This is a genomic window from Brevundimonas sp. LjRoot202 (genome assembly GCF_964253355.1).
GTDB lineage: Bacteria > Pseudomonadota > Alphaproteobacteria > Caulobacterales > Caulobacteraceae > Brevundimonas.
On sequence record NZ_CAXUQW020000007.1, the window covers coordinates 1 to 107,408 of the forward strand.

Consider the following 107,408-nt stretch of genomic DNA (forward strand, 5'->3'; position numbering starts at 1 on the left):
GCGCGCCGTCGCGGGTCGGCCCCCCTCTCGCGGCGGCGGGGCGGCCGGGGCTGGTCGAGGGGGTGCGGGCGGTGATGGACCGGAGCGGCCGGATGCAGTCGCGTCGCGCCAACCTCGCCCCGTCGCCCATCGCCTGGCTGTCCGGGCGGCGAGACGCGGCGGGGCGGCCGTGGATCGAGCGGGCCGAACGCGCCGCGGCCGAGCGGCTGGCGGCCGACGCCGAAATCGCCCTGGCCGGACCCTCGCTGACCATGCGCTGGGACGCCCTGCCCCGCGCCGGCGGCGGCTCGGCGGTCCGGGCGGAACCGGGCGACCGGGCCCTGGCGGCGGCGCGGCGGGTCGAGGCGGCGCTGGCGGCCTGCGGTGGGGCCCGGCGGATGGTCGAGGCGGTCTGCATCCAGGCCAGCGCCCTGCAGGCCGCCGAGCAGGGGCTGGGTCTGCGCCGGCGGGCGGGCAAGGCGGTGCTGAAGGCGGGCCTGCGCGCGCTGGCGGCGCACTATCGCATCGGTTGAGCGACGGAGCTGGGGCCGGCGGCACGTTACAGGCTCGTAACTTTGCCGGGGCCGGCTTCGGCCCTAGGGTTTGTCTCAGGCCGCGTCTCCGCAGGGAGCGCGGCCCTGTCATGGGCAGAGCCGCGGATCGGCCGCCCCCGGGGGTCTAGTGTTGGTTGTGAAGTCTGTCGCGCTTGCGGCCCTCGCCGCTGTTTCCGCGATCTTGTCGGCGGCGACGCCGGCCGGGGCCCAGGACATCTTCCCGGGCCTGGCGATGGCGCGGGTCTGCCTGCCTTACGCCAGTCGGGCCAAGTCGTTCGAGAGCGCGATCCGCGCCGCCCGCGACATGGAGTTCCGCCGCCCGGTCGGAGACAACGCGCCGCTGGACGACTGGGCCTCGGAGGTCGAAATGGTCTCGAAGGACGGCCGCTGGCGCCTGCGGATCGAGGAGGGCACGGTCACCGAAGGTGACGCCGACGTCTATTCGGTCACCTGCGGCGTCTGGTCGAACCAGGCCAGCGCACGCCAGCTGGCGCAGGTCGCCGGACTGATCGTACGCGGCAACCCCCTGTGGTCCCAGCCGCCCGGCGATCCCTGGCGCTGGGATCGCCACACGGTCCATCCGGACGAGGTCGCCCTCCGGATCGACGTGAGCGAACGGTCGGGCCACCCGCCGGTGCTCGCGGCGCGCGGCTCCTACTACTGACGGTCAGGCGGCCAGGGCGGCCTCGCGGATGCGGCCGACCATGGCGTTGAGCCCGTTGGCCCGCTGACGCGTAAGCGCCGAGGGCAGGCCCAGGCGGTCGAGGGCGGCGCGGGCGTCGAAAGCGAGGATCTCGGCCGGCGTCCGGTCCGAGTAGAGCCGGAGCAGCAGGGCGATATTGCCCTTGGACAGGGCGCTGTCGCTGTCGGCGAGGAACTGCAGCCGTCCATCCTCGCGCCGCACCGCCAGCCAGACCTGGGCGGCGCAGCCCGGCACCTTGTTGGCCTCGATGCGATCCGCGTCCGGCAGGGGCGCCAGATCCTTGCCCAGTTCGATGACGTATTCGATCCGCCCCTCCCAGTCGCCGAGGAGGTCAAACTCCTCGACCAATTCGGCGAGGGTGGCCTCAATCGAGGCGGCGGTGGGAAGGTCATGAGGCATCGAGGGGCAGATAAGCCGCCGGGGGGCTGACCACAACACCGCCCCGGCGTCCCGGAAACCGCGGTTTCGGCCGTGGGATGCTCCCCTCTGGCGGGTGCGCGCTTTGGACGACTCGCCCGAGGGGCTAGACTTTCCGGCCACTCGCCCGTCCTCAACCCGGTCCGATTCCCCGTCTTGACCCCGTCCGCCGACATCGCCGCCCCGGAGACGCCGACCGGCCGCGCGCCCCAGGGTGATCGTCCGGCGCTGGCCGCCTGGCACGCCGGCTGGGCCGTGGCCGCGGCGCTGCTGGCCCTCGGCGGTCGCTGGCTGGGCGGAATCGAGGGGCCGGTCTTCTACGGCGTGCTGGCCATGATCGTGCCGGGCGTGACCGGCCTGAGCCTGCTGCAGCGCGACGGCCCGCGCGAACGGATGACGCTGGTCGGGCTGTGGGGGCTGGCCACCATGGTGGCGGCGGGCCTGACCGGGGGGCTGACCGGCCCGTTGGCCGGCTTCGTCTTCCTGCCGCTGACGGCGGGCCTGGCGATGGGCGGCGTGCGTCCGGTGCAGGCGGGCGCGCTCGGAGTCGGCGCGGCGGCGCTGACCGGCCTGTTCTCGGCCTGGCTCGCGGGCCCGCCGCCGAGCGTGCTCGCCCTGGCCGAGATCTCGGCGGTGCTGACGGCGGGGGCGGCGGCGCTGGCCGTCCGCCTGTCGTGGCGCGACCGCGAGAGACGACTGGTCACGGCCGAAAGCGAGGCCGCCAAGGTCGGATGGCTGCTGGCGGCGCAGCCGGGACTCACGCTGGTGCTGGAACGGTCGGGCCGGGTGGTGGCCGCCTACGGCGCGCCGCCGCCCGCCCTGCCCGTCGATCCGCTGTTCGAGCACGGCCTGGTCGCGGCGGTGCATGCGCCGGACCGGCCCCGCCTGTTGGCCGCCATCGAGCGGGCCCTGCAGGGACTCGACGCATCCGCCACCTTCGCGCCGAGAGTGGCGCTGGACCGGCGGGTGCAGCTGGTCCTGCGGCGGCTGGACGGCCCGGACCGGCTCTCGCCGCGCCTGATCGCCCAGGCGTTCGACGGCACCAGCCAGTACGCCCACGAGCTGGGGCTGGAGACGGCGCGGGTGGAGGCCGAGGCGCGCGAGGCCGGCAAGAGCCGCTTCCTGGCCAATATGAGCCATGAGCTGAGGACGCCGCTGAACGCCGTGCTCGGCTTCTCGGACATCATGCGCCAGCGGCTGTTCGGGCCGATGCCGGACCGCTACGCCGCCTATGTCGACAACATCCACGAGGCGGGCGGCCACCTTCTCGAGCTGATCAACGACGTGCTCGACGTGTCGAAGATCGAGGCGGAGCGCTATGTCCTGACCGTGGAGCGGTTCGACGCCCGCGAACTGGTTTCGGCCGCCATCGCCCTGGTGCGGGTCACCGCCGAGGAGAAGGGCGTGTTCCTGACCGGCGTGCTGCCCGACGAGCCCGTCGAGGTCTCGGCGGACAAGCGGGCGGTCAAGCAGATCGCCCTGAACCTGCTGTCCAACGGCGTGAAATTCACCCCGGCCGGCGGAACGGTCACCGTCACCGTGGAGGCCATCGGCCCCTATCTGGAGATCGTGGTGGCCGACACCGGGGTCGGTATCGCGCCCGAGGACGCCCAGCGGCTGGGCCGCCCGTTCGAACAGGCGGGTGCGATCGAGCAGCGGCAGCAAGGCACGGGCCTCGGGCTGTCGCTGGTGCGCGCCTTCGCCGAACTGCACGGCGGCCGGATGAGCATCGAAAGCACCTTGGGCGAGGGCACGGCGGTGACCGTGCGCCTGCCGGTGGCGCAGGCGGCGCGAACGGCGCCGGAGGGCGGAGCCGAGATCATTCCCATGCCCGTGGCGGGCGGGGCGTAGCCCTAGCCGTCGATGTCCAGACCCAGCGCAAGCCGGCCGGTGTAGCGGAGCTGGGGCTTCTGCTGCAGCGGATGGAAGCGGGTGCCCTGCACGTCGCGGAAGGCGCGTTCGAGGCCGAGGTCGCGGTGGAAGGCGGCGCCGCCGGCGACCTCGAGGGCCAGTTCGACCGTGCGGATGGCCGCCTCGGCCACGAGGGTTCGGCCGATCATGGCCTGGCTGGTGGTCTCGGGTCCGGGCGCGGCGGTTTCGGCCAGGCGGACCATCCGCTCGTGCGCGCCCTCGGCGGCGGCGAAGGCGTTCTGCATCTCGCCGGCCAGCTGGACCAGGCATTCGTCGGCGGGGCGGCGGCGGGCGACCTCGAGCGCCCTGGTCCGCGCGCCTTCGGCCACCCCGACATAGGCCGAATAGATCAGCGGGAAGGCCAACAGGCTGATGGCGTGGAACAGCGGGTGCCACTTGCCCTTCGGCCGGCGTCCGGAAATGGCGGCGTCCGGCACGAAGACCTCGTTGAGCTCGACATCGTGCGAGCCGGTGCCGCGCATGCCCATGACCCGCCAGGTCTCGCGGATCGCCACGCCCTCGGCCGCGAAGGGGACCGCGAAGTGGAGCACGGTCGGGCCGGCCTCGGGATCGTCGTACACCGCACTGGTCATGAGCAGGTCGCCGGCGAGGCAGCCGCTGGAGAATATCTTGCGGGCCGTGATGCGGAAGCCGCCCTCGACCTTGACCGCGGTGCCGGCGCTGTTGAGCCAGTCTGTGCCGCCGCTGGAGACGAGCACCAGCTCCTCGGCCGCGACCCGCTTCAGCAGGCCATCGGTGGGGGCGTTCTGGTGTTTCCAGCGCCACGCCGCGACGGCGACCAGGTGGGAGTGCATCGAGTATGTCAGGGCCGTCGAGCCGCAGGCGGAGCCGAGGCGTCGAATGACCGCAGCCAGTTCGGCGTAGTCCGCGCCGCCGCCGCCAAGTTCGGCGGGCACGTGGGCGGAGAAGAAGCCCTCGGCCTTCAGCCGCGTGTAGTTTTCAGCGACGAAGCTGTCGTCGGCGTCATGACGCGCCGCATTGTCAGCCAGCAGTCCGGCGATGGCGTCGGCGCGGGCCAGCCAGTCGATCGGGGCCGGCTCCAGGGCGGTTACAGGGGAAATGGACATCGGAAAACACCCTCGTCTGGTCCGTGTGAGGACAATGGTGTGACGGTGTCGGCCCGTCGCTTCCAGTTCAGGAACTGAATCCGCGCGCTACATAAACTGAACTGTCCGGGTCTCCTGAACAGGCGTATTCTGCGCCTCTTCCAGGGAGGAAGCGATGGCGCAGGGAAGTTATCGGCAGTTCTGTCCGGCCGCCATGGCGGCCGAAGTGTTGTGCACGCGGTGGACCATCGTGCTGTTGCGCGAACTGGTCGCCGGCTCGACGCGGTTCAACGACCTGAGGCGCGGCGTGCCGAGAATGTCGCCGGCCCTGCTGTCGCAACGACTCCGGGACTTGCAGGCGGCGGGGGTGGTGGCGCGGGTGACCACAGCCTCGGGGCCGCCCGAATACCGGCTGACCGAGGCGGGCCGCGAACTGGCCCCGATCGTCGAGGCGTTCGGAATCTGGGGACAGCGTTGCGTCCAGCCGGAGCTGTCGCTGGGGCACCTCGATGCGCCGCTGCTGATGTGGGACATGCACCGCAGCCTGGACACCACGCCGATGCCGCGACGGCGTAGCGTGATCCAGTTCCTCTATTCCGACCTGCCGGCCAACCAGCGGAATTTCTGGCTGATCGTCGATCCCGAAACCGGCGCGGACCTGTGTTCGACCGATCCGGGCTTTGACGTCGACCTGTATGTCAGTGTCGATCTGCGAACCATGACGGCGATCTGGATGGGCCATGACACCGTGCGACGCGCGCTGGACGACGAGCGGATGATCCTGACCGGGGACGAGTTGCTGGCGGCGAACATGCAGGCGTGGCTGGGCCTGAGCCCGTTCGCGCCGTACGCGGCCAACGCCGTCAGCGGCGTCGGCGTCGCTGCATGACAAAGCCGATGACCTTGGCGGCGGCCTCGAAATGCTCGCGCGGGATGGTCTCGTCGACGTCGACGGCGGCGTAGAGGGCGCGGGCCAGGGGCACGTTCTCGACGATCGGCACCGAGTGCTCGCGGGCCACCTCGCGGATGCGCAGGGCCAGGGCGTCGACGCCCTTGGCGACGCAGACCGGGGCGGCGTCGCCCGTGTCGTAGCGCAGGGCCACCGAATAGTGGGTGGGGTTGGTGACGATGACCGTGGCCTTGGGCACGTTCTGCATCATCCGCTGGCGGCTGCGCTGGGCCCGGATCTGCTTCAGCTTCGCCTTCACATGCGGGTCGCCTTCGGACTGTTTGTAGTCCTCCTTCAGCTCCTCCTTGGACATCTTCATCCGCTCGGCGAAGCGGAAGTGTTGCCACAGGTAGTCGGCGCCGGCGGTGAAGCCGAGGAAGACCAGGGCCGAGACCATCAGGGCGATGGCGAGGTCCCGGGCGAAGGGCAGGATCATGGCCGGCGGCATGGCGGCGAGCATTTCGAGCTCGCGGACATGAGGCCTGAGCACCAGCCAGCAGATCACGCCGACCGCGATCAGCTTGAGCAGGGTCTTGATGAACTGGACCAGGCCGTCGGGGCCGAAGATGCGCTTGAAGCCCTTCAGCGGGCTGACCTTGGACCAGTCGGGCTTGATCTTCTCGCCGGTGAAGATCAGCCCGGACTGGGCCAGGTTGCCGCCCGCGCCGCCGAGGATGGTGGCCAGCATGACGGCGCCGAGGAAGGGGGCGATGGCCCACAGGGCGTGGGCGCCGATCTCCACCCCGGCGCCGGCGTCGAGGCCGCCCATCATGGCGTGGGGCGAGGCGATGAAGGGCACCAGCTGCTCGGCGATCGAGGTGGCGAACCAGCCGCCGGACATCAGGATCACCGCGGCGGCCCCCATCAGCGACAGGGCCGCAGCGACGTCGGGCGATTTGGCGACGTCGCCCTTCTTGCGGGCGTCCGCGAGTTTTCGCGGGGTGGCCTCTTCTGTCTTCGACTCGGGATCGGGCGCGTCAGCCACCGGCGCTCCCCGCGAAGATCCGCGCCACGTCGCGGTAGCGGTCGATGAAGACCGTTCCCATCACGCCGAGGCTGAGGGCGAAGACCGAGAGGCCCAGGATGATGCTGAGCGGGGCGGCGGCGAAATAGACCTGGAAGGCGGGCATGACCCGGCCGACCAGGCCGGACGCCAGGTTGAAGATGATGGCGAAGACCAGCACCGGCGCCGACAACTGGATGCCCAGCATGAAGGCGTCGCCCACGGTCCGGACGGCCATGCTGGCGAAGTCGCCGGTGACCAGCGGCCGGGCCGGGGCGATCAGCTCATACGATCCGACCAGTCCGGCGATGAACAGGTGATGGGTGTTGGTGGCGAAGATCAGGGTGATGCCGAGGATCATCAGGAAGGCCGAGATGGTGCTGCCGGGCGCGGCCTGGGTCGGGTTGGCTGTCTGGGCGAAGGCCAGGGTGGTCTGCAGCGCCACCACCTCGCCGGCGGTGGCCAGGGCGGTCAGGAACATCCGCAGCAGGGCCCCGATGGCGATGCCGACAAGGACCTCGCGGATGATCCAACCGGCCATGCCGCCCAGCGTCGCCGGCAGCCCCGGCAGGCTGCCCGACACCACCGGCCAGAGGGCCAGCGACATGACGAGGGCCAGCGACAGGCGAATGCGCGGCGGCACATAGCTCTCGCCCACGCCGGGCAGCATCAGCAGGACCGCGCCGAGGCGCGCGAAGATCATGGCCCCCTGCCAGACCTGGTCGGCTGTGGCGTAGGGTTCCAACCGTCAGGTCACATGCCGGCGATGCGCACGGCGATGGTCCGCATGAAGCCGCCCAGCAGGGTGCCCATCAGCGGCAGGAACAGCAGCAGGGAGATGAAGATGGCGATGATCTTGGGCGCGTAGATCAGGGTCTGTTCCTGGATCTGGGTCAGGGCCTGGAACAGGCCGATGACCACGCCGACCACCAGGCCGACGATCAGGACGGGCGCGCACAGCTGGATGGTCAGCCACAGGGCGTCGCGGCCCACGTCCAGAACTTCCGCACCGTTCATTCCACGCCCCGGGTTACGCCTTCGCCCCGAGGGGCCGTACTGGGCAGAAAATGCCGGGACTGTGGTTAACGCGGCGTTAGCGGAACGGCGCTGGATCAAATCCCCCCACCCGGCGTAAAGCGGGGGCATGACCGATGAAACCGTCACCCAGTCCGAAGCCGAAGCCGCCGTGCGCACCCTGATCCGCTGGGCCGGGGACGACCCCGATCGCGAGGGCGTGCTGGATACGCCGGCCCGGGTGGCGCGCAGCTATCGCGAGCTGTTCGCGGGCTATGACACCGACCCGCGCGAATACCTGGAGCGGACCTTCGAGGAAGTCGGCGGATACGACGAACTGGTGGTGCTGAAGGATATCCGCTTCGTCAGCTTCTGCGAGCATCACATGCTGCCGGTGGTGGGCCGGGCGCACGTCGGCTACCTGCCGACGGACCGGGTGGTCGGCATCTCCAAGCTGGCGCGGGTGGTGCACGGCTTCGCCCGGCGCCTGCAGATCCAGGAAAAGATGACCTCCGAGATCGCCACCGCCATCCAGGAGGTGCTGCGTCCGCAAGGCGTGGGCGTGGTGGTCGAGGCCGAGCACAGCTGCATGACGCTGCGCGGCGTCAATACCGCCGGGTCAAGCCTGACCACCAGCCATCTGAGCGGCGTGATCCGCGACGACGCGCGGACGCGTGAGGAATTCCTGCGGCTGGTCAGGGGCTAGGTCCGGACCGGATCGCCGCGGCCCGGTCCTTGCGGAATTCGCCTCGAAGGAGGCCATTCCGATGGCGTGGACGGCGATTTCGACCCGGAATGAGACACTTCCCATCGTTCGGGGAGGCTGGCTCGACGCGCTGCGTTTCATCGTGGCCGGGCTGATCATCCTGCATCACTTCCAAGGCGCGGGGCCGATCGCCCTCGCCGAGGGCCTGCATCCGGTGTTCGAGCGGGGCGGCTTCCTGCTGACCAACTTCTTCCTGATCGACAGCGGCTATGTGCTGATGCGGGTCTACGGCGCCTCGGTGGCGGCGGGCCGGATGTCGGCGACGGACTTCTTCCTCAAGCGATACCTGCGCGTGCTGCCGGCGCACCTGATGATGGGAGTCGGGCTGGTGGCGCTGATCGTCGTCGGCGGGGCCCTGGGCTTTTCACCGCGGGCCCCTGAGTGGTTCCGCTGGGACCAGCTGTGGGCGCAGCTGAGCCTGACGCAGGCGTTCGGCGTGCCCGGCGGCTACGGCTGGAACGCGCCGAGCTGGTCGATCTCGGCCCTGATCGGCTGCTATCTCGTCTTCCCGTGGCTGTTGAAGGGCGTCATGCGGCTGGGGCCGTGGAGCGTGCTGGCGCTGGGCGTCGGCGGCTACCTGGCGGCCAACCAGCTGTCCTGGAGCCTGTCCGGCTACCCGATCTACCAGATGCCGATGGGCTACGGCTTCATCCGCGCCCTGCCCCTGTTCGGCCTCGGCGTGGCGCTGGCCTGGTTCGCGCAGAAGGTCTGGATCAGTCCGAAGCTGGCCGGCTGGGCCGGAGTCAGCGCGGCGTTGGTGCTCGCCTTCGCGCAGTATTTCGACAAGCACGCCCTGGTTTCTCTGGCCTGCATCTCGGTGATCATCCTGGCGGCCGGCGCGACGCCGACGCCGCGGCCCTCGAAATGGGTCGAGAAGGCCGCGCAGGTGTCGTTCTCGATGTTCATCACCAACGAGGTGGTGCGGATCGCCTGGTTCGGGGTGGCCAATGTGGCCATCGCCCGCCTCGCCCTGCCGGTCGGGGCGCAGTGGGCGCTGTGGGTTGGCGGCGTGATCGCGGCCTTCGCTTTCGCCTGGGCCTTCCACTTCGTGATCGACAACCCGATCCAGACCCGCATCCGCAGCTGGCTGAAGGGCCGCTCGCGGCGGCCGACCGGGGTGACCCAGCCGGTGGTGTCGCTGGAGGGCTGAGGCGCCCTACATCCCCTCGATGAGGTGCAGGATGTTGCCGTCCGGGTCCTTGAACCAGGCCAGTTTCATTGATCCCGCCTCATGGATCCCGTCGCGCCATTCCATGCCCGGGAAGTCGTAGCGTTCGAAGGCTACGCCCTTCGCCCGCAGATCGTTCACCGTCTCGACCAGGTCGCCCTTCATGTCCCAGGTGACGGCGTTGGCCTTGTTGGTGCCGGCGTAGTCGGACTTATAGACCGTGAGATGGGTGTCGCCGGTGCGGAAGCCGAGCACGCCGTCCTCCTCGCCGCCCGGATCGCGGGTCAGGCCGAGGGTGTCCTCGTAGAAGGCGCGGGCGCGGTCGAGGTCGCTGACGGCGACGATGGCGGACGAGTTGCGGTCCTTGAGCATGGCGGCCCTCCGGGGCTGTGGGAGGTATAGCGTCCGCGCCGCGGAGGTGTTCCCGGTCAGCCCGCGCAGGCGGACGCCTCGCCCGCCTCGATACGCCCGCCCTTCATGACCAGTCGCGGCGCGCGCAGGGGCGACAGGCCCTGGGTCGGATCGCCTTCGACGGCGACCAGATCGGCCCAGGCGCGCGGCTTCAGGACGCCAAGGGCGTCGTCGCCGAGCAACCGGCCGGCCTCCCAGGTCGCGGACTGCAGCGCCTGCGCGGGCGTCAGGCCGGCCTCGACATAGCCGTCCATGGTGCCACGGGAGCCCGCGCCCCGGCCCGGCGCATAGGGGAAATAGAGGTCAGAGCCGAGGGCGATGCGGACGCCGAGACGGTGCGCCCGCATCAACCGGTCGCGGCCGTCCTGAAGGTGACGCTCGACCTCCTCGCGCGGCGGCTGCCGCGGCCAGCTGGAGGTGAACTCCAGCGCCATCTCCAGCGACGGATCGGTCGGCACCAGCCAGACACCCCGCTCCGCCATCAGGCGGAGGGTCGCGTCGGAGATCTGATAGGCGTGCTCGATCGAGGTGACGCCCGCCTCGACGGCCTCGCGGACGGCCTCGTCCGAGGTGGCGTGGGCGGCGACCGGGATGTGGTGACGTTTGGCCTCGGAGACGATCGCCGCCATCTCGGCCACGGACAGGCGGGTGCGCTGGGGCGTGGCCTCGGGGAATATCTTGATGACGTCGGCCCCGCGGGCGACGGCGTCGCGCACGGCGGCGCGGGCGTCGTCGGGGCTGGTGACGATGCGGTATTCGCCGTCGACGAGATGGTGCGGGTCCGTCGGCATCGGCTCCAGCTGACCGCCGGCCGGGGCGAGGCCCGGACCCGAGCCATAGATGCGCGGCCCCGGCACGAGGCCATCGTTGATGCCGCGCTCGAGCATCAGGTCGAGATGACGGCCGGAGTTGCCGAGATCACGGACCGAGGTGAAGCCGGCCTGCAGATAGTCGCGGGCGCGGCCGGCGCCGGCGAGCGCGCGGTGGACGTCGCCCTGCACCCCCTGGTCGCGGGCGGTGGTGGCGGACAGGCCCTCGCCGTACCGCTGCTCCAGCAGCAGGTGGGTATGCGCGTCGATCAGGCCGGGCAGGACCGAGCAGCGGGACAGGTCGAGCACGGTTGCGCCGTCGGGGATCGCCAGCCCCTGCCCGACCTCGGCGACGCGATCTCCCCGGATCAGAATGTCGCGCGGGCCGACCATGCGACCGGCCTCGGAGTCGAACAGGTTTCCGGCCCTGACCACGGTGACCGGCTGGGGGCCGCGCTGGGCGGCGGCGGTGGTCGGCAGGCAGGCGGCGGCGAGCAGGGCGGCGGCGGCGAGGGTCAGGCGGGACATGAGGGCTCCGGTCGGTTGTCCTCTCAGGAGGCCCGCTCCCGGCCCCACGGATGCGGCGGCGAGGATGAAATCGCCGTAACCCGCTCGGCCGTCAGATCGGCATCCGCATGATCTCCTGATAGGCGGAGATGACCTGGTCGCGGACGGCCATGACGGTTTCGAGCGAGGCCTCGGCCGAGGAGACGGCGGTGACCACGTCGATCAGGCTGCCCTGCCCCTGGACCATGGCGGTCATCTGGGTCTCGGCGGCCTTCGAGGTCTGGGTCATGTCGCCCATGACGTTGCTGAGCAGATCGGCGAAGCCGGACTGGGCCGGAGGGGCCGCGGGGGCGGTGGGCATGGCCCCGCCCTGAACCGACGCATAGGCCTTGGCCGCCATCAAGGGGTTCATCGTTCAGCCTCTATCGCTTCAGGAGGTCGAGGGTGCGGTTGTCCATGGACCGCGCCGTCTCAATGACGTTCAGGTTGGCTTCGTAGGCGCGCTGGGCCTCGCGCATGTCCATGGCCTCGACCAGGGTGTCGACGTTGGGGCGCAGGACGTAGCCCTCGGCGTTGGCGGCCGGATGGGACGGATCGTATTCGGAGCGGAAGTCGCCCATGTCCGGCCGGACCTCGGCCAGGGTGACGCCGGTGGCGCCGTCGATCTCGCGGGCCTGGAAGACCGGAATCTGGCGGCGGTAAGGCTCGCCGCCCGCCACCTGCGCCGTGGATTGGGCGTTGGCGATGTTCTCGGCGATCACCCGCATGCGCGACTGCTGGGCCTTGAGCGCACTGGCGGCGACGGCCATGGCGCTGTTTCGGGGCGGGACGGGATCGGTCATCGGCTATGGTTCCTCAGCGGCCCGGCGGCTTGGCGGCCAGACGCAGCATCTGCATGGACTTCTGGTAGAGGCCGATGGCGGCGTCGTAGGCCATGCGGCTCTCGGCCATCTTGAGCATCTGTTCCTCGACCACGACCGAATTGCCGTCGAGGGTGGTCTCGGAGTCCGGCGAGGATTTCGCCTCGAAGCGCGCCACGGGTCCGGCGGGGGCGATGTGCATCGCGCTGGTGCGGGTCATCGACAGCGGACCGCCGCGCAGGGCCGCGGCGAAGTCCGTCGGCTGGTTCAGATCGCGGCCGACGTAGCCCGGGGTGTCTGCGTTGGCGACGTTCTCGGCGATGACGCGCTGGCGCTCGTCCAACCAGGAGAGACGGCCCTTGATCTGGCTGAGCAGGGGCAGGTCGGCGATGGACACGGGCGTCTGCTCCCTTCCGCGAAGTCAGTGGGCGCGGCTCCCCCACGCTCGGATGGGCAGAAACTGCCGCCTGCATGGTTAATGGCAGGTTATCTCAACGCGTCGTTAACCATGATCGCCGAAGGCTCGGGCGCCGGACATGCTTCGCCGGCGGGGCTGTCGCATGAATTTTCTCGATCTGCTGAGGGCGCTGTTCGCCCTGGCCTTCACTCTCGGCATCATCGGCCTGGCCGCCTGGGCGGCGCGCCGCTACGCGCCGCAACTGATGGCCAAGCTGAGCGCCGAACGCGGCGAACGGCGGATGACCGTCGTCGAGACCCTGGTGCTGGACCCCGCGCGGCGGCTGGTGCTGGTCAGGATCGACGATGAGGAGCGGCTGCTGATCCTCGGCGAGGGCCGGGAGCTGATCGAGCCGCGCGGCCCGGGGGCGGGCACGGGAGCGGATACGTGACCCTCAGGGATGTCTTCGTCCTGCCCTCGCGCGCTGAACTGAAGCGGGCGGCGCTGCTGTCGCTGATGACCACGGCCCTGTGCCTCGTGTGGCCGCTGGCGGCGCTGGCGCAGGATGTGGCGGCGGCGGGCGGCCCCGGGGCTGCGATCAATATCGATCTGGGCACCGGCTCGGGCCTGACCGAGCGGGTGGTGCAGCTGGTCGGGCTGATGACCGTGCTGTCGCTGGCCCCGTCGATCGTGATCATGACCACCAGCTTCGTGCGCATCGTCGTGGTGCTGTCGCTGCTGCGCACCGCCCTGGGCATGCAGCAGGCGCCGCCCAACGCCGTTCTGGTGTCGCTGGCCCTGTTTCTGAGCGCCATCGTCATGGCTCCGACATGGCAGGACGCCTATGATTCGGGCATCCGACCGCTGCTGGACCAGCAGATGGAGCTGCCCCAGGCCTTCGACGCAGCCTCGGAACCTGTGAAGACTTTCATGCTCGGCCAGGTCGACCGGGACGACCTGGCGCTGTTCACCCGGCTGTCCAATGTGGAGGCCGCCACACCCGTCGCCGACCTCCCTCTCCGGGTGGTCACGCCGGCCTTCATGATCAGCGAGTTGAAGCGGGCCTTCGAAATCGGATTTCTCCTTTTCGTTCCGTTCCTTGTGATCGATCTAGTGGTCGCCAGCGTGCTCATGTCCATGGGTATGATGATGCTGCCTCCGGTGGTGATTTCACTGCCGTTCAAGCTGATCTTTTTCGTGCTCGTGGACGGCTGGAGACTGGTCGCCGGGAGCCTCGTGGAGAGCTTCCAGCGAGCGTCCGGTAGCGGATAAATCCCCACCCCGTGGGGGTTTGAACGGCAAAGTCGCTTGCCAAGGGAAGAAAAAGCGGCGTCAATCCGTTCGTCATCGCCCTTGAATCGGGGGGCGAGCTTCAATCGGGAAACGACCCAAAATGACCACTCAAGCCGAACTCATCGCCGCCGCCGCCAAGGACGCGGGCGTCTCGCAAGCCGACGCCGGCAAGGTGCTGACCGCGATCGTCGAGAACATCCAGAAGTCGCTGACCGCCGGCGGCGATGTTCGCATCTCGAACCTCGGCGTGTTCGACACCGCCGCCCGCGCCGCCCGCGAAGGCCGCAACCCGGCCACCGGCGCGACGATCAAGATCGCCGCCTCCAAGGCCGTGCGCTTCCGCGTGTCGAAGCCGCTCAAGGACGCGGTCAACAAGTAAGACCTTACGGGGTCAGGCGGCGGGTCCCGCAGGGGCCGCCGCTGCAGCTTGAGGACGGGCGGGGGCCGCGGGTCGGTCTCCGCCCGTTTTCCGTCTGAGCTCGGCCTTCATGGTTGAAACCCAGCCGGCGAAGGTGTCGGCCGAGGCGGTCAGGGCGGCGAAGTCGCCGGCGGAGGGGCCCTCCCCCGCGCCCGTATCCAGGGCGATCGACAGGGCCGGCCGCGCCCGCGCCCCGGCGACGAATGGCCGGTAGTTGCGCGACAGGCGCGTCAGGGCGGCCGCGTCCCGGCCCAGCGAATAACCCACGCCGGCCCGGATCAACCGGGCCTCCTCGTCCGCTGTCAGGGCGGTCGGGTCCTTGAAGCGGTCGCCGAGGCGCGCCTCGTAGAGGGCGGCGGCGGCGGTCCATTTCTCCTGCTTCCACAGCACCTCGGCCCGGACGTCGCGGGCCTCGGTGCTGGAATCGGAGCCGAGCACCTCCAGCGCGTGGTCGTAGCGGCCGAGGCCGGCCAGAGCCCGGGCCTCCAGCGCGCGGCGCTCGGCGTTCAGGGCGCTGGGCAGCAGGGTGGTGCGCGAGGTCCAGATGGCCTGCAGCGCGGCCTCGGGCTGGCGGTCCATCAGATAGACGGTGGCCAGATCGGTGGCGACCTGGGCCTTGGCCACGCCGTCCAGCCGGTTGTCGATCTGATATTTGAGCAGCTCGGCGGCCTGGTCGAGCAGGTCGACGTCGACCAGGCGACGGGCCAGGCGGCGGACCATCTCATCGCCGTCGGCCCCGATCGGGGTCAGTTCGCGGAAGTCGTAGAACAGGCCCAGCGCCTGCACCGGCTGCAGCCCGTCGGCCCCGCCCTCGAGGAACAGCATGCGGAAGGCGGCGCCGAGGTCGGCCTGGATGTCCGAGGCGCCGTCGAGACGGTGCAGCCCTGGACCGGCCCCCTTCAAGGCGGTCAGGGCCTCGCGATACAGGCCCTGCGACAAGTAGAGCTGGCCCAGCTGGCGGATCACGGCCAGTTCGGTGGCGTCGCCGCGCCAGCGCCAGCGCAGGCCCTCGAGCGCGATGGCCGCGGCGTCGGCCTTCATCGCCCCCTTGGCCAGCGACAGGCGGACCACGCCGAGCTTGGCGGGCACGGCGACCGCCTCGAGCGGCGCGCGGCTGATCGCGGTGTAGACCGCCAGGGCGCGGTCCGACTGCCCGTCCATTTCGAACAGCCGCGCCTGGACAAGGCGGGCCGCCAACTGGTCGGCGGCGGGCGCGTTCTGGCTGAAACTGAAGGTCAACAGGGCGCGGGCGGCGTCGAGGTCCCCGGTCTCCAGCGCCGACAGGGCGTGGGCGGCGCCGAAGCGGGCTCGCCAGAGGGCCGGGAAGGCGTCGACCGCCTTGGCTCCGGCGGCGAAGGCCTGGCGGGCGGCGACGTGGTCGCCCCGGGCCGAAGCCATGTACCCGCGCCAGACCGCCGAGGCGGGATCGCCGGCCACGGCGGCCGAGGCGAAATCGCCCTGGGCCTCCTCGAAACGGCCGATGGAGGCGCGGGCGGCGCCGCGCAGGCCGCGCAGCTCGGGCTCGCCGCCCATGTTCGGGGCCTGGGCGACGATGGCGTTGAGCACGCCGACGGCCTCGTAGCCGAGGCCGGAGCCGACCAGGAAGCGGGCCAGGGCGAGGCGGGCCTCGACCGGGGCGCGGGGGTCCTCGCCCGCGGCCATGGCCTCGACGGCGGCGGCGTTCTGGAGTTGACGGTGGCGGGCCGGGAAGCCGGCGTGGCCGACCTCGGCCCATTCGCCGAGGATCAGGCCGGGGTAGCGGGCGCGGACCGGGGCGCCGCCGGCGGCGGGCGCGGCGGTCAGTCCGGCGGACGGCGGCGACAGGGTCAGGCCGCCGGGCCGGCTGAGCGTGACCAGGTCTCCGTCGGCGTGGATGGCGAGATCTGTGGCGGCGGTCGCGACCGCCAGGCCGTGGGCTGTGGGCAGCAGGGCCAGGTCCACCGTCTTGCGCCGATCAGCGAACCCCTTGCCGGGGGCCAGGGCGGTGACGGCGGCGAAGCGGTCGCCGGCCAGCGGATCGGTCAGCCAGACGGCCTTGGTGGCGCCGGCCATGTGCGCGACGAGGGCGGGCTTGCCGGCGTCGTCCCGATCGACGCGGACGCCCTCGACCGCCACCGGTTCGCCGCCGATGGTCACCGTCCAGGTCGAGCCGTCGGCTCTCGCAGACACCGGCCCGCCGTTCGGGGCCGAAACGCGGACGGCGACGTGGCCGGCCCCGGCGGTCCAGTGGACATCCGAGGCGGGACCGAGCGCCGCCGCGCCGGACATGTCGAGTCGCGCCGGCGTGTCGAACACGATCCACACCGCCTCCCCCCGCCGGAAGACGGCGGCGCCGACGGCGCGCGGCCAGCGGAAGGCCAGGCTGACCTTGCCGGCCGAGGCCTGGGCCGTCACCGGCACGGTCAGGGCGGCCGAACCGGCCGGGGCGTCGGGGGCCTCGGCGTACAGATTGAGATAAACCGCCCCGTCGGCGCTGCCCGAGCGCATCCCCGCCCCGGCCGCGAGGGTCAGGACCAGTTCGGTGGCGCCCTGAACGGCGCGGGTCTCGACCTTCGCGACGCCTTTCGGCGGATCGACCCTGAGGCGCGAGACGTCCGGCGCGGCGGTGGAGCCGATGCGGACGATGACCCGGTCGCCCTCGCGCCGCACACGGGCGCGGGATCCGACCGCGCCGGCGAACTCGATGCGGGTGAACTCGGCGTTGGCGCCGATGCGGATGGTGACGGGATCCAGCGCGGCGTCCGCCTCCTGGGCCAGGGGCGCGAGGGGCGCGAACATGACCGCGCCGGCCGCGGCGGCGGCGACGGTGGTTCGCAGGATGCGTTTTGACGAGGCGCCGGACATGCGCGCGCACCCTTGCGCGAGCGGCCTTTCAACGCGGTTAACGGTTGGTGACCGCGCGCTCCATCATGCGCAGGGCGACGCGCAGGCACTCCAGCCGGACCGGGCCGCGGCCGATATCGCCGAAATGATGCTCCTCATGCTCGGTCGGCGCGCCGAGCGCGGCCACGGCGAAATGGACCAGCCCCGGCTCGTCGTCCGGGCCGGCCGGGCCCGCGAAACCCGTCACCGAGACGGCCAAGGCGGCGCCCGAGGCCCGCAGCGCGCCCTCGGCCATGGCCCGGGCCACCGGCTCGGACACCGCGCCGTTCTGCTCGATCAGCCGCAGCGGCACGGCGATCTCCTCGGCCTTGGCGTCGTCTGTGTAGACCACATAGCCGCGCTCGAAGACGTGCGACCGGCCCTCGACGTCGGTCAGCACCGAGGCGATCAGACCACCGGTGCAACTCTCCGCCGTGGCCAGGGTGACGTCGCGGTCGCTGGCGATCTTCAGCACCCGGTCGATCGACGCTTCGACGTCGTCCGGCAGGGCGGGGCTCAGGGTTTCCGTCATGATCCCGCAACGGCCACGCTCGCCACCGCGTTCCCCGCGACAATGCGGCCGCTTGCCCCGCCCTTCCCCGAAGCCGACATCTGGAGCCTCTCCCGTCAGGACACCGCCGTGACCACGCCCGAGCATCCGCACCTCACGACCCTCTCGACCGGCCTCCGCTGCCGCTGCCCGCGCTGCGGCGAGGGGCCGTTGCTGAAGGGGTATCTGACCATCCGCGAGTCCTGCCCGGCCTGCGGCCTCGACTACGGCTTCGCCGAGCCGGCCGACGGCCCGGCCTTCTTCGGCATGAGCTTCGTCGGGGTGGTTGGCATGGCCCTGTTCATGTGGTTCGAGTTCGGGGTCCATCCGCCGATCTGGGTCCACATGGTGGTGACCATGCCCCTGCTGGTCGTCGCCTGCCTCGGCGTGCTGCGGCCCCTGAAGGGCTGGCTGGTGTCCGAACAGTACGTCCACAAGGCCGCGCCGCCGGAGTTCGAGAGCATCGGCAAGCACGGCGAGGGCTCTCGCTGGCGCTGAGCCGGGGCCCCGAAACGCCCGTCCGCGAGCGGGGGCGGAACATTGCGCCGCCGCAACGGTTCACACGTGGGCGCTAATCGGGCGCGACGGGAGACCAAACCATGAAGAAGACCATAGCAGCGGTGATCGCGGGCCTGGCCCTCGTGGGCAGCCAGGCCCTCGCACAGACGGCGGCGGCGCCCAGGGTGGCCGACCGGCTGGGCGCCGCGTCGGGTGAGGCGAGCGAATTCTCGGGCGGGGTACCAGCGGGGCTGATCTTCGTGGCGGCGGCCGCTCTCGGGTTCTGGTTCGTCACTGAAGTCAACGACGAGGGCGAGAGCGACTGATCGCCTTCGCAACGTCCTCGTCGCTCCGGCGGCGGGGGCGTTTTCGCCTCTTCTTCCATAGTTAACCGCCGTGCCGGAACCCAAACCGCGCCGCCGCGTTGTGTCGCGTCGGGCGCAAGCTTCAGGGGACCGAAATGCGCGAACTGGTCTATCGACTGCTGAGGCATCCGGGACATGCCCATCGCTTCGTGGAAAGCCGCAGCCACCCCGGGATGATGACGTGCAAGAGCTGCCATTTCCGAAAGTGGCCGGGCTATTGACCGAGGCGGGGCGCGCGGCGACGCCGCCCCTGCAGCAGGCATGTGGATGGCGACCCCGGCAGGACTCCAACCTGCGACCTCGGCTTTAGGAAAGCCTTGCTCTATGCAGCTGAGCTACGGGGCCATCGTGGGCTGACCTAGCGGGTCGCAGCGCGCGGGGGAAGCGGGTGGGCGGAGGGAAATTCCCCGCCCTGGCCCCAACGGTCGCGCCGGCGTCGTCGGAGATGGCTCCACAGTTGTGGTTAATCCATCTTAAGATACAATATCTTGTGGAGAACAAACCCCGAATCGGGCCGTGTCGGTGATTCGGTCCTGATTCGTTTCGCCCCTGTTCCCCCATCTGCAGCTTTGCCGTTTACAGGTCGGGAATCGTCGTCGCCCCGCTTGAGGAACCGGGCCGGAACAGCCACCTTTTCAGTCTCATGAGCGACCGCGCCACCGGCCTGGCCCCCTCGCGCGTCGTCGCGGTGCTGGGGCCCACAAACACCGGCAAGACCCATCTGGCGGTCGAGCGGATGCTGGGCCACGCCTCGGGCATGATCGGCCTGCCGCTGCGGCTGCTGGCGCGCGAGATCTACGACCGGATCGTCAAGCGGCGCGGGGCGGCGGCGGTGGCCCTGGTCACCGGCGAGGAGAAGATCGTCCCGCCACGGGCCCACTATTTCGTCTGCACCGTCGAGGCCATGCCGCTGGAGCGTCAGGTCGAATTCCTGGCCGTCGACGAGATCCAGCTGGTCGCCGATCCCGAGCGCGGCCACGTCTTCACCCAGCGGCTGCTGCACGCCCGCGGCCGGTTCGAGACCATGTTCCTCGGCGCCGGGACGATGGCGCCGCTGATGCGGTCGCTGGTCCCGGATGTCGAGATCGTCCAGCGCGAGCGGCTCTCGACGTTGAGCTACGCCGGGTCGAAGAAGCTGACCCGCCTGCCCCGGCGCAGCGCCATCGTCGCCTTCTCGACCGAGCAGGTCTACGCCATCGCTGAGTTGATCCGGCGCCAGCGCGGCGGGGCGGCGGTGGTCATGGGCTCGCTGAGTCCGCGCACCCGCAACGCCCAGGTCGAACTGTTCCAGTCGGGCGAGGTGGACTTCCTGGTCGCCACCGACGCCATCGGCATGGGGCTGAACATGGAGGTCGACCACGTCGCCTTCGCCGGCCTGAGGAAGTTCGACGGGCGGCGGACGCGCTGGCTGCACGCCCACGAGATCGGCCAGATCGCCGGCCGGGCCGGGCGGCATCTGCGGGACGGCACCTTCGGCGTCACCGGCGAGGCCATCGAGCTGGACCCCGACCTCGTCGAGCAGGTGGTCGAGCACCGTTTCGATCCGGTCGAGGCGGCCGAGTGGCGCAACGCCCGGCTGGACTTCGACACCCTGCCCGACCTGCTGCGCTCGTTGACCGTCGCGCCGGGGGTGCGCGGGCTGAGCCTGACCCAGCCGGCGCTGGACGAGACCCTGCTGCGCCGGCTGATCAAGGACGAGGAGGTGGCGCGGATCGGGCGATCGCGCGGCGCGATCATGCGGCTGTGGGAAGCCTGCCAGCTGCCGGACTTCCAGAAGACCACGCTGGACGAACACGCGCGGCTGGCGAAGGACATTTTCGAGGCCCTGACCGGCCGGCGCGGGCGGCTGACGGACGATTGGATCGCGCCGCGCTTCGCCGATCTCGACCGGGACGACGGCCAGATCGACCAGCTGTCGGCGCGGCTGAGCGGGGTGCGGACGCTGAGCTATATCGCCAACCGGCCCGACTGGCTGGATCAGGCGCAAGGCTGGCGCGACCGCACCAAGGCGCTGGAGGAGCGGCTGTCGGACGTGCTGCACGAGCGGCTGACGGCGCGGTTCGTGGACCGGCGCACCACCGCCCTGATGCGGGCCCTGAACGTACGGGAGGACGCGGTCGCCGACGTCGACGCGGACGGGTCGGTGGTGGTCGAGGGCCATGCAGTCGGCCGGCTGACCGGCGTGGACTTCCAGATCGACAAGGGGGCAAGCGCGCTGGAGGACAAGGCGCTGCGCCACGCGGCCCGGCAGGCGGTGACGCCCGAGATCGCCCGGCGCCTGGGCCGGCTGGCGGGGGATGCCGATGAGGCCTTCGCGGTAACGCCGGACGGGGCGGTGCTGTGGCGCGGGGCGCAGGCGGGTCAGGTGGCGGGCGGCGACTGGTTCGCGCCGCGGGTGCGGCTGCTCGGAGAGCTGGGTCCGATCGCGGCGCGCGAGCGGGCGCAGCGGCGGCTGGAGGCGTGGCTGGCTAGCGAGGCCGGGCGGGCGCTGCGGGCGCTGCGGCGGCTGAAAACGGCGGTCGAGAGCGGCGCGCTGAAGGGCCTGCCGCGCGGCATCGCCTTCCGCCTGGTCGAGGCCGGTGGGGTGATCGACCGGCGCGACGTCGAGCGCGACCTCACGGCGCTGAGCCAGGTCGAGCGGCGCACACTGAAGAGCTTCGGCGTGCGGCTGGGGGCGCATTCGGTGTGGCTGCCGGCGCTGCTGAAGGGGCGCAGTCCGGGCGTGGCCCAGGCGTTCGTGGCGGGCGAGCCGTTCCGCCCCGGCCCGGCAGTCCTCACCGCCCTGCCTGAAATCCAGCCCTCGGCGCGGCTGCTGTCCGCCTTCGGGCTGCGTGCGGTCGGACGGGTCGCGGCCGGGGTGGAGATGCTGGAATCGCTGGCCGAACGGCGGGCGCGGAACAAGGGCGTGCTGAGCGAGACGGACCTGGCCGAACTGGGCCTCACGCTGGAGGAGGCCAAGGCGCTGGCGGGGGCGCTGAAATCGACCCGGGCGCAGCAGCCGGACCGGCCGGCGCGCGGCGCGCGCCCGGTGAAGGACTCGCCGTTCGCGGCGCTTTCGGTGCTGACCGCGCCCGCCGCGCCGGCCCGCCGGAAGCGGCCCCGCAAGCGGACCGCCAAGTGAGCGAAACCAGTTGCCGCATCGATGTCTGGCTGTGGCGGGCGCGGTTCGCGAAGAGCCGCTCGCTGGCCGCCGCCATGGTCGAACGCGGCGCGGTGCGGCTGACCCACAACGGCGCGCAGACCCGGCTCGACAAGCCCAGCCGCAGCGTTCACGTCGGCGACGGCCTGGTGTTCGCCCTCGGCGGCCGCCTGATCGACCTGACGGTGGAGGGGCTGGGCGAACGGCGCGGGCCGCCCGAGGAGGCCCGCGCCCTGTATTCGGCCGTGGAGCGTGAACCGCCTATTGGCGGATGAATTCGCCCTCGATGTGCAAGGTCACCTCGTCGCCCAGCACCGGCAGGGCGTAGTCGACGCCGAAATCCGAGCGCTTGATGGTCGCCTCGCCGTCGAAGCCGGCCCGGTAGGCGCCGCCCATGGACGGACCGGCCTGGTTGAACTCGACGTCCATGGTCACCGGGCGGGTCACGCCGCGCAGGGTCAGGTCGCCGACCACGACGGCTTCCGACGGGTCGTCCGCGTCGACGGTGACCGAGCGCGACACGAAGGTGGCGACCGGATGGTTGGCGGTGTCGAAGAAGTCGGCCGTCTGCAGGTGTGCGTCGAGGCCGTCAGAATTGGTGTCGACCTCGGTCAGCGGGATGGTCGCCGTCAGCGTCGAGGCCGAGGGGTTGGCGGGGTCCAGGGTCAGGTCCGCCCGCGCGTTCACGAACTGGCCGACATAGGTCGAGAAGCCCAGGTGATCGACCGACCAGGTGACCTTTCCGTGGTCGGGGTCGAGCTTGTAGGTCCCGGCCTGGACCTCGGCGGGGGCCTGGGTCAGGGCGGCCTGGGCGACGACCGCGCCGCCGGCCAGAAGGCTGAGGGAGGCGGCGGCGGCGATGACGGTGCGGGAGACGAGACGCATTCGGTGAAATCCTGTGATGGTGAGGCGATCTGCAATCGCATCTGATACAGATAGAGCGCCCGGCGCTCGCGGCAAGCCCCCGCCGATGCGTCACGACCGCTCACCGAGTTGACAGCGTCCGCCGCCGGGGTCATCTGCGCAGCCCGTCCCCACCAACCGCGCGATCGCCTTCCGCCCAATGACCTACATCGTCACCGACGCCTGCGTGAAATGTAAGTTCATGGACTGCGTCGAGGTCTGCCCCGTCGACTGCTTCTATGAGGGCGAGAACTTCCTCGTCATCGCGCCGGACGAGTGCATCGACTGCGGCGTCTGCGAGCCGGAATGTCCGGTCGACGCCATCAAGCCCGACACCGAGGACGAGCCGGACGGCAAATGGCTGATGGTCAACGCCGAATACGCCAAGGTCTGGCCGAACATCACCGTCAAGGGCACGCCCCCCGCCGACGCCGAACAGTTCGAGCGCGAGACGGAGAAGTTCGAGAAATACTTCTCGCCCGAGCCCGGCAAGGGTTCCTGAGGGCGCATTCTCCCGGTCGGCTGCGCGCTGTCACGAAACGGAGAGGATTTACAGGGTTCGTTACACTGACGCTGTGGACATTTTGAAATTCCGCAGATTTGTGATAGGTTCCTGTCATTGGGTCGGGCGGTCTGCGATTTCTTCGCGCCGCCCGAGTTTGCGACAGAATCCCGCCCACGCAGGCGGGATCGGCCAGAGGTTTGGTGATCCGTTTCCGTTTTGACGACTGACATTTCGCACCGACGGCCTTCCGCCGCCGGACGAGGTGCTGTCGTTTCCGCGCTTTCGTTTCGCCCGCCCTTCGCGCCGGGAAAGGAATGACATGACGAACAAGACTGGTCTGGAATTCAAGGTTGGCGACGCGGTCGTCTATCCGGCGCACGGCGTCGGCAAGGTTGCGGCCGTCGAGACCCAGGAAGTCGCGGGCATGTCTCTGGAGGTCTATGTCGTGACCTTCGATCACGAGAAGATGACCCTGCGGGTTCCGACCAAGAAGGCCAAGACCGCCGGCCTGCGTTCGCTGGCCGCCGACGACGTCGTCTCCAAGGCGCTGACCACGCTGAAGGGCCGCGCCCGCATCAAGCGCACCATGTGGTCGCGCCGCGCGCAGGAATACGAAGCCAAGATCAACTCGGGCGACCTGATCTCGATCGCCGAGGTGGTCCGCGACCTGCACCGCGCCGACAGCCAGCCGGAACAGTCCTATTCGGAGCGCCAGCTCTATGAATCGGCGCTGGACCGCATGGCCCGCGAAGTCGCCGCGGCCAACCGCATCGACAAGGACGCCGCCGTCGAACTGCTCGGCAAGTCGCTGAGCGCCAAGAAGGCCGTCATCGCCGCCGCCGAAGCGGCCGAGGAAGCCGAAGCCGCCTGATCAGGCGACGATCGCTGAATGACGAAAGGCCCGGGAGCGATCCCGGGCCTTTTGTTTTGCCGTATGGGCGGCGCTGAAAAGGTCAGAAATATTCGGCGTTGGCCGGGCACTGGGCCGCCAGACGGCGGGCGGTGATGCTGGCCGGCAGGTAGGGCGTGCCGCGCGCCAGCTGGGCGCCGCCGCGGAAGGTGAAGCTCTCCGGCTGGTAGGTGCCGTTCAGGCGGACGTTGACGCGCCGGCCCTTGCGGTCGGTGCAGGTCCCCTCGAAGCGGGCGTTGCCGCCGCCGACCTGGCGCACCGGATAGACGCACTGCCAGCGGCGCGTCGACAGGCCGCCGAAGAAGCGATTGATCTCGCTGGGGCGGACGCATTTGGTCTCGGTGTCGCGGACCCCCACGGCGCTGGTGGTGTACTCCCAGTAGCCGGGCAGCACGGTATCGGCGCTGGATTGCGGCGCCATGGACGCCTGCGGGGTGGCGGGCGCGGCGAGCAACAGGGCGCCGGCGATCACGGGCGCGGCCGTGGCGGCGACACGAACGAGGGAAGACTTCATGGCGGTCCCGGGGTTGAACATCGATCTCATGACTAATGGGGATATATGGCGGGATTTGAACGGCGGCTGAACGGCCCGTTGCGCCCGCCGAGTCTTGACGGGACGCCGTTTCCTCCTCTATACGCCCCCCTCTCGCGCGGGATGACCTCCCGCGCGCACCTGTTTCATGCGTCCGCTTCGTATCGTGGACCGCTCCGAAGGATAGTCAGATGTCGCGTCGCTGCGAACTCACCGGTATCGGCCCGATGGTCGGCCACAGCGTGAGCCACTCGAACGTCAAGACCAAGCGCCGCTTCCTGCCGTCGCTGAAGACGGTCAAGGTCGCTTCGGAGGCCCTGGGCCAGTCGTTCAGCCTGCGGATCTCGAACGCCGCCCTGCGCACCCTCGACTACAAGGGCGGCCTGGACCCGTTCATCGTCAAGGCCCGCGACGAGCAGCTGTCGGTGGCGGCCCAGCGCATCAAGCGCCAGGTCAAGGCCAAGCTGGCCGAGCAAGCCGCCGCCTGACCGGCGACGCCATCACGATCTGAAGGGGCCGGTGGAAACACCGGCCTTTTTCTTTGCGCGTCGGAGGCGCCGCACGCCCAAGCTTCCAGTTGCACAAGCGGCGACGGGCTTTAGGTTGATCCGGTCCATTGCCGGGAGTCGTCCGTGTCCCTGATCGCCTGTCGCGCCGCCCTGATGGGCGCTTCCCTCGTCGCGCTCGCCGCCTGCGCCACCACGGCCGCCTCCGTGGAGCCGGCCGCGGCCCAGACGGAGCCCGCCCAGGCGCCGGCGCGCGAATCCACAGCCTTCACCCTCGGCACCGACCAGCCGCGGGCGCCCGAGCAGCTGGCGGTCACCTTCGACAAGGCCGACCTGTCGATCCGGGTCCTGCCGGACGAGAAGGCCATCGACGCCGTCGCCGTGCTGGACTTCACCGCCACCGCGCCGGTCGACCGGCTGGTGGTCGAGCTGGACACCCTGCTGACGGTCTCCGAGGTCGCGGTGGACGGTGTGCCGGTCCCCGCCGACCGCTGGTCCAACCCGGAGGGCCGGATGACCGTTCAGCTGGCCGAGCCCCTCGCGGTGGGCGAGACGGCGCAGCTGCGCATCGCCTACGCCGGACAGCCCCGCGTCGCGCCCAACGCGCCGTGGGACGGCGGCTTCGTCTGGTCGACGGCCCCCTCGGGCGAGCCGTGGATCGCCACCGCGGTCCAGCCCGAGGGCTGCGACATCTTCTGGCCGTGCATCGACCATCCGCTGGCCGAGCCGGGCCGGGTCGACCTGCACATCACCGTGCCGTCCAATCTATCGGCCCCCTCGAACGGCGAATTCCTCGGCGCGGTCGATCATGGCGACGGCTGGACGACCTGGAACTGGTCGGCGGCCCATCCCAACACCTACGCCATCGCCCTCAACATCGGCCCGTACGTGGAGATCGCCGACACCTACGAGAGCCGCTTCGGCAACCGCTATCCGATCCAGTACTGGCATCTGAAGTCGGACGATCCGGCCAAGGCGCGGGCGCTGTTCGACGAGATCGCGCCCATGCTCGACTTCTACGAGGCGACCGTCGGCCCCTACCCGTTCGGCGACGAGAAGATGGGCGTCGTCGAGACCCCGCACCTCGGCATGGAGCACCAGACGATCAACGCCTACGGCAACGGGTACAAGCTGGACGGCCGCGGCTTCGACTGGCTCCTGCACCACGAACTGTCGCACGAGTGGTTCGGCAACCAGCTGACCAACCGCAACGCCGACGACATGTGGCTGCACGAGGGGCTCGGCAGCTATATGCAGCCGCTCTACGACCGCTGGCTGAACGGCGAGCGCTTCATGGAGGCGTCGCTGCTGGACCAGCGGCGCGGGCTGATCAACAAATTCCCGGTGGTTTCGGGCGAGGAGAAGTCCGAGGACGAGGTCTACCAGGGCGACACCGGGCCCGGTCTCGACATCTACAACAAGGGCTCGCAGATCGCGCACAGCCTGCGCATGCTGATCGGCGACGAGGCCTTCTTCCGCTCGGTGACGCGGCTGGTCTACGGCACGGCGACGCCGCGCCCCGGCGCGTTCCGGCCGCGCTACGGCACCACCGACGAATTCCTGGCCATCGTCAACGAGGAGAGCGGGCGCGACCTGACCTGGTTCTTCCAGGGCTATCTGTACCAGGCCGCCCTGCCCGACCTGCGCCAGACGCGGACGAACGGCGAGCTGGCGCTGGAATGGGTGACCGGGGACGCCGGCGTCTTCCCGATGCCGGTCGAGGTGGAAGTCGACGGCGAGCGGCATGTCGTGCCGATGACCGGCGGGCGCGGCCGGATCACGGCCCCGGCGAGCGCGCACGTGCTGATCGACCCGGACAACAAGGTGCTGCGCCGACTGGAGTTCATCGAGGCGTGGAAGGCGGCCGGCGGCGCCGACTAGACCGCCTCGGCCGTCACCGATTGGCGCACCAGCCGGCAGGCGCCCTGGGTGGTCAGGAAGGCGATGTCGGCGGCGTCGCGGCCGCAGGCAATCCGCACCAGCCCTTCGACCGGCGCAAGCCCGGTCGGATCGACTAGCCACCAGCCGTCGGACAGCCAGACCTCGAAGATGGCGTGGAAGTCCGGCGGCGTCAGCTGATGCGCGTAGGCGCTGACCGCCCGGGCCGGGATTCCCGAGGCGCGGCACAGGGTGATGCCCATATGGGTGAAGTCGCGGCACACGCCGGCGCGGTCGATGAAGGTGCGCGCCGCGGTGGTCTCGCTGTCTGACGCGCCCGGTTCGTAGTCGATTTCGGCCTTGATCCAGTCGAGGATCTTCAGCACCCGGTCGCCGCCGACGGCGCCGCCGAAGGTCCGCTCTACAAAGCGGCCGAACTGGTCCGAAGGGCAGTAGCGGCTGGGCCAGAGATAGGTCAGCACCTCGGCCGGCAGGTCGCCCCAGTCATGCTGGACCGTGACCGGAGGCAGGCCCTTCAATGTGCCGTTGTCGACCAGCGCCTCGTAGGTCAGGGCCACGTCGCCGGACAGATGGGCGCGCAGCGTCCGCGCCCCGAACTCCTCGTCCCGGTCCTCGACGAAGTCGACGAGCGGGGAAGTGGTCAGGCGTTCATCGAGGATGGTCTGGCCGGGCCAGTGCGCGACCTGAATCTTGTAGATCGCGTCGGTCGGCGGATCGAAGCGATAGACGAGGTCGGCGCGGACACGAACTTTCATGGGGCCGGACTGCGCCGGCCCCATGGTTTCGTCAATCGGTCAGCGGGAGGGGAAATCAATCGCTCTCGGAATCGTCGTCCGAAACGACCACGACCGCGGCGGCGATCACGCCGGCGATCGCCAGGAGACCGATCACGGGAATGCCGAGGAACTCGCTGGAACTCCCGGCCTCCGCCCCTACGCGATCTCCAACGCGGGCGGTCGCGCTTTGGCTGGTGGCGGCGGCCTGACCCGCGATCAGCAGTGATCCGGCGGCGAGGGCGGCAAGCGTCTTCTTCATGTTATCTCTCTCGATTGGCCCCGATCGCAAACCGGATTGAGCGTGTTCGGTTCCCCTTCCCGCCCATCTTCCGGCTGAACAACGGTCGCCGAACCGGGGCGTCTGCCGCCGTCGAGCTCGGCGGATCAGGGTTCGAGCTCGATGTCCCAGTAGAGGTAGTCCAGCCAGCTCTGGTGCAGGTAGTGCGGCGGGAAGCGGCGGCCGAACTCCTGCAGTTGCCAGGCGCTGGGCCGGTGCGGCGCGCGGCGCATCGGCATGCCGGCCTGCTGGGGCGTGCGCCCGCCCTTCCTCAGATTGCAGGGGCTGCAGGCGGCGACGATGTTCTCCCAGGTCGTACGTCCGCCCCGGCTGCGCGGGATGACATGGTCGAAGGTCAGTTCGGTCGTCGCGTTGCAGTACTGGCAGGCGAAGCCGTCGCGCAGGAAGACGTTGAAGCGGGTGAAGGCGGGCTGTCGGTCCTGATCGACGTAGTTCTTCAGCGCGATCACGCTGGGCAGGACGATCTCCATCGAGGGGCTGCGGACGACCTTGTCGTAGGTCGAGACGACGTCGACGCGGTCCTGGTACACCGCCTTGACCACTTCCTCCCACGGCCAGATCGACAGCGGATAATAGGACAGCGGCCGGAAGTCAGCGTTGAGCACCAGCGCGGGCCAGCCGGACGGGGGACGGCTCAGGACCTGCATCAGGCCCTCGCCGTGTGGACGAGGCTTATTGACGCGACCGGACTGAAGACACGTCTCCTTCCCTGGCTATGCCCCGAATCTACGCCTGATTCGACAGCTTGGCGATGACGCGGCGATGAGGGTTTTACAACGCTCAGCCGCGCGCCGTGCTCCCGGGGAAGGACGGCAGGCTCCAGCCCCAGGTCAGGGCGCCGGCGCGCAGGGCGAAACCGCATGGGGCGGCGATCAGGGCGGCGCCCAGATTGGACAGGCCGAGGGCTTTCAACGCGACATAGGCCGTGGCCGCCACCAGGGCCGCCGTGACGGTGATCTCGCGCCGCAACAGGATGGACGGCTGGCCGGCCAGCAGATCGCGCACGACGCCGCCGAAGCAGGCCGTCAGGGCGCCCATGATGATGCAGAGCAGCGGCGCGCCGCCCACCGCCTCGGTCTTGGCCGCGCCAAGAACCCCGTAGGCGGCCAGGCCGACCGCATCGAGCCACAGCAAGGCCCGGAAACGCCACGCCCGCTGGCCCAGGAACCAGACGACCAACGCCGCCGCCAGGCAGATGGCAATGTAGCGCCAGTCCTGCACCCAGAAGACCGGCGCGTCGATGAGAAGGTCGCGCAGGGTGCCGCCGCCGACGCCGGTGATCGCCGCGAAGAAGGCCAGGGTGACCAGATCATGCTTCTCTCGCGCGGCGGCCAGGGCGCCGGTCGCGCCGAACACGGCGACGCCGGCGTAGTCGAGCACGTAGAGGGTCGGCAGGATCGGCTCGCTGAGAGCCTCGAGCGTCGGAGCGTCGATCACGGATACGGTTCCTCCAGCGCGATCTCGCCGCGCTTGACCGCTCCATACCACCCCCAGAGCAGATGCGCCGCAACGCTGCGGTGAGGACGCCAGGCTTCGGCCCGTGCATAGGCCTCCTTCTCGCGCGGACGCAGCGCGGCGCCGTCGGCCCAGCGCATCGCCTCTTGCAGCGCGATGTCCCCGGCGGGGAAGACGTCCCGACGCCCTTCGCAGAACATCAGGAAGGTCTCGGCCGTCCACTTGCCGACGCCCTTGATCGCCACGAGCCGGTTGATCGCCTCCTCGTCCGAAAGCCGCTCGAGGTGATCGAAATCGGTCCGGCCCTCGACATGGGCCAGAGCGATCTCGTGCCCATAGGTCGCCTTCTGGATCGACAGACCAAAGCTGCGCAGCGTTTCGATGTCCGTGGCCAACACGCGGTCGGGCGTCACCTCACCGCCCAGGCCCGCCTCGACCCGCGCCCAGATCGCGGCGGCCGAGGCGAGAGAAACCTGCTGATCGACGATCATGTGAAACAGGCCCTCGAACCCGCCCACCCGTCGTCGCCATTCGAAGGCGGGGGTCTGGGCATGGGCGCGCGCCAGCAACGGGTCGATTTCGACAATGATCCGCCGCGCCGCGTCGATGTCGTCCAGCCAGTAGGGTCTCTGCATGCGGCGACCCTAGCGGCGGCTTCGCACGTCACAAGCATCGGATGTGATCGCGTCCGGTTCCCGCTATCCTGCACGGATGTTCGTCACCCGCTTCGCCCCCTCGCCCACCGGCCGGCTGCACAAGGGCCACGCCTTCTCCGCCCTGGCGGCGTGGGGTGCGGCCAGGGCCGCCGGCGGGCGGTTCCTGGTGCGCATCGAGGACATCGATCCGACCCGCTGCCGCCCCGAATTCGAAGCGGGCATTCTCGAGGACCTCGCCTGGCTGGGGCTGGACTGGGAGCAACCGGTGCGGCGGCAATCGGACCATCTGACCGACTACGCCGGCGTGGTGGACGTGCTGGACCGGCGCGGCCTGCTGTACCGCTGCTTTCGCACCCGCAAGGATATCCTCGACGCCATCGGCGATGCGCCGCACGGCCCCGCCGAAGCGGTCCGTCCGGGGCCGCATCCGGCCGACGAGGAGGCGACCCTGCTGGCCAACGGGCGGCCGTTCGCCTGGCGGCTGTCGCTCGACCGGGCGCGCGAGGCGCTTGGCGCACGCGCTTGGGAGGCGCTGGCCTTCGTCGAGGAGGGCGAAGCCCCCGCCGGCGAACGCGGGTTGATCCGGGCCAGGCCTGAAACCGCGGGCGATGTCGTGGTGGCGCGCAAGGACGCCGGAGCCGCCTACCACGTCGCGGTCACCCATGACGACGACCTGCAGGGCGTCACCCATGTGATCCGGGGCCAGGACCTGTTCGAGGCGGCGCACGTGCAGGTGCTGCTGCAGGCGCTGATGGGGTGGCCGACGCCGGTCTATCGCCACCACCGGCTGCTGACCGGCGAGGACGGCCGGCGGTTCGCCAAGCGGGATCAGTCGGTGACGCTGGAGCAGCTGAGGGCCGAAGGCGTCAGCCCGGTGACGCTGCGGGCGGAACTGGGTTTCTAGGCGGCCAGACGGCCCGCCGCCTTCGAGGCCGGGAAGATCACCTCGGGATCGGGCGCCTCGACCTCCGCGCCCGGGCCGCCGATGCGGCGCAGGATGTGGCGGATGATGTTGAGCCGGGCGGTCTTCTTGCGGTCGGTCGAGACCACCGTCCACGGCGCGGACCCGGTGTCGGTCTCGGCCAGCATGCGATCCCGGGCCGCGGAATAGGCGTCCCAGCGTTTCTGCCCCTCCGCGTCGAGCGAAGAGACCTTGAATCGCTTGAGGGGATCGTCGACGCGCTCGGCCAGTCGTTCGGCCTGTTCTTCCCGGGAGATGTCGAGCCACAGCTTGATCAGCAATATCCCCTCGTCGACCAGCATGTCCTCGAACCGCGGCGCTTCCTTGAGAAACATCGCGTGCTGCTCCGGCGTACAGAACCCCATCACCGGCTCCACCCCCGCCCGATTGTACCAGGAGCGGTTGAAGATCACCGTCTCGCCCGCCGCCGGCAGATAGGGCGCGTAACGCTGGAAATACCACTGGCTGGTCTCGCGCTCGGTCGGCTTGGGCAGCGCCACCACCCGGGTCTGGCGCGGGGCCATGTATTCGGTGATCCGCTTGATCGCCCCGTCCTTGCCGGCGGCGTCGCGGCCCTCGAACACGATGAGGATCCGCTTGCCGGTCTCGATCGCCCAGGCCTGGGTCTCGACCAGCAGGACCTGCAGCTTCACCAGTTCCTTCTCGTAGGCGTCGTTCTTCTTTCCCATGCCGGGACCTTGAGGCCGCCGCCCGGGTCGGGCAAGCCTGTTCGAGCAGCGGCGCGGGAGCGAACCGATGGACCGACGGACGGTGATGAGCGTGATCGGGGCGGCGGCGGTCATGGGCCTCGCCCGACCGGCCCGCGCGCGAGAGACGCCGGACGCGGTGCTGGACGCCGTCTTCGCGGAGCACGCCCCGCCCGCGCTCGCGGCGGGGATCATCGGTCGCGACGGCCTGCGCTGGTCGGGCGTACGCGGGGTGCGGCGGGTCGGCTCCTCCGACGCGGCCACACTCGCGGACCGCTGGCACCTCGGCTCGAACACCAAGGCCATGACGGCGGCGGTCTATGGCCGGCTGGTCGAGCGCGGCCTGACCCGCTGGGGCCGGCCGATGATCGACATCTTCCCGGAGATCGCCGCCCACCCTGCCTGGGAAGGGGTGACGGTCGAGCAACTGATGTCGCATCACGCCGGCCTGCGCGACGACGACCTGCTGCCGCGCGATCTTCGGGTCGCCGCGCGCGACGATCCGCGGCCGATCATCGAGCAACGGCTGGATCGGGTGCGGGCGGCGCTGGCCGCAGAGCCCGGCGGGATGGTCGGGGCCTACGCCTACGCCAACATAAACTACATCCTCGCCGGCGCGGCCATCGAGCGGATCACCCGCAGGTCGTGGGAGGCGGCGATGAAGGCCGAACTGTTCGAGCCGCTGGGCATCACCACCGGCGGGTTCGGCGCGCCCGAAGGCGACCAGCCGTGGGGTCACCAGACCCTCGCCGGGGTCATGACGCCGCTGGATCCAGACCTCAAGCCCGACAATCCGCCGCTGATGGGGCCGGCCGGAACCGTGCACATGAGCCTGCCCGACTACGCCAGGTTCCTGCGCCTGTTCCTGACAGGGGGCGACGGCGTACTGAACCGGTCCACCATCGAGGCCCTGGGCACGCCCGGGGCAGGCGCGGGCCGCGCCTATGCGCTGGGGTGGGCTGTCGAGCAGATGGAGTGGGCCAACGGTCCGGTCCTGCTGCACGAGGGCTCCAACACCCTGTGGCAGGCCATCGCCCTGCTCGATCCGGCGGGAGGCGTCGGCTACGTCGCCCTGACCAACGAGTCGACGCGCGGCGCACCGGCGGTCCGCGCCCTGGTCCAGCGGCTGGCTGGCGCGCCGGGGGACTGAGCCCGGAATGGATCGCGATTTCGCCGATTTCTGGAACCTGCTGTGGGAGGTCGGGCTGGGGCTGTGCGCGGCCTTCGCCCTGCTCAACGCCTTCGCGCCGCACCAGGACCTGCCATGGAAGCCGCTGGATCTGAGCCATCCGATCGGCCAGGCGACGGCGGCCAAGGTGGCCGATTTCGAGCTGACCCGCACCGCCGCGGCCGAGGAGGTCAAGGCCGTCACCGACGCCTGCATCCAGGTGCTGCGCGAGGCGGGCGTCACGGTCGAGCGGGCCCCGGACCGCGACGACGGCGGCTTCTGCGTCGTGCGCGGGGCGGTCAGGATCACCGGCGGGGCGGTGACGCCGCTGGCCCCCGGCGGCCTGGTCATGCAGTGCCCGCTGGCGGTGCGGTATGTCATCTGGGACCGCCAGGTGCTGCAGCCGGCGGCCATGGCGACGTTCGGATCGCGGGTCGCGCGGGTTGAGAACTACGGCTCCTATTCGTGCCGGCGCATCTATGGCCAGACCGACGTCTCGGTGCGGCCGTCCGAGCACGCGCGGGCCAATGCGCTGGACATCGCTGGGGTGACGCTGGCCGACGGCAGGACCGTGTCGGTGGCCGGCGACTGGGCCGGCGCGGGCCGGCGAGGGCCCGAGGGACGGGCCTTCCTGAAGCGCATCCGCAACGGGGCCTGCCGGGTGTTCTCGACCGTTCTGACCCCCGACTACAACGAGGCCCACGCCGACCACCTGCATCTGGACGGGGCGCCGCGCGGCCTGTGCGCCTGAGCCGTTCCGGCCCGCCGGTTTCGGTTTGCGGTTGACCGCCCCGGCTTTGCGCGAGACAAAGTCGCCGCAGTCCGGATTTCGCGCGGCGTCCACACCCGTGCTCGCTCCTTCGCTGAATGAGCTCGTCCAGATGGGCTGACGGGCGCTCCCGGAAGGGGCGTCTGCCTGGAAAGCGCGTTCACGGAGACGCAGACATGGCGACCGGCACGGTCAAGTGGTTCAACCCCACCAAGGGCTTCGGCTTCATTCAACCCGACGGCGGCGGCCAGGACGTGTTCGTCCACATCACCGCCGTCCAGAAGGCGGGCCTGCAAGGCCTCGATGAAAACGCCAAGGTCGAATACGAGCTGGAATCCCAGCGCGGCAAGACCTCGGCGGTGGACCTCAAGCTCCTCTGAGCTGACCCACCTCCGATCTATGAGACGGGCGCGGCGGCCACGGCTTCCGCGCCTTTCTTGTTTCAGGCCGCGATCGTCGGCCCTTCGGGACCTCCCGACCCGACGCGGCCGGGTGTCTTTTTGCGTGTCGCCCACTGCGCCAGCACCACCCCGCCCAGCAGGGCCGCGCCGCCGGTCAGCTGGATCGCGGTCATGGTCTCGGCGAACAGCCACCAGCCGAGCAGGGCCGCGACGACGGGCTGGATCAGCACGGTGACGGCGGTCAGGGCGGCCGGCAGCCGGCCCAGCGACCAGGCCACCCCGCCCTGCCCGATCACATGCATCAGCCCCATGGCCGCGCAGGCCGCCCAGCCCGCCGCCGAGCCGGGCAGCAGCGGCTCGCCCAGCGCCAGCGACACCCCCAGCAGCAGCGGCGCGCCCAGCGCCGTCGACCACAGCATGACCCGCCCGGCCGAGGCCGTCCCCCGCGCGTGCTTCACCACCAGGAAATAGCCCGCGTACCAGAGCGCCGTGATCGCGGCGAAGGCGTCGCCCAGCCGGGGGTTCGAGCCCTGCCGCCCGTCGGCCCCGGCCGACATGGCGAAGGCTCCGCCCAGCGCCAGCGCCAGGGCCAGCACGAACAGGGCCCGCGGCCGCTCCCTGAACAGGACCCAGGCGACCAGGGTCACCACCACCGGCGTCAGATTGGTCAGCACCGTCGCATTGGCCACCGAGGTGAAGGCGATGCCGTAGTGCCAGAAGCTGAGGTCGAGCACGAAGAACAGCGCCGCCAGCGCCATCCATTTCGTGGGCCGCCCCGTCCCCGCCCCGTCTCCGCCCAGCGCCCTCGGCCGCGCGGTCAGCACCAGCAGCAGCGGCACGGCGAAGGCCAGCCGCCAGAAGGCCGCCGCCGCCGGCCCGGCATCAGCGAGCCGCACGAGGATCGGGGCCAGCCCCAGCACGGCGGCGGAGACGACCAGGACGGCGAGGGCGGCGGCGCGGGGCGAAAGCATGAGCGCCGTATAGGCCGACCTCGCGCCTCCCGTCTCCTCCCTGATCGCCCCCCGCATCGCCATCAGCGTCGGCGCCGCCTGAGCCGCATCAGGGCCGCGGCGGGGAGCAGGGCGGCGGCGGCCCAGGCGCCGGCGACGTTCAGGCCGCGCGGGCGCTCGCGCACCACCCCGGCGGCCGGGTCGGGCGCCTCGAGGTCGGCCGAGGCGGCCATCGTCCCGGCGGCCTCCTGTTCCTGCAGCGGGGTCTGGGTCATCGGCTCATCCTCAGTCGATCGGGCTCATCGGGGTCGAAGCCGGACCGGCGGCCGGGGAGCGGTCGCCCCGGTCGGTCGAGGGGCCGCCGCCGCAGCGTTCGAACTCCTCGCGGTAGCGGTCGGCGAGGCGGTCCTGGCGGTCGGCCTTGTCCTTGAGGTGCAGGAACCAGCTCGATTCCTCCTCGTACATATGGGTCAGCACCGCGCCCTCGATGTGCTTCAGCTTGTCCTTCCATTCGGGGGTCGAGGGGGCGATATTTTCCCACTCGGCCATCTGCATCTTGGCGGCGGTCTGCTCGTGGTAGGCGTGGCCGGCGTGCATCTTGTCCCCGGCCTGGGCGAGGGCCGGATACAGCACCACCTCCTCGGCCATGGCGTGGGCGTTGAGGATGACGGCCAGCTCTTTCATGGCCACGACGCGCGCCTCGGCCGACTCGGCGGCGTGGCAGGCGGCGAAGCGGGCGCGGATCTCGTCGTGGTGGTCGAGCACCTGCCACAGCCAGCCGCCGTGGCTGGCGATGGCGCGGGCGTTGGCGGTCGCTTCGGTGCGGGCCTGTTCGGGCGGCAGGGGGGTGATCTTGCCGAGAACCTTGTCGATGACGGACATGGGCGGGGTTTCCTTGCGGTGGCCAGGGGGTCGCCAAGGCAACCGGGCGCGCGGGGCGAGGTTCCCGGCAAATGGCCGGGTTGGCCCTGTCATTGGAAAATCGCGAAACCCTGTCATCCCGACACTCCCGGACCCTCGTCGTCGGTGCTGTCTGGAGGGCCGATCTCGGCGTATTCGGGCGGCAGGGGGCGGCCGGCGGCGAGGTCCTCGGCGAGGTGCAGGGCCTTCTCGCGCACCCAGCGGCGGGTCAGGGCGTGGCCGGCCTCGGCGTCGCGCGCCTGCTCGGCCGGATCGTATTCGACCCATTCGAACAGGGCGTCGAGGCGGGCGATCTCGGACGCCGCCCGGGCCAGCCGCAGGGCGGTCAGGCCGCGGCCGCCGCGCACAGCCTCGGCGGCGGCGGCCAGGGTGCGACGTGCCAGGTCGTTGGGGCGGATCTGGATCGGCGACGACCAGGCGGCGACCACGTCGTCCTCGGTCAAGGGGGCGTCGGGGTCGGGCGGCAGGTTGGGCGCGGCGAGGACGCCGGCAGGACCCGTCGGCGGGGTGCGGCCGAGCGGCCAGGGGGTCGAGCGGGCGGCGAAGTCGCGCTTGGTCCAGCCCTCGCGCCGGGCGCGGCGGCGCAGGGCGGTCTCGGACACGCCGAAGCGGGCGGCGACGGCAGGGGCGGACAGGCCGGACAGATAGGCCCCGCGGATCAGGCTCCAGGTCTCGGGGCTGGCGGTGACGTAACGGGTGTGCGGCAGGCGGGCGTTCATGTGCGAGTCCCCTCTCCGATGTTGGAGGGGATTGTAGCGGGTGGGGGCGTCAGAAGCGGTCGTAAGGGGTGCGGGATGGTCGGGTGGCGACCGTGATTGGCCGGGAGGACAGGGTATGGGTTGGCAGGGTTTTCCTTCTCACCCCCGGGGGAGAAGGTGGCCCGGCAGGGCCGGATGAGGGGGCTGTCGGCGCTCGCTTTGCCGCCAGCCGGTCCGGAATGGGGCCTACCCCTCATCCACCCCTCCGGGGCACCTTCTCCCCCAAGGGGAGAAGGATCAGGTGCGGCGGTAGCGGCCGCGACCGTCGAACGCCAGCCAGCCCCGGTCGCGGAGCACCTGCAGCTGCTGCCTGATCTTGGGGCGGACGTTGTGGTTGCCGGGATAGAGCGCCGCCAGCCGGGCTTCGTGGGCGTAGACGTCGGCGAGAGTGAACTCCGGCCGCCCGATCGCCTCCACCGCCCCCATGACAGCCAGCAGCCAGCCGCGCGCGTTCAGCCCCGCCTCGCGCAGGAACAGCGTCGCGGCCCAGGCGGCGCGGACCTCGGGCTGCGGGCGCGGGGCGCCGTGCTGGATCAGGGGGATGCGGCCGGCGGCGGGGACGTCCTTCAGCCGGATGGTGCAGCCCTGCCAGCCGGCGCGGCGGGCGTCGGGGCCCAGCGGCGCGCGCGGCCGGATGATCGCCTCGGTGAAGAAATGGCGCGGCACGACGATCAGTTCGCTGACGCGATGCGCCGCGCGGTCGTAGCCCATGACGAACAGGCTGGGATTGTTCGCCGCCGCCAGCCGCTGCTTCATCGCTCCCCACGCCCCCGCCGGCAGCACCCCGGCTACGGCGCCCTGCCCGGACTTGAGCTCGTACTCCTCGCCGCAGGCGGCGCAGCGGAAGTCGCCGACGCGGGTGTTGTTGGGCAGGGGCGGCAGCCGGTCGGCCGGACAGGCGGGGCAGAAGCCGTGCTCGGCCATCCAGCCCTCGGTCAGATGGCGCGCCTGCTGGGTTGCGCTGGTGTAGGCGGCGCTCGGCTCGGCGAAGCCGAGACTGCACCACGAGTTGGTATCGTCCCCCATCCACCCACCGTAGCGAGTGATGGGTCAGAGGGTTAGCCCTTGGCGTGCACGACACGCCAGGTCCCAGCAGGTTCTTTATAGGTGACCGCTAAACCGCTGGCCGATCGAGAGCAGCGGGAAGCGCGAAGCCGAAGATAATCCAAGCCACAACCAAAGTCACGATTAGCAAGAATAGGTTCGGCACCATTTTATGTATGGCGATTGAAATTCTATAAACTATCCGCGCCGTCCAGCCGATCCAGTTGAACTCGTGCCTCCTATCCAGTTGAACTTCTTTGAAGTCTAGGAGGCTGTGGTTTATCGCATATTTGTGGATAACATTATTGTATTGCGCGTGGATTGCCAGCACCTCCTCCAGAGGAACTTCTCCTCTAGCCTCAAGTACGCCGCGCAGGTGGTTGAGTTCCATTGCGCTCCGCTGGTGTTGATCCGCTTTAATTGCGTTCTGGCTAGCGTTCTGAAGCAATGAGGAAGCAAGAATAATGATTGCCAGCGCTACAGATACTAGGTCGATGCGGGATGAATAGTACGGTGGCAAACTGATAAATCTACCGAAGACCGTCAATATAATGAGATAGGACGACGTAAGCGCTGTGAGGCGGGTGAATCCGGCTTCTCTGTCCGCTAAGCGCCGCGCTGCAGCGAATCTTGCTCTGGCCGTTATCCCTAGATCCCACAGGAGCTGCTGGGTGGGCGTCCGGAGCACCGCAGGTCGCTCAGGTTCTCGCGCCAGTTCAACCTCGCGATTGGATTTCGAGAAAAGCTTCGAGATGTCGAATTTCATACGATCGCCCCCGATGGAGATGGCGTGCCAATCATGGTTCTTACAGATGCGGCTGCCAAGTGGTTCAGCAGCATCTTGTACTGGGAGGAAACCCGCTTCTTGGATGCAGCCTTCGTACACGCATTGTATAAATCGTTCGCTGCCTTGTGAGAACCTGATGAAATAAACCTAAGGAATACCGCATAGTCGTAGAGTAGGTGCTCGGCTGGTTCATTTGATGGAAGCACAAAACTCAGCAGAGCCCGCCTCGGCGCATCTTCGTGTCTGATAGATCGCACATACTGAACAAACTGGGTGGCTTCCGCTGCTGCATGCGAATACGCCGCATTCATCGCATCGAGCATTGAGGCTCGATCTGCTGCCGAAGCTACAACCATCCCGGCCAAGACGACCCTGAGGTCTGGCGAGACAATACAAGTATCGAATAGCGCTTTGGCGGAGGGCCAATGACCGGCATGCCGGCATAGGAAGAGCGCCGCCTGTAGGCGCACATACGGATCGACAGTCGTATCCCCACACCAATTCTCACACATCGTAAATGCTGTGGGCGGAAACCAGCTGAACTTCCGTAGCGCCGCGAGCATTTCCGCACGTTGGTAAGGAAATGCAATCTCGTCCTTTGCCAACGCATCCCACATGCGCGCGGGCTCACCAATCAAATGAGGGAACCGGCGGGCTATCCTCTGGAAATCCCTCGTGACTTTATACGCAGGGTTTGCGAGCGCCTCCCGGGCGATCCTGTTAACGCCGGTCCGACGCCCAAGCTGTTCGTGATAGGACGCCCATCTCCTCAGCACTCGAAGATTCAAATCACTGAAGGGCGCTCTGCTCCCGTGGATACGAAGGGCACCTTTAGAATCCCCCTTGTTTTTGGCGATGGCATCGAGCGAGACAACTGCCGCGGCTTTATTGCTCGCTACAAGAGGCCTCACAGCGTCCAGGAGAGATAGCCTGTTGTCGCTGATGAGCCGCAGCGCGTCGCTTGACGGTAATATTGAAGTCTTAGCCGTTTGAAGGTTTAATTTTGATTTCCGTATTTGACTTTCCAGCGCGAGGGCTGCCCGAGTTGCGGTCAGATGGTCTTTGGCGACGATACGGATATCATCCATATACCTGAAGTATATTGCATCTTTCCGATCAAAAGTAGTGTCGAAAAAGTCGTCAACAGGCTTGAGATAGAAATTTCCCAAAAAGCTGGATATCGAGTTGCCTTGCGGAATGCCTCTATCGACTTGAAGACCATCATGCGTGAAGGTCTGCCAAGCCTTAAGGTGTCTTATGAGTAAATTTATTGTTCTCGGAGATGACGGTTGATACCGATTCAAAAGGGAGCGCAGTATAGATAATTGTATATTTTCATAATATCCTGAGATATCGGATATCACCATATATTTATAACGCGGACTACGTAGGACAGCTCTGCTAGCAGCGTCGAACTTCGGCCATAACGCATACCACGGCTCAAATGAATCGATGTATCGACTTACAGTAGATTTTTTCAGGAATGGAAAATCGGATACGTCGTTTTCGTCGAACATTCCGCGTGCAGTTATCTTATCAGGAGTCGCGCCTTTAAGACTTTTCTTAATGCGCCAACTCCAGACAGAGCTCGACAGGTGCCTATCAAGTGGTGGAGCGATACACATTATTACTGCCTGAAGCAGTATTCTGTCCCGGTATGGCATAATAGTTCCGGGTCGCTGTGAATAGGTCGACTTAGGAACTAAGATCGGCACTGCCGAACTCGGCATGTATCGATCAGCTTCGAGAGAGGAAATTATCTCCCGGATTACTGCCTCCCGACGATGCGTCGCAATCTGACGCTCTATATAGGAGTCGTAGAAATCGACTCGACTGTCCTTGTCAACAAGGTGAGCGGCGCGGTTTAGTATCTTGGGATCACGGAGATACTTCCAGAACTCATCTCTATCGTTGCCCGACAAATTCAACCCCCGCCACCAGTCAAAGTGGTAGCCTGAGCGTCAACACCCGGCAAGCAGTCTGCGAAAACCGCCACATCGGCGGCCAGCCGATCCGCTAGACAACTGGTTGGGGCACCATGCGTCGTCCTGGCATTCTAGCCGATTGGCTTCCTCGGACTGCAACCCGTGCGCCCCGAGCGCCCTACGGCGGCTGTGCCGCCGCCCCCTATCGCCCCTTCCGGAACGCCTCCGCCTTCTCCGCCGCCGCGTCGGCCCGCCAGCGCTTCGGCGCCGTCTTGTCGACCGCCTCCCCCTCCGCGGTCAGCACCTCGTTGGCGAACTCCAGGTCCAGCAGCTTCATCCGCTTGATCTCGTCCCGCAGCCGCGCCGCCTCCTCGAACTCGAGGTTGGCGGCGGCGTTGCGCATGCGGCCTTCGAGGTCCTTCAGGGCGGCCTGGAAATTGGTCCCCACGAACGGCTTGGACGCCTCGGCCACGCCCGGCGCCGTCAGGCGGTCGAGTTCGCGGCTCTCGTAGGGGCTGGCCATGATCTCCTTGATGTCGCGCTTGACCGACTCCGGGGTGATGCCGTGTTCCTCGTTGTAGGCCTGCTGCTTCTCCCGCCTGCGGTTGGTCTCGGCGATGGCGCGCTCCATCGAGCCGGTCATGCGGTCGGCGTAGAGGATCACCTTGCCGTCGACGTTGCGGGCGGCGCGGCCGATGGTCTGGATCAGGCTGGTCTCGGAGCGCAGGAAGCCCTCCTTGTCGGCGTCGAGGATGGCGACCAGGCCGCACTCGGGGATGTCGAGACCCTCGCGCAGCAGGTTGATGCCGATCAGGACGTCGAAGGCGCCGAGGCGCAGGTCGCGCAGGATCTCGATCCGCTCGAGGGTGTCGACGTCGGAGTGCATGTAGCGGACGCGGACGCCCTGCTCGTGCATGTACTCGGTCAGGTCCTCGGCCATCTTCTTGGTCAGGACGGTGACGAGGGAGCGGTAGCCGGCGCGGGCGACGGCCTTCACCTCGTCGATGACGTCGTCGACCTGGTTGCGCGTGTCGCCTGAGACGGGGCGGATCTCGACGGGGGGGTCGATCAGGCCGGTGGGGCGGATGACCTGTTCGGTGAAGACGCCGCCGGTGCGCTCCATCTCCCACGGGCCCGGGGTGGCGCTGACGAACAGGGTCTGGGGGCGCATGGCGTCCCATTCGTCGAACTTGAGCGGGCGGTTGTCGATGGCGCTGGGCAGGCGGAAGCCGTATTCGGCCAGGGTCGACTTGCGGCGGTAGTCGCCGCGGTACATGGCGCTGATCTGGCCGACGGTGACGTGGCTCTCGTCGACGAACAGCAGGGCGTTGTCGGGGATGTATTCGAAGAAGGTCGGCGGCGGCTCGCCGGGGGCGCGGCCGGTCAGCCAGCGGGAGTAGTTCTCGATGCCGGCGCAGGAGCCGGTGGCCTCCATCATCTCCAGATCGAAGCGCACGCGTTGCTCCAGGCGCTGGGCCTCCAGCAGCTTGCCGTTCTCGACCATCCAGTCGAGCGTCTCCTTGAGCTCGGCCTTGATGCCGCCGATGGCCTGGTTGAGCGAGGGGCGCGGGGTGACGTAGTGGCTGGCGGCGTAGACGGTGATCTCGTCGAGGTCGGCGGTCTTCCTGCCGGTCAGGGGGTCGAACTCCTGGATGGATTCCAGTTCGTCGCCGAACAGCTGGATGCGCCAGGCGCGGTCCTCCATGTGGACCGGGAAGACCTCGAGCGTGTCGCCCCGCTTGCGGAACATGCCGCGCTCGAAGGCGGCGTCGTTGCGCTTGTACTGCAGGGCGATCAGGTCGGCGCGCAGCTTGGCCTCGTCGATCTGGTCGCCGACCTTCAGAGTGAAGGTCATGGCGGTGTAGGTCTCGACCGAGCCGATGCCGTAGATGCAGCTGACCGAGGCCACCACGATGACGTCGTCCCGCTCGAGGATCGCCCGCGTCGCCGAGTGGCGCATCCGGTCGATCTGCTCGTTCACCGAGCTGTCCTTCTCGATATAGGTGTCGGTGCGCGGGACGTAGGCCTCGGGCTGGTAGTAGTCGTAGTAGCTGACGAAATACTCGACGGCGTTGTCGGGGAAGAAGGATTTGAACTCGCTGTAGAGCTGGGCGGCGAGGGTCTTGTTGTGGGCGAGGATCAGGGCCGGGCGCTGGGTCTGTTCGATGACCTTGGCCATGGTGAAGGTCTTGCCCGAGCCGGTGACGCCCAGCAGGACCTGGTCGCGTTCGCCGGTTTCAGCCGTGGCGACGAGCTCGGCGATGGCGGCGGGCTGGTCGCCGGCGGGGGTGTATTTGGTCTCGAGCCGGAAGGGGATGTGCTTGCGGTTGTCCGGGCGGTCGGGGCGGTGCGGGGTCCAGTCGCTGGGCGCGCCGGGAGCCTCCTCGGGGGTCAGGCGCGGGCCGGTGACCGGCGCGAACATCGGGGCGCGGTTCGACTTCACCGCCGGGTCGAAGATGAACTTCGCCGGGGCCTCGCCGAGACCGGACTGGCCGGGGACGTGGACGGGCTTGCTGGGGGAACGGGCCATGAACGCAATCTAGGCGGCGGGAGGCGACAGCGCCACAACGTCCAGCGCCGGCGGGGGATGCGGGCGGCCGGCTGCTGACAGCAGGGTGTCAGCAGGCGTCAGGTCCCGTCGGCTTGCCGCCGCCGCATGGTTCGGTGAAGCTGCGGCGGAACGGGAGATCACGGGGATGCGGGCGGGTTCACGGATGGCGGCGCTGGCGTTGGGGCTGCTGCAGGCGGCGACGGCGGGCGGCGCGGCGGCGCAGACCCCGGCGGGACCGGCCCGGGCGGAGCGGCCGCCCCAGGCGCAGTGCGAGGCGGTGCGCGACATCGACTTCGAGGCGATGGCGCGCGAGCGGGCCCGCCTGCCGGTCGCGACCGGACGGCCGGTAGTGGACATGCTGGACGTGGTGCGCATCCCCGACTGGGCGGCCAGGCGGCCGCCGGCGGATGCGCCGGTGGTGATCCGGGCGCGGATGCCGCCGGGCGGGGGCTACGGTTCCGACCACCGCTCCGTGGTGTGGCGCGAGGCGGACGGGAGCTGGTGGTTCTGGCGGCACAGCGTCAACGAAGGTTCGCCGCTGCCGCCGCCCGTGCCGCCCCAGGGCCTGAGCGCAGACGAGGCGCGGGCCTGGAGCGCCGAACAGGGCGCCGGCCGCACGGACGAGGAGCGCTGGTGGCCGCCGAAGGAGGGCCGGCTGTCGGCCGCCAAGGCGGCCGAGATGGAGGCGGCGTGGAGCGATCCCTGCCGCGCCTGGGATCCCGACTGGTGGCCGCGCGACCTGCCGCTGAACCGGCGCATCGACGGCTCGCGCCGGCGGCTGTGCCCGCAGGACAGCTCAGGCATCGTCGCCGACATGGCCGAGGCCGGCGGATCCCCGCGGCGGGTCGGCGGCGCCTGCATCAACGGCACGCCGACCTACCGGATGATCCAGATCGCCGCCTACGCCGCCGCCGACGAGTCGCGCTAAGGGCGCCAGAGCTTGTCCGGGGCCGCCGGAAGGACGATGTCCCTGTCCGAAAGCCGCGAGACGGGCGGCCGGTCCCCCCGGCATGACCGGACTGACAAGGAGACACCCGATGACCGCCTTCCGCGACCTGCACCGATCCGGCCTGCTGATCCTGCCCAACGCCTGGGACGGGGGTTCGGCGGCGCTGATGCGCTCGCTGGGGGCGAAGGCGATCGCCACCACCAGCGCGGGCGTGGCCTGGGCGCTGGGCTGGCCGGACGGGGACGCCCTGCCGGTCGAACGGGTGGTGCAGGCGACGCGGGACGTGGTCCGCGCGGCGCAGGGGCTGCCGGTCTCGGTCGATTTCGAGGGTGGCTATTCCGACGATCCCGCCAAGGTCGCGGCGGCGGCCCGGACGGTGGTCGAGGCGGGGGCGCAGGGGATCAATATCGAGGACGGCGGCGGCTCGCCGGAGGCGCTGGCGGCCAAGATCGCGGCGATCCGGGCGGCGGTCGGGCCCGAGCTGTTCATCAACGCCCGCTGCGACGTGTGGCTGGCCGGCGTGGGCGCGGCCGGGACGCGCGTGGCCGAGGCGGCGCGGCGCGGGGCGATCTACCGGGCGGCGGGGGCGGACGGGCTGTTCGCGCCGGGCCTGGTCGACGAGGCGGGCATCGCGGAGCTGGTCAAGGCGACGGAGGCGCCGCTGAACCTGCTGGCCTTCCCCGGCCTGCCGGACGCGCGGACGCTGGAAGCGCTGGGCGTGCGGCGGCTGAGCGCGGGATCGGGGATCGTCGGGGCGGCGCTGGGCCGTGCGGCGGCGCTGACCCGCGGCTTCCTCGAGGACGGGCGGTCGGCGCCGCTGATGGAGGGGGCGCTCGGCTGGGGCGAGCTGAACGCGCTGATGCCGAAGAGCCGATGAGCGACGCGCCCGCCCACCTGACCCTGTCGTGGCTGAACAGCCCGATCGGCCCGCTGGCCCTGGCCTGCGACGGCGAGAGCGTGTTGCGCGGCCTGTCGTTCGGCGACGGATTGGTCAAGGCGATGCGGCGGGAGTACCCGGATGCAGCCCTGGCCGACGGCGCGGCCCCGGCGGCGTTGGCGCGGACCATCGCCGCCTATTTCGACGGCGACCGCGAGGCCCTGACGCGGGCGCCGTGGTCGCTGGACGGGGCGGTCGCGGGCGACGGTTTCCACGCCCGGGTGTGGCGGGCGCTGGCCGGGGTGCCGGCGGGGGTGACCATCAGCTACGGCGAGATGGCGAAGCGCGCGGGCGAGCCCGGCGCGGCGCAGGCGGCGGGGGTGGCGCTGAATCGCAACCCCATCCCGCTGGTGCTGGCCTGCCATCGCGTTATCGGAGCGGACGGGGCGCTGGTCGGCTTCGGCGGCGGGCTGGAGCGCAAGGGCTGGCTGCTAAGGCACGAGGGCGCGCTGCTGATCTAGCCGAACAGGCCGGCCAGTTCGCGCCCCGCCAGCACGCAGAACAGCACGCCACCGGCGCCGAGCATGGCGTTGGACAGCCAGCCGCTGCGCCATTCGGCCGGCGTGCGCCCGGAGTTGAGCAGCCAGATCAGGGTCAGGGCGAGGAAGGGCATGAACAGGGCGCCGAGCGCGCCATAGGCGACGATCAGGCCGAAGGGCCGGTCCATGAACAGCAGGGCCATGGGCGGGAAGGTCAGCCACAGCAGGTAGCCGCGGTAGGCGGGGCTGGCCTCGCCCGTCGTCGCCGGATCGCCCTCCCCTTGCCGGACCGGGCGGCCGCGCAGGTGGGCCCAGAAATCGGCGAACATCAGGCTGACCCCCTGCCACACCCCGATCAGCGACGAGAAGCTGGCGGCGAAGAAACCGATCAGGAACAGGATGCCGACGACGTCGCCGAAGCGCTCGCGCAGCACGCCGTCGAGGTCAAGCAGGCCGCGCTCGCCGCCGGCCAGGGCGATGTTCGAGGCATGGAGCAGCTCGGCGCCGACGATCAGCATGGCGATGACGAAGACGCCGGTGACGGCGTAGCCGACGCGGTTGTCGAGCCGCATGACCTTCATCCAGGCCGGACCGCGCCAGCCCTTCTGGCCGATCCAGTAGCCGTAGGCGGCCAGGGTGATGGTGCCCCCCACCCCGCCGATCAGGCCGAGGGTGTAGTAGGCCGAGCCGGGCGGCAGGGTCGGCGCGAGGCCGCGGGCCAGCGCGGGCAGGTCCGGGGCGACGATCACCGCCAGGGCCGTGACGGTGACGAACATCACCGCCACCAGCGCGGTCATCACCTTCTCGAACACCGGGTAGCGGTTGAACCAGACCATCACCAGGCCGGTCACGCCGAAGATCATGGCCCAGGCCTTCAGATCGAGCGCCAGCGGCGTGCCGTCCAGCAGCGCCGCCACCGGCAGGGCCGAGGCGGTCATGGCGGTAGCCCCGTAGACGAAGCCCCAGACCACCACATAGACGCCGAAATAGACGCTGGCCCAGTTAAGACGGCCGCCGAACCAGCCCGGCCCGAGACTGGACCAGCCATCGAAGATGGTCCGGCCGGAGGCGAGCGCCCAGCGGCCCACCGCCTCGGCCAGCGAGATCTTCAGCAGCGTGCCGAGCACCGCCGCCCACAGCAGGGCGTAGCCGAACATGGAGCCGGCGATCAGGGTCGCGACAAGATCACCGGCCCCGACGCCGGTGGCGGCCGCGACGAGACCGGGACCGATCAGGCGCCAGCGGGAGCCGGGGGCGGGGGCGGTGTCGGGCTCGGTCATGCGGCGGAAGCTCCTGTACGCGGAAGCTTAGCCGGAAGACGGGCCGGTTGTCGCGGTGCGCTGTCGGCCACGCCATGGGCGGCCGGGCTGGACGACCAAGGGGACGGCGAACCGCCCCCGGCCGACCTAGCGGCGGAGGCTGACCCGGGCCTCGAGGTCGGCCCAGCGGCGGGTCAGGTCACGCAGCTCGTCGCGTAGGCGGGCGGCCTCCGAGCGGCTGATCTGGCCGCTGCGCTCGCCGGCGACGATGCGGGCCTCGATCTCGGCCGCGCGGGAGTCGTAGCCGTAACCGCCGTCATACGCGACATCGCCGACGCGGCGGTCGAGGTCGGCGAGGCGAACGGTCAGGTCTTCCTGCTCGCGGGCGCTCAGGCCGTCGCGGCGATAATCGGACTCGAGCCGGACCAGGGCGTCGAAGTCGGCGCGCAGCCGGGTTCCCTCGCTGCGGGTCAGGGCGCGGTCCCGCACGCCCACGTCGACGCGGGCGAAGAAGGCCGCGCGCTGCTCGTCCAGCGGACGCCAGTCGCCATAGCCCAGGTCGTCGTCACGGCGCTCGTCGCCGACGCGTTCGGCCAGGGCGCGGTACCGGTCGCGCAGGTCCCGGCGCTCGGTCGTGGTCATCCGGCCGTCGGCGGCGTAGCGGGTCTCAAGCTGCACGAGGACCTCGTAGTCGCCGCGCAGGCGGCTGGCCTCGGTGCGGCTGATCGAGCCGGCGCGGACGCCGGCGTCGATGCGGGCGTCGAGATCGGCCCGGCGCTGGTAAAGCGGTCGGCGGCCGCGGCTCCAATCCTCGTCCAGAACCTCGTCGTCCGGCTGGGCGCTCTGTCCGCCGAACAGCGCGCCGAGAATGGCGCCGAAGACGCCGCCGGGCCCATCCTGCATGGAGGGCTGGCCGTAGCTCTGACCGGAGCCGTAGGAGTCGTCGGGATAGAGCGGCCCGACGGTGGCGGCGGCGCCGCTGCAGCTCAGCACGCCGTCGCGGTTGGTGATGGCGCTCCGGCAGTCGACGCTGCGGATCGAGCTCCAGCGGAAGCCGCCCTCGGTCTGGCATTCCGCTGAGACATAGCCGTTGGCCAGCTGCTCGACGTTGCGGCACGACGAAGGCACGCCGGCCTGACCGGACTGATAGCTGGTGTAGGGCGTCTGGGCCTGGGCCGCGCCGGCGGCGGACAGGGCCAGCGCGCCGGCCGCGAGGGCCGACAGGGTGTGGATCGCGGTCATGGGGGGGTTCTTTCCGGCGAATGCCTTGAGCGGAGAGAACGGGGGTCGACAGGGAAAGGTTGCCTCGACGGCGGCTTGAGGGAGGCCCTCCCCCTGCGGCGGCGGAATGGCTAAGGCTTCCTCCATGACCGCCCCGCCCCTGTCCGAACTGCTGCTCCTGCTCGCCGCCCTCGTCGCGGCCGGGCTGGCCGGGGGCGTCATCGCCGGGCTCTTCGGCGTGGGCGGCGGCACGGTGATCGTGCCGGCGGTGTTCTACGCCTTCGAGGTGCTCGGGGTCGGGGGCGAAAGCAATCTGCACGTGGCGATCGGGACCTCGCTGCTGACCATCGTCGCGACCTCGTGGCGGTCGCTGGGGGCGCACCGGGCGCACGGGGCGGTGGACGAGGTGGTGCTGAGGACCTGGACGCCGTGGGTGGCGTTCGGGGGGCTGGTCGGGGCGGCCGTGGCGGGCGTGACCTCGATGGAGGGGCTGGCCATCGTCTATGCGGTCTGCCTGGCGGGGGTGGCGGCGCAGCTGGGGCTGATGCCCGAGCGCGTGGTGCTGCGGCCGGATCTGCCGACGGGCTGGGGGCGGCGCGGGTTCGGGACCGTGATCGGCGGGCTGTCGGCGATGATGGGGATCGGCGGCGGCAGCTTCGGCGGCATGCTGATGACCCTGTGCGGGCGGCCAATCCACCAGGCGGTGGCGACGGCCTCGGGCTTCGGGGTGGCGATCGGGACGGCGGCGACGCTGGGCTTCGTCGTATTCGGCTGGGACGCGGTCGGGCGGCCGCCGCTGTCGCTGGGCTATGTCAACGTGCCCGGCGCGGTGGTGATGGCGGTGCTGACCACGGCGGTGGCACCATGGGGGGCGAAGCTGGCGCATTCGCTGGACCGGCGCGTGCTGAGGAAGGCGTTCGCGCTGTATCTGCTGGCGACGGCGGTGGTCGTGGTGGTGAAGGCGCTCTAGCTCAAGGGCGGAGCGTCAGGCCCGCCGGCGTGGCGCTGAACGAGGAGAGGCGGCCGAGATAGCTCATCCCCAACAGGCTGTGGGGCAGGCCGGCCTCGACGACCAGCGCCTCGACGCGGTCGACGCGGGCGCCGGCGACGGCGACGGCCTGAAGCTCGACCGCGGCGGCGCGGACCGGGCCGGAGGCGGTGACCACGGTGGCGGAGAAGTCGGCGGGCTCGAGCCTGAGGCCGAGGCGGGCGGCGTCGTCGCGGGTGAGGGCCACCACGCTGGCCCCGGTGTCGACCATGACGCGGACGGCGCGGCCCTCGATCAGGGCGTCGGCCCAGTAGTGGCCGTCGGCGGCCTTGAGCACCTGGGCGGGCGCCCCGGCGGCAGGCGTGGAGACGGAGACGGGGGTCGCCGCCTGGGCCTGGCCGCGCAGGCCGGCCTGATCCATCCACCAGGCGGTGGTCAGGGCCGAGGCGACGGCAAGGGCCATGACGGCCGCGGAGGACAGATCGAACCGCATGGCCGGGTTTTCGCACGAGGCGGTTGGGATGCGGTGAAGAGGGATGGTTGGCGGGGGGTTAAAGGGAGGCAGTAGGGGAGCGGAGGGGCGTGAGGACCGGGCCCCGACCCATCGAGCCTCTGCGCCGAGGGTGTGTTCTCCACCTGGCCTACTGCTACTGCCTGCTGCCCGCCGCCTCTCTTCCCGGCAGCTCCGCCATGATCCGCGCCCGCTCCGCGTCGGTGAGGCCGCTCCAGCCGCCGATCTCGGACAGGGTGCGCCAGCAGCCGAGGCACAGGCCCGAGGCGCCGTCGACGATGCAGACCTTGACGCAGGGCGTGGCGATCGAACGCGGCGGGCCGGGCGGCGGCGGAGTGGCGGACATCGGGGATCAGTAGCCGGTCGACGGGCCGTGGGGAATTGTCGGCGGCGGCGGATTGCGGCACTGCTGGCGCATGACCCTGATCCAGACAGAACGGCGCGACGCCATCGAACTATGGACGCTGTCCCGGCCGGAGCGGCTGAACGCCCTCCCCGACCTCGAGGACGGCGAGGCCTTCGCGGCGGCGTGCGCGGCGGTGAACGCCGACCCCGGCGTGCGCTGCGTGGTGATCACCGGTGCGGGGCGGGCCTTCTCGGCCGGCGGCGACCTGAAGGCGATGCGCGACCGGCGCGACCTGTTCGCGGGCACGGGGGCGGAAATCCGCGACCGCTATCGCCGGGTGGTGCACCGGATCGTGCGCTCCCTGTACGGGCTGGAGGTTCCGCTGGTGGCGGCCGTCAACGGGCCGGCCATGGGGCTGGGCTGCGACATCGCCGGCCTGGCCGACATCCGGCTCGCCTCGACCGAGGCCTCGTTCGGCGTGCCGTTCCTGAAGCTGGGCATACTGCCGGGCGACGGCGGGGCCTGGCTGCTGCCGCGAAACGTCGGCTATGCGCGGGCGGCCGAGATGCTGTTCACGGGGGATGCGATCGACGCGGCGACGGCGGAGCGCTGGGGGCTGGTCAACCACGTGGTCGCGGCGGACGCGCTGATGGACGAGGCGCTGAAGGTGGCGGGCAAGGTGGCGGCGCATGGGCCGCAGGCGCTGCGCATGGCCAAGACCCTGCTGCGCCAGGGCCGTGACATGAATTTCGACCAGATGCTCGAGATGACCGCGGCCATGCAGGCGCTGGCGCATCTGACCGAGGATCACGCCGAAGGGGTGGCGGCGGTGCTGGCGAAGCGGCCGGCCGACTTCACCGGCCGCTGAGCGTCAGGCCCCGGCCGGGGCCTGCATGGCCCGGTCGGCGGTGACGCCGGCGGCGGCGGCGCGCGGGGCGCCGGCGCGCTCGCCGGGCTTCATGAACTTGACCAGCACCCGCTGGCCGATCAGCAGCGGGGCGTTGTCGGCCGAGACGACCACCTCGACGACCCGCTCGTCGGTACGCTGCGACGGGTCCTCCGAGGCCAGCTTGCGGGCGCCGAACAGGGGGGCGCGGCGCAGGACGCGGCCGACATAGACCTTGGACTGGTCGACCTCGGAGACCAGTTCAACCTCCTGGCCGTCGGTGACGTTGGGGATGTCGGCCTCGACGATCTCGGCGCGGACGATGCGTTGGGTGTCGGGCTCGAGGTCGAACATGTTGGACACGTTCAGGGTCGAGGCGCCGGCGCCCGGGTTGGCGTAACGGCGGACGATGCGGCCGTCCATCGGGGCGCGGATCACCGTCAGTTCGAGGTTGTAGGCGGCCTCGTTGAGGCGGGCGCGGGCGGTCTGGATGGCGGCCTGCTGCGAGGCGAGACGAGCCTCGGCGGTGGCGATGGCGTCGCGGGCCTCGTCGATGCGCCGGGCGGCGACGAAATTGGTGTCGACCAGTTGCTCGAGCCGCTCGTACTCGCGGCGGGCGGTGTTGATGTCGACCTGGATCATGCGCAGCTGGCTCTGGGCCTGGGCGACCTCGGCCTGGGCGCGGGCCAGGGCCAGGCGCGGCTCGTCGTCTTCCTGGCGGGCGAGGATCTGGCCGGAGGCGACGCGCTGGCCTTCCTGCACATAGACGGCCTTGACCACGCCGCCGCGACGGGCGGCGACCTGGATGATGCCGCCCTCGACGTCGGCCTTGCCGTTGGCGATGGCCGCGTAGGGGCTGTCGATCTTCTCGGCGGCGGCCTTCTCCTGCTCGACCTTCTTCGCGGCCGCGCCCTGCTGCATGACGCTGAAGCCGACGACGACGAGGATGATCAGCGCCAGGCCGATCCAGAGCCACTTGTTCTTGAGGAAGCGGGGCATTTTTCGGAGGTCCTTGAGGATCGGTCTAGTGCGAGCCGAGGGTGGCGTTGGGATCGGGGGTGCGGCGCTGGTCGTCGAGAATGCGCCCGTCCTCGATGTGGATGACCCGGTCGGCCCAGGCCTCGAGGCGCGGGTCGTGGGTCACGCAGACGACGGCGGCGCCGTGGTCGGTGGCGGCCCGGCGCAGCAGGCGGATGACCACCTGGCCGTTCTCGCCGTCGAGGGCCGAGGTCGGTTCGTCGGCGAACAGCAGGGCCGGGTTCTTGGCCAGGGCGCGGGCGATGGCGATGCGCTGCTTCTCGCCGCCGGACAGGGAGTCGGGCTTCTGGTTGAGGCGGGCGCCGAGTCCGACCTCCTCGAGGGCGGCGACGGCGCGGCGGCGGGCCTCGTCCTTGGGCACGCCCTGGTATTTCAGCACGGTCATGACCTGCTGGGTCGCGGTCAGGGCCGGGAACAGGTTGAAGCCCTGGAAGATGAAGCCGCAATTATCGAGGCGGAACTTGTCGATATGACCGGACGAATGGTCCCACAGGTCGTCGACGTCGAGGGCGTCGACGCGGCCCTGCTCGGGCTTGAGCAGGCCCGACAGGGCGGCGACGAGGGTCGACTTGCCCGAGCCGGACGGGCCCATGACCATGGTCATCTCGCCGTGGCGCGCGTCGAAGTCGACGCCCTTGAGCACCTCGATGAAGGTGCGGCCGGTCTTGAAGCGCTTGACCAGGCCCTTGGCCTCGATGGCGGAGGTTCCGGCGAGGCCGTGGGTGACGGTGTTCGGGTTCATCGCAGCAGATCCGCCGGCTGGCTCTTCTTGAGGACGCCCAGCGACAGGAAGCCGGAGGCGAGGGCGATGACCAGCAGCATGACGCAGACGCCGGCGACCATCGGGATGGGGAAGGCCATGGTCAGACCGCCCATCCGGGCCAGCAACGACACGCCCCAGGTCAGCAGGCCGGCCGCGAAGATGCCGGCGATTCCGACCCAGAAGCTGAGCTCCATGACGATGGCGCGGAGCGAGCCCATGGACACGCCGAGCGCGCGCAGTGAGGCGAACTCCTTGATGTTGGCCATGATGGCGCCGCGCAGCGTCTGCCAGGTGATGGCCACGCCGATCAGGATGCCGAGGAACAGAGAGAAGCCCAGCATGATGACGATGAAGCTCTCCTTGAACATCGCCGCCTGGTTGGCCTCGCCCAGTTCAGCCCGGGTCCAGGCCTTGAACTGGCCGCGCGACTGGGCGTTGAGCTGGGCCACAACACGGTCGGAATCGGCGCCCGGCTTGATCCCCACCATCAGCGGGCCGACGCGGTCGCCGGTGCTGGCCTCGCCGAGCATGCGCAGGGTGTCGCGCGACATGACCACGCCGGCCTGCATCATGTTGGGATAGCCGCGGGTGACGGCGACCACGCGCACGGTCTTGCCGTTGTAGATGGCCTTGTCGCCGAGCTTTACGCCCAGACGGCCCAGGGCGGTCTCGTCGATGGCGACGCCGAACGGCTGGCGCAGCGCCTCGACCAGGTCGGGGGAATAGTCGGTGGGGACGGTCACGGCGCCCGGGACCGCGTCGATGATCGAGACCTGGACGAACTCGGTCTTCCGCGGAGCGTCCCCTTCGACCACGTTCTGCCAGCGGCCGCCGGAGCCATCGAGGTCGGCCACGGCGATCACGTCGGGATGGCTCTGGACCACCGGCATGATCCGCCGGGGCACGCCCGAGGGACCGCCGTTGAACAGGCCGGTCGAGCCGGGCGCGAGCACCATGATGTCGGCGCTGGCGCGGTCGATGGTCGCGGTGAAGGCCTTGCCGATCCCCATGAACATGCCGACCTGGGCCAGCACCAGCAGACCCGAGAAGGCGAGCGCCACGATCGCCGCCATATAGCGGCGCCACTCGTAGAGCAGGGTGGAAAGTGCAAGCGACATGGAAGAGATCGGCCCCAGGGTTCATCGTTATCTGACGGCGCCGACGGTCAGGGCCAAGTTAAATCGGGGTAAGGCCGAGTGGACGGGCTTCGTTCATCGGCGGTAGGTAGTCTGATGATCCCGGCAAAGGCCGGGCGCGCCAGAGAGAGACCCGCATGATCCTTCGCTCGCTTCGATCCGCCGTCGCCGTGACCGCGTCCATCGCCGCCGTCGCCGGCGCCCTGGCCGTCACCGCCGCGCCCACGTCGGCCCGCGCCGACGAGGGAATGTGGACGTTTGACAACTTCCCGATCCAGACGGTGAACGAGAAATACGGCACCCGGATCGACCAGGCGTGGCTGGACCGCCTGCGGCTCGCGTCGGTCCGTATCCAGGGCTGTTCGGCGTCGTTCGTATCGGACCAGGGGCTGATCCTGACCAACTGGCACTGCGTGGTCGGCTGCGCCCAGGAGTTGTCGGACGCGCAGAAGGACTATGTGAAGAACGGCTTCACGGCCGCCGCGCGCGAGGAAGAGATTCGCTGCCCCGGCCAGACGGCCGAGGTGCTGACCGAGATCGTCGACGTCACGGCCCGCGTCCAGGCCGCCGGCCAGGGACTGGAAGGCGCCGCCTTCAACGCGGCGCGTCAGGCCGAGATCACGAAGATCCAGGACGAAGCCTGCGCCGGCGACGACAAATTCAGCTGCCAGGTGATCAGCCTGTACCGGGGCGGCCAGTACAGCCTGCACAAGTTCCGCAAATACGACGATGTGCGGCTGGTGTTCGCGCCCGAGAACCAGGCGGCCTTCTTCGGCGGCGACCCCGACAATTTCAACTTCCCGCGCTACGCCCTCGATGCGGGCTTCCTGCGGGCCTACGAGGACGGCAAGGCGATCGAGTCGCCGAATTTCCTGAAGTGGAACGCCGAGGCGCCGAAGGAAGGCGACGTCACCTTCGTGGCCGGCAACCCGGGCTCGACCTCGCGCCTGCTGACCATGGCGCAACTGGAGCGGCTGCGCGACCAGCAGCTGCCGGTCACCCTGATCCAGAACTCGGAACTGCGCGGACGGCTGCTGGAGTATTCGCTGACCGGCGATGAGGCCAAGAGGGTGTCGTTCGACCCGATCTTCGGCCTCGAGAACAGCTTCAAGGTCTACTACGGCCAGCAGGGCGCCCTGACGGATCCCGAATTCATGGCCCGGAAGCGCGCCGAAGAGGACGAGCTGCGCGCCCGCGTCGCGGCCGACCCCAACCTGGTGCAGCAGATCGGCGACCCGTGGGCCGACCTGGCGCGGGTCCAGACCACGGCGACCGACCTGTATCTGCCCTATCGCCAGCTCGAACAGGCCGCCGGCGGCGGCTCGCAGCTCTATTCGTGGGCCCGCGGTCTGATCCGCGCCGCCAAGAACCCGGCCATGACCGAGGCGCAGCGCGCCCGCCTGACCGAGGCGCTCGGCACGGACACCCCGGTCTCGACCGACATGGAAGAGATCCGGATGCGCTACTGGCTGTCCAAGACCCGCGAGTATCTGACCGTCGACAATCCGCAGGTGAAGGCGATGCTGGGCCGGGAGAGCCCCGAGGCGCTGGCTGACCGCCTGATCTCCGGCACGAAACTGGACGACGCGGAATTCCGCCGGCAGGCGCTGGGCATGACGGTGGAGCAGCTGTCCGCGGCCGATCCGCTGCTGGCCTTCGTCGCGGCCAACGACGCGGCCGCGAAGGCGATCGCCGACCGCTGGGCGGCGGAGGTCAACGCGCCCACCGCCCGCGCGGCCGAGAAGGTCGCCCAGGCCCGGTTCGCCGTCTACGGCACCAACCAGTATCCGGACGCGACCTTCAGCCTGCGCCTGTCGTACGGCGAGGTGAAGGGCTGGACCTATCGCGGCGTGACGGTGCCGCCGTTCACCTATATCGGCGGCCTCTACGAGCGGGCCACCGGGTCGGAGCCGTTCAACCTCGCCCAGGCCTTCGCCGACAACGAGGCGCGGGTGAACAAGGAGGTCGTCTATGACTTCGTCTCGACCAACGACATCATCGGCGGCAACTCCGGTTCGCCGGTGGTCAACGCCGAGGGCGAGGTGATCGGCGCGGCCTTCGACGGCAACATCCACTCGCTGGGCGGCTCGTTCGGCTACGATGGCGAGCTGAACCGGACCGTGTCGGTGTCGACGGCGGCGATCACGGAAGCCCTGCGAACGGTCTATCCGAACCCGCGCATCCTGGAGGAGCTGGGGGTTCGCCCCTGACGAAAATCCTTCCCCCACTGGGGAGAAGGTGGCTCGCGAAGCGAGACGGTTGAGGGGGCAGGTTGACGCCTGCCCTCTTTTTCCGTTCTGGATGCTGAAAGAGCCCCCTCATCCGGGCCTTCGGGCCCACCTTCTCCCCCGAGGGGAGAAGGAAGGAGAATACCATGCGCCACCTCGCCCTTGCCGCCTCGGCCGCCGTCCTCGCCTTCGCTGCCGCTTCGGGCGCCCAGGCCGAAGAAGGCATGTGGACGTTCGACAACTTCCCCATCGCGCGGGCCAACCAGACGCTGGGGACCCACATCGACCAGGCGTGGCTGGACCGGGTGCGGCTGTCGTCGGTCAAGTTCGGGGGCTGTTCGGCCGGCATCGTCTCGGGCGAAGGCCTGGTGATGACCAACAATCACTGCGTCGCCAGCTGCGTGGCCAACCTGTCGACGCAGGCGGTGAACTACGCCGAGACCGGCTTCACCCCGCGCAGCCGCGAGGAGGAGCTGAAATGCCCCGGCGGCACGGCCGAGATCCTGACCGACATCACCGATGTAACTGAGCGGATGCACGCGGCGGGCGCGGGGCTTGAGGGACAGGCCTTCACCCAGGCGCGTGACGCCGAGTCGGGCCGGATCGAGCAGGAGGCCTGCGCCGGCGACGCGACGACGCGGTGCCAGGTGGTCAGCCTGTACCGGGGCGGCCAGTTCAAGCTGTACAAGTACCGCCGCTACACCGACGTGCGGCTGGCCTTCGCGCCCGAGGACCGGGCCGCGACCTTCGGCGGCGACCTGGACAACTTCAGCTTCCCCCGCTTCGCCATCGATGCGGCCTTCATCCGCCTGTACGAGAACGACCAGCCGGCCGTCACGCCGACCCACTTCAAATGGAACGCTGACAAGCCGGTCGAGGGCACGCCGGTGTTCGTCTCGGGCAGCCCCGGTTCGACCCAGCGGCTGTTGACCATGGACCAGCTGACGACCATCCGCGACGTCGTCCTGCCGCTGGACCAGTTGATCGCTTCGGAGCTGCGCGGGCGGCTGATCCGCTTCTCCGAAGAGAGCGAGGAAAACGCCTTCATCGCCATGGATCCGATCTCGGGCGTCGAGAACACCTACAAGCGCGGACGGGGGCGGATGGCGGCGCTGGTCGATCCGGCCTTCATGCGCATGAAGGCCGAGGCGGAGGCCGACTTCCGCGGCCGGTATGCGGCGCTCCCGAACGCCGCCGGCTCCGATCCCTGGGCTGAGCTGGCGACGGTCCAGCCGATCGTGCGCGAAACCTACGCCGCCATGGCCCTGCTGGAGGGCGGAACCGGCATGGGCACCACCTCCGTCGGCGGCGGCTCGCAGCTGTTCAGCTGGGCGCGGACGCTGGTGCGGGGCGCGCAGGAGCGGGCCAAGCCTTCGGCGGAGCGCCTGCCGGAATACGCCGACAGCCGTCTGGCGGCGGCGCAGTCGGGCCTGTTCGCCGAGCGTCCGGTCTATCCGTCGCTGGAGCAGGTTCGGCTGGAATGGTGGCTGTCCAAGACCCGCGAGTGGCTGACCGTCGATGACCCCCGCGTGCGGGGCCTGCTGGGCCAGGAGTCGCCGGAGGGTCTTTGGGCGCGCCTGGTCGAGGGCACCACGCTGGCCGACCCGGCGGTGCGCCGGGCGCTGTGGGAGGGCGGGCTGGCGGCGATCGAGGCCTCGAACGATCCGCTGATCCAGTACCTGCTGTCGATCCAGGACGAGACGCGGACGGTCCGGGCGGACTGGGAGGCGCGGGTCGAGGCGCCGACGGCGCGGGCGTCCGAGCAGCTGGCGGCGGCGCGGTTCGCGGCCTATGGCGACACCGTCTATCCGGACGCCACCGGCACCCTGCGGCTGACCTATGGCCGGATCGAGGGCTCGGACGTGCCGGGACAGCGGTTCGGCGCCTTCACCACCTTCGCCGGCCTGTGGGACCGGGCGACCGGCGCGCCGCCGTTCGACGTGGCCCCCAAACTGCTGGCGGCGAAGGACCGGATCGATCCCGACACGGTGCTGGACATGGCGGTGTCGTCTGACACCATCGGCGGCTCGTCGGGCAGTCCGGTGGTCAACGAGGCCGGCGAACTGCTGGGGGCGAATTTCGACTCCACCGTCCTGACCCAGCGCAACGCCTACGGCTACGACCGCAACGTCAACCGTTCGGTGATCGTGACCACCAGCGCGGTGACGGCGGCGCTGCGGGACGTCTACGGGATGGAGCGGCTGGTCGAGGAACTGGGGGTCGAATAGACGCCCTGCTTTCGCGGGCTAGAGCTGGCTCATCTTCTGCTGGGCCTTCGAGAAATACTGCCAGCCGGTCCACAGGGTGACGATGGCCGCGGCCCAGATCAGGACGTAGGCGAAGGTCTGGAAATGCGGCTGCCACTCGAGCGGCAGGCCGAAGCCGTCCCAAAGCAGCACCAGCTGCAGCGCCGCCAGGGCGACCATCTGCAGGGTGGTCTTCCACTTGGCCAGCAGGGTGACCGGCAGCTTGACCTTGCCCGCCACGGTCTCGCGCAGGGCCGAGACGGCGAACTCGCGGAACAGGATCAGGCCGCAGGGGATGGCGATCTGCGGCACCGAGCCCCAGGCGAGGACGCCGAGGATCGCCCCGGTGACCAGCACCTTGTCGGCGATCGGATCGAGGATCGCGCCCCAGCGGGTCGTCGCGTGCCAGCGCCGGGCCAGGAAGCCGTCGACCCAGTCGGTCGAGGCGGCGATGAGGAAGATGATGAAGGCGGTGCGTCCGAAGCGGAACTGGTCGTCCGGGCTGAGGTAGTCGGACAGGATCGGAATGCCCTGCGGCGCCGCCCCGGCCAGGATCAGGAACATCACCACCCCGGCCACCAGACGCAGGCCGGTGAGGATGTTCGGGATGGGGTTGGCGTGGTGAGTCGGGGTCATGGGCTGCATCCGTGCTTCAACGCCGATGTGCCACGCTTCGATGCGCGAGGCGAGGCAGACCGCAATCGGGCCTGATGGACGAGGTCAGATCGCTTCGAAGCGGCCGGGACCGGTCAGCGCCCTCAGGATGCCGTCGGCGATGCCGAAATGCAGCCCGGCGAGGGTGAGCCGGCCCGCCGCCTCGCGCTCTGCGATCCACGGAAAGGTGCGCAGGTTTTCGAGCGACAGGCGCACCACCGCCTCCTCGGCCACGCGCTCGACCTGGTCCGGCTCGACGGCCTCGGCCACCCGGCGAACCGCCGGGGTCGCCTGCTCGACCCAGGGGCGGACGAAGTCCTCGCAGCCCCGCGGCGCCCCGTGCAGCATGGCGTGGACGCCCCCGCAATAGGCATGGCCCATGACCACGATACGTCCGACCTCCAGCACCCGGACGCCGAACTCCAGCGCCGCCGAGACGCCGTGCAGCTTGCCGTCCGGCTGATAGGGCGGGACCAGATTGGCCACGTTGCGGACCACAAACAGCTCGCCCGGGGCGGCGTCGAACACCAGGGCCGGATCGGTGCGGCTGTCGGAACAGGCGACGATCAGGGTGTGCGGCTTCTGTCCGTGCGCGGCCAGGGCCTCGTACTCGGCCTTGGCGGCCGGCCACTGTTCAGCGCGGAAACGTCGATAGCCCGCAGTCAATTCATCGGATGACTCGTTCATGGACTCGCCATGCCTCAAACCTCGCGGCCGCGCCAGCCCGACCTCACTTCAGATCGGGATGACGCGCCTCGAACACGGCGAAATCCTCCGCGACATCGACGTCCCGGGCCCGCGCCCTTGCGAGATCGTCGCGACCGCCCTCGTCGCCCAGCGCGAGGCGGGTCAGGCCCAGGCCATAGATGGACGGGGTCTGGTCGGGCGCGGCGGCCAGCGCCCGCTCATAGTCGGCCCGGGCCTCGTCGTAGCGGCCCATCTGAAGCAGGACCATGGCCCGGCTGTCGATGAAGGCCGCCTCGCCGGCTGACAGGGCCCCGTCGCAGTCGGCCAGCGCCTGTTCCAGGTCGAAAGCCTCCAGCGCCTGGGCCCAGCACACATTGTTCAGCATCACCGGATCGCCCGCGCCGATATCGCGCATGGCGGCGAAGTCGCTGCGCGCGCCCGCCGCGTCGCCGACAGACGCGCGGAGTTGGCCGCGGAGGCTGAGGAGGTTGGTCGCGCCCGGAGCCGCCTCGAGGGCGGCATCCAGGGCGGGCGAGGCTTCGTCGGGCTTGCCGGCGCGTTTCGCCAGACGGACCAGGGCGTCCAGAGCGACGTCGTCGGTCGGGTCATCGGCCAGCCTGGACGCGATCAGGGCGCGGGCCTCGTCGCCGCGGTCGAGGCGGATCAACGCCCGCAGTTCGCCGAACGGACCGGTGGCGCTCTCGGGGAGCGCCGTCTTGAGCGCACGATAGTCGGCCAGGGAGCGGTCCCAGCGACCGAGCTGGTAATAGGCCGCGCCGCGCGCCGACAGGGCCGAGGCGTCGGCGGGGTCGAGCCGCAGCGCCACCGTCAGGCCGACGATCGCTTCGCCGTACTTGCCCTGTCCATAGGCCGCCAACCCCTGCCCCAGCGCCGCGACCTGATCGGCCGGGTCCAGATCCACCGCGTGGTCGTAGTCGGCGCGCGCGCCGTCGAAATCGCGCGCCGCGGAGCGGGCCCGGCCCCGCGCCCGCACGGCTTCCGCATTGTCGGGCTCGCGTTCGAGCGCCGCGTCCAGCAAGGCCAGGGCGCCGTCGTCGTCGCCGGCGTCGCTGAGGCGTTCGGCGCGCGCGATCAGATCAGCCATATCGCTGGAGCCCGGCTGCTGGCGGGCGGCGTCGGCGCTGGTCGCCCTGTAATCGGCCGGCGCCCGCAGGCGCAGCGGCAGGGCCGAGGCGTTTTCGGCCCGGGTCCGGGTCGTGGCCATCTCGTCGGCGGTGACTTCAGGCGCCAGGCTGGTCGTGGTCACCATAACCTCGGCGACGCCGTTCTCCAGCGTCCCGCGCCGTTCGATCCGATAGCCGCCGCCTTCGAGCACCTGGTCGCCGCCCTCCAGCTGGAAGCCGCGGCCTTCGTAGGGGAGGATCACGCGGAAAACCGAGCGCCCCATGGTCGGGTGATCGAGCGCATAGGGATGGTCGCTGAAACGCGCCAGAACCCCCTTGCGCTCGGCCCGGGCCGGCAGAACGATGGCGGAGTCCGGCAGGGCCATGACACGGCCGCCCGACCCGCTGACCCAACTCATCGGAGCAGCGCCGCGCATGATGAGATGGAAGGCGTTGGCCGGCTCGTCATAGCGGGTTTCGACGGCCTCGACCGTCATTCCAGCCTCCTCGCCGTCCCATTGCGCCTTGAGCATGGTCTCCAGCTGATCCGGCGGAATGTTGCCGAACTGGCGGCGCACCGAGGTGGCGTAGTCGCCGCGATAGACGATATCCATGGTCAGGGCGGCGTCCGCGTCGATGCCGTCGCGGGCGTCCATCTCCATCACCACCTCCATGGTCGGCGTGGTCAGCGGCGGCTGGACGATCGCTTCAAGGACGGCGCCGGCCGGCCGCACGGGCAGGCCCCAGCGGTAGGGCGGCGGAATCAGGCCGTCGAGGCTCCGGTCCCCGATCCGGGTGCCGTCCATCCAGTAGGCCGCGCCGTCCAGGGTCGCGCGAACGATGACGTGATCGAACCACGCCAGAAGAGGCAGCTGGGCGTCCAGTCCATCGCCCCAACCGGTGCTGACCAGGACCGGCTCGGCCTCGATGCCCAGCCCGCCCAGCAACGCCAGCAGCAGTACGGTCTTGCCCTTGCAGTCGCCGTAGCGGCTGCGCCAGACCTCGTCGGCGGACATGGGGACGTAGTTCCCCTCGCCCATGGCGAGGGCGAGATAGCGGACCTCATCCTCGACCAGCCGCAGGGCGGCCATGGCGCGCGCGGCGTCGGTGTCGTTTTCCGCGCGAATACGCTCGATCTCGGCCAGCAGCGGCGAGTCGGCCTCGAGCGTCGCGCCCTTCTCGTAGAGCGGGGCCATCAATCGCGAGGCGTCCGCCCAGGATTCGAAATCGGTGAACTGCACCGTGCGGAGAAGCGTGAAACGCACCGGGAGATCGTCGGGCACCCGCTCGGGCGCCAGGTTCCGCGAGTCGATCTCATAGACCCAGTCGCGCCCGACCTGACGCGGGCGGACGTCCGCCCAAGGCTCGGAGGCCACGACCCGCATCGCGTGGTCGTCCGACCAGCTCGCGCGGAGGCGGTAGTGATCGATCGTCTGGCCCGAGCTGACGCCGTCGAAGGCTTCGAGGTGGGGCGCCAGCACGCCCTTGGTGTCGTGAAGGGTGAACGCCAGTTCGAGGGTGTCGCCGACGCGGATGTCGCGCGGCTGGAGGGTCGCGGTCAGTTGCCCGTCCAACATCGCGGACTCGAGGTTGTTCTCCCGGCGGATCGTCTCGAATTGCTGACCGGCGAGCACGTCGATCGCCTGGCCGTCGCGGATGAGACGCAGGGCGTGGACCTGAATGGTCTCGCGGGGCGGGCTCCACGCGAGGCTCACTGTCCCCACGCCGCTCAGTCCCTGCCGGGTGAGGACCTGGAAGCGCTGGAAGGTGTAGGTGTGCGATCCCTCGGCGTCGAAACGGATCTGGTGGTCGATGGCCAGGGTGCGCAGGGCCGCGTCGCCGGTGGCGGGGGTCGGCGTGTCGACCGGAGGCGCCGCCACCCAGGCCGGCGCCGGCGCAAGCTCGACCTCCTGCGCCGACACCGTGGTCGCAAGCATCGCCAATGACGCGGCGACCGCCACGAACAATCTTCCAAGCATCACACGCCCCCTTACTCGCGCTCAGGTTTAGCACGGCCCGCGCGAACCACCAGAGGCGACGGGTCTCACCCCTTGCGGAAGAAGGCGTGGATACGTTCGGCCAGAGGCTGATTGATCCCCTCGACCTTGATGAGGTCCGCCACCGAGGCGCGGCCGACGCCCTTGGCCGAGCCGAAGGCGTGCAGGAGGGCCTTCTTGCGCGCCGGGCCGACGCCCTCGATCTCGTCGAGCGGATTGCGCTTGATGTCCATCGAGCGACGGGTGCGGTGCGCGCCGTTGGCGAAGCGGTGCGCCTCGTCGCGCAGGCGCTGGATGTAATAGAGCGCGGGCGACTTCAGCGGCAGCATGAACGGCGGCTTGCCGGGCACGAAGAAGCGCTCCATCCCGGCGTCGCGGTCGGGGCCCTTGGCCACGCCGACGGCGACGATCTCATGCAGGCCGAGGTCGGCCAGCACCGCCTGGACCTCGGCCAGCTGGCCGGCGCCGCCGTCGATCAGCAGCAGATCGGGGCGCTCCACCTCCTCGCCCTCGTCCTCGTCCTTCACCAGGCGGGTGAAGCGGCGGCGCATGACTTCGCGCATCATGCCGTAGTCGTCGCCGGGGGTCAGGTCGTCGCCGCGGATGTTGAACTTGCGGTACTGGTTCTTGCGGAAGCCCTCCGGGCCCGCGACGACCATGCCCCCGACGGCGTTGGTCCCCTGGATGTGGGCGTTGTCATAGATCTCGATCCGCTCGGGGCGATTCTCGAGACCGAACGCTTCGCAGACCTCCTCGAGGATCTTGCCCTGGGCCGAGCTCTCTGCCATCCGCCGGCCCAGCGCCTCGCGGGCGTTGGTCAGGGCGTGGTCCACCAGGGTCTTGCGGTCGCCGCGCCGGGGCAGCTCGATGGTCACCACGCGCCGGCCGTCGACGGTCTTCGCCTTCATCGAGAAGGCTTCCTCGAGCAGTTCCTTCTCGTGCGGAACGACGTTGGACAGGATCTGGCGCGGCACCGGCTTGTCCTCGTAGAACTGGCCGAGGAAGGCGGCGAGGATTTCCGGATCGGTGTCCGCCCGGTCGACGCGCGGGAAATACGCCCGCCCGCCCCAGTTCTGCCCGGCGCGGTAGAAGAACACCTGCACGCAGGCCTGACCGCCGTCGGAGTGCAGGGCGAAGACGTCCGCCTCGGCGACGCCCTCTGCGCTGACCGAATTCTCCATCGAGATGGCCGACAGGGCGCGGATGCGGTCGCGCACGCGGGCGGCCTGTTCGAAATCCATGGCGTCGGAAGCGGCCTGCATCTCCTTCGACAGCCGGCCGATGACGGCGCGTGACTTGCCGCGCAGAAAGGCCTCGGCCTCGTCGACCAGCTGGCCGTAGTCGTCCAGCGAGATCAGGCCGGTGCAGGGGGCCGAACAGCGCTTGATCTGGTGCAGCATGCACGGCCGGGTGCGGGTCTCGTAGACGCTGTCGGAACAGGAGCGCAGCAGGAAGGCCTTCTGCAGGGTGGTGAGGGTGCGGTTGACCGCCCAGGTCGAGGCGAAGGGGCCGAAATAGTCGCCCTTGATGGTGTGGGCGCCGCGATGCTTGCGCACCTGGGGGGCGCGGTGGTCGCGGCGGATCATCAGTTCAGCGAACGACTTGTCGTCGCGCAGCACCACGTTGAAGCGCGGCTTGAGCTTCTTGATGAAGCTGGACTCGAGCAGGAGGGCCTCGGTTTCGGAGGCCGTGATCACCAGCTCCATCGATCGGGTCAGCGACACCATCAAGCCGATGCGCTGGGTGTGGAACCGGCCCTGCGCATACTGCAGGACGCGCTTCTTCAGCGACCGCGCCTTGCCGACGTAGAGGCAGGTCCCGTCCTCGCCGTACATGCGGTAGACGCCCGGCTTGTCGGGTGCGCGCCGGGCCTCGTCCCGGATCAGGTCGGCGGCGACCAGCGGCACGGGCGGCGTCTCGGCGGCGGAAATCGTCTCCTCGGTCATCCCGTCCGATATAGGCCTAGAATTTGCGGACCATAAGGACGCCGGCGATCATGAGGCCCACGCCGGCCACGCGGCCGAGGCTGATCGGCTGCTTCGGCATGCCCATGACGCCGAAATGGTCGAGCACGATGCCGAGCAGCAGCTGGCCCGCGACCATCAGGATGATGGTCGTGGCCACGCCCAGCCGCGGCACGCCCCAGGCCGCCGCCACCACGAAGATCGCACCGTAGAGTCCGCCGATCCAAGCGTACCACGGCAGCGCGCGCGACGCGGCGATGTCCGGCCGGACCTGCAGCACGACGGCGAGAATGCCGAGCGCCGCGGTGCCCACCGCGAAGGACACGAAGGCGGCGTTCACCGGCGAGCCGACGGCGCCCATCATCTTCGCATTGGTCGGCGCCTGGAGAGCCGTGGCGGCGCCGCCGAAGACAACCGCGAGCATGGCGAGGAGCGAGGGGTTCATGCAGGTTCGCTACCAGCTTGTCGCGCAGTCCGCATCGCCAAATACTTCCGCCAGCCGGTCGCGGGTGGCGCGGTGCGTGTCATTCGGCAGGGCGCAGGGATCGAACCAGCCGAGGTCGGCGATCTCGGCGTGGCTGGTGCGGTCGGTGAGGGTGAAGCGGTCGATGCGGTAGACCAGCACATGGTCGCCGCGGAAATGGCGCTCATTGGAGTGAACGCTGAGCAGGATCGGGCGACCCTCTACGACCAGACCGGCCTCCTCGCGCATCTCGCGGACCAGGGCGTCCTCGCAGGACTGGCCGCGCTCGACGCCGCCGCCGGGCAGCCACCAGCCGCGCAGATAGGTGTGTTTGACCAGCAGGACGCGGCCCTCGCCGTCGACCGCCACGCCACGCACGCCCAGCGTCATGCCGCGCGAGGCGCGGGCGTGGGCGAAGAACAGCGGCCGGGTGAAAGGCTCGATGCGGGTGCGCCACGTCGTCATGGGCGGAACGATAGGGCCTGTCGTCGTCTTGAACAGCGGGGCCACGCGCTTTATTGCGGGCGCCTGCTACAGGAGCTCCCCATGCTGGCCCTCTACATCATCCTCGGCTTCGTCGCCGTTCTCGCCGCGATCAACTTCATCGAGTTCGGCCGGGTTGACTGAGCCGTCGGTCCGTTCCGGCGCCGCCCTCGTCACCGGCGGGGGCCGACGCATCGGCCGGGCCATCTGTCTGGAGCTGGCCCGCGCCGGCTTCGACGTCGCCATCCACTATCGGAGCTCCCGCGAGGCGGCTGAGTCCGTCGCCGACGAGGTGCGGGCGCTGGGCCGCCGCGCCGCGACCGTGGCCGCCGACCTGTCGGTCGAGGCGAGCGCGAAACGGCTGATCCCGGACGCCGTGGCGGCGATCGGACCGCTGGCGGTGCTGGTCAACAACGCCTCCGTGTTCGAGGACGACCGGGTCGGGGCGCTGTCGCGGGCGACCTGGGACGCGCATATGGACACCAATCTGCGCGCGCCGATCGTGCTGGCCGAGGCCTTTGCGGCCCAGGCGCCGGACGGGTCGGCCATCGTCAACCTGCTGGACCAGCGGGTGCTGAAGCCCGATCCGCGTTTCATCTCCTACGCCCTGTCGCGCAACGGCCTGTGGTGGGCGACGCGGACCCTGGCCCAGGCGCTGGCGCCGCGCATCCGGGTCAACGGCGTCGGGCCGGGACCGACCCTGCCCTCGACCCATCAGAGCGAGGCCGAGTTCGAGGCCGAGGCCGCGGCCGTGCCGCTGGCTCGTCCCGGCAGCCCGGAGGCCGTCGCCTCGGCGGTGCGATGGCTGGTGGACGCCGAGCTGGTGACGGGCCAGATGATCGCCGTCGACGGGGGCCAGCACCTGAGCTGGAAAACCCCGGACATCGTGGAGTAGCCCGTGGCCGCCTCATCTCCCCTGCCCTTCCCGGGCGCCGACGCCGCCCCCGGCATTCGCCGCGAGGGCCTGACCGTGTTCGTGCGGGGGCTGGAGGTCGCGGCCGGCATCGGCGTGCACGATCACGAACTGGGCCGTCTGCAGCGGCTGGTCATCGACGTCAGCCTCGACCTCGTACCGGCGGGCGTCGAGCGGCTGGCCGACACCATCAACTACGAGACCGTGGCCGAGGCGGCGCGGGTCATCGTGGCCGAGGGCCACGTCGGCCTGGTCGAAACTTTCGCCGAGCGGCTGGCCCTGGCCATGCTCGCGGACGCGCGGGTGCGGCGCTGCGTCGTGCGGATCGAAAAGCCGGGCGCGCTGGACGGCGCGGTCGCCCCCGGCTGCGAAGTGACGCTGGCGCGCTAGGCCCGCGCGTTCGGCGGTTGCGCCCCCGGCGGCGGACCGTCATTCTGAACTCCAAGCTCGAGGACCTCCGATGGCCGAACCCGGCGATCCGCAAACTCCGGACGATCATGACGACCTGATCGGCTTCGCCTCGCCGGCGTCGCTGCAGGGTCGCGTCCGGACGCCGGCCGACCCTGGGCCCGAACAGGCCCCGGCGCCTGAACCCGAAGCCCGGCCGGAGCCGGACCTGTTCGCCGCCTCCGTGGCCGCCTCCATCCCGGTCGAGCCGGAGCCTGTGACGCCGTTCGCCGACGTCGCGCCTCCGGAGCCCGAGCCCGCGCCCGCGCCCGAAGCGTCGACGCCCGAACCAGTCGCGGCCGCCTCGATCTTTGAACCCACGCCCGACTCCTCCGCCCGATCCGGGCGGCGGGAGCCGGCGGCCATCCCCGGAGGCGGCATGGGCCTGTACGCCGTCTATGCGCTGATCCTCTTCGCCGTACCCACGATGGGGGTGTCGGCGGTCATCGGACTGTTCGCCGTCACCGGCCGGGCCGGACCGGACGACTCCCTGTCGCTGTCGCACTTCCTCTACCAGCAACGGACCCTGTGGATCGCCGCCATGGCGGTCGCGGTCGGGTTGATCTTCTTCCTCGTGCCGTTCGGCCTGGGCCCGGCGATCATGTTCTTCGCCGCCCTGTGGCTGGTCGTGCGCGGCGCGGCGGGCGTCTGGGCGCTGAAGGCGGGGCGGCCGATCGCCGATCCCCGCGGCTGGTGGATCTGAAGGAGCCTCGCCATGACTTCCACCCCTCCCGATCGCGAACCCCGGTTCCGCTCCGGTCATCCCGAAGAAGGCAAGGTCGCGGCCGTGATCGCCTGGGCGCTCTACATCCTGTCGATCCCCAGCGCCAACGTGCTGGTGCTGGTCGGCCTGGTGGTCGCCTACGCCGGACGCGGCTCGGCCTCCGGCCTGCCGCTGGAGCACCTGAACGCCCAGATCCGGCTGTTCTGGTCGGTGTTCTGGTGGACCATCGCCTGCTGGATCGCGATCGTGATCACCGGCCTTCTGTCGGTAATCATCATCGGAATTCCGTTCTTCATCCTGTCCTGGATTCTGTGGTTCCTGATCAGCGTCTGGTTCACGGTGAAGAGCATCTTCGGCCTGATCAACCTGCTCGGCGACCGCGCGCCCTGAGGCGCCTTCACCACAGAAGGCCGACGAAAACTGATGACCGCCGGTCAGCGAGGAACGCGGCGCATCATCCAGAGTTGGCTTGCCGACATTGACGATGGAGCCCGACCGATGACCGACTTCCGCGACGTCCTGAACCGTCAGCGGTTCGAGCAGGGATTCGCCGACACCGACGGCGAGACCCGCGTCGTGCACGCGGACTATGCGGTCCAGGGGAATACGCGGGTGATCCTTCATGTCGAGGCCGACCCGGCCCTGAGAGGCACGGGCGCGGCGGGCGTCTTCATGCGGTCCCTGGCCGAGCACGCCCGGGCCGAACGGCTGAAGCTGGCGCCCCGGTGCAGCTACGCCGTGGTCTGGCTGAAGCGGCACGCAGAGTACGACGACGTGATGGCCGCCTGATATCGGACGGGCCGCGATCAGCAGGCTCCGCCTCCCGGGCCTGACGCGGCCTAACCCCCGCCGTAGCCGCCGATGATCGGCAGGATTTCGCCGGTGATGTAGCTCGAGCACTGCGGCGAGGCGAGAAAGACGAAGGCGGGGGCGATCTCCTCGGGCTGGGCCGGGCGCTTCATCACCGTCCCGGAGCCGAATTGCGCGACCTTGTCCGCCGGCTGGTCAGCGGGATTGAGCGGTGTCCAGACCGGCCCGGGCGCGACCACGTTGACGCGGATTCCCTTCGGCGCGAGGTGCGTGCCCAGCGAGCGGGCGAAGGCGTGGATGCCGCCCTTGGTCATCGAATAGTCAAGCAGCCGCTCACTGCCCTCGATGCCGGTGACCGAGCCGGTCATGACGATCGAACCGCCGGGCCCCATGTGCGGGACCGCCGCCTTCACCAGGTGGAAATAGCCGTAGAGGTTGGTCTTCAGGGTGCGGTCGAAATGCTCGAGGGTCAGGTCCTCGAGAGCCTCGACATGTTCCTGGAAGGCGGCGTTGGGCACGACCACGTCCAGCCGGCCGAAGGCGTCCAGCGTCGCCCGCACGGCCGCCTCGGAGAAGCCCGGATCGGCCGCGTCGCCCTTGAGTACGATGGCCCGGCGTCCCTCGGCCTCGACGGCGGCCTTCGTGTCGTTGGCGTCGTCGTCCTCGTCGAGATGGCAGAGGGCGACGTCGCAGCCCTCTCGCGCGAACAACACGGCCACGGCCCGGCCGATGCCGGAGTCGCCGCCGGTGATGATCGCCGCCATGCCGTCCAGCTTGCCCGACCCCTTCCAGAACGGGGCGTCGTACATCGGCGCCGGATGCAGCGCGGCCTCGTCGCCCGGCTTGCGCTGGTGCTGTTCGGGGAAGGGCGGCTCCGGATACTTTCGCGCGCCGGCCTGGACCGCGCCCTCGTCCTTGGAGCCGCCGCCCTCGTCGGCCTTCGCATCGATGCCGGCCTGAATCTTCCGCTCCTGGTCGGCGATCTTTTCGGCGCGATGTTCGAAGCGGTCGTCCATGATCGGCTCCTGTTCCGGGCGTGACCGGAAAAGTCGATGGAGCGGCCGGGTGTTCCCGCGCATTATGGCGGGGCGGTTGGAGGAGACGACGATGCCGGAGGTCGATCTGGAGGCGCTGGGCGCGGCGGCGGGGCCGATGCAGGTTTGGGTGCTGCCGGCCCTGCTGGGTCTGGGCCTGGCCTCGGCGACGGGGCTGCGGACCTTCCTGCCGATGCTCATGCTGGCGCTGGCGGCCCGGTTCGAGATGTTCGGCGTGCGGCTGATCGACCAGATGGACTGGCTGGTTTCATGGCCGGCCATCGCGGCGCTGGCCGTTGCGACAACGGCGGAGTTCCTCGGCGACAAGGTCCCGGCCGTCGACCACGGACTGAACCTGGTCGGCTACGTCACCCGGCCGGTGGCGGGGGCGATCGCGGCGGGCAGCGTGTTCTGGGCGGTCGATCCGGCCGTGGCGGCGGTGGCCGGGATCATCGTCGGCGCGCCGGCGGCGCTGGCCTTCAACGCGGCCCAGACCGGGGTGCGGGTCGGATCGACGGCGACCACGGGGGGGCTGGGCAATCCGGTGGTGTCGCTGATCGAAGACGTGCTGGCCTTCTTCACCGTGATCCTCGCCTTCCTGGCGCCGATCGTGGTTCCGCTGGCGCTGATCGGGCTGGCGGTGATCGTCTTCCGGCTGGCGCGGCGCATCCGCGACCGGCGCGAGGCGACGCCGGCCTAGAGAGACCGGCCGACGATGGCTTTCAGGGTCTCGGCCTTGGCCGGCAGATCGGCATGCAGCCGGCCGGCCAGCTCCCGCGCGCCGACCGGATAGGCGTCGCCGCCGTCGGCGATCTCCCGGGCCAGCCTCGCGGCCTCCAGAAGCACCTTCTCCAGCGCCTCGACCTGCTCCACCGCGAGGGCGCGGGCTTCCAGCTGAAGCCGGCGGACGCGTTCGGACGTGGTCTCGGGCGTCCGCATCAGGTCATAGATTTCGGCGTCGCCGGGAACGAGGCGCAGGTCGGGCTTGGCGGGCGGACTCTTGGGCATGGTGGGGTACTCCTGCCCAAGCCAATGCGGAGCGGCGCCGCTCTGTTCCGCACAGAGAGGGTAAACGCGCGACAACCGGCGCCGGTGTGGTTCCGTTGCATCACGAAAGCGGCGCCGTGTCCGGTCAGGCCGCCTCGGTGCGCGGCTGCGAGCGGGCCTCGGCCTCGCGTACGGCGTCGACGGCGCGGTCCACGACGTCCAGGCCCGCGCCCGGCTTCACCGCCTCGACCGTCAGGATGCGGCGGAAGGTCCGGGCCCCGGGACGGCCGTGCATCAGCCCCAGCATATGCCGGGTCATGGCGGGGAGATGGACGCCCTCGGCCAGCCGCGCCGCCATATAGGGCCGGTAGCGATCGACGGCCGCGAAGGCGTCGACGTCGGGCGTGGCGGCGCCGTACAGCCGCCGGTCGGCCTGCGCGAGAATGGCGGGCTCGTGGTAAGCCGCCCGACCGAGCATGACGCCGTCCAGCTGCACGCCGTCCGCGTCGTCGAGATGGGCCTCCGCCTCGTCGAGCGACGCAACGCCGCCGTTGATCGTCACCGACAGTTGCGGCCGCTCGCGCTTGAGCCGGCGCACGAGGGCGTAGTCCAGCGGCGGGACGTCGCGGTTCTCCTTGGGCGACAAGCCCTGCAGCCAGGCCTTGCGGGCGTGAACGATGAAAACCTCGATGCCGACGGCGGCGCAGGCGTCGACAGTCTCGAACAGGGAGATCGCCGGGTCCTGATCGTCGACGCCGATCCGGCATTTGACGGTGGCGGGCACGGTGACGGCCGACCTGATCGCCGCCATGCAGTCGGCCACGAGGGCCGGCTCGCGCATCAGGCAGGCCCCGAAACGGCCCGACTGGACCCGGTCCGACGGACAGCCGACGTTGAGGTTGATCTCGTCATAGCCGAAGGCCGCGCCGATGCGGGCCGCCTCGGCCAGCTGCTTCGGGTCGGAACCGCCGAGCTGCAGCGCCACCGGATGTTCGACCGCATCGAAACCCAGCAGCCGCTCGCGGTCGCCGTGGATCACGGCCGGGGCGGTGACCATCTCGGTGTAGAGCAGGGCCCGGGACGTGAGGGCGCGATGGAACGCCCGGCAGTGCCGGTCGGTCCAGTCCATCATCGGGGCGATCGAGAGGCGGCGGTCCATCGGGCGGGCTCCATACACTGAACCGGGCGGCGACGCGACCACGGGAACCTTTGGTAATGGCTCCGGTTCATCGGGCCTCAAGGAGGATTACCCATGATCAGACCACTTCTCGCCGGCGCCGCCTGCGTCGCCCTGCTGGCCGCCTGCAACCAGGAACGGAGCCCCGAAGCCGTCGACAAGGTCCAGGACATGGCCGCGGGACCCGTGGGTCAGACCTCGGCCGCGACCATGGGCGCGAATACGGTGTCGGCCTATGTGCCCAGCGCCGCCATCGGCGACATGTACGAGATCCAGGCCGCCGACATCGCCCTGGAGCGGTCGCAGAACGCGCAGGTCAAGGAGCTGGCGACCATGCTCAAGACCGATCACACCGCCGGGTCCAACATGCTGCAGATCGCAGTCCGCGGCGGCGCGCCCGAGGTCGCCATACCCACCGCCCTCGACGAGCGTCGGCAGGGTCTGATCGACAACCTGCGCTCGGCCTCGGCGGAGAATTTCGACCGCACCTGGATCGACCAGCAGATCGCCGCCCACAACGAGGCGCTGACCTTGCACCGCGGCTTCTCCGACCAGGATTCGCCGCTGGCCGCCCACGCCCGCAACGTCGTGCCCAAGATCGAGGCCCACCTGCGCCAGGCCGAGCAGATCAGGGCGGCGATGTAGGCTTCCCGTTTCCCGCGGCGAACCGGAGGGCCGGCGTCGATCAGACGCCGGCCTTTTCGCGTTCGTCGTCCCCTTCCAGCGCCTCGGCCGCCTCCTCGTTGAGCGGCATGCCCTCGCGTCGGGGTTTGACGTAGGGCTCGGGCCGGGTGGTGGCGATATTGCCCCGCATCAGCGACCGGCCGGCCTGGATGCCTTCGACCAGCTGGAGCGAGAACCGCTCGTCGTCGCGGCGGCGGACGTCGTCGATGGTCTCGCGCGCCTCGTCGGCCGAGAAGCCGAGATCGATCAGCACCTGATACCCGAACACCAGCGCGGATTCGAACATCTCGCGCACCTGGTATTCCACCCCGGCCTGGACAAGGCGGATGGCGTGGCCGCGGTCGTAGGCCCGGACGAACAGTTTGGTCAGCGGGAACTCGGCCTTGACCAGTTCGACGATGCGGTCGGCGGTTTCGGACTTGTCGACGCAGACGAGGATGGTCTCGGCGGTCCCGGCGCCGGAGGCCCTCAACACATCGAGGCGGGAGCCGTCGCCGTAGAAGACCTTGAAGCCGAAAGTGCCGGCGGCCTGGATCATCTCGACGTCCGTGTCGATGATCGAGACGTCGACGTCGCGAGCCAGCAGGGGCTGGGACACGACCTGGGCGAAGCGGCCGAAGCCGATGATCAGCACCCGTTCGCGCAGGTTGCTGGCCCGGTCCACGCCGTCGGCGTCGTCCGGCGACAGGTCCTCGTTGGGGCGCAGCCGGTCGGCCAGCATGACCCGGAGCGGGGTCAGCGCCATCGACAGGATCACCACGGCCGAAAGGATCGCGGCGGTGCGGGGGTCGAGCAGGCCGGCGGCGAAGGCCGTTGCGTAGAGGACGAAGGCGAACTCGCCCCCCTCGCCCATCAGGGCGGCGCGCAGCAGGCCCTCGCCGTGCTTCTGCTTCAGGCGCGCCACGGCGTACACGGCGATCATCTTGGTGGTCATGAAGGCGGCGAGGCCGCCCAGCACCCAAGCCCAGTCGGCGATCACCACCCGTACGTCCAGCGACATGCCGACGCTGAGGAAGAACAGGCCGAGCAGCAGGCCCCGGAATGGTTCGACGTCAGCCTCCAGCTGATGCCGGAAGGTCGATTCCGACAGCAACACGCCGGCCAAGAAGGCGCCCATGGCCATCGACAGGCCGCCGAGGTTCATGGCGTAGGCGGCGCCCAGCACCACGAACAACGCCCCCATCGTCATGATCTCCCGGCCGCCGTAGCGGGCCAGCAGGCGGAAGAAGGGATTCACCACCCAGCGCCCGGCGACATAGACCAACGCCACCGCTCCGGCCGCGAGGCTGACCGTCATCCAGATCGGTCGCCCGCTGTCGACCGCTGAACCGTAGGTCCCGGCCAGCACCGCGACCAGCGCCAGCAGGGGCACGATGGCGAGGTCCTCGAACAGCAGGATGGAGATCACCCGCTGGCCGGCCGGATCGGCGTTCTCGTTGCGCTCCTGCAGCAGCTGCATGACGATGGCGGTCGACGACAGGGCGAAGCCGAAGCCGGCGATCACCGCCGCATACCAGGCGAGGCCGACGGCCATGGCGAGACCGGTCAGCAGGACGGCGCAGACCAGCACCTGCACCGCCCCGAGGCCGAAGATCTCGCGTCTCAGGCTCCACAGCCGGGCCGGGCGCATCTCGAGGCCGATGATGAACAGGAACATGACGACGCCGAGTTCGGCGACGTGGAGCACCGATTCCGGATCGTCGACCACGCCAAGCACGGAGGGGCCGATCAGCAGGCCGGCGGCCAGATAGCCGAGCACCGAGCCCAGCCCGAAGCGGCGGAACAGGGTCGCGGCCACGACCATGGCGGCCAGCAGGGCCACCACGTGTCCCAGACCCATGCTGGTGGTCTCGTTCATTCCGTCACCTGTGTCCGCCAGCCGTCATAGTGGGGTCGCCGGGGCGCGAGCGCCAGTCCGACCGCGTCAGGCTTCGTCAGGCGACCGTCGCCCCGATTGGCCGGATGATGGAATGCGTGCTGAATGCGCAGGACCGGGAGCGACGCCGATGACGAACCACCCGCTGAGACGCAGCCTGGCCGCCGTGCTCGCGGCCGCGCTCGCCGCGCCGATGGCGCCGGCTCCGGTGCTGGCCGAAGTCAGCCGGCCGGACCAGCCCCGCGACGGCGTGGTTTCGCCGGAGAACTGCCGGGCGGTGGGAATCACGCTGGGCGACCACCGGCCCGACGTGGCGTACCGCAGCGGCTCGGCCCGCGGGATGGTCCCGACCTATGCGCCGCCGCCACCGCCGCCTCCGATGCCGCCACCTCCGCCTCCGCCTCCGCCGCCGCCCGTCATGGTTCAGCGCGAGTCCCTGATGACGACCGGCCAGGCAGCCACGGCGGATTATCTGGCGGTCGCGCCGGCCCCTTCAAACGCCTTCGTCCCGGGCCAGCCCCGGGTCCCGGCCGACACCGAACGCTATCCCGATGCGACGCCGAACCCGGTCAAGCGCGTGGCCGAGGCGCCGGTCTCGACCTTCTCGATCGACGTCGACACCGCCAGTTACTCGAACGTGCGCCGCTTCCTTGAGGAGGGCCGCCTGCCCCCGCCGGACTCGGTGCGGGTCGAGGAGATGATCAACTATTTCGACTACGGCTATGAGCGGCCGCGCTCGGCGTCGGAGCCATTCGCCGTCACCACAGCGGTGGCGGCCTCGCCGTGGTCCGAGGGACGCCAGATCGTTCATGTGGCGCTGCAGGGCTACGAGTTGCCCGAGGCCCAGCGGCGGCCGCTGAACCTGACCTTCATGGTCGACGTGTCGGGCTCGATGATGTCGGCGGACAAGCTGGATCTGGCCAAGAAATCGATGAACCTGATCATCGACCGGCTGCGGCCGCAGGACCGGGTGGCCGTGACCTACTACGCCTCCGACGTCGGCACGGCCGTCGGCCCGACCCCGGGCGACCAGAAGCTGAAGCTGCGCTGCGCCGTCGAGGCCCTCAACGCCGGCGGCTCGACCGCCGGGGCGCAGGGCATGGTCAACGCCTACACCCAGGCGGAGGCCGCCTTCGGGCACGACAAGGTCAACCGCATCCTGATGTTCACCGACGGCGACTTCAACGTCGGGGTCACCAACGACCAGCGGCTGGAAGACTATGTCGCCGCCAAGCGCGAGACGGGCATCTATCTGTCGGTCTACGGCTATGGCCGCGGCAACTACCAGGACGCCCGCATGCAGGCGATCGCCCAGGCCGGCAACGGGACGGCGGCCTACGTCGACGACCTGAACGAGGCGCGCCGCCTGTTCGGCCCGGCGTTCGACCGCGGGGCCTTCCCGATCGCCGACGACGTCAAGATCCAGGTCGAGTTCAACCCGGCCCGCGTCTCGGAATACCGGCTGATCGGCTATGAGACGCGGCTGCTGAACGAGGAGGATTTCAACAACGACCGCGTCGACGCGGGCGAGGTCGGCTCCGGCGCGTCAGTGACGGCCCTCTACGAGATCACCCCCGTCGGCGGGCCGAGCCAGATTCCGGAGCGGCGCTACGACCAGAACCAGATCGGCGTCGGCGGCGGCGATCCCTCGGGCGAGATCGGCTTCGTGCAGGTCCGCTACAAGCTGCCGGGCGAGCGCGACTCCCGGCTGATGCAGCGGGTCGTGTCGAACAGTGGGGCCGGACGGGTTTCGGCCCAGCCGCCGGAGAGCACCCGCTGGGCGCTGGCCGTCGCCGCCTTCGGCCAGAAGCTGCGCAACGATCCGTGGATGGGCGACGGCTACGGCTGGAACGACATCCTCGAGCAGGCGCAGGGGGCGCGGGGCGAGGATCCGTACGGCGAGCGGGCGGCGTTCGTGCAACTGATCCGGGCGGCGCAGGGGATGCCGGCGCAGGCGACGCCCTAGGACCCCTCGGTCCTTGTCATCCCGGCTCTTCGCTTCGGCCGGGATGATAAGAAGGCCGAGCTCTCTCGAGCGGAGATCGGACGTGGTTGCGGCGCCCCTCTCCCATCGCGAGAGGGATCAGGCATGATGGCCGCGTGATCGAATCCCTCTCCGCCAAAGCGGCCCGCCGCATCGCACTCGCCGCCCAAGGCTTCGGCCGGACGCCCCCCGCGGCGCCGGGCCGCAAGCGTGTCAGGGATGTCGTCCGGAAGCTGGGCGTGGTGCAGATCGACAGCGTCAATGTGGTGACACGGACCCACTATCTGCCGGCCTTCTCGCGGCTGGGCGACTATCCGCGAGAGGCGCTGGAGGCGGAGGCCTGGGGCGCCCGGCGCAGCCTGTTCGAATACTGGGGGCACGAGGCGTCGCTGCTGCCGCTGGAGACCCAGCCGCTGCTGCGCTGGCGGATGGCGCGGGCCGAGGCGGGCGAGATGTGGACCGGGCTGTCGCGGTTCGGGCGCGAGAAGCGCGACTATATCGACGGGGTGCTGAGGGAGATCGAGCGGCGCGGACCGGTGACCGGGGCGGACTTCAACGACGCGCCGCGCGGGGCGCCGGGCTGGTGGTCATGGTCGGACGGCAAGCGGGCGCTGGAGTGGCTGTTCTGGGCCGGGCTGATCACGACGAAGACGCGGCGCGGCTTCGAGCGGGTCTATGACCTGACCGAGCGGGCGCTGCCCGCGCGGGTCGTAAACCTGCCGACGCCGGACGAGGCCGACGCGCAGCGCGAACTGGTGCGCATCTCGGCGCGGGCGCTGGGCGTGGCGACGATGGCCGACCTGCGGGATTATTTCCGGCTGCCGCTGGCCGATGCGCGGGCGCGTGTGGCGGAGCTGGTGGAGGCGGGAGAGCTGACGCCGGCGGCGGTGAAGGGATGGCGGCAGCCGGCCTATCTGGCCCCGGGGACGAAGCGGCCGCGCAAGGTCGCGGCGGCGGCGCTGCTGTCGCCGTTCGACAACCTGATCTGGACCCGCGACCGGACCGAACGGCTGTTCGGGACGCGGGTGCGGCTGGAGATCTACACCCCGGCGCACAAGCGCACGCACGGCTACTATGTGCTGCCGTTCCTGGAGGATGAGGCGATCACGGCGCGGGTCGACCTGAAGGCCGATCGGCAGGCGGGCGTGCTGCGGGTGCAGGCGGCGTGGCGCGAGCCGGACGCGACGGCGCACACCGCGGAACGGCTGGCGGTGGAGCTGCGGCGGATGTCCGGATGGCTGGGGCTGGAGGGGGTCGAGGCGGCCGGCAAAGGCGACCTCGCCGGAGCGCTGAAGTCGGCGATCAGTTCGTGACGATTTCGACCACGGAGTGTCCGGGGATGACGGTGAGGCTTGGTCGCGCCCCCTTCAGACGTCGAAGCGGACTCCTTGCGCCAGCGGCAGGTCGCGGCTGAAGTTCACCGTCTGGGTCTGGCGGCGCATATAGGCCTTCCAGGCGTCGGAGCCGGACTCGCGGCCGCCGCCGGTGTCCTTCTCGCCCCCGAACGCCCCGCCGATCTCGGCGCCGGAGGGGCCGATGTTGACGTTGGCGATGCCGCAGTCGGAGCCCCAGGCCGAGAGGAACTGCTCCGCCTCGCGGACGCTGTCGGTGAAGACGCAGGACGACAGGCCCTGAGGCACGGCGTTCTGCATCGCCACCGCCGTGTCGAAGTCCGACCAGGTCAGGACGTAGAGGATGGGGGCGAAAGTCTCGTGCTCGACCACGGTGGTCTGGGCCGGCATGCGGACGATGGCGGGCCTGACGTAGACGCCGTCGCGCTCGACCGGCTCGCCGCCGGCGACCACCTCCCCGCCCTGCGCAACCGCCTGCTCAAGCGCCGCTTCAAAGCCGCGGCGGGCGTCGACGTCGATCAGCGGGCCGACCAGCACGCCGTCCTCGCGCGGATCGCCGACCGGCAGGGTCTGGTAGGCGGTTTTCAGGCGGGCGATCAGGGCGTCGGCGATGCTCTCGTGGACCAGCAGGCGGCGCAGGCTGGTGCAACGCTGACCACAGGTGCCCACAGCGGAGAAGGCGATGGCGCGCACGGCCATGTCGAGGTCGGCGCTGGGCGTGACGATCATGGCGTTGTTGCCGCCCAGCTCCAGCAGCGAACGGCCGAGGCGGGCGGCAACGGTCCCGGCTACGGCCTTGCCCATGCGGGTCGAGCCGGTGGCGGAAACCAGCGGGATGCGCGGATCGGCGGCAAGGGCCTCGCCGACCTCGCGGCCGCCGATGACAACCTGCGACAGGCCCTCGGGCGCGTCCCCGAAACGGGCGAGCGCACGATCCAGAACGGCCTGGGCGGCCAGGGCGGTCAGCGGCGTCTTCTCCGACGGCTTCCAGATCACCGGATCGCCGCAGACGAGGGCGAGGCAGGCGTTCCACGCCCAGACCGCGACCGGGAAGTTGAAGGCCGAGATGACCAGTACGGGGCCCAGCGGCTGCCACGTCTCGCGCATGTGATGCCCCGGCCGCTCGCTGGCCAGCGTCAAGCCGTACAGCTGGCGTGAGAGGCCGACGGCGAAGTCGCAGACGTCGATCATCTCCTGAACCTCGCCGAGGCCCTCGGAGACGATCTTGCCGGCTTCGAGGGTGACGAGACGGGCGAGGTCGGTCTTGGCGGCGCGCAGTTCCTCGCCGAGGAGGCGGACCAGTTCACCGCGGCGCGGGGCGGGCACGCGCTTCCAGGCGTGGAAGGCCTCTACCGAGCGCGTGACGGAGACCTCGATAGCGGCGGCGTCCGCCTGCGCCACGACGGCGCCGGCCGAGCCGTCGATCGGCGAGCGCGTGGTCAGGCCAGCGTCGGCGAAGGCGGAGTCCGGCACGCCGAGGCGACGCAGGATGTCGCGGATTTCTTCGGCGGCGGTGGCGCGAATGGTCATGGGGCGGGCTCCGGCTGGTCCGTGCGGCTTAGCGGGGCCGGCCCCAAAGAGAAAGGCCGCCCCGTCGCCGGGGCGGCCTTCGTGGATCGCGGAGCCGTCCTACCAGCGAGTGCGGTAGGCGGTGCGCTGGAGCTGCCACTGGATGCGGTCCAGCCGGCTGTCCAGATCGCGGTACTCGGCCCGGCTCAACCCGTTGCGGGCGTAGCGGTATTCGAGCCGCTGGTACTGGTTCAGCTCGCGCGACAGGCGACGGGCCTCGAACCGGTTGACGCCGCCGCTCCAGGCGAGGCGGTCAACGTGCTGCGAGAGCACCTGGGCGCGGTAGTGCAGGTCGCGCGCCGAGTAGCCGTAGCCGCGGCCGTAGCCATAGGGCTGGCCGTAGCCCGGCGAGCCGAAGCTGAGGTTCACGCTGAAATTCTGGGCCAGCGCCGGGGTCGAGACCATGACCGCGGACGCCGCCAGCACGGGGAGCAGGGCTTTCCTGATCATGGCGGGCTTCATGAGTTCGTCCTTTCGTGTCCGGGATCATCCCGGGTGATGGACGCACCAAACCACACCGCGGGTGACGCGACCCTGAGGCGCTCGTTGTCTGGCAGTCAGGAACCGGCGCGGCGGCGGCGGGTTCTGTCGCCAAGCCGACAATCCAGGAGAGACCGATGAAAGTTCGCGACGTGATGAGCAAGGACGTGCAGGTGGCCCGTCCGGGAGACAGTCTTCAGGAGGTCGCGACGCGGATGGCCGGCGGCGACTTCGGCTTCATGCCGGTGGCCGACGGCGACCGGCTGATCGGCACGATCACCGACCGCGACATCGCCGTGCGCGCCGTGGCGGGCGGAGCCGCCTGCACCTCGCCGGTGGTGGAGTACATCACCCGGGACGCCCAGACCGCCTATGCCGACGACGACCTGAAGACCGTGCTGGACGCCATGGGCTCCAAACAGATCCGCCGCCTGCCGGTGCTGGACAAGAACGAACGGCTGGTCGGCGTGGTCTCGCTGGGCGACCTGTCGACGCGGGTGAAGGAGAAATACGCCGGAGAGGCGCTGGAGGACATCTCCCGCCCCTGATCGGGCGCGCGCCGGCGGCGTTAACCGTTTCGCCAAACCACGTGTTCATCCGCGACAGGGCATGCTCGCCGTTCATGACGGGAGACGCCAATGGCGCGCGCGCAGTTCCAGAAGGGTCAGAAGGTCTGGGTCGAGTGTGTCGGCGCCTGGGCCCAGATCGAGAAGGTCCAGCCCGTCTGGGCCAAGGGCTTCGAGGAGCCGGTGCGCGTCACCTATGACGTGGGTCTGGGCCGGGAGTTCCTCGGCCACGAACTGCTGTTGCCGACCGACGACCCGGCCGCCCACGCCAGTGAGAGCTGGCGGCTGATGCGGGCCCGGAACAAATGGCAGACGGCGGAGGATACGCCGCATCATCCCTTCCCGGGCACCTATCCGGTGGTGGTCACCGACAAGGCCGACTGGGGCGGCTGGCGCGTGCCGGGGGCGGAATACGACCGCGATCCGGAGCAGATCGAGTTCCAGGCCCGGCTGATCGCCGCCGCGCCGAGGCTGATGGCGCTGGCGCAGCGGATGGTCGCCGCGGTCGACGACACGCCCGAGGACGCTCCGCCCGAGATGCAGACGCTGGCGCGCGACGCCCGGACCGTGCTGAAGAGCGTCACCGACGTGCTGGCCGCCCCGGAGAGCGCGGCGGCCCAGCCCCCGTCGCGCGCGGCCTGACCTCGGCGGCCACGTCAATTTGAACCGCGGAGCCTCGACACGAATCCGCGACACAGCCTAGATTTAGCGATCTTCGCCGAATCGTCCGGGAGAGCGCCTTGCGGGGCAGTGAGCGCCGCATAACCTCGCAAGGACGGCGCGCCGCGGACCGGCGCAAGGGCCCGCCCGCATGGGTGCGGATCGCCATCCTCGCCGTGACCCTGGCCGTCGCCGCCTATGTGCTTCTGTTCGCTCGCGAAATGGCGCGGCCGGGGCAGGAGGCGGACGCCCTGCGCATGGCGGCGGTGGACCGCGAGGCGCGGCTGCTGGCGCTCGAGACCGAAACCCGCATCGCCCCCGTCGAGGCCGCCGTGCGAGCGGCTGTGGCGCAGGCGGCCACCCCTGCCCAGACCATCCAGCAGGCCCGCGCCGCGGCGCCGGGGCGCGGCTTCGCCGTGGTGGCGCCGGATGGAAGCGTGGTCGCGGCCGAGGGCGCGCCGCCGACCGCTTTCGCGCCCGCGCCGGGCAAGCCGAGGCTGACGGCGGACGGCGCCGCCCTGCTGGTCACGGGGGCCATGGCCGATGGACGCCGGTTGGTGGGCCGCGCGCCCCTGCCTTCGCTGCGCACCACCGACGGCGTCGACCTGTGGCTGCTGTCGGGGCCGAGGACCCCGCTGGCGGGAGATGCGGGCGGACAGGAAGCCCTGGCCCTGGCCGTGTCTCCGGCCGACGGGCTCGGACAGGGCGCGACGCTGGCGGTCGGCGACGGTGCCGTGCGGCGGACGACGGTGGCCGTGGGCGACAGCGGCCTGATCGCCGTCGCCTCAACCCCGGTCAGCGTCGGCGCCGGAGCCCTGCTGGACGACGCCTGGCTGCTGACGGCCCCGTTCGTCATCGGCGTCCTGGTGCTGCTGCTGACCCTGTTGCAGCAACGGCGACAGATGGGGATCAGCCGCGAGTGGGCCGCGTCCGAGCGCCGGTTCCGGGGCGCGGTGGAGGCGGCGCGCTGCGGGGTCTGGGACTGGGACCTCGAGACGGGCCAGATCCTGCTGTCCGACTATATGGCCGACCTGATGGGGCTGGAGCGCACCGGGGCGGTGTCCGCCGAGGCGATGATGGAGCGCATCCATCCGCGCTACCGGGCCGCCGTGGAGCATGCCCTGCGCCAGGCCGAGACCTTCGGCGCCTTCGAGGTCAGTTTTCCGGTGCCGGACCAGCAGGGCCGGGCCCGCTGGATCGACGCCCGGGGCCAGGCGCGCGGCGAACGGGGCGAGGACGGGTTCACCTCGATCCTCGGCATCGCTCTGGACACCACGGAGGCGCGGCGCGCCAAGGCCCACGCCCAGGCCGCCGAGGGCCGGCTGCGGGACGGCATCGAGAGCGTTTCGGACGCCTTCGTCCTGTTCGACCGGCAGGGCCGGCTGATCCTGTCCAACCAGGCCTTCCAGGACGCCTTCAATTTCGAGCCTGGCGTGGTCCGCAAGGGAGCCCTGAAGACCGATCTGAACCGGATCGCCGGCCTGGCGATCAAATCGGAACAGGCCGCCGCCGGCGGACGGGCCGGAGCGCGCGAGGTCGAGCTGTACGACGGCCGCTGGCTGCAACTGGTGGAGCGGTTCACCTCCGAAGGCGGATCGGTGGTCTCGGCGGCGGACATCACGGCGATCAAGCACAAGGAGGCCGAGCGCCAGCGCGCCACTGAGCGTCTCCACACCACCATCACCGAACTGGAGGACCGCGAGGACAAGCTCCGGCTGCTGGCCAACAAGTATGAGGTGGCGATGACCCGGGCGGAGGCGGCGAACCAAGCCAAGTCCGAGTTCCTCGCCAATATGAGCCACGAGCTGCGGACGCCGCTGAACGCCATCAACGGCTTCTCGGAGATCATGGCCGGCGAGATGTTCGGGCCGCTGGGCGACCCACGCTACAAAGGTTATGCCGCCGACATCCTGCGCTCAGGGCAGCATCTGCTCAGCCTGATCAACGACATCCTCGACATGGCCAAGATCGAGGCCGGCAAGCTGACGCTGCATTATGAGCCGGTGTCGCTGAAGGAGATCGTCGACGACGCCGCGCGGCTGATGCGCGGGCGGGTCGAGGAGTCGGGCTTGAAGCTGCGGGTCGACGCGCCCGAGCTGCCGACCATCGAGGCCGACCACCGCGGGCTGAAGCAGGTGGTGCTGAACCTGCTGTCGAACGCGGTGAAGTTCACGCCGGAGGGCGGCGACATCACGGTGACCCTGTCGCGCGAGGACGGGGACCGGGTGCGGGTCGCGGTCGCCGACACCGGCATCGGCATCGCCGCCGAGGACCTGACGCGGCTGGCGCGGCCGTTCGAACAGGTCGAGGGCCAGCATTCCAAGACCACCCAGGGCACCGGCCTCGGCCTGGCCCTGACCAAGTCCCTGATCGAGCTACACGGCGGAACCCTGACGCTGGAGAGCGAGCCGGGACGGGGCACCACGGCCAGCTTCGACCTGCCGATCCGTCGCCCGGATCAGACCGCCGGAAGTCAGGCGCGGGCCGCCTGAGGCGGACCGACCGGTTTCAGGGCGCTGTGCGGGGGGCCTTGCGGTCGCTCTTTTCGCGCACCACGAAGCGGCCGCGGCGGGTGAGGATTTCCGACAGGGCGACGCGGTCGTCGGGCTCGAGGGTCTGCAACACGGCGACGGCGTCGGCCTCGATCCGGGCCCGGCCCCGAAGCTCCGCGACGCGGGACTCTTCCAGCAGGGCGGAGACCCGGGCGGGATCGAAATCGGGGGATCGCGCCAGGGCGATGGCCTCGCGCCGCTTGCGCCGCATTTCGTCGAAATCCGGCCGGGCGGTCAGGGCCGACGCGCGCAGGGTGTCGCGCACACGGTCGCGCACTTCCGGGTCCAGGCCTTCGACGACGGTCATGAACGGGTGGCTTCGGGGCGCGCGGTGCTGGGACTCGATCCGGCGTTCGACGTTGGCCCGGCCGACGAGCAGGGTGGCGCCGGCCGCCAGCGCGAACAGGTTGAGCGCCACCGAGGCGGCGAGGACGATCTTCAGGGTTCTGGCGTTCACCCGAGCAACTCCGTGTCGTCCATGCCGAGCAGGGACGCCTGGTACAGCACCGCGTCGGCCTGGGCGTCGGCGGTGAAGTGGCTGGTCATGATCACGCCGGCGACGATCCCGGCGCAGGCCGCTGCGGCCCAACCCGCTCCGAAGGCCAGGGAGAGGCGGTCGATCCACAGGCGACCGGCGCGATGGGCCTTGCCTCCGGCCGACGTGGCCGCCGCCAGCACCCGGTCGCGCAGCGCCATCGACACCTCCGGCGTCGGCGAGCGGTGCAGCAGGGCGTCGACCGCGTCGGCCTCGGCCAGCGCGGGCCGCGTCAGCTCCGGATGAGCCGCCGCGAAGGCCTCGGCCGCCGCGCGTTCACCGTCCGGCCAGCGACGCCGGTCGGCGCCGTAGGCGGCTGTCAGGGCGAGGAAGCGTTCCGCCGTCATCACGTTCATACTCCTTCGGCGCCCGGCCGGTGATCGGCCAGGGCCAGTCGCAGCGCCCGCCGTCCACGCGACAGCAGGCTTTCCAGAGCCTCGATGCTGACGTCCATCAGCCCCGCGGCCTCGATATTCGACAGCTCCTGATAATGGCACAGCACGATGGCCTCGCGCTGCCGGTCCGGCAAGCGCGCCAGCGCGCCGTTGACCGCCGCGCCGATGTCCGCGGCGAGCAGACCCCGATCCGGCGCGGCGCCGTCGTCGCGCCGGTCCGGGGGCGCCGCGGTCGGAACCTCGCGCCGGCGCCGCAGGCGGTCGTAGCAGAGGTTCAGAGCCACCCGGTGCAGCCAGGTGTCGAACTTGGCCCGACCGGAGACCCAGCGGGGCGCCTGCCGCCACGCCCGCAGCAGGGCCTCCTGCGCCACGTCCTCGGCTTCCGCCGGATCGCCGAGCATGCGCTGGGCAAGCGCCAGCATGCGCGGCAGCTTGCGCGCGACCATGGCCTGAATGGCCGCGGGATCGCCCTGACCCACGCGGCGCACCAGGTCCTCGTCAGGGTCGGCGAAGGTCGCCATCCGGCCTCGTGCGAACGTTGCTGCAAGGCCGGTGAGGTCGAGGACCGCCGCGCCCGTCATCTGCTTACTCCGAAGCGGGCGCCGGAGGCGACGCCTGTTCTGCCTGACGGGCGCCGCGACGTTCCGCGCGCCGTTCGAGACGATGTTCGCGGCGATCGGCGCGGGCGGTTCGGCGCTCGGCGACGGTGACATAGCCGTCGTGGTCGGCGTCGAGGCGGACAAAGGCGGTTTCCGCCCTGGCCTGGGCCTCGGCGATCACGACGGGGCCGCGGGTCTCCATGCGTTCGGCGCGGCGGCCGCGGTGGGCGCGCGCCGCCCGCGGGCCCTGTCCGGCGCGGGCGTCGCGGCGGGAGTCGAACTCGGCCTTGCTGATGACGCCGTCGTCGTCGGCGTCGAGGCGGTCGAAACGACTGTCGGCGCGGCCGGCGCGGCGGGTCTCGGCGGCGGCGCGCCGCTCATCGGCCGTCACCGAGCCGTCGCGGTCCGCGTCGGCGGCGGTCAGCCGGGTCACGCGCCGGCCGACGAATTCGGCCTGGCTGAGGCGATGGTCGCCGTCGGCGTCCGCGCGCATGCCGCGGGCGTGCGGATGCTCCGGGGTTTGCTGGGCGACGGCGACGCCGCCCACGGCGGCGGTGAGAGCCAGGGCGGCGAGGCCGCCGGCCAGAAAGGTCGTGTTCATCCCGATGGTCTCCATGGCCGCCCGACGCGGCCGTGCATCCCTGTCTGGAGAGTGAAACGCCGCTGGGGTCAGTCTCCGTCGCTGACCGGCGGCAGGGCGGCCTCGAAGGCGGCGCGGGCGGACGTGCGGGCCTCCGCCAGCCCGGCCTTCAGGGCGTCGTAGCCGGGGAAGCCGGCGGCCTTGGCCAGCCGTTCCCGGAAGCCGTCCGGCTCCTGGTCGGGATCGGGGCGTTCGTCGAAGGCCGCCCCGAAAATCTGGCTGAGGGCCTGCTGCAGCCGCCAGGCCTCGGCCAGTTCAGGATCGTCCGACAGCGCCTCGAGGGTCGAGACCGTCATCGGCCCGCCGGCCCGCGCCCGCCGGAGCTGGCGCACCTGCGCCACGAACTCCGCATCGACCTGACCGCCGGGGGCCAGCTTCACGTCCCAGTCCCCCTGCCCCGGGCGTTCGCGCGCCATCAGGTCGCGCATGCGGCGGGCGTCGCCGGCAAGGCTCACGCCCGGCCGCGGCCGGCGCAGGATGGCTTCCAGCGCCGCCGCCGTGCGCGCGCCAAAGTCCGGATCGTCGGCCCAGACGACGCGGGCCCGGGTCAGGGCCATGAACTCCCAGGTGTCGGCCTCGGCCGCGTAATAGTCCTCGACCGCCGACAGGCGCAGCGACACCGGCCCCTTGGCCGCGCCGGGACGCAGCCTCATGTCGACCTCGTAGAGCCCGCCCTCGGCCGTGTGCGCCGACAGGGCCGCGATCAGCCGCTGGGTGAAGCGCGAGTAGAACACCCCGGCCGCCCAGTGCCTGGCGTCGGATACGGCGTCGGCGGGCGCGTCGTAGACGGTCATCAGGTCGAGGTCCGAGGTCGCGGTCATCTCGCGCGACCCGGCCTTGCCGAGGGCCACGACGGCCACCGCGCCGCCGGGCAGCGCCCCGCCCTGGCGCACGGTCTCGGCCATGGCGGCGGGCGCGAGGGCGGCGAGGCAGGCGTCGGCCAGGGTGGTGTAGGCGCGCCCGGCTTCCTCGGGCCCGACGCGGCCGGTCAGGGTCTGGACGCCGATGCGGAACATCTGCTCGCGATGGACGCGGCGCACCACGTTCATGGCGGTCTCGAAGTCCGGCGCGGCGGCGGCTTCCACCCCCATCTGGGCGGCGACGCCGGTGTCCTCATCGACGCCGCGGGCGAACCGGGCGTCCAGCATGCTGTCCAGCGCCGCCGGATAGCGGCCGAGCGTGCGGGCCAGCCGGGGCGCGAAGGCCATGACCCCGACGACCAGGTCGAACAGCTTGGGCTGGGCCAGGAACAGGGCCTGGACCTGCACCCCGCCGCTGAGGCCCGAGAAGAACACGGCGAACCGGCGGAAGGCGGCGTCGGCCGCGCCGGTGTCGGCCAAGGCGGTCAGCAGGCGGGGGGCCAGGCGGGTGAACAGCTCGCGCCCCCGCGCCGTGCGGGTGGCCGGGATACGGCCGTGGTGCCAGCTGCGGATCGTCTCGGCGACCATGGCGGGGTTGGAAAAGCCCATTCGCGCCAAGGTCTCCAGCGTCTCCGGATCGTTCTCGACCCCGGTGAAGACCAGAGAGCCATAAGGGGACGACAGCGCTTCCTCCCCCTCGAACAGTTCGCCGTAGCGCCGGTTGACCCCGACCAGCAGGGCCTCGACCCGGGCGTCGAAGGCGGCGAGGTCGCCCTCGCCCGCCAGCGCCGCCACCCGCGCGCGGGCTTCGGGTTCGGCAGGCAGGTTGTGGGTCTGTTCGTCCTCGAGCATCTGCACGCGATGCTCGAGCCCACGCAGCTCGACATAGGCGGCGGTCAACTCGGCGCAGGCGTCGGGCGTGACATGGCCCGCGTCGCGCAGGGCCGCGAGGGCCTCCACGGTGCGCGGCGTGCGCAGCCCGGGATCGCGGCCGCCGAGGATCAGCTGCTGGGTCTGGGCGAAGAATTCGATCTCGCGGATGCCGCCGCGGCCGAGCTTCAGATTGGCCCCCGCCGCCTCCAGCCCCTCGCCGGTCTTGTGGACGTGGATCTGGCGTTTGATCGACTGGATGTCGAGGATGGCGGGGTAGTCGAGGCTGCGGCGCCAGATGAAGGGGATCAGGGCCTTCAGGAAGCCGGTCCCGGCCTCCACATCGCCGAGCACGGCGCGGGCCTTGATGAAGGCGGCGCGTTCCCAGTTCTGGCCGACGCTCTCGTAGTAGGCCAGGGCCATGGGGGCGGCGACCACCGGCGGGGTCGAGGACGGGTCGGGGCGCAGGCGCAGATCGACCCGGAAGACGTAGCCGTCGCCGGTCCGCTCCTGCATCAGCGTCGCCAGCGACTGGGCCAGGCGATCGACGAACCGCTGCGGCTCCACGCCCTCGGCCAGCGCCGGGATCAGGGCCTCGGGCTCCCAGAACAGGCTGATGTCGATGTCGGAGGAATAGTTGAGCTCGAAGGCCCCGTGCTTGCCCATGGCGAGGCCAAACAGGCCTGGGACCGGGCCGCGCGGATCGTCGGCCGCACTGACCAGCTTGCCGCGCTGGCGCTGGTCGTGGGCGACGGCGCGCAGGGCGGCGTTGACCGAGGCGTCGGCGAAGCGGCTGAGCGCGCCGGTGACCTGATCAAGGTCCCAGACGCCGCCGAGGTCGGCGAGCGCCGTCAGCAGGTGGAGTTCGCCCTTCAGCCGGCGCAGCGGCGCGCGCACGTCGTCGGCGCCGCCCGTAAGGGCGTCCGCAGCGGCGATGACGGCGGTCAGGCGGACGTCGGGCGCATCCTCGAGGGTGGCGCGCAGATGGTCAGGCCAGCGCCGGGCGAGACCGAACAGATAGGGCGAGGCGGCGAAGACAGGCGCGAGGGCGGGCCAGGCGCCTTGCAGCGTCCCGACCCAGCTGTCCTGCGAGGCCGCCTCGGAAAGGCGTTCGCGGGCCCGGTCGGCCGCCCCGGCGTCAACAAGCGGGCCGCACGGCCTCAGCCGCGAGGCCAGGGCGTCGCTCATGCCGCGTCCGCCGGCGGCAATACCAGCGCGACCCGCAGACCGGGACCGAAGCCGCCGTACGCGCCGGGGCCCTCGTCCAGCTGGACCCGGCCGCCGTGGGCTTCCAGCACGGCCACGACCAGCGACAGACCAAGCCCGGAACCGGCCTCGGAGCGGCTGTTGTCCAGCCGCACGAAGCGCTGGGTGACCCGCTCGCGATCGGCCTCGGGCACGCCGGGGCCGGTGTCGGTGACCGAGAATTCGATCTCACCCGAGCTGCGCCGACGGGCGCGCAGCATGACCGCCCCGCCGACGGGGGTGTATTTGATGGCGTTGTCGATGACGTTGGCCAGGGCCTGGGCGAGGAAGGGCTGGTTGGCGTCGACCATCAGGCCCCGCTCGATCTCGGCCGAGAACTCCAGCCCCTTGTCCTCGGAGGCGGGCTCGTAGAGCTCGGCCATGTCGGCGGCGAGGTCGGCGGCGTCGAACACCTTCGGATCCGGGGTGCGCCCGGCCGCCGCCTGCAGACGGGCGATGGCCAGCACGGTGTTGAAGGTCTTGAGCAGATTGTCGGCCTCGTCGAGCGCCAGCTGCAGGGCGTCGACGCCGTCGATCTTGCCGGCCTCGGCGTCGATCAGCGACACCTCCAGCTTGGCCCGCATCCGGGTCAGGGGCGAGCGCAGGTCATGAGCGATGGCGTCGCCCGCGTGCCGGATCGAAGCCATCGACGCCTCGAGCCGGTCCAGCATGGTGTTGAGGCCGGCGCCGAGTTCGTCCAGCTCGTCGCCGGAATTGCGGACCGAAAAGCGGGCCTTGAGATTTCCCTCCTGCACCGCCGTGGCGACCTTGTTGAGCCGGCCCATCGAGCGTTCGATATTGCGGCTGACCAGCACCCCGCCGGCGAGGCCGAGCAGAAGAACGATCCCCATCGCCCCCCAGAGCGCCTGGGTCAGGCGCGCGAGATAGGCCTCGGTGTCACTCAGGGACTTGCCGACGAACAGGGTCTCGCCGCCCGCCAGCCGCATCTGGACGCCGCGCACCTGGGGCCGGGTCACGCGGCCGTCCGCGTCGGTCTCGGTGAAGGGGAAGGTGATCCATTCCGACGGCCCCTCGAGCTCGGCGATCGGCTGCACGCTGATGGAACCGGTGCTCATGTCGCCCTCCGCGTTCGTCAGCAGATACAGGTAGCTGCTGTCGCGCAGGGTGCGGTCGATCAGGGCCTCGTTGAGGGCCTGTATGCCGCGTGCCTGGTAGATGCCGGTCAGCACCTTGGTCTCGGCGCTTACGTCCCGCTCGGCCTTGGCCCGGGCCTCGGCGGCCGAGGCGAAATAAACATAGGCCAAGATGGCGCTGGCCGCCGCGGCGAACAGGGCGAGGAACAGCAGCGTCAGCCGGAAGGGGGTGCGGCGAAGGAGGGAAGGGAGCTTCATCGGGAGGCGTCAGGCCTCCAGCCGATACCCCGCCCCGCGGACCGTCTGCAGCATGGCGTGGTCGAAGCCCTTGTCGATCTTGGCGCGCAGGCGGCTGATGTGGACGTCGATGACGTTGGTCTGGGGGTCGAAATGGTATTCCCAGACCTTCTCGAGCAGCATGGTCCGGGTGACCGACTGGCCGGCGTGTCGCATCAGGAATTCGAGCAGCTGGAACTCACGCGGCTGCAGGTCGATCTCCTGGCCGGCGCGGTGCACGGTGCGGGCGATCAGGTTCATCTCGAGGTCGCCGACCTTGAGCATGGTGGCCACCGAGCCGGTCTCGCGGCGGCGTGACAGGGCCTCGACGCGGGCGATCAGTTCGGAGAAGGCGTAGGGCTTGACCAGATAGTCGTCGGCTCCCGCCCGCAGGCCGGCGACGCGGTCGTCGACCTCGCCCATGGCCGAGAGGAACAGCACGGGGGTCTGGTCCCCGTCCTTGCGCAGGGTCTCGACCATGCCGATGCCGTCGAGGCGCGGCATCATGCGGTCGACGACATAGACGTCATAGCCGCCCTTCTGGGCCTCGAGCAGGCCAAAGGCGCCGTCGACGGCGTGGGTCGGCTCGTGCCCGGCTTCGGTCAGCCCGCGGACCATGGCGGTCGCGGCTTCCGCGTCGTCCTCGACCACCAGAATACGCATGGAAAGACCCCTCCGGATGCAGAATCGCCGCCGATGTTAGCGCATCGGCGGCGATCCCGGCAGTTACCGCTTTGTCAGAGTTCCGATGACCTATTCCTCGTCGTCGAACGGGAGAGCGAGGGGCGCCGTGCCCTGGGGCGTCCAGACGAAGACCAGCACGCTGGGGCGGCCGCTGCGCTTGACTGTCTCAATGGCGGTGCGCAGCGCCTCGACCGTCCGGATACGCGTGCGATCGGCCTGGGTGATGACGAGTCCGGGCTGGAGCCCCAGCCGTGACGCGGGGGCGCCCCGCGCAACGTCGGTGATGATGAGGCCATCCACGCTTTCAGGGATGCCGTAACGCGACCGGAGGGTCGCCGTGAGCGGCGTCACCGTCAGGCCCTCAACCACCTCCCCGCGGGCTGCGGGCGGTTCGCCGGGCGCGGCGGAGCCGCCGCCCTGCTCATCGCCGGCGCGAAGCTCCGATTCCGGAGGCCGCGTTCCCGAGCGGACGTTCAGGGTCACGCGGCGGCCGTCGCGGATCACGTCGAGCCGGATGGTCTCGCCAGGTTTGGCCGCACCCACGAGACGGGTGGCTTCGGTTCCGTCCTTGACCTCATCGCCGTTGACGCCGACGAGCAGGTCGCCGACCCGGGCTCCGGCCCGGTCGGCCGGTCCGCCGTCCGTGACGCTCTCGATATAGGCCCCTTCGAAGTCGCGAGGGAGGCCGTAGGCTTCCCATTGATCGGCGGTGAAGGTGCGCAGCCCCAGGCCGACATATCCGCGCTCGACCGTCCCGTTTCGCATCAGCTGGTCTGTAACCGGCTTGGCGACCGAGGCGGGAATGGCGAAGCCGATGCCGACCGAGTTGCCGGTCGGGGAATAAATCGCCGAGTTCACGCCGATGACCCGGCCGTAGATGTCGAAGGTCGGTCCGCCCGAGTTGCCGCGATTTATGGCCGCGTCTATCTGCAGGAAATCGACGTACTGGGCTGTCGGATCGGGAATGTTGCGCCCCTGCGCCGACACGATGCCGGCGGTCGCCGTCCCCCCGAGACCGAACGGATTGCCGACGGCGATGACCCAGTCGCCGACGCGCGGCTGGGCGCCTTCCTCGAAATTGACGAACGGGAAGTCCGCGCCCTCGACCTTGATGACGGCCAGATCCGTGGCTTCGTCCCGCCCGATCAGCCGCGCCTCAAGCTCACGCTGATCGGCCAGTCGCACGGTGATCTTCGTGGCGTTCTCGACCACGTGGGCGTTGGTGACGATGTAGCCGTTGGCCGAAATGAAGAAGCCCGAGCCCGCGCCGACGGACGTCGGAGCTTCCTCGCCCTCCTCCAGCTCCGGCACCGGGACGCCAAACGGAATTCCGGGAATACGCAGAACGCCGCCCTCGGGCCGCTGGATTGGCGCCTCGACGTCGATCTGCACCACCGCTGGCGCGACCTGCTGGAAGATGTCGGCGAAGCTGAGGGGCGCCCCTTGCGGCGGGGCGAAGGCCAGGCCGGCGGCGCCGGCGTTGGGCGACAGCCGGCCGGACACACCGGCGACGGGGCCAGCGTTGGCGCTCGGCCAATCGATGACGCCTCCCGCGGTGGCGCCGGCCGCCAAAACCAGGCCGAACGTGGCCCCCAGCATGAATTCCTTACGCTTCATCATCGGGTTTCGTACGATCCTCTCCTCGGACGGGGACGCCCGTTCAGTTCGTCAATATAGGGCGGCGGCCCGCATGGCCAACGTCGCTGACCAAGGATAGGTCCGCCCGCGCGTCAGTGGTCAGACGACTTTGCGTCAGCATCACGGCGATCCGCGGACGCCGACATGATCTCCGCCAGCCGCGCCTCCTCGTCCGGCGACAGGGCCGCGGGCTCGACGCGGCGGCGGCGGGTCATCAGCATCAGGGCGGCGCCGACCGCCGCCATCAGTGCGAACGGGCCGAACCACAGCAGCCAGGTGCCGAGACGGACCGGCGGCTGAAACAGCACGAAATCGCCGTAGCGCCGCACCAGATCCTGCTTGATCTCGGCATCCGAGCGCCCGGCGGCGATCTGCTCGCGGACCAGGCCGCGCATGTCGGCGGCGATGCCGGCCGGACTGTCAGCGATGGCCTCATGCTGGCAGACCACGCAGCGGATGTCGTCGAACAGCGCCTGCGCCCGGGCCTCCTGCGCGGCGTCCGGCAGCGGCCGGTCAGGCGCCGGCGGCGGCTCCGCGGCGATCAGGCCCAGCGAGGCGACGGCGATCAGCAGGGCCCGCTTCATGGCGCCGCCTTCCGTTTCGAAATCGCCAGCCGCAGCCGGCGGTCCATCAGCGACAGCACCCCACCCAGCGCCATAATGGCCGGGCCGAGGAAGATCAGCCGCGCCCAGGGGTTCCACCAGACGCGCACGTTCCAGGCCGGGGCGCCGGCCTCGGTGCGGCCGCGCTCGCCCAGCACCACATAGACGTCGTCCAGCCCACGGAAGTCGAGGCCGACCTCGGTCGTGGTCTGGCCGCCCGCCGGGAAGAAGCGGCGTTCAGCGGCGACCTCGCGCGGCGCGGCGCCGGAGCGGAGGGTGACGGTCAGCCGGCCCTGCTCGGCCAGATAGTTCGGCCCTTCGATGATCCGGACCGCGTCCAGCCGCACGGCCCAGGGGCCCGCCTCGATCGTTTCGCCGACGGCGATCGGGCGGGCCGCCTCGACGCGGTAGCCGGTCTCCACCACCGCCCCCAGCACGAAGACGCCCAGCCCGGCGTGGGCCAGGGTCGTGCCCCAGGCGCCGAGCGGGAGCCCCCTGGCCCGGCGCAGGGTTTCGCCGAAGGGGGCGCGGAACAGGCGGGTGCGCTCGGCCGTCTCGGCGAGGGCGCCGAGGATCAGCCAGACGCCGAGCCCGATGCCGGCCGCCGACAGCGCCTTGCGGGGCTCGAACATCAGCCAGCCCAGAAGCGCCAGCAGGACGGCCAGGCCCGCCGCGACGGCCAGCCGCTGCATCACGCCCTTGAGGTCGCCGCGCTTCCACGCCAGCAGCGGCCCGGCGGGCAGGATGATGAAGGCCACGGCCATGAGCGGCACGAAGGTCAGGGCGAAATAGGGCGGCCCGACCGAGATCGTCGAGCCGTTGGCCGCCTCGAGGATCAGCGGATAGAGCGTGCCGAGCAGGACGGTGGCGCAGGCGGCGGTCAGGAACAGGTTGTTGAGCACCAGCGCGCCTTCGCGGCTGACCGGGGCGAACATGCCGCCGCCCTTCAGCCGCGGCGCGCGCCACGCGAACAGGGCAAAGGCCGCGCCCGCCGTGACGCCGAGGATGGCGAGCAGCATCATGCCGCGCTGGGGATCGACGGCGAAGGCGTGCACGCTGGTCAGCACGCCCGAGCGGACCAGGAAGGCCCCCAGCATCGAGAAGGTGAAGGCCAGCAGCGCCAGGAAGGTGGTCCAGCCCGCCAGCGCGCCGCGCCGTTCGGTCACCACGGCGGAGTGCAGCAGGGCCGCGCCGGCCAGCCACGGCATGAAGCTGGCGTTCTCGACCGGGTCCCAGAACCACCAGCCGCCCCAGCCGAGCTCGTAGTAGGCCCAGAAGGCGCCGAGGGTGATGCCGACGGTCAGGAAGGCCCAGCTGGCCAGAGCCCACGGCCTGACCCAGCGGCCCCAGGCGGGCCAGAAGGCGGAGTTGGCGCGGCCCTCGATCAGGGCGGCCACGGCCAGCGAGAAACAGACCGAGAAGCCGACGTAGCCCGCGTAGAGAAGCGGCGGGTGGAAGGCGAGCGCCGGGTCCTGCAGCAGCGGGTTCAGCGACGCGCCCTGGAACGGGGCCGGGTTCAGCCGCGCGAACGGGCTGGAGGTGAAGACGGCGAAGGCGAGAAACAGCACCCCGAGCAGGCCCTGCGTCGCCACGGCCGAGGTCTTGAGACCGAACGGCAGGTTGCGGGCGCGCGCCAGCACCGCCCCGAAGCCGGTGAGGACGAGGCACCACAGCACCAGCGAGCCCTCGTGGCTCCCCCACGCCCCGGCCACCTTGTAGAGCATCGGCTTGTCGGTGTGGCTGTTGGCGGCGACGTTGGCGACCGAGAAGTCCGAGACCACGAAGGCGAAGATCAGGGCGGCGAAGGCCACGGCCACGGCGAGGGCGGCCGCGAGGGCGGCCCCTTCAGCGGCGCCGGCCAGCACCGGGCTGCGGCGCAGGCGGCCGGCTGTAGCGAGGCCGGTCTGCAACGCCGCCAGCGCGAGAGCGAGGATCAGGGCGAAGGCCCCGGTTTCAACGATCATGAGGCGGGCTTTCCGTCCGCCGGCCGCCACTCGCCCTTGGCCTTGAGCCGGTCGGCGACCTCGCGCGGCATGTAGTTTTCGTCGTGCTTGGCCAGAACCTGGGTGGCGCGGAAGCTCCGGTCGGGAAGAAAGGCGCCCTGGGCCACCACCCCCTGCCCCTCACGGAACAGGTCGGGCAGGTCGCCGCGATAGACCACCCGCGTGGTCGCCACGTTGTCGGTGACCACGAAGGCGACCTGGCCGGTTCCGTCGCGGACCACGCTGCCGGTCTCGACCAGCCCGCCCAGCCGCACCACCCGCCCCGCCGGCGCCGTGTCCGGGGTCGCCTCGGACGGCGAGAAGAAGAAGGTGACGCTGTCGCGCATGGCATAGAGCGACAGGCCGACGGCCAGGGCCAGCACCGGGGCCACGGCGATCACGACCCACAGGCGGCGGCGCGCCTTCGGGGATTTCGGCAGCCAGCTCATGAGGCGGCTCCGGCGGCGGGCAGGCGCGCCACCAGATCGGTCCGGCGTGGATCGGCCGGATCGAGAGCGGCGATCAACGGCAGCCACATCTCGCGGACGCGGGCCGTGTCGCCGCGGCCGAGCGCGGCCTCGCCGAGGAAGAAGCGGGCCCCCAGCTGATCGGCGTCGAGGCGCAGCGCCTGCGCAAAGGCGGCTTCGGCGTCGCCATCGATCTCGCCGCCGTTGGCCTGGACCAGACTCTCGCCCAGCCGGGCCCAGCTCTGGGCGTCATCGGGGCGCACGGCCACGGCGCGCCGGAGAGCCGAGGCGGCGCCGATCGGATCGCCGGCCTCGAAACGGGCGGCGCCGAGCATGGTCAGGGCCTGATGATCGTTGGGGCGTTCCTCGACGACACGGGCGACCACGGCGGCGATCTGCGGCGGCTGCAAGGCGTCGAGTTGGGTCGCCCACTCGTCGACCCGGCGCTCGTAGGCCTGGTCCGGCAGGCCCGGCGCGCCGACCAGCACGTACAGGCCCACGGCGCCGGCGACGGAGACGCCGATCCCGCCGAGCACCCAGAAGCGGTCGCCGGCGCCGGCGGGCGCCGGGGCCGCCTCGCGTTGCGCCGACAGGATGCGGCGGCCGGCCTCGGCGCGGGCGGCGGTCCAGCCCGCCTCGTCCAGCAGGCCGCGCGCCTTGAGGCGATCCAGCTCCGACAGTTCGGCGGCGGCGGACACGGTCACGCTTTCGCCCGCGTCGGCGCCGCGGCGGGCGCCGGCCAGCACCAGCAGGCCGGCGAGCGACGCCAGCAACGCGCTCATGATCCAGAACATCGTCATCGCCGCGCGATGTAGCCGATCAGGCGGCTCGCGACGAGGGCCTGGACCCGCCCTTGCCGCCTCCGGCGACCGCGGCGCGGCGACGCACCGTGCGCGCGACCGGGCGGGCGTCGATCAGATCGAGGCAGCGGGCGGCCAGCTCGACCAGCCGCAGGGCGTTGAGTTCGTCCGGCGCCTCGCCGTCGTTGACGAGCAGCAGCGCCTGGTCGGCGTAGTCGGTCAGGCGACCGATCAACGAGTCGACCAGCAGCTTGCGGTCGGACTCCGCGCCGAAGGTCGAGGCGGGCCCGCGTACGGCGCCGACGAGTTTCAGCAGATTGCGGGCGGCCTGCACCGTCTCGCCCTGGACCGGCGCGGTCAGCTGCGGCGACTTGCGGGTCATGCGGCCGGAAATCTGCACGCGCTCGAGCGGCAAGGCCTTGTCGACGGCCCGGTCGGCGGCGCGCAGGAAGGCGGACAACTGGCCCGAGAGATTGACCCGGGCGTCGCGCACCGACTTGCCCCAGACGCTGAGCGGATTGAGCGTCAGGGTCACGTCCAATTCGCCGAGGACGTTGGCGCACCAGGTCAGATCCTCGATCACCGGATCGACGGCGGCCAGATCCGAGCCGGGCCGGAACGCCGCGATCCGCGCCACCCGCGTATCGACGCCGGCGATCAGCCGTTCGATGAATCCGGACAGTTCCGAGGCGCTGAGGAAGCCCTCCTCGGCGGACGAACAGGAACTCTGGGTGATGATGCGGAGGATCAGGACGGCGTCGTCCAGGTGCGAGAACAGCATCTCCAGCACCCGCTGGGCGCCGTCGAGGTGGATCCCGGCGCAATCCTTGAGCAGCAGGCGCAGCACGGCGATCTGATCACCGTCCGGCCGCTTCAGCCAGACCTCCAGCGAGGGCAAGCCGCGCCGGGCGAGGTGCGCCAGGTCGAGACAGGCGGCCAGATCGACCAGACCGCGCTCCCGGCGCTCCGGCTCCAGGTCCACGGGCCAGATCAGGTCAGGACGATCACGCACGGCCGCGGCGCCGGCCAGGCAGACGCGGTCAGCGACGGCGACGGCCATGGCGTCGGCCTCATCCCGGTCGAGCCGGGGCAGCAGGGCGGGCTCGCGGGCGGAGGCGGCCTTCCACAGGCGGGGCAAGACGGCGGCGGGAAAGGTCATCGCCTCGACGCCGTCCGCCCGCGGCCTGAACATCGGGAGCAGCGGGGCCATCACGAGGCGACGGCGCGTCCGGTCGCGCACCTCCTCCGCGAGCATGTCGCCGAGTTCCAGCGCCCGCGCGCCCGGCAAGGCCGTGGTCACCGACGACAGCTTCACAAGCATGTCGTCGGGAGCCTGCTCGATCAGAGCGGCCAAAGCGATACGATGGGCGGCGGACAGCCCCGACATTCAGACACCTCGCGACCGACAATTCGCCAGCCGACGCCATACTGCTCCTGTGGGGTTAATATCCGCTATCCGACAATCGCTCAGGCCTCGGCGGCGGGCAGTTCCAGCATGACCTTCAGCCCGCCGAGCTCGCTGTCAGCCAGCGATATCCGCCCGTCATAGGCGCGGGTGAGCTCGACCACGATCGACAGGCCGAGACCCGAGCCGGGCGTGGTCTCATCCATGCGGGAGCCACGCAGCAGGGCGGCTTCGCGCTGTTCTTCCGGCAGACCCGGCCCGTCGTCCTCAACCACCACCACCATCTGACCCAGCCCGGTCGGCCCGGCGGAGACGCGCACCCGGCGTTTCGCCCATTTGCAGGCGTTCTCCATCAGATTGCCGAGGAGCTCCTGCAGGTCCTGGCGTTCGCCGCGGAAAGCCAGGTCGTCGGGCGCGCGCCAGTCGATGACCACGCCCTTCTCCTCGAACACCCGCTCCAGCATCACCGCCATCTCGTCCAGCACCTCTGCGATAGGGGTGCGTTCGCCGAGCATCTGGGCGCGGGCGGCGGCGCGGGCGCGGCGCAGATGGTGGTCGACCTGGGCCTTCATCACCTCGGTCTGCTTGCGCACCATGTCCGGCAACGGGCCCTTTTTTGTCCCGGCCTCGGCCAGCATCACCGACAGCGGCGTCTTGAGAGCGTGGGCCAGGTTGCCGACGTGGGTGCGCTGGCGCTCGACCGTCTCCTGGTTGTGGTCAAGCAGCCGGTTGACCTGCTCGGCCAGCGGCTGGATCTCGAGCGGATAGCTGCGGGCGATACGGGCCGCCTTGCCCTTGCGCACGTCGGCGATCTCGTTGCGCAGGGCGTAGAGCGGACGCAGGCCGATCTGCACCTGAAGGAACACCGCGATCACCAGGCCGAGGCCGAGGATCAGCAGCGCCGTCCAGGTGAAGGTCGCAAACTGCTGGGTGTCGCGGTCGATGTTCGAGCGATCGATGCCCGCGAGGAACACCACCGGCGCGGTCCGGCCCGGCAGTTGCTTCATACTGGCGGCGACCCGCAATGGCGCGCCCAGGGGACCCTCCCCGCCCGGCCGCAGGCCGTCGGGGTCATTGTAGCTGATGACCGCCCCCCGCGCGCCGGCGAGGCGATCCGGCAGGTCGCCCGGAATGGTCAGGCTCTCGCCGGCCAGCGAGGGCGACCGCACGAGGATGCGCAGCCGGCCGTCCGCTCCCGGTTCGGCCACGGCCCAATATTTTCCCGAGAGGGCGGCCAGGGTGCGGTCGTCGAGGACGTCGCCGACGGTGAGGACGCCGTCGGGTCTGGCGTTGGTGACCAGAACGACCTGGTCGATGGTATCGGCGAGCACGTTGCCGAGCCGCCGCAACGCAGATTCCTGATACTGGTTGGTCAGCACCCAGCCGGTCAGGACCAGGGCCAGAACGATCCAGGCCGAGGCGAGCCAGATCAGGCGCCGCGTCAGGCTCCGCCCCGGGCGTCCGAACCAGCGGCCCCAGGTTCGCGGCTCGCGGGCCGCCGTAGTGTCGACAGAGCCCCCCGCGCCGTCGGTCACGTCCCCTCGCTCTCCCCGGGCAGGGGCGTCAGGCGATAGCCGAGACCGCGCACCGTCTCGATCCGGTCGGGACCGATCTTCTTGCGCAGCCGGCCGACGAAGACCTCGATGGTGTTGGAATCGCGGTCGAAGTCCTGGTCGTAGAGGTGCTCGACCAGTTCGGTGCGGCTGATCACCCGGCCCTGGTGCATCATCAGATAGTGCAGCAGCCGGTATTCGAGCGAGGTCAGGCGCAGAGGCTCGCCGTTGACGCTGGCCCGGGCGGCGCGGGGGTCCAGTCGCAGGCCGCCGCACGACAGGGTCGACGAGGCGATGCCGGCCGAGCGCCGCAGCAGGGCGCGCAGCCGGGCCAGCAACTCCTCGGTGTGGAAGGGCTTGGTCAGATAGTCGTCAGCCCCGGCGTCGAAGCCCGAGACCTTGTCCGACCAGGCGCCGCGCGCGGTCAGGATCAACACCGGCGTGGTCTTGCCCTCGCGACGCCAGCGCTCGAGCACTGACACGCCGTCGATCTTGGGCAGGCCGAGGTCTAGCACGATCACGTCATAGGGCTCGGTGTCGCCGAGGAAGTGGGCTTCCTCGCCGTCGGCGGCGTGGTCGACGGCGTAGCCGGCGTCGGAGAGCGCGCCCTTCAGCTGGCGCGACAGGTCGGCGTCGTCCTCGACAAGCAGCACGCGCATTCAGCGTTCTCCGATCACCCGGCCGGTGCGGCCGTCCACCATGATGTCCGCGACGCGGCCGCCGGGATACTCCCAACGGACCACGATCGTGTCGCCGCGGTTGCTGGCGCCCAGGAAACGGCCCGGGCGGCCGGCCGAAGCGCGCTGAACGGCGGCGCCCACGCTGACGCGGGGCCGTTCGTCGAACTGGTCGCGGGACGGCCGCTCGCGTTCCCGCTCGCTCCGATCGCCACGATCCTGCGAGCCGCCGGCGCGACGCTCCTGCCGCGCCTCGGCGCGGTCGCCACGATCCTGAGCCGCGGCGGACAGGGGCGCGGCGGCGAGCAGGGCGGCGAGGATGTAGACGGGCATCCGGGTCATGGGCGACGGTCTAGGCCCCAGGCTCTGAACGACGGCTGAACGGCGAGTGTAGACATATTTCACCGTTCCCGCCGCCCCTCGTCGTCCATTTCACGCGCGCGAGGCGGCGCATGGATGCGTTGTCATCGACATGAACGCAAGCTGACACAAGCCGTTCAGATCCGGCTCAGCGGGAAAGTCGTCTTGTCCGGTTCAACGCAGCCAGTCCGGCCGCGTCGAACGCGAAGGATAAGACCGATGATGAAGAAAGCCCTCATCCCCGTGCTGGCCATCGCCGCGGCGTCCGTCGCGGTTCCCGCCGCCGCCCAGAATTACGATCGCTACGATCGCTACGATCGCAACGACCGCTACGAGCAGAACCGCGGCGGCTGGCAGTCGATCAGCAACCGGAAGCACCAGCTGGATCGCCGCATCAACGTCGGCCTGCGCAACGGCTCGCTGAGCCGCCGCGAGGGGCGCCGGCTGGAGAATGAGCTGAACCGCCTGGTCCGGCTCGAGCACAGCTACATGCGCGGCGGCCTGACCCGCTGGGAGCGCAACGATCTCGACCGCCGCTACGACCGCCTGGCCGTGCAGGTCCGTATCGAGCGCCGCGACCGCGACGATCGTCGCTGGTAAGGCCCGACCTTTCCTCCCCGGAAGGTCCGAGGGGCGTCGTCCGCAAGGGCGGCGCCCCTTTCCTATGGGGCGATGCGGAGCCGGCTCTCGATGACCGTCACGGCCCGCCCACGCAGCAGCACCCGGTCGCCACGGGTCTCGGTCTCGATATCGCCGCCGCGACCCGGGAACACCTGCCGGAACCGCACCCCGGGCCGCCCCAGCCGATCGGCGTACAAGGGGCCCAGGATGCAGTGGGCCGAACCGGTGGCCGGATCTTCGTCGACGCCGCAGCCCGGCGCGAAGAAGCGGTCGATCACATCGACATCGTCGCCGGCGTCCGCATCGGCGCAAACGATCACCTCGCCCGCTTCACCGGCTTCGCCCTGCAGCGGGGCCAGCGCGGCGATGTTTGGGCGCAGGGCCCGCACCGTAGCGGCGTCGGCGAGGACCGCGACCAGATAGCGTCCGGCCCAGACCTCGACCGGCTCGGCGCCCAGCGCCTCGGCCAGTCCCGCGACGGGGCCGGTCCGTCTCGGCATGTCGGCCGGAAAATCCATCTCGTAGCCCTCGCCCGCGCGGCGCACGATCAGCGGACCGGAACGGGTGTCGAAGGTCAGGGCCGCGACGTCCGACCCGAGCTCCGTCACGAGCACATGCGCCGAGCCGAGCGTGGCGTGCCCGCACAGGTCGACCTCTCGCCCCGGCGTGAACCAGCGCAGCCCGAACCGGCCAGGATCGTCGGTGCGCAGCAGGAAGGCGGTCTCGGCCTGGTTGTTCTCCTTCGCCAGCGCCTGCATCCAGCCGTCGTCCGGCCATTGGTCGAACGGCTCGACCACGCAGGCGGGATTGCCCCGGAACGGAGCGGCGGCGAAGGCGTCGACGGTCCACTGGCGCATCAGTCGTCGTTCCAGGCGACGGGGGCCTCGCAACTGTAGGCCTCCCTGTAAGGTTGGCCGAAACAGGCGATCAGGCGGTCCACGACATCCAGATTCAGAGGCCAGCTCAGCGGAGGATGATCCGGGTAGGTTTCGGCGTAGCGGGCGGCGGCCCGGGCGAACGCCTCGGGCTTCGGCAGCGAAACCAGCCGCTCGCGGGCGGCGATCAGGGCTTCGCGGTCCCCGCGCAGGAAGGCGATCGTGGCGTCGGTATAGGGGCGAAACTCATCCGAATCCTGCTCCCGGCTCCTCAGCATCAGCCGGATGGCCTCCTCGGTTTCGCCGGCCGCCGCGCGCAGTTGGGCCTCATGCCAAAGCAGGGTGTCGGCGCCCGCCCCCAGTGCGTCGGCGTTGAGGTCCCGATATCGCCGGATGGCCTCCGCCGTTTGCCGTTCGCAACCTTCCGCATCCAGCGACCGCCAGCCCTGCCCGGTCTGGTCAAACGCGTGCAGGGGCAGCGCCAGCATGGCCGCGTCCACCTCCCGGCACTCCGCCGTGGCCGCTCCGGCCGCCAGAACGGCCGCGCCGATCACGCCCGCCATCAGGAAATGCTTCATTCCACGACCCTCAGCTCGGGCCATCGCGCCGTCGCGTTGGCGACCGCCTTGCCCCATCCTTTTGCGAGAGGACGCTGCGGATTGGGCCGAATTGTGAGCGAGAACACGTCCTCCAGCCCGAACGGCGCGGCGACGCTGATCGTGTCGTCCGCCTCCAGCCGCACGCCCACCGCAAAGGCCGGGGCCACGAAGCGGGCGAGCGCCTCGTCGGTGCCGGTCAGGGCCTCATAGGGTTCGCCGAACTTGCCTTCGAACCATAGATGGACGCGGGCCTGGTTCCGGACCTCGACCATGTCGCGGAACGGCGGCTCGAAGGCGGCGGCGACGCACTTGATGACCGCGTCCTCGGCCTCCCAGCTGACGTCCGGATCGAAATAGCCGAGGTCGTAGTCGCGAACGCCGTAGCCCGCAGGCCGGCCGGTCACGGCGTTCCAGACGCTCTGGTAGACCGCGCCGGAGAACACCCGCCAGTCGTTCAGACCCAGCCCCCGCACGGTGGTCAGCACATGCATCAGCCCCGGATCGGCGCGGACAATCGCCGTCAGCCGGGTTTCCGGATCGTTCATCGACGCTCCCTCAGCGGCCAGCCGTGGTCGAGCGGTCCATGTCCACGTCCCAGCCCCGGGGCTCGCCGGATGGCCTCGGCGACATAGGCCCAGGCCTCGGCCACGGCGGCTTCCAGCGGCAGGCCTTTCGCCAGTCCGGCGGCGCAGGCGCTGGCCAGGGTGCAGCCCGTGCCATGGGTGTGGCGGGTATCGACCCGCGGCCCTTCGAGCAGGGTCTCGCCGGTGGGAGTCAGCAGAAGGTCGATCACCGTCTCCCCCGCCACGTGGCCGCCCTTCATCAGCACCGCCCGCGCGCCCAGCGCCAGCAGGGCCTCGCCTGCCCGCCGCTGGCCGTCGAGGTCGGCGACCCCGAGGCCGGTCAGCGCCTCGGCCTCGGGTGCATTGGGCGTCAGCAAGGCGGCGCGCGGGACCATCAGCGTCCGCACGGCCTGCACCGCCGCGTCGGGCAGCAGCGGATGCCCGCCCTTGGCGATCATGACCGGATCAACCACCGCCGGCGCCTCGGAGGTGTCGAGAATGGCGGCGACCCGCTCGACCACCTCGATCGAGCCGAGCATGCCGGTCTTGATGGCGTCGGCGCCGATGTCGTCCAGCACCGCCCGCGCCTGGGCCTCGATCAGGTCGAGCGGCAGCGGGTGCACGCCGTGGACGCCGAGGGTGTTCTGCACCGTGATCGCCGTGATCGCCGTCGCCGCATAGCCGCCCATGGCTGTCACGGCCTTGATGTCGGCCTGGATGCCCGCTCCGCCCCCGGAGTCGGAACCGGCGATGATCAGGACGCGTCCAGGGGGCGAGGTCATGCCGACGGGATGACCAATCCCGGCCGACTCGGCAACCCGTCTCTGAATATTGATTTTTGGCTATATTGCTTGTATGGAATATGTATGCACGCCGCCCTTCAAGCCCTGTCCGAGCCCCACCGCATGGCTATCCTGGCCATGCTGGCTGACGGCGAACGTCCCGCCGGGGACTTCGTCGACGCCCTGCCCATCGCCCAGCCGACGGTGTCGAAACACCTGTCGGTGCTGCGCGAAGCGGGGCTGGTGACGGTGCGCAAGGACGCCCAGCGGCGGCTGTACAGTCTGAACCCCGCGCCGCTGAAGGAATTGGACCTGTGGCTGGCCCGCTATCGCCGCCTCTGGACCGACAGGCTCGACGCGCTGGAGGCGCACCTCGACAAGGAGTTTCCGCAATGACCGAGACCCTCGAACCCGGCGTCCGCCTCGGGGCCGACGCGGGAACCTGGCGCCGCGTCGACGGCGGCTGGGAGCTGCGGTTCGAACGCCGCCTGCGCCACACGCCCGAACGGGTGTGGAAGGCCCTGACCACGGGCGAGGGGCTGGCCTGCTGGTTGGCCGAAGCAGATATCGAGCCGGTCCCCGGCGGCCGCATGGAACTCAACTTCCGCCAGCCCGACCACGATTTCACGCCCGACATTCCCGAGAAGCGCCGGCAGTCGAACGAGGTGCTGACAGTCCAGCCCTTCACCCGGTTCGAACACACCTTCGGGAGCAATCCGGACTCGGTGGTGTCGTGGCGGCTGGAGCCCGACGGGGACGGGACGCACCTGACGCTGGTCCACCGCGTGCCCGAGTCGTGGGAAGGCGCGCGGAGCAACGTCCTCAGCGGCTGGCACCATCACATGGAGGGCCTCGACGACGCGGTGCGCGGCGTGCCCCATCCGTGGTCGTGGGTGCGCTGGTTCGCCCTGCGCGACGCCTACGCCGCCCGGCTGGAGAGCGCGGCGTGACCGCCCCGGTCGCCCGCGCCGGCATGCTGATCCGCCGGCCCGTGGCCGAGGTGTTCGAAGCCTTTGTCGATCCGGCGATCACGAGCCGCTTCTGGTTCAGCGAGGGCAGCGGCCGCCTCGCGCCGGGCGCCCGCGTCACCTGGATCTGGGCAATGTACGGCTTCGTCTCGTCCGCGGTCGTCACGGCGTTCGAGCCGGACCGCCGCCTCGCCGTCGACTGGGGCGAGGGCGACGACATGACCCACGTGGAATGGGCTTTCGAGGCGCGCGGGCCGGACCAGACCTTTGTCACCGTCGCCCATTCCGGCTTCTCCGGCGATGGCGACGCCCGGATCGCGGCGGCGCTGGACGGCATGAATGGTTTCACCCTGCTGCTCGCCGGGGCCAAGATCTGGCTGGAGCACGGAATCGAGCCCCGCTTCGTCCTCGACCGCCATCCCGACATGCGGGTCGCGGCATGGAGGGATCGGTGACCGCGCCGGTCGAAATCCGCGTCGAGAAGCGCTTCCGCCAGCCTCGCGAGCGGGTCTTCGACGCCTTCCTCGATCCGTCCCGGGTGGGCGAATGGCTGTTCCATACGCCCGACGGCGTGATGGAGCGGATCGACTATGATCCGCGGCCCGGCGCATCGTTCGCGATCTTCGAGCGGCGCGGGGCGGACCTCGCACGGCATTTCGGGCGTTTCGTGGAGATCGAACGGCCCGACCGGGTGGTGTTCGATTTCTGGGTCGACGAGGCGCCGGACGAACCGACGCGGGTCACCGTGACGTTCGCGACCGAAGGCGAGGGCTGTGTGGTGACGCTGGCCCACGACCTGGCGCCGGCATGGGCGTCCTATGCCGAGCGCACGACGGAGGGCTGGACCATGATCCTGGACGGCCTGGCGAGAACGATGGACCGCAGGACCTGACAGGAGACGAACGATGATCACCGCCGCCGCCCCCTTCCTGATGTTCCAGGGCCGTTGCGAGGAGGCCCTGACCTTCTACGCCGGGACAATCCCCGGGGCCCGGATCGCCGCGCTGGACCGGAAGCCCGACGGCACGGTGGCCATGGCCCGGCTGTCGATCGCCGGGCTGGAGATAATGGCCAACGACTCCCCGCCGGTGCACGACTTCGACTTCACCCCGTCGAGTTCGATCTTCCTGACCGTTGATGGACCGGAGGAGGTGGACGCCCTCGCCGCGGCCCTGGGCGAGCGCGGCAAGGCGCTGATGCCGCCGGACGACTACGGGTTCTCGCGGCGGTTCGGCTGGGTGGAGGACCGTTTCGGAGTGTCGTGGCAGGTCAACGCCTAACCGCCGAGCGGCCCGCGGAAGACGAACCAGGCGCCCAAGGCGATGAAGGCGAAGCCGACGGCGTGGTTCAGGGTCAGCTTCTCACCGAGATAGAGGACCGAGAAGCCGGCGAAGACGACGAGGGTGATGACCTCCTGCATCGTCTTCAGTTGGGCCGCGGAATAGACCTGATGGCCGATGCGGTTGGCGGGCACCGCCAGCCAGTATTCGAAGAAGGCGATGGCCCAGCTGACCATGACCACCAGCCACAGGGCGCTCCCCTTGTGCTTCAGGTGACCGTACCAGGCGAAGGTCATGAACAGGTTGGACAGCGCCAGCAGAACCACCGGCGCGACATAGGGCCAGGGCGGAATCACCGGCCGGCCTCCCGCACCGCCGCGTGCACCGCCAGCGCCTGCACCGTCTCGCGCACATCGTGGACGCGAATGATCCCGGCCCCACGGCGCGCCGCCTCCAGCGCCAGGGCCAGCGAACCGCCGATGCGGTCGGACGGTTCGGTCGCGGTCGGGTCGATCGACTGGATCATCCGTTTGCGGCTGGCCCCGTAGAGGATCGGGAAGCCGAGCGCCGCCAGCCGGCCGAGGTGGCCGGTGAGGGCGAGATTGTGCTGCGCTGTCTTGCCGAAGCCGAGGCCGGGATCGAGCCAGATTCGCTCGCGCGCCACGCCCGCCGCCATGACCGCCTCGGCCCGCGCGGCCAGCCAGTCGGTCACCTCGGCGACCACGTCGTCGTAGCGCGGGGCGGCCTGCATGGTGCGCGGCTCGCCCTTCATATGCATCAGCGCCACGTCGCAACCGAGTTCGGCCGCGACGGCCATGGCGTCCGGCGTGAAGCCCAGCGCCGCCACGTCGTTCCACATCGTCGCCCCGGCGACGACGGCGGCGCGGGCGACCTCGGGCTTCATGGTGTCGATGCTGATCGGCCCCGCCCACCGGGCGCGCAGGCCCTCGATCACCGGGACGGTGCGGGCGATCTCGTCGGCCCCGGACACAGGCTCGGCGCCCGGGCGGGTGCTTTCGCCGCCGACGTCGAGCCAGTCGGCGCCCTGTTCGGCCAGACGCAGGCCGTGCGCCACGGCGGCCTCGACGCCGGCGTGCCGCCCGCCGTCCGAGAAACTGTCCGGCGTGACGTTGACGATGCCCATGACCTGCGGCGTCACGAGGTCTTCCCCTGCGGATGGATGGTCTCGCCCCGCCGGAGCATGTCGACGAACTGCGCGATCTTGCGGGCGCGCCCGGCCGGGGTTTTCAGGGCCTCGGTCCGGAAGATCAGGGCGAACCGGTTCTGGGCGGTCAGGGTTTCGAACATGGCCTTCGCCTCCGGCACGGCGTCGATGGCCGCCCGCAGGTCCGCGGGAACGGTCGCGCCCTTGACCCGGTAGGCCTGCTCCCAGCGCCCGTCCGCCTTCGCCGCCTCGACCTGTTTCAGGCCGTGCTTCGTCATCCGCCCCTCGGCGACCAGCCGCGCGACGTTGTCGACGTTGATCTGGCTCCACACGCTCTTGCGGCCGCGCGGGGTGTAGCGCTGGAGGAAGCTGACCTCGTCGAGGCTCTTGCGGATGGCGTCGATCCAGCCCCAGCACAGGGCGACGTCGATCGCCTCCTTCGGCGTGATCGACGGCGTGCCGGACCGGACCTTGTAGATGCGGATCCAGACTTCCGTCTCGCGGTCATGATGGCGGGCGAGCCATGTATGGAAGGCCTCGGCGTCGGCGAAGGCGTGAACATGGTCCGGATCGACGGTGACGGCGGCCATCAGTCCTTGCCCCCGATCAGCGCGCCGATGGCCTCAAGGTAGGCGGAGAAGGCCCGGCGGCCTTCGCGGGTGATCGACACCCGGGTC

At 70.4% G+C, this 107,408-nt stretch carries 117 protein-coding genes and 1 tRNA gene (1 of these 118 running past the window's edge); 46 read left to right on the forward strand and 72 right to left on the reverse strand.

Annotated elements, in window-relative coordinates:
- Nucleotides 1-512: DUF6456 domain-containing protein (locus tag ACSQ1L_RS11980; protein ID WP_435994979.1), on the forward strand; the 512-nt coding region annotated here is incomplete at its 5' end.
- A 157-nt stretch (nt 513-669) separates the two neighbouring features.
- Complete coding sequence (locus tag ACSQ1L_RS11985) at nt 670-1,197, forward strand: hypothetical protein (RefSeq protein ID WP_435994980.1); 528 nt, start codon at nt 670-672, stop codon at nt 1,195-1,197.
- Nucleotides 1,198-1,200: 3 nt separating this feature from the next.
- On the opposite strand, the gene ACSQ1L_RS11990 is transcribed toward ACSQ1L_RS11985, so the two are convergent.
- Nucleotides 1,201-1,635: a SufE family protein gene (locus ACSQ1L_RS11990; RefSeq protein ID WP_435994981.1), complete on the reverse strand. Its 435-nt coding sequence runs from the start codon at nt 1,633-1,635 to the stop codon at nt 1,201-1,203.
- Nucleotides 1,636-1,809: 174 nt separating this feature from the next.
- Between ACSQ1L_RS11990 and ACSQ1L_RS11995 the strand changes: the two genes are divergently transcribed.
- The gene (locus ACSQ1L_RS11995) at nt 1,810-3,504 is read left to right on the forward strand and encodes a sensor histidine kinase (protein WP_435994982.1); all 1,695 of its coding nucleotides are present in this window, start codon (nt 1,810-1,812) and stop codon (nt 3,502-3,504) included.
- Nucleotides 3,505-3,506: 2 nt separating this feature from the next.
- On the opposite strand, the gene ACSQ1L_RS12000 is transcribed toward ACSQ1L_RS11995, so the two are convergent.
- Nucleotides 3,507-4,652 carry an acyl-CoA dehydrogenase family protein gene (locus ACSQ1L_RS12000; RefSeq protein ID WP_435994983.1) on the reverse strand — a complete coding sequence of 382 codons (1,146 nt, stop codon included), beginning with the start codon at nt 4,650-4,652 and terminating at the stop codon, nt 3,507-3,509.
- A 154-nt stretch (nt 4,653-4,806) separates the two neighbouring features.
- Here ACSQ1L_RS12000 and ACSQ1L_RS12005 point away from each other — a divergent pair, with 154 nt between their 5' ends.
- Complete coding sequence (locus ACSQ1L_RS12005) at nt 4,807-5,520, forward strand: winged helix-turn-helix transcriptional regulator (protein WP_435994984.1); 714 nt, start codon at nt 4,807-4,809, stop codon at nt 5,518-5,520.
- On the opposite strand, the gene flhB is transcribed toward ACSQ1L_RS12005, so the two are convergent.
- From flhB to fliQ, 3 genes are read right to left on the reverse strand one after another with little or no spacing between them, the layout of a single operon-like run.
- The gene (gene flhB, locus ACSQ1L_RS12010) at nt 5,495-6,565 is read right to left on the reverse strand and encodes a flagellar biosynthesis protein FlhB (RefSeq protein ID WP_435994985.1); all 1,071 of its coding nucleotides are present in this window, start codon (nt 6,563-6,565) and stop codon (nt 5,495-5,497) included. The two genes, ACSQ1L_RS12005 and flhB, sit on opposite strands and share 26 nt — an antisense overlap.
- A complete protein-coding gene (gene fliR / locus ACSQ1L_RS12015) occupies nt 6,558-7,328 on the reverse strand; it encodes a flagellar biosynthetic protein FliR (protein WP_435994986.1) in 771 nt (256 codons plus the stop codon). Before fliR ends, flhB begins: the two co-directional genes overlap by 8 nt.
- An 8-nt stretch (nt 7,329-7,336) precedes the next feature.
- Entirely contained in the window at nt 7,337-7,600 is a 264-nt protein-coding gene (gene fliQ, locus ACSQ1L_RS12020) for a flagellar biosynthesis protein FliQ (RefSeq protein ID WP_435994987.1), read from the reverse strand.
- Between the two features lie 127 nt (nt 7,601-7,727).
- Between fliQ and folE the strand changes: the two genes are divergently transcribed.
- Nucleotides 7,728-8,303: a GTP cyclohydrolase I FolE gene (gene folE / locus ACSQ1L_RS12025; RefSeq protein WP_435994988.1), complete on the forward strand. Its 576-nt coding sequence runs from the start codon at nt 7,728-7,730 to the stop codon at nt 8,301-8,303.
- Nucleotides 8,304-8,364: 61 nt separating this feature from the next.
- A complete protein-coding gene (locus ACSQ1L_RS12030) occupies nt 8,365-9,513 on the forward strand; it encodes an acyltransferase family protein (RefSeq protein WP_435994989.1) in 1,149 nt (382 codons plus the stop codon).
- Between the two features lie 6 nt (nt 9,514-9,519).
- Here the strand turns inward: ACSQ1L_RS12030 and ACSQ1L_RS12035 are convergent, their stop codons facing one another.
- The 5 genes from ACSQ1L_RS12035 to flgB form a co-directional block, all read right to left on the reverse strand.
- Nucleotides 9,520-9,903, reverse strand: coding sequence for a VOC family protein (locus ACSQ1L_RS12035; protein ID WP_435994990.1), 384 nt, complete (start codon nt 9,901-9,903; stop codon nt 9,520-9,522).
- Nucleotides 9,904-9,959: 56 nt separating this feature from the next.
- Nucleotides 9,960-11,279, reverse strand: a complete 1,320-nt coding sequence (locus tag ACSQ1L_RS12040) for an amidohydrolase family protein (protein WP_435994991.1) — start codon at nt 11,277-11,279, stop codon at nt 9,960-9,962.
- Nucleotides 11,280-11,370: 91 nt separating this feature from the next.
- A complete protein-coding gene (gene fliE / locus ACSQ1L_RS12045) occupies nt 11,371-11,670 on the reverse strand; it encodes a flagellar hook-basal body complex protein FliE (protein WP_435994992.1) in 300 nt (99 codons plus the stop codon).
- Nucleotides 11,671-11,680: 10 nt separating this feature from the next.
- Nucleotides 11,681-12,067: a flagellar basal body rod protein FlgC gene (gene flgC, locus ACSQ1L_RS12050; protein WP_435995102.1), complete on the reverse strand. Its 387-nt coding sequence runs from the start codon at nt 12,065-12,067 to the stop codon at nt 11,681-11,683.
- A 46-nt stretch (nt 12,068-12,113) separates the two neighbouring features.
- Nucleotides 12,114-12,515 carry a flagellar basal body rod protein FlgB gene (flgB, locus tag ACSQ1L_RS12055; protein WP_435994993.1) on the reverse strand — a complete coding sequence of 134 codons (402 nt, stop codon included), beginning with the start codon at nt 12,513-12,515 and terminating at the stop codon, nt 12,114-12,116.
- Nucleotides 12,516-12,678: 163 nt separating this feature from the next.
- On the opposite strand from flgB, the gene ACSQ1L_RS12060 reads away from it, so the two are divergent.
- The 3 genes from ACSQ1L_RS12060 to ACSQ1L_RS12070 all read left to right on the forward strand — a co-directional run bounded on the left by ACSQ1L_RS12060 (nt 12,679) and on the right by ACSQ1L_RS12070 (nt 14,187).
- On the forward strand, nt 12,679-12,966 hold the full coding sequence (locus tag ACSQ1L_RS12060) for a FliO/MopB family protein (protein ID WP_435994994.1): 288 nt from the start codon (nt 12,679-12,681) through the stop codon (nt 12,964-12,966).
- Between the two features lie 65 nt (nt 12,967-13,031).
- Entirely contained in the window at nt 13,032-13,787 is a 756-nt protein-coding gene (gene fliP / locus ACSQ1L_RS12065) for a flagellar type III secretion system pore protein FliP (RefSeq protein WP_435995104.1), read from the forward strand.
- Between the two features lie 121 nt (nt 13,788-13,908).
- On the forward strand, nt 13,909-14,187 hold the full coding sequence (locus ACSQ1L_RS12070; RefSeq protein ID WP_435994995.1) for an HU family DNA-binding protein: 279 nt from the start codon (nt 13,909-13,911) through the stop codon (nt 14,185-14,187).
- Nucleotides 14,188-14,199: 12 nt separating this feature from the next.
- Here the strand turns inward: ACSQ1L_RS12070 and ACSQ1L_RS12075 are convergent, their stop codons facing one another.
- Together ACSQ1L_RS12075 and ACSQ1L_RS12080 are read right to left on the reverse strand one after the other, a co-directional pair.
- On the reverse strand, nt 14,200-17,070 hold the full coding sequence (locus ACSQ1L_RS12075) for a tetratricopeptide repeat protein (RefSeq protein WP_435994996.1): 2,871 nt from the start codon (nt 17,068-17,070) through the stop codon (nt 14,200-14,202).
- 37 nt (nt 17,071-17,107) lie between these two features.
- On the reverse strand, nt 17,108-17,620 hold the full coding sequence (locus tag ACSQ1L_RS12080) for a CinA family protein (RefSeq protein ID WP_435994997.1): 513 nt from the start codon (nt 17,618-17,620) through the stop codon (nt 17,108-17,110).
- Between the two features lie 42 nt (nt 17,621-17,662).
- Between ACSQ1L_RS12080 and ACSQ1L_RS12085 the strand changes: the two genes are divergently transcribed.
- Entirely contained in the window at nt 17,663-18,136 is a 474-nt protein-coding gene (locus tag ACSQ1L_RS12085) for a DUF983 domain-containing protein (protein WP_435994998.1), read from the forward strand.
- Between the two features lie 101 nt (nt 18,137-18,237).
- Entirely contained in the window at nt 18,238-18,462 is a 225-nt protein-coding gene (locus tag ACSQ1L_RS12090) for a hypothetical protein (RefSeq protein ID WP_435994999.1), read from the forward strand.
- Between the two features lie 307 nt (nt 18,463-18,769).
- Here ACSQ1L_RS12090 and ACSQ1L_RS12095 read toward each other — a convergent pair.
- A tRNA-Arg gene (locus tag ACSQ1L_RS12095) sits at nt 18,770-18,846 on the reverse strand.
- A gap of 298 nt (nt 18,847-19,144) precedes the next feature.
- On the opposite strand from ACSQ1L_RS12095, the gene ACSQ1L_RS12100 reads away from it, so the two are divergent.
- Together ACSQ1L_RS12100 and ACSQ1L_RS12105 are read left to right on the forward strand one after the other, a co-directional pair.
- Complete coding sequence (locus ACSQ1L_RS12100) at nt 19,145-21,622, forward strand: helicase-related protein (RefSeq protein ID WP_435995000.1); 2,478 nt, start codon at nt 19,145-19,147, stop codon at nt 21,620-21,622.
- Nucleotides 21,619-21,915 (forward strand): RNA-binding S4 domain-containing protein, encoded by a 297-nt coding sequence (locus tag ACSQ1L_RS12105; RefSeq protein ID WP_435995001.1) that lies wholly within the window; start codon nt 21,619-21,621, stop codon nt 21,913-21,915. The genes ACSQ1L_RS12100 and ACSQ1L_RS12105 overlap by 4 nt, the downstream gene beginning before the upstream one ends.
- Here the strand turns inward: ACSQ1L_RS12105 and ACSQ1L_RS12110 are convergent.
- A complete protein-coding gene (locus ACSQ1L_RS12110) occupies nt 21,902-22,525 on the reverse strand; it encodes a YceI family protein (RefSeq protein ID WP_435995002.1) in 624 nt (207 codons plus the stop codon). The genes ACSQ1L_RS12105 and ACSQ1L_RS12110 overlap by 14 nt on opposite strands.
- Nucleotides 22,526-22,703: 178 nt before the next feature.
- Here ACSQ1L_RS12110 and fdxA point away from each other — a divergent pair, with 178 nt between their 5' ends.
- Both fdxA and ACSQ1L_RS12120 read left to right on the forward strand, forming a co-directional pair.
- Nucleotides 22,704-23,045, forward strand: coding sequence for a ferredoxin FdxA (gene fdxA, locus ACSQ1L_RS12115; protein ID WP_435995003.1), 342 nt, complete (start codon nt 22,704-22,706; stop codon nt 23,043-23,045).
- A 322-nt stretch (nt 23,046-23,367) separates the two neighbouring features.
- Nucleotides 23,368-23,919 carry a CarD family transcriptional regulator gene (locus ACSQ1L_RS12120; RefSeq protein WP_168046434.1) on the forward strand — a complete coding sequence of 184 codons (552 nt, stop codon included), beginning with the start codon at nt 23,368-23,370 and terminating at the stop codon, nt 23,917-23,919.
- A gap of 82 nt (nt 23,920-24,001) precedes the next feature.
- Here the strand turns inward: ACSQ1L_RS12120 and ACSQ1L_RS12125 are convergent, their stop codons facing one another.
- Nucleotides 24,002-24,472 carry a DUF3617 domain-containing protein gene (locus ACSQ1L_RS12125; protein WP_435995004.1) on the reverse strand — a complete coding sequence of 157 codons (471 nt, stop codon included), beginning with the start codon at nt 24,470-24,472 and terminating at the stop codon, nt 24,002-24,004.
- A gap of 209 nt (nt 24,473-24,681) precedes the next feature.
- Between ACSQ1L_RS12125 and rpmB the strand changes: the two genes are divergently transcribed.
- On the forward strand, nt 24,682-24,978 hold the full coding sequence (gene rpmB, locus ACSQ1L_RS12130) for a 50S ribosomal protein L28 (RefSeq protein WP_435995005.1): 297 nt from the start codon (nt 24,682-24,684) through the stop codon (nt 24,976-24,978).
- A 144-nt stretch (nt 24,979-25,122) separates the two neighbouring features.
- Nucleotides 25,123-26,877 carry a M1 family metallopeptidase gene (locus ACSQ1L_RS12135; RefSeq protein WP_435995006.1) on the forward strand — a complete coding sequence of 585 codons (1,755 nt, stop codon included), beginning with the start codon at nt 25,123-25,125 and terminating at the stop codon, nt 26,875-26,877.
- On the opposite strand, the gene ACSQ1L_RS12140 is transcribed toward ACSQ1L_RS12135, so the two are convergent.
- The 5 genes from ACSQ1L_RS12140 to ACSQ1L_RS12160 all read right to left on the reverse strand — a co-directional run bounded on the left by ACSQ1L_RS12140 (nt 26,874) and on the right by ACSQ1L_RS12160 (nt 30,059).
- Nucleotides 26,874-27,650: a transglutaminase-like domain-containing protein gene (locus ACSQ1L_RS12140; protein WP_435995007.1), complete on the reverse strand. Its 777-nt coding sequence runs from the start codon at nt 27,648-27,650 to the stop codon at nt 26,874-26,876. The genes ACSQ1L_RS12135 and ACSQ1L_RS12140 overlap by 4 nt on opposite strands.
- A gap of 55 nt (nt 27,651-27,705) precedes the next feature.
- On the reverse strand, nt 27,706-27,930 hold the full coding sequence (locus tag ACSQ1L_RS12145; protein WP_435995008.1) for a hypothetical protein: 225 nt from the start codon (nt 27,928-27,930) through the stop codon (nt 27,706-27,708).
- A 125-nt stretch (nt 27,931-28,055) separates the two neighbouring features.
- Nucleotides 28,056-28,616 carry an HNH endonuclease gene (locus ACSQ1L_RS12150; RefSeq protein ID WP_435995009.1) on the reverse strand — a complete coding sequence of 187 codons (561 nt, stop codon included), beginning with the start codon at nt 28,614-28,616 and terminating at the stop codon, nt 28,056-28,058.
- Nucleotides 28,617-28,749: 133 nt separating this feature from the next.
- A complete protein-coding gene (locus tag ACSQ1L_RS12155; protein WP_435995010.1) occupies nt 28,750-29,406 on the reverse strand; it encodes a trimeric intracellular cation channel family protein in 657 nt (218 codons plus the stop codon).
- Nucleotides 29,403-30,059 carry a DNA-3-methyladenine glycosylase family protein gene (locus ACSQ1L_RS12160; RefSeq protein WP_435995011.1) on the reverse strand — a complete coding sequence of 219 codons (657 nt, stop codon included), beginning with the start codon at nt 30,057-30,059 and terminating at the stop codon, nt 29,403-29,405. Before ACSQ1L_RS12160 ends, ACSQ1L_RS12155 begins: the two co-directional genes overlap by 4 nt.
- A 76-nt stretch (nt 30,060-30,135) precedes the next feature.
- Between ACSQ1L_RS12160 and gluQRS the strand changes: the two genes are divergently transcribed.
- Nucleotides 30,136-30,984 (forward strand): tRNA glutamyl-Q(34) synthetase GluQRS, encoded by an 849-nt coding sequence (gene gluQRS / locus ACSQ1L_RS12165; protein ID WP_435995012.1) that lies wholly within the window; start codon nt 30,136-30,138, stop codon nt 30,982-30,984.
- Here gluQRS and ppk2 read toward each other — a convergent pair.
- Nucleotides 30,981-31,730, reverse strand: a complete 750-nt coding sequence (gene ppk2, locus ACSQ1L_RS12170; protein ID WP_435995013.1) for a polyphosphate kinase 2 — start codon at nt 31,728-31,730, stop codon at nt 30,981-30,983. The two genes, gluQRS and ppk2, sit on opposite strands and share 4 nt — an antisense overlap.
- A gap of 67 nt (nt 31,731-31,797) precedes the next feature.
- Between ppk2 and ACSQ1L_RS12175 the strand changes: the two genes are divergently transcribed.
- From ACSQ1L_RS12175 to ACSQ1L_RS12185, 3 genes are all read left to right on the forward strand, one after another.
- Complete coding sequence (locus ACSQ1L_RS12175; RefSeq protein ID WP_435995014.1) at nt 31,798-32,898, forward strand: serine hydrolase domain-containing protein; 1,101 nt, start codon at nt 31,798-31,800, stop codon at nt 32,896-32,898.
- Nucleotides 32,899-32,905: 7 nt separating this feature from the next.
- The gene (locus ACSQ1L_RS12180) at nt 32,906-33,667 is read left to right on the forward strand and encodes an extensin-like domain-containing protein (RefSeq protein WP_435995015.1); all 762 of its coding nucleotides are present in this window, start codon (nt 32,906-32,908) and stop codon (nt 33,665-33,667) included.
- A 194-nt stretch (nt 33,668-33,861) separates the two neighbouring features.
- Nucleotides 33,862-34,065, forward strand: a complete 204-nt coding sequence (locus tag ACSQ1L_RS12185) for a cold-shock protein (RefSeq protein WP_183254651.1) — start codon at nt 33,862-33,864, stop codon at nt 34,063-34,065.
- 62 nt (nt 34,066-34,127) lie between these two features.
- On the opposite strand, the gene ACSQ1L_RS12190 is transcribed toward ACSQ1L_RS12185, so the two are convergent.
- The 8 genes from ACSQ1L_RS12190 to uvrB form a co-directional block, all read right to left on the reverse strand.
- Entirely contained in the window at nt 34,128-35,057 is a 930-nt protein-coding gene (locus ACSQ1L_RS12190) for a DMT family transporter (protein ID WP_435995016.1), read from the reverse strand.
- A gap of 62 nt (nt 35,058-35,119) precedes the next feature.
- Nucleotides 35,120-35,311 carry a hypothetical protein gene (locus ACSQ1L_RS12195; protein WP_435995017.1) on the reverse strand — a complete coding sequence of 64 codons (192 nt, stop codon included), beginning with the start codon at nt 35,309-35,311 and terminating at the stop codon, nt 35,120-35,122.
- 10 nt (nt 35,312-35,321) lie between these two features.
- Nucleotides 35,322-35,918 (reverse strand): hemerythrin domain-containing protein, encoded by a 597-nt coding sequence (locus ACSQ1L_RS12200; RefSeq protein ID WP_435995018.1) that lies wholly within the window; start codon nt 35,916-35,918, stop codon nt 35,322-35,324.
- Between the two features lie 113 nt (nt 35,919-36,031).
- Entirely contained in the window at nt 36,032-36,676 is a 645-nt protein-coding gene (locus tag ACSQ1L_RS12205; RefSeq protein ID WP_435995019.1) for a hypothetical protein, read from the reverse strand.
- Between the two features lie 276 nt (nt 36,677-36,952).
- The gene (locus ACSQ1L_RS12210) at nt 36,953-37,741 is read right to left on the reverse strand and encodes a DpnI domain-containing protein (protein ID WP_435995020.1); all 789 of its coding nucleotides are present in this window, start codon (nt 37,739-37,741) and stop codon (nt 36,953-36,955) included.
- 88 nt (nt 37,742-37,829) lie between these two features.
- A complete protein-coding gene (locus ACSQ1L_RS12215; RefSeq protein ID WP_435995021.1) occupies nt 37,830-38,525 on the reverse strand; it encodes an SLATT domain-containing protein in 696 nt (231 codons plus the stop codon).
- Nucleotides 38,522-40,063: an RNA-directed DNA polymerase gene (locus ACSQ1L_RS12220; RefSeq protein ID WP_435995022.1), complete on the reverse strand. Its 1,542-nt coding sequence runs from the start codon at nt 40,061-40,063 to the stop codon at nt 38,522-38,524. Before ACSQ1L_RS12220 ends, ACSQ1L_RS12215 begins: the two co-directional genes overlap by 4 nt.
- A 610-nt stretch (nt 40,064-40,673) precedes the next feature.
- Nucleotides 40,674-42,893: an excinuclease ABC subunit UvrB gene (gene uvrB, locus ACSQ1L_RS12225; protein WP_435995106.1), complete on the reverse strand. Its 2,220-nt coding sequence runs from the start codon at nt 42,891-42,893 to the stop codon at nt 40,674-40,676.
- Nucleotides 42,894-43,167: 274 nt separating this feature from the next.
- On the opposite strand from uvrB, the gene ACSQ1L_RS12230 reads away from it, so the two are divergent.
- The 3 genes from ACSQ1L_RS12230 (at nt 43,168) to ACSQ1L_RS12240 (ending at nt 45,369) form a co-directional block, all read left to right on the forward strand.
- The gene (locus tag ACSQ1L_RS12230) at nt 43,168-43,950 is read left to right on the forward strand and encodes a hypothetical protein (RefSeq protein WP_435995023.1); all 783 of its coding nucleotides are present in this window, start codon (nt 43,168-43,170) and stop codon (nt 43,948-43,950) included.
- Between the two features lie 109 nt (nt 43,951-44,059).
- Nucleotides 44,060-44,848 (forward strand): isocitrate lyase/PEP mutase family protein, encoded by a 789-nt coding sequence (locus ACSQ1L_RS12235; protein ID WP_435995024.1) that lies wholly within the window; start codon nt 44,060-44,062, stop codon nt 44,846-44,848.
- The gene (locus tag ACSQ1L_RS12240; protein WP_435995025.1) at nt 44,845-45,369 is read left to right on the forward strand and encodes a methylated-DNA--[protein]-cysteine S-methyltransferase; all 525 of its coding nucleotides are present in this window, start codon (nt 44,845-44,847) and stop codon (nt 45,367-45,369) included. The genes ACSQ1L_RS12235 and ACSQ1L_RS12240 overlap by 4 nt, the downstream gene beginning before the upstream one ends.
- Here the strand turns inward: ACSQ1L_RS12240 and ACSQ1L_RS12245 are convergent.
- Nucleotides 45,366-46,667: an Nramp family divalent metal transporter gene (locus ACSQ1L_RS12245; protein ID WP_435995026.1), complete on the reverse strand. Its 1,302-nt coding sequence runs from the start codon at nt 46,665-46,667 to the stop codon at nt 45,366-45,368. The genes ACSQ1L_RS12240 and ACSQ1L_RS12245 overlap by 4 nt on opposite strands.
- Nucleotides 46,668-46,793: 126 nt before the next feature.
- The gene (locus tag ACSQ1L_RS12250; protein WP_435995027.1) at nt 46,794-47,888 is read right to left on the reverse strand and encodes a hypothetical protein; all 1,095 of its coding nucleotides are present in this window, start codon (nt 47,886-47,888) and stop codon (nt 46,794-46,796) included.
- Between the two features lie 124 nt (nt 47,889-48,012).
- On the opposite strand from ACSQ1L_RS12250, the gene ACSQ1L_RS12255 reads away from it, so the two are divergent.
- Nucleotides 48,013-48,837 (forward strand): sulfite exporter TauE/SafE family protein, encoded by an 825-nt coding sequence (locus ACSQ1L_RS12255; protein WP_435995028.1) that lies wholly within the window; start codon nt 48,013-48,015, stop codon nt 48,835-48,837.
- Nucleotide 48,838: 1 nt separating this feature from the next.
- Here the strand turns inward: ACSQ1L_RS12255 and ACSQ1L_RS12260 are convergent, their stop codons facing one another.
- On the reverse strand, nt 48,839-49,348 hold the full coding sequence (locus tag ACSQ1L_RS12260; RefSeq protein ID WP_435995029.1) for a retropepsin-like aspartic protease family protein: 510 nt from the start codon (nt 49,346-49,348) through the stop codon (nt 48,839-48,841).
- Between the two features lie 154 nt (nt 49,349-49,502).
- The gene (locus ACSQ1L_RS12265; protein ID WP_435995030.1) at nt 49,503-49,712 is read right to left on the reverse strand and encodes a DUF1289 domain-containing protein; all 210 of its coding nucleotides are present in this window, start codon (nt 49,710-49,712) and stop codon (nt 49,503-49,505) included.
- 70 nt (nt 49,713-49,782) lie between these two features.
- Between ACSQ1L_RS12265 and ACSQ1L_RS12270 the strand changes: the two genes are divergently transcribed.
- Nucleotides 49,783-50,580 carry a crotonase/enoyl-CoA hydratase family protein gene (locus ACSQ1L_RS12270; protein WP_435995031.1) on the forward strand — a complete coding sequence of 266 codons (798 nt, stop codon included), beginning with the start codon at nt 49,783-49,785 and terminating at the stop codon, nt 50,578-50,580.
- 3 nt (nt 50,581-50,583) lie between these two features.
- On the opposite strand, the gene ACSQ1L_RS12275 is transcribed toward ACSQ1L_RS12270, so the two are convergent.
- Genes ACSQ1L_RS12275 through ACSQ1L_RS12285 form a run of 3 tightly spaced genes read right to left on the reverse strand, consistent with a single transcriptional unit; the run spans nt 50,584 to nt 53,517 of the window.
- A complete protein-coding gene (locus ACSQ1L_RS12275) occupies nt 50,584-51,597 on the reverse strand; it encodes an HlyD family secretion protein (RefSeq protein ID WP_435995032.1) in 1,014 nt (337 codons plus the stop codon).
- A 25-nt stretch (nt 51,598-51,622) separates the two neighbouring features.
- Nucleotides 51,623-52,378, reverse strand: a complete 756-nt coding sequence (locus tag ACSQ1L_RS12280; protein WP_435995033.1) for an ABC transporter ATP-binding protein — start codon at nt 52,376-52,378, stop codon at nt 51,623-51,625.
- The gene (locus ACSQ1L_RS12285; protein ID WP_435995034.1) at nt 52,375-53,517 is read right to left on the reverse strand and encodes an ABC transporter permease; all 1,143 of its coding nucleotides are present in this window, start codon (nt 53,515-53,517) and stop codon (nt 52,375-52,377) included. Before ACSQ1L_RS12285 ends, ACSQ1L_RS12280 begins: the two co-directional genes overlap by 4 nt.
- A gap of 155 nt (nt 53,518-53,672) precedes the next feature.
- Here ACSQ1L_RS12285 and ACSQ1L_RS12290 point away from each other — a divergent pair, with 155 nt between their 5' ends.
- Together ACSQ1L_RS12290 and ACSQ1L_RS12295 are read left to right on the forward strand one after the other, a co-directional pair.
- The gene (locus ACSQ1L_RS12290) at nt 53,673-55,745 is read left to right on the forward strand and encodes a S46 family peptidase (RefSeq protein ID WP_435995035.1); all 2,073 of its coding nucleotides are present in this window, start codon (nt 53,673-53,675) and stop codon (nt 55,743-55,745) included.
- 164 nt (nt 55,746-55,909) lie between these two features.
- Entirely contained in the window at nt 55,910-57,991 is a 2,082-nt protein-coding gene (locus ACSQ1L_RS12295) for a S46 family peptidase (protein ID WP_435995036.1), read from the forward strand.
- An 18-nt stretch (nt 57,992-58,009) separates the two neighbouring features.
- On the opposite strand, the gene pgsA is transcribed toward ACSQ1L_RS12295, so the two are convergent.
- From pgsA to ACSQ1L_RS12325, 6 genes are all read right to left on the reverse strand, one after another.
- Nucleotides 58,010-58,645: a CDP-diacylglycerol--glycerol-3-phosphate 3-phosphatidyltransferase gene (gene pgsA, locus ACSQ1L_RS12300; RefSeq protein ID WP_435995037.1), complete on the reverse strand. Its 636-nt coding sequence runs from the start codon at nt 58,643-58,645 to the stop codon at nt 58,010-58,012.
- Between the two features lie 84 nt (nt 58,646-58,729).
- The gene (locus tag ACSQ1L_RS12305; protein WP_435995038.1) at nt 58,730-59,350 is read right to left on the reverse strand and encodes a carbonic anhydrase; all 621 of its coding nucleotides are present in this window, start codon (nt 59,348-59,350) and stop codon (nt 58,730-58,732) included.
- A 43-nt stretch (nt 59,351-59,393) separates the two neighbouring features.
- Nucleotides 59,394-62,453 (reverse strand): DUF3857 domain-containing protein, encoded by a 3,060-nt coding sequence (locus ACSQ1L_RS12310; protein ID WP_435995039.1) that lies wholly within the window; start codon nt 62,451-62,453, stop codon nt 59,394-59,396.
- A 65-nt stretch (nt 62,454-62,518) separates the two neighbouring features.
- Nucleotides 62,519-64,417 (reverse strand): excinuclease ABC subunit UvrC, encoded by a 1,899-nt coding sequence (uvrC, locus tag ACSQ1L_RS12315; protein WP_435995040.1) that lies wholly within the window; start codon nt 64,415-64,417, stop codon nt 62,519-62,521.
- Nucleotides 64,418-64,433: 16 nt separating this feature from the next.
- Nucleotides 64,434-64,880, reverse strand: coding sequence for a DMT family transporter (locus tag ACSQ1L_RS12320; protein WP_435995041.1), 447 nt, complete (start codon nt 64,878-64,880; stop codon nt 64,434-64,436).
- Between the two features lie 9 nt (nt 64,881-64,889).
- Nucleotides 64,890-65,363 carry an NUDIX domain-containing protein gene (locus tag ACSQ1L_RS12325; protein ID WP_435995042.1) on the reverse strand — a complete coding sequence of 158 codons (474 nt, stop codon included), beginning with the start codon at nt 65,361-65,363 and terminating at the stop codon, nt 64,890-64,892.
- 154 nt (nt 65,364-65,517) lie between these two features.
- Here ACSQ1L_RS12325 and ACSQ1L_RS12330 point away from each other — a divergent pair, with 154 nt between their 5' ends.
- The 5 genes from ACSQ1L_RS12330 (at nt 65,518) to ACSQ1L_RS12350 (ending at nt 68,254) form a co-directional block, all read left to right on the forward strand.
- Entirely contained in the window at nt 65,518-66,276 is a 759-nt protein-coding gene (locus ACSQ1L_RS12330; RefSeq protein ID WP_435995043.1) for an SDR family oxidoreductase, read from the forward strand.
- Between the two features lie 3 nt (nt 66,277-66,279).
- The gene (folB, locus tag ACSQ1L_RS12335) at nt 66,280-66,684 is read left to right on the forward strand and encodes a dihydroneopterin aldolase (RefSeq protein WP_435995044.1); all 405 of its coding nucleotides are present in this window, start codon (nt 66,280-66,282) and stop codon (nt 66,682-66,684) included.
- A 70-nt stretch (nt 66,685-66,754) separates the two neighbouring features.
- Nucleotides 66,755-67,444 (forward strand): hypothetical protein, encoded by a 690-nt coding sequence (locus ACSQ1L_RS12340; protein WP_435995045.1) that lies wholly within the window; start codon nt 66,755-66,757, stop codon nt 67,442-67,444.
- A 12-nt stretch (nt 67,445-67,456) separates the two neighbouring features.
- Nucleotides 67,457-67,855, forward strand: a complete 399-nt coding sequence (locus tag ACSQ1L_RS12345; protein WP_435995046.1) for a hypothetical protein — start codon at nt 67,457-67,459, stop codon at nt 67,853-67,855.
- 108 nt (nt 67,856-67,963) lie between these two features.
- Entirely contained in the window at nt 67,964-68,254 is a 291-nt protein-coding gene (locus ACSQ1L_RS12350; RefSeq protein WP_435995047.1) for a GNAT family N-acetyltransferase, read from the forward strand.
- 50 nt (nt 68,255-68,304) lie between these two features.
- Here the strand turns inward: ACSQ1L_RS12350 and ACSQ1L_RS12355 are convergent, their stop codons facing one another.
- Nucleotides 68,305-69,291, reverse strand: a complete 987-nt coding sequence (locus tag ACSQ1L_RS12355; RefSeq protein WP_435995048.1) for an SDR family oxidoreductase — start codon at nt 69,289-69,291, stop codon at nt 68,305-68,307.
- A 49-nt stretch (nt 69,292-69,340) separates the two neighbouring features.
- Here ACSQ1L_RS12355 and ACSQ1L_RS12360 point away from each other — a divergent pair, with 49 nt between their 5' ends.
- Nucleotides 69,341-70,009: a DUF4126 domain-containing protein gene (locus ACSQ1L_RS12360; RefSeq protein WP_435995049.1), complete on the forward strand. Its 669-nt coding sequence runs from the start codon at nt 69,341-69,343 to the stop codon at nt 70,007-70,009.
- Here the strand turns inward: ACSQ1L_RS12360 and ACSQ1L_RS12365 are convergent.
- On the reverse strand, nt 70,006-70,317 hold the full coding sequence (locus ACSQ1L_RS12365; protein WP_435995050.1) for a hypothetical protein: 312 nt from the start codon (nt 70,315-70,317) through the stop codon (nt 70,006-70,008). The genes ACSQ1L_RS12360 and ACSQ1L_RS12365 overlap by 4 nt on opposite strands.
- A 124-nt stretch (nt 70,318-70,441) precedes the next feature.
- Nucleotides 70,442-71,455, reverse strand: a complete 1,014-nt coding sequence (gene dusA, locus ACSQ1L_RS12370) for a tRNA dihydrouridine(20/20a) synthase DusA (protein ID WP_435995051.1) — start codon at nt 71,453-71,455, stop codon at nt 70,442-70,444.
- A 93-nt stretch (nt 71,456-71,548) separates the two neighbouring features.
- On the opposite strand from dusA, the gene ACSQ1L_RS12375 reads away from it, so the two are divergent.
- Nucleotides 71,549-72,118 carry a DUF4142 domain-containing protein gene (locus tag ACSQ1L_RS12375; protein ID WP_435995052.1) on the forward strand — a complete coding sequence of 190 codons (570 nt, stop codon included), beginning with the start codon at nt 71,549-71,551 and terminating at the stop codon, nt 72,116-72,118.
- A 40-nt stretch (nt 72,119-72,158) separates the two neighbouring features.
- Here the strand turns inward: ACSQ1L_RS12375 and ACSQ1L_RS12380 are convergent, their stop codons facing one another.
- Nucleotides 72,159-74,015, reverse strand: coding sequence for a monovalent cation:proton antiporter-2 (CPA2) family protein (locus ACSQ1L_RS12380; RefSeq protein WP_435995053.1), 1,857 nt, complete (start codon nt 74,013-74,015; stop codon nt 72,159-72,161).
- A 148-nt stretch (nt 74,016-74,163) separates the two neighbouring features.
- Between ACSQ1L_RS12380 and ACSQ1L_RS12385 the strand changes: the two genes are divergently transcribed.
- Both ACSQ1L_RS12385 and ACSQ1L_RS12390 read left to right on the forward strand, forming a co-directional pair.
- The gene (locus ACSQ1L_RS12385) at nt 74,164-75,999 is read left to right on the forward strand and encodes a vWA domain-containing protein (protein WP_435995054.1); all 1,836 of its coding nucleotides are present in this window, start codon (nt 74,164-74,166) and stop codon (nt 75,997-75,999) included.
- Between the two features lie 134 nt (nt 76,000-76,133).
- The gene (locus ACSQ1L_RS12390) at nt 76,134-77,330 is read left to right on the forward strand and encodes a winged helix-turn-helix domain-containing protein (protein WP_435995055.1); all 1,197 of its coding nucleotides are present in this window, start codon (nt 76,134-76,136) and stop codon (nt 77,328-77,330) included.
- Between the two features lie 54 nt (nt 77,331-77,384).
- Here ACSQ1L_RS12390 and amaB read toward each other — a convergent pair whose 3' ends face one another.
- Together amaB and ACSQ1L_RS12400 are read right to left on the reverse strand one after the other, a co-directional pair.
- Entirely contained in the window at nt 77,385-78,899 is a 1,515-nt protein-coding gene (gene amaB / locus ACSQ1L_RS12395) for an L-piperidine-6-carboxylate dehydrogenase (protein ID WP_435995056.1), read from the reverse strand.
- 99 nt (nt 78,900-78,998) lie between these two features.
- A complete protein-coding gene (locus ACSQ1L_RS12400) occupies nt 78,999-79,400 on the reverse strand; it encodes a hypothetical protein (protein ID WP_435995057.1) in 402 nt (133 codons plus the stop codon).
- Nucleotides 79,401-79,555: 155 nt separating this feature from the next.
- On the opposite strand from ACSQ1L_RS12400, the gene ACSQ1L_RS12405 reads away from it, so the two are divergent.
- From ACSQ1L_RS12405 to ACSQ1L_RS12415, 3 genes are all read left to right on the forward strand, one after another.
- Nucleotides 79,556-79,966 carry a CBS domain-containing protein gene (locus tag ACSQ1L_RS12405; protein WP_435995058.1) on the forward strand — a complete coding sequence of 137 codons (411 nt, stop codon included), beginning with the start codon at nt 79,556-79,558 and terminating at the stop codon, nt 79,964-79,966.
- 90 nt (nt 79,967-80,056) lie between these two features.
- A complete protein-coding gene (locus ACSQ1L_RS12410) occupies nt 80,057-80,626 on the forward strand; it encodes a hypothetical protein (protein WP_435995059.1) in 570 nt (189 codons plus the stop codon).
- Nucleotides 80,627-80,724: 98 nt separating this feature from the next.
- Complete coding sequence (locus ACSQ1L_RS12415; protein ID WP_435995060.1) at nt 80,725-83,136, forward strand: ATP-binding protein; 2,412 nt, start codon at nt 80,725-80,727, stop codon at nt 83,134-83,136.
- 16 nt (nt 83,137-83,152) lie between these two features.
- Here ACSQ1L_RS12415 and ACSQ1L_RS12420 read toward each other — a convergent pair whose 3' ends face one another.
- The 16 genes from ACSQ1L_RS12420 to ACSQ1L_RS12495 form a co-directional block, all read right to left on the reverse strand.
- Nucleotides 83,153-83,653 (reverse strand): periplasmic heavy metal sensor, encoded by a 501-nt coding sequence (locus ACSQ1L_RS12420; RefSeq protein ID WP_435995061.1) that lies wholly within the window; start codon nt 83,651-83,653, stop codon nt 83,153-83,155.
- A complete protein-coding gene (locus ACSQ1L_RS12425; protein ID WP_435995062.1) occupies nt 83,650-84,087 on the reverse strand; it encodes a hypothetical protein in 438 nt (145 codons plus the stop codon). The genes ACSQ1L_RS12420 and ACSQ1L_RS12425 overlap by 4 nt, the downstream gene beginning before the upstream one ends.
- Nucleotides 84,084-84,647 (reverse strand): RNA polymerase sigma factor, encoded by a 564-nt coding sequence (locus ACSQ1L_RS12430; protein WP_435995063.1) that lies wholly within the window; start codon nt 84,645-84,647, stop codon nt 84,084-84,086. The genes ACSQ1L_RS12425 and ACSQ1L_RS12430 overlap by 4 nt, the downstream gene beginning before the upstream one ends.
- Before the next feature lie 64 nt (nt 84,648-84,711).
- Complete coding sequence (locus tag ACSQ1L_RS12435) at nt 84,712-85,326, reverse strand: EF-hand domain-containing protein (protein ID WP_435995064.1); 615 nt, start codon at nt 85,324-85,326, stop codon at nt 84,712-84,714.
- A gap of 68 nt (nt 85,327-85,394) precedes the next feature.
- Nucleotides 85,395-88,283: a bifunctional [glutamine synthetase] adenylyltransferase/[glutamine synthetase]-adenylyl-L-tyrosine phosphorylase gene (locus ACSQ1L_RS12440; RefSeq protein ID WP_435995065.1), complete on the reverse strand. Its 2,889-nt coding sequence runs from the start codon at nt 88,281-88,283 to the stop codon at nt 85,395-85,397.
- Nucleotides 88,280-89,692: a sensor histidine kinase gene (locus ACSQ1L_RS12445; RefSeq protein WP_435995066.1), complete on the reverse strand. Its 1,413-nt coding sequence runs from the start codon at nt 89,690-89,692 to the stop codon at nt 88,280-88,282. The genes ACSQ1L_RS12440 and ACSQ1L_RS12445 overlap by 4 nt, the downstream gene beginning before the upstream one ends.
- A gap of 9 nt (nt 89,693-89,701) precedes the next feature.
- Complete coding sequence (locus tag ACSQ1L_RS12450) at nt 89,702-90,373, reverse strand: response regulator transcription factor (protein ID WP_435995067.1); 672 nt, start codon at nt 90,371-90,373, stop codon at nt 89,702-89,704.
- Nucleotides 90,374-90,463: 90 nt separating this feature from the next.
- Nucleotides 90,464-92,011, reverse strand: a complete 1,548-nt coding sequence (locus ACSQ1L_RS12455; protein ID WP_435995068.1) for a trypsin-like peptidase domain-containing protein — start codon at nt 92,009-92,011, stop codon at nt 90,464-90,466.
- Nucleotides 92,012-92,124: 113 nt separating this feature from the next.
- On the reverse strand, nt 92,125-92,616 hold the full coding sequence (locus ACSQ1L_RS12460) for a cytochrome c-type biogenesis protein (protein WP_435995069.1): 492 nt from the start codon (nt 92,614-92,616) through the stop codon (nt 92,125-92,127).
- Complete coding sequence (locus tag ACSQ1L_RS12465; protein WP_435995070.1) at nt 92,613-94,598, reverse strand: heme lyase CcmF/NrfE family subunit; 1,986 nt, start codon at nt 94,596-94,598, stop codon at nt 92,613-92,615. Before ACSQ1L_RS12465 ends, ACSQ1L_RS12460 begins: the two co-directional genes overlap by 4 nt.
- A complete protein-coding gene (gene ccmE / locus ACSQ1L_RS12470) occupies nt 94,595-95,065 on the reverse strand; it encodes a cytochrome c maturation protein CcmE (RefSeq protein ID WP_435995071.1) in 471 nt (156 codons plus the stop codon). Before ccmE ends, ACSQ1L_RS12465 begins: the two co-directional genes overlap by 4 nt.
- Complete coding sequence (gene ccmI, locus ACSQ1L_RS12475; protein WP_435995072.1) at nt 95,062-95,865, reverse strand: c-type cytochrome biogenesis protein CcmI; 804 nt, start codon at nt 95,863-95,865, stop codon at nt 95,062-95,064. The genes ccmE and ccmI overlap by 4 nt, the downstream gene beginning before the upstream one ends.
- Nucleotides 95,866-95,902: 37 nt before the next feature.
- Nucleotides 95,903-97,270, reverse strand: a complete 1,368-nt coding sequence (locus ACSQ1L_RS12480) for a hypothetical protein (RefSeq protein WP_435995073.1) — start codon at nt 97,268-97,270, stop codon at nt 95,903-95,905.
- An 80-nt stretch (nt 97,271-97,350) separates the two neighbouring features.
- A complete protein-coding gene (locus ACSQ1L_RS12485; RefSeq protein WP_435995074.1) occupies nt 97,351-98,823 on the reverse strand; it encodes a sensor histidine kinase in 1,473 nt (490 codons plus the stop codon).
- Complete coding sequence (locus tag ACSQ1L_RS12490; protein ID WP_435995075.1) at nt 98,820-99,500, reverse strand: response regulator transcription factor; 681 nt, start codon at nt 99,498-99,500, stop codon at nt 98,820-98,822. The genes ACSQ1L_RS12485 and ACSQ1L_RS12490 overlap by 4 nt, the downstream gene beginning before the upstream one ends.
- Entirely contained in the window at nt 99,501-99,860 is a 360-nt protein-coding gene (locus tag ACSQ1L_RS12495; RefSeq protein ID WP_435995076.1) for a hypothetical protein, read from the reverse strand.
- Nucleotides 99,861-100,097: 237 nt separating this feature from the next.
- Here ACSQ1L_RS12495 and ACSQ1L_RS12500 point away from each other — a divergent pair, with 237 nt between their 5' ends.
- Nucleotides 100,098-100,478 (forward strand): hypothetical protein, encoded by a 381-nt coding sequence (locus ACSQ1L_RS12500; RefSeq protein ID WP_435995077.1) that lies wholly within the window; start codon nt 100,098-100,100, stop codon nt 100,476-100,478.
- Nucleotides 100,479-100,540: 62 nt separating this feature from the next.
- Here ACSQ1L_RS12500 and ACSQ1L_RS12505 read toward each other — a convergent pair whose 3' ends face one another.
- The 4 genes from ACSQ1L_RS12505 to thiD are packed head-to-tail and all read right to left on the reverse strand — an operon-like array spanning nt 100,541 to nt 103,318.
- Nucleotides 100,541-101,356, reverse strand: coding sequence for a PhzF family phenazine biosynthesis protein (locus ACSQ1L_RS12505; protein ID WP_435995078.1), 816 nt, complete (start codon nt 101,354-101,356; stop codon nt 100,541-100,543).
- Nucleotides 101,356-101,952 (reverse strand): hypothetical protein, encoded by a 597-nt coding sequence (locus ACSQ1L_RS12510; RefSeq protein WP_435995079.1) that lies wholly within the window; start codon nt 101,950-101,952, stop codon nt 101,356-101,358. Before ACSQ1L_RS12510 ends, ACSQ1L_RS12505 begins: the two co-directional genes overlap by 1 nt.
- On the reverse strand, nt 101,949-102,518 hold the full coding sequence (locus ACSQ1L_RS12515) for a nucleotidyltransferase family protein (RefSeq protein WP_435995080.1): 570 nt from the start codon (nt 102,516-102,518) through the stop codon (nt 101,949-101,951). Before ACSQ1L_RS12515 ends, ACSQ1L_RS12510 begins: the two co-directional genes overlap by 4 nt.
- The gene (gene thiD, locus ACSQ1L_RS12520; RefSeq protein ID WP_435995081.1) at nt 102,515-103,318 is read right to left on the reverse strand and encodes a bifunctional hydroxymethylpyrimidine kinase/phosphomethylpyrimidine kinase; all 804 of its coding nucleotides are present in this window, start codon (nt 103,316-103,318) and stop codon (nt 102,515-102,517) included. Before thiD ends, ACSQ1L_RS12515 begins: the two co-directional genes overlap by 4 nt.
- Nucleotides 103,319-103,402: 84 nt before the next feature.
- Here thiD and ACSQ1L_RS12525 point away from each other — a divergent pair, with 84 nt between their 5' ends.
- The 5 genes from ACSQ1L_RS12525 to ACSQ1L_RS12545 are packed head-to-tail and all read left to right on the forward strand — an operon-like array spanning nt 103,403 to nt 105,566.
- On the forward strand, nt 103,403-103,714 hold the full coding sequence (locus ACSQ1L_RS12525) for an ArsR/SmtB family transcription factor (protein ID WP_435995082.1): 312 nt from the start codon (nt 103,403-103,405) through the stop codon (nt 103,712-103,714).
- Nucleotides 103,711-104,268, forward strand: a complete 558-nt coding sequence (locus ACSQ1L_RS12530; protein WP_435995083.1) for an SRPBCC family protein — start codon at nt 103,711-103,713, stop codon at nt 104,266-104,268. Before ACSQ1L_RS12525 ends, ACSQ1L_RS12530 begins: the two co-directional genes overlap by 4 nt.
- Nucleotides 104,265-104,741 (forward strand): SRPBCC family protein, encoded by a 477-nt coding sequence (locus ACSQ1L_RS12535; protein ID WP_435995084.1) that lies wholly within the window; start codon nt 104,265-104,267, stop codon nt 104,739-104,741. The genes ACSQ1L_RS12530 and ACSQ1L_RS12535 overlap by 4 nt, the downstream gene beginning before the upstream one ends.
- Complete coding sequence (locus ACSQ1L_RS12540) at nt 104,738-105,178, forward strand: SRPBCC family protein (RefSeq protein WP_435995085.1); 441 nt, start codon at nt 104,738-104,740, stop codon at nt 105,176-105,178. Before ACSQ1L_RS12535 ends, ACSQ1L_RS12540 begins: the two co-directional genes overlap by 4 nt.
- Before the next feature lie 13 nt (nt 105,179-105,191).
- The gene (locus ACSQ1L_RS12545; RefSeq protein ID WP_435995086.1) at nt 105,192-105,566 is read left to right on the forward strand and encodes a VOC family protein; all 375 of its coding nucleotides are present in this window, start codon (nt 105,192-105,194) and stop codon (nt 105,564-105,566) included.
- On the opposite strand, the gene ACSQ1L_RS12550 is transcribed toward ACSQ1L_RS12545, so the two are convergent.
- The 4 genes in view from ACSQ1L_RS12550 to ACSQ1L_RS12565 are tightly spaced (at most 11 nt apart) and all read right to left on the reverse strand, a layout consistent with a single transcriptional unit that may run on beyond the window.
- A complete protein-coding gene (locus ACSQ1L_RS12550) occupies nt 105,563-105,919 on the reverse strand; it encodes a DMT family protein (RefSeq protein WP_435995108.1) in 357 nt (118 codons plus the stop codon). The genes ACSQ1L_RS12545 and ACSQ1L_RS12550 overlap by 4 nt on opposite strands.
- The gene (gene folP, locus ACSQ1L_RS12555; RefSeq protein WP_435995110.1) at nt 105,919-106,710 is read right to left on the reverse strand and encodes a dihydropteroate synthase; all 792 of its coding nucleotides are present in this window, start codon (nt 106,708-106,710) and stop codon (nt 105,919-105,921) included. Before folP ends, ACSQ1L_RS12550 begins: the two co-directional genes overlap by 1 nt.
- An 11-nt stretch (nt 106,711-106,721) precedes the next feature.
- Nucleotides 106,722-107,321: a YdeI/OmpD-associated family protein gene (locus ACSQ1L_RS12560; RefSeq protein WP_435995087.1), complete on the reverse strand. Its 600-nt coding sequence runs from the start codon at nt 107,319-107,321 to the stop codon at nt 106,722-106,724.
- Nucleotides 107,321-107,408, reverse strand: the end of a protein-coding gene (locus ACSQ1L_RS12565) for a winged helix-turn-helix domain-containing protein (protein WP_435995088.1). It continues 215 nt past the right edge of the window; 88 of the gene's 303 nt are visible here — the last part of the coding sequence; its start codon lies off the right edge, out of view — the gene reads right to left on this strand; its stop codon occupies nt 107,321-107,323. Before ACSQ1L_RS12565 ends, ACSQ1L_RS12560 begins: the two co-directional genes overlap by 1 nt.

Bases quoted from the DNA above. Each gene is read 5' to 3' on its own strand.
- ACSQ1L_RS11990 (WP_435994981.1), bottom strand. From the start codon at position 1,635: ATGCCTCATGACCTTCCCACCGCCGCCTCGATTGAGGCCACCCTCGCC.
- ACSQ1L_RS12000 (WP_435994983.1), bottom strand. From the start codon at position 4,652: ATGTCCATTTCCCCTGTAACCGCCCTGGAGCCGGCCCCGATCGACTGG.
- ACSQ1L_RS12005 (WP_435994984.1), top strand. From the start codon at position 4,807: ATGGCGCAGGGAAGTTATCGGCAGTTCTGTCCGGCCGCCATGGCGGCC.
- fliQ (WP_435994987.1), bottom strand. From the start codon at position 7,600: ATGAACGGTGCGGAAGTTCTGGACGTGGGCCGCGACGCCCTGTGGCTG.
- folE (WP_435994988.1), top strand. From the start codon at position 7,728: ATGACCGATGAAACCGTCACCCAGTCCGAAGCCGAAGCCGCCGTGCGC.
- ACSQ1L_RS12030 (WP_435994989.1), top strand. From the start codon at position 8,365: ATGGCGTGGACGGCGATTTCGACCCGGAATGAGACACTTCCCATCGTT.
- ACSQ1L_RS12035 (WP_435994990.1), bottom strand. From the start codon at position 9,903: ATGCTCAAGGACCGCAACTCGTCCGCCATCGTCGCCGTCAGCGACCTC.
- ACSQ1L_RS12040 (WP_435994991.1), bottom strand. From the start codon at position 11,279: ATGTCCCGCCTGACCCTCGCCGCCGCCGCCCTGCTCGCCGCCGCCTGC.
- fliE (WP_435994992.1), bottom strand. From the start codon at position 11,670: ATGAACCCCTTGATGGCGGCCAAGGCCTATGCGTCGGTTCAGGGCGGG.
- flgC (WP_435995102.1), bottom strand. From the start codon at position 12,067: ATGGCCGTCGCCGCCAGTGCGCTCAAGGCCCAGCAGTCGCGCATGCGG.
- ACSQ1L_RS12060 (WP_435994994.1), top strand. From the start codon at position 12,679: ATGAATTTTCTCGATCTGCTGAGGGCGCTGTTCGCCCTGGCCTTCACT.
- fliP (WP_435995104.1), top strand. From the start codon at position 13,032: ATGACCACGGCCCTGTGCCTCGTGTGGCCGCTGGCGGCGCTGGCGCAG.
- ACSQ1L_RS12070 (WP_435994995.1), top strand. From the start codon at position 13,909: ATGACCACTCAAGCCGAACTCATCGCCGCCGCCGCCAAGGACGCGGGC.
- ACSQ1L_RS12075 (WP_435994996.1), bottom strand. From the start codon at position 17,070: ATGTCCGGCGCCTCGTCAAAACGCATCCTGCGAACCACCGTCGCCGCC.
- ACSQ1L_RS12080 (WP_435994997.1), bottom strand. From the start codon at position 17,620: ATGACGGAAACCCTGAGCCCCGCCCTGCCGGACGACGTCGAAGCGTCG.
- ACSQ1L_RS12085 (WP_435994998.1), top strand. From the start codon at position 17,663: ATGCGGCCGCTTGCCCCGCCCTTCCCCGAAGCCGACATCTGGAGCCTC.
- ACSQ1L_RS12090 (WP_435994999.1), top strand. From the start codon at position 18,238: ATGAAGAAGACCATAGCAGCGGTGATCGCGGGCCTGGCCCTCGTGGGC.
- ACSQ1L_RS12100 (WP_435995000.1), top strand. From the start codon at position 19,145: ATGAGCGACCGCGCCACCGGCCTGGCCCCCTCGCGCGTCGTCGCGGTG.
- ACSQ1L_RS12110 (WP_435995002.1), bottom strand. From the start codon at position 22,525: ATGCGTCTCGTCTCCCGCACCGTCATCGCCGCCGCCGCCTCCCTCAGC.
- fdxA (WP_435995003.1), top strand. From the start codon at position 22,704: ATGACCTACATCGTCACCGACGCCTGCGTGAAATGTAAGTTCATGGAC.
- ACSQ1L_RS12120 (WP_168046434.1), top strand. From the start codon at position 23,368: ATGACGAACAAGACTGGTCTGGAATTCAAGGTTGGCGACGCGGTCGTC.
- ACSQ1L_RS12125 (WP_435995004.1), bottom strand. From the start codon at position 24,472: ATGAAGTCTTCCCTCGTTCGTGTCGCCGCCACGGCCGCGCCCGTGATC.
- rpmB (WP_435995005.1), top strand. From the start codon at position 24,682: ATGTCGCGTCGCTGCGAACTCACCGGTATCGGCCCGATGGTCGGCCAC.
- ACSQ1L_RS12140 (WP_435995007.1), bottom strand. From the start codon at position 27,650: ATGAAAGTTCGTGTCCGCGCCGACCTCGTCTATCGCTTCGATCCGCCG.
- ACSQ1L_RS12145 (WP_435995008.1), bottom strand. From the start codon at position 27,930: ATGAAGAAGACGCTTGCCGCCCTCGCCGCCGGATCACTGCTGATCGCG.
- ACSQ1L_RS12150 (WP_435995009.1), bottom strand. From the start codon at position 28,616: ATGCAGGTCCTGAGCCGTCCCCCGTCCGGCTGGCCCGCGCTGGTGCTC.
- ACSQ1L_RS12160 (WP_435995011.1), bottom strand. From the start codon at position 30,059: ATGCAGAGACCCTACTGGCTGGACGACATCGACGCGGCGCGGCGGATC.
- gluQRS (WP_435995012.1), top strand. From the start codon at position 30,136: ATGTTCGTCACCCGCTTCGCCCCCTCGCCCACCGGCCGGCTGCACAAG.
- ppk2 (WP_435995013.1), bottom strand. From the start codon at position 31,730: ATGGGAAAGAAGAACGACGCCTACGAGAAGGAACTGGTGAAGCTGCAG.
- ACSQ1L_RS12175 (WP_435995014.1), top strand. From the start codon at position 31,798: ATGGACCGACGGACGGTGATGAGCGTGATCGGGGCGGCGGCGGTCATG.
- ACSQ1L_RS12180 (WP_435995015.1), top strand. From the start codon at position 32,906: ATGGATCGCGATTTCGCCGATTTCTGGAACCTGCTGTGGGAGGTCGGG.
- ACSQ1L_RS12185 (WP_183254651.1), top strand. From the start codon at position 33,862: ATGGCGACCGGCACGGTCAAGTGGTTCAACCCCACCAAGGGCTTCGGC.
- ACSQ1L_RS12190 (WP_435995016.1), bottom strand. From the start codon at position 35,057: ATGCTTTCGCCCCGCGCCGCCGCCCTCGCCGTCCTGGTCGTCTCCGCC.
- ACSQ1L_RS12195 (WP_435995017.1), bottom strand. From the start codon at position 35,311: ATGACCCAGACCCCGCTGCAGGAACAGGAGGCCGCCGGGACGATGGCC.
- ACSQ1L_RS12200 (WP_435995018.1), bottom strand. From the start codon at position 35,918: ATGTCCGTCATCGACAAGGTTCTCGGCAAGATCACCCCCCTGCCGCCC.
- ACSQ1L_RS12205 (WP_435995019.1), bottom strand. From the start codon at position 36,676: ATGAACGCCCGCCTGCCGCACACCCGTTACGTCACCGCCAGCCCCGAG.
- ACSQ1L_RS12210 (WP_435995020.1), bottom strand. From the start codon at position 37,741: ATGGGGGACGATACCAACTCGTGGTGCAGTCTCGGCTTCGCCGAGCCG.
- ACSQ1L_RS12215 (WP_435995021.1), bottom strand. From the start codon at position 38,525: ATGAAATTCGACATCTCGAAGCTTTTCTCGAAATCCAATCGCGAGGTT.
- ACSQ1L_RS12220 (WP_435995022.1), bottom strand. From the start codon at position 40,063: ATGTTCGACGAAAACGACGTATCCGATTTTCCATTCCTGAAAAAATCT.
- uvrB (WP_435995106.1), bottom strand. From the start codon at position 42,893: ATGTTCGCGCCGGTCACCGGCCCGCGCCTGACCCCCGAGGAGGCTCCC.
- ACSQ1L_RS12230 (WP_435995023.1), top strand. From the start codon at position 43,168: ATGCGGGCGGGTTCACGGATGGCGGCGCTGGCGTTGGGGCTGCTGCAG.
- ACSQ1L_RS12235 (WP_435995024.1), top strand. From the start codon at position 44,060: ATGACCGCCTTCCGCGACCTGCACCGATCCGGCCTGCTGATCCTGCCC.
- ACSQ1L_RS12240 (WP_435995025.1), top strand. From the start codon at position 44,845: ATGAGCGACGCGCCCGCCCACCTGACCCTGTCGTGGCTGAACAGCCCG.
- ACSQ1L_RS12245 (WP_435995026.1), bottom strand. From the start codon at position 46,667: ATGACCGAGCCCGACACCGCCCCCGCCCCCGGCTCCCGCTGGCGCCTG.
- ACSQ1L_RS12250 (WP_435995027.1), bottom strand. From the start codon at position 47,888: ATGACCGCGATCCACACCCTGTCGGCCCTCGCGGCCGGCGCGCTGGCC.
- ACSQ1L_RS12255 (WP_435995028.1), top strand. From the start codon at position 48,013: ATGACCGCCCCGCCCCTGTCCGAACTGCTGCTCCTGCTCGCCGCCCTC.
- ACSQ1L_RS12260 (WP_435995029.1), bottom strand. From the start codon at position 49,348: ATGCGGTTCGATCTGTCCTCCGCGGCCGTCATGGCCCTTGCCGTCGCC.
- ACSQ1L_RS12265 (WP_435995030.1), bottom strand. From the start codon at position 49,712: ATGTCCGCCACTCCGCCGCCGCCCGGCCCGCCGCGTTCGATCGCCACG.
- ACSQ1L_RS12270 (WP_435995031.1), top strand. From the start codon at position 49,783: ATGACCCTGATCCAGACAGAACGGCGCGACGCCATCGAACTATGGACG.
- ACSQ1L_RS12275 (WP_435995032.1), bottom strand. From the start codon at position 51,597: ATGCCCCGCTTCCTCAAGAACAAGTGGCTCTGGATCGGCCTGGCGCTG.
- ACSQ1L_RS12280 (WP_435995033.1), bottom strand. From the start codon at position 52,378: ATGAACCCGAACACCGTCACCCACGGCCTCGCCGGAACCTCCGCCATC.
- ACSQ1L_RS12285 (WP_435995034.1), bottom strand. From the start codon at position 53,517: ATGTCGCTTGCACTTTCCACCCTGCTCTACGAGTGGCGCCGCTATATG.
- ACSQ1L_RS12290 (WP_435995035.1), top strand. From the start codon at position 53,673: ATGATCCTTCGCTCGCTTCGATCCGCCGTCGCCGTGACCGCGTCCATC.
- ACSQ1L_RS12295 (WP_435995036.1), top strand. From the start codon at position 55,910: ATGCGCCACCTCGCCCTTGCCGCCTCGGCCGCCGTCCTCGCCTTCGCT.
- pgsA (WP_435995037.1), bottom strand. From the start codon at position 58,645: ATGACCCCGACTCACCACGCCAACCCCATCCCGAACATCCTCACCGGC.
- ACSQ1L_RS12305 (WP_435995038.1), bottom strand. From the start codon at position 59,350: ATGAACGAGTCATCCGATGAATTGACTGCGGGCTATCGACGTTTCCGC.
- ACSQ1L_RS12310 (WP_435995039.1), bottom strand. From the start codon at position 62,453: ATGCTTGGAAGATTGTTCGTGGCGGTCGCCGCGTCATTGGCGATGCTT.
- uvrC (WP_435995040.1), bottom strand. From the start codon at position 64,417: ATGACCGAGGAGACGATTTCCGCCGCCGAGACGCCGCCCGTGCCGCTG.
- ACSQ1L_RS12320 (WP_435995041.1), bottom strand. From the start codon at position 64,880: ATGAACCCCTCGCTCCTCGCCATGCTCGCGGTTGTCTTCGGCGGCGCC.
- ACSQ1L_RS12325 (WP_435995042.1), bottom strand. From the start codon at position 65,363: ATGACGACGTGGCGCACCCGCATCGAGCCTTTCACCCGGCCGCTGTTC.
- ACSQ1L_RS12340 (WP_435995045.1), top strand. From the start codon at position 66,755: ATGGCCGAACCCGGCGATCCGCAAACTCCGGACGATCATGACGACCTG.
- ACSQ1L_RS12345 (WP_435995046.1), top strand. From the start codon at position 67,457: ATGACTTCCACCCCTCCCGATCGCGAACCCCGGTTCCGCTCCGGTCAT.
- ACSQ1L_RS12350 (WP_435995047.1), top strand. From the start codon at position 67,964: ATGACCGACTTCCGCGACGTCCTGAACCGTCAGCGGTTCGAGCAGGGA.
- ACSQ1L_RS12355 (WP_435995048.1), bottom strand. From the start codon at position 69,291: ATGGACGACCGCTTCGAACATCGCGCCGAAAAGATCGCCGACCAGGAG.
- ACSQ1L_RS12365 (WP_435995050.1), bottom strand. From the start codon at position 70,317: ATGCCCAAGAGTCCGCCCGCCAAGCCCGACCTGCGCCTCGTTCCCGGC.
- dusA (WP_435995051.1), bottom strand. From the start codon at position 71,455: ATGGACCGCCGCCTCTCGATCGCCCCGATGATGGACTGGACCGACCGG.
- ACSQ1L_RS12375 (WP_435995052.1), top strand. From the start codon at position 71,549: ATGATCAGACCACTTCTCGCCGGCGCCGCCTGCGTCGCCCTGCTGGCC.
- ACSQ1L_RS12380 (WP_435995053.1), bottom strand. From the start codon at position 74,015: ATGAACGAGACCACCAGCATGGGTCTGGGACACGTGGTGGCCCTGCTG.
- ACSQ1L_RS12385 (WP_435995054.1), top strand. From the start codon at position 74,164: ATGACGAACCACCCGCTGAGACGCAGCCTGGCCGCCGTGCTCGCGGCC.
- amaB (WP_435995056.1), bottom strand. From the start codon at position 78,899: ATGACCATTCGCGCCACCGCCGCCGAAGAAATCCGCGACATCCTGCGT.
- ACSQ1L_RS12400 (WP_435995057.1), bottom strand. From the start codon at position 79,400: ATGAAGCCCGCCATGATCAGGAAAGCCCTGCTCCCCGTGCTGGCGGCG.
- ACSQ1L_RS12405 (WP_435995058.1), top strand. From the start codon at position 79,556: ATGAAAGTTCGCGACGTGATGAGCAAGGACGTGCAGGTGGCCCGTCCG.
- ACSQ1L_RS12410 (WP_435995059.1), top strand. From the start codon at position 80,057: ATGGCGCGCGCGCAGTTCCAGAAGGGTCAGAAGGTCTGGGTCGAGTGT.
- ACSQ1L_RS12425 (WP_435995062.1), bottom strand. From the start codon at position 84,087: ATGAACGTGATGACGGCGGAACGCTTCCTCGCCCTGACAGCCGCCTAC.
- ACSQ1L_RS12430 (WP_435995063.1), bottom strand. From the start codon at position 84,647: ATGGCGACCTTCGCCGACCCTGACGAGGACCTGGTGCGCCGCGTGGGT.
- ACSQ1L_RS12435 (WP_435995064.1), bottom strand. From the start codon at position 85,326: ATGAACACGACCTTTCTGGCCGGCGGCCTCGCCGCCCTGGCTCTCACC.
- ACSQ1L_RS12440 (WP_435995065.1), bottom strand. From the start codon at position 88,283: ATGAGCGACGCCCTGGCCTCGCGGCTGAGGCCGTGCGGCCCGCTTGTT.
- ACSQ1L_RS12445 (WP_435995066.1), bottom strand. From the start codon at position 89,692: ATGAAGCTCCCTTCCCTCCTTCGCCGCACCCCCTTCCGGCTGACGCTG.
- ACSQ1L_RS12450 (WP_435995067.1), bottom strand. From the start codon at position 90,373: ATGCGTATTCTGGTGGTCGAGGACGACGCGGAAGCCGCGACCGCCATG.
- ACSQ1L_RS12455 (WP_435995068.1), bottom strand. From the start codon at position 92,011: ATGAAGCGTAAGGAATTCATGCTGGGGGCCACGTTCGGCCTGGTTTTG.
- ACSQ1L_RS12460 (WP_435995069.1), bottom strand. From the start codon at position 92,616: ATGAAGCGGGCCCTGCTGATCGCCGTCGCCTCGCTGGGCCTGATCGCC.
- ACSQ1L_RS12465 (WP_435995070.1), bottom strand. From the start codon at position 94,598: ATGATCGTTGAAACCGGGGCCTTCGCCCTGATCCTCGCTCTCGCGCTG.
- ccmE (WP_435995071.1), bottom strand. From the start codon at position 95,065: ATGAGCTGGCTGCCGAAATCCCCGAAGGCGCGCCGCCGCCTGTGGGTC.
- ccmI (WP_435995072.1), bottom strand. From the start codon at position 95,865: ATGAGCGCGTTGCTGGCGTCGCTCGCCGGCCTGCTGGTGCTGGCCGGC.
- ACSQ1L_RS12480 (WP_435995073.1), bottom strand. From the start codon at position 97,270: ATGTCGGGGCTGTCCGCCGCCCATCGTATCGCTTTGGCCGCTCTGATC.
- ACSQ1L_RS12490 (WP_435995075.1), bottom strand. From the start codon at position 99,500: ATGCGCGTGCTGCTTGTCGAGGACGACGCCGACCTGTCGCGCCAGCTG.
- ACSQ1L_RS12495 (WP_435995076.1), bottom strand. From the start codon at position 99,860: ATGACCCGGATGCCCGTCTACATCCTCGCCGCCCTGCTCGCCGCCGCG.
- ACSQ1L_RS12500 (WP_435995077.1), top strand. From the start codon at position 100,098: ATGATGAAGAAAGCCCTCATCCCCGTGCTGGCCATCGCCGCGGCGTCC.
- ACSQ1L_RS12505 (WP_435995078.1), bottom strand. From the start codon at position 101,356: ATGCGCCAGTGGACCGTCGACGCCTTCGCCGCCGCTCCGTTCCGGGGC.
- ACSQ1L_RS12510 (WP_435995079.1), bottom strand. From the start codon at position 101,952: ATGAAGCATTTCCTGATGGCGGGCGTGATCGGCGCGGCCGTTCTGGCG.
- ACSQ1L_RS12515 (WP_435995080.1), bottom strand. From the start codon at position 102,518: ATGAACGATCCGGAAACCCGGCTGACGGCGATTGTCCGCGCCGATCCG.
- thiD (WP_435995081.1), bottom strand. From the start codon at position 103,318: ATGACCTCGCCCCCTGGACGCGTCCTGATCATCGCCGGTTCCGACTCC.
- ACSQ1L_RS12525 (WP_435995082.1), top strand. From the start codon at position 103,403: ATGCACGCCGCCCTTCAAGCCCTGTCCGAGCCCCACCGCATGGCTATC.
- ACSQ1L_RS12530 (WP_435995083.1), top strand. From the start codon at position 103,711: ATGACCGAGACCCTCGAACCCGGCGTCCGCCTCGGGGCCGACGCGGGA.
- ACSQ1L_RS12545 (WP_435995086.1), top strand. From the start codon at position 105,192: ATGATCACCGCCGCCGCCCCCTTCCTGATGTTCCAGGGCCGTTGCGAG.
- folP (WP_435995110.1), bottom strand. From the start codon at position 106,710: ATGGGCATCGTCAACGTCACGCCGGACAGTTTCTCGGACGGCGGGCGG.
- ACSQ1L_RS12560 (WP_435995087.1), bottom strand. From the start codon at position 107,321: ATGGCCGCCGTCACCGTCGATCCGGACCATGTTCACGCCTTCGCCGAC.